The sequence below is a fragment of the Putridiphycobacter roseus genome, assembly GCF_003234935.1.
Classification (GTDB): Bacteria; Bacteroidota; Bacteroidia; order Flavobacteriales_D; family Crocinitomicaceae; genus Putridiphycobacter; species Putridiphycobacter roseus.
On the sequence record NZ_QKSB01000002.1, the window covers coordinates 288358 to 403700 of the forward strand.

Sequence of the window (115343 nt, forward strand, 5' to 3'; positions counted from 1 at the left end):
TTGTCGCCAAAATGAGTATCCTTGACGAATTCCCCAAAAACCACTTAAGGATGCGATTGCTAACGCAGCTAAAATAACCCAGTAAAACATGGCTTCAAAGTTAAAATTTATTTAGAGGAATGGTAGTATTTCAATCATTCCTTTTTTAATGCCTTTTTTATACTTCCCTTTTTTTATCGCTGGGCGAATGGTATGATCAAGTATTTGTTGCCTTTTCTTTTTAGGGAAAATATCGCTAATTTTTTTACCGACAAATAATCGCACTTCATTTTTTGATTTTGAAACAAAGAGTATCACCGAATTTTCAAAAACAGTTGGTTTTATTTTCCAATGCTTATATAATCGCATCAAATAATCCCTTAAATTGGACTGATCGGCATAATTAGAGACCGTTAAAAGCATTAATGCATGGTTAGTCTGCTTTTGTTTTTTAATAATTTTTTTATTCAAATACCATTCAGAAGCGGGGGGCAACAAGCCCTCATTATCATTCATCAAACCCTGATAATCAGGATAAATACCAGCATGTAAATGAATAGAAAAGAATAATATTAAGCAATATTTAAACATCTTTTTTTAATAAAAAAAACGGTAGGAAACCCACCGTTTTAAATTGATAAATAACCATTAAATTTAATGGAAACTTTTTACTGGGCAAAGTAAAACTGCACAGAATTAGATTTAGTAACAGGGTTTACAATTAATACCGGAATTTTAGCCGAATTAGTAATCATAACTTGTTCATGTTTACCAGTAATAGAGGCAAACAATTGATTTTTTTGTAAATTCATTATCGCAATTAAATCTGCATTTGTTTTTTCAGCAAATTTGATTACCTCCGCATCAAAATCTTTCGAAGATGCAATTTCAGTAGTCACTTGAATATTTCTTTCTGCGAAAAATTTATTTGCAAATATAATATTAGCCTTTACTGTAGTCAGTAAAAATTCATCCGTTTCATCTGGAATAATCACATGTACTCTTGATTTAAAGTACTTGGCCATATTAGCGACAATAGTCAATTTTTGTTTTGTTTCTTTATGTAAATCCAATGGCACCACAATATCGTCGTATCCATTTTCAGAAATTTGATCATTTTGTACAATAATAAAAGGTACCGAAGAGGAAGTAACTACTTTTAAAGCATGTGAACCTGTAATATGTTGCCATCCATGCGCACCATGTGTACCCATAATAATTAGCTCTGCGCCAGTTTCAGAAGCAAAATCTCCAATATCATCAAAAATATTCCCAATTCGGGTATGTTGAACGATTTTAATATTCGCTTTATTCTCAATTTTTTTTACAATTTCCTCTAACTTTTTTCCTGCTTTTGAAATTTCCGTTCTTTTTTCTACTACATGCAATACATGTATATCCGCATTAATAGCAGCAGCAATTACTAGTGCATGTTTTAAAGCTGCATCCGCGACTTCTGTAAAATCATGGGGAACGATTAGAGATTTATGGTCCATAGGTTTAGTTTCTTGGTTTTGATTGTCGCAAATTTAAAAATTATAAATTTACATGGGGTCAAATTAATAAAATATTAACTATAATTTACCTTTTTTCTATTATTTTTTTTCAAATAGGCGTTAGTAAAAATAGCCAATAAAATAATTCCACCACCCAAATAAAACCCTAGGGACATTTTCTCTTGATTGGGATATAAAATTAAGGCGATAATAATGGTATAAATTGGTTCCATATTAATACTCACACTGACTGTAAAAGGGGTGACAAATTCCATTACCCAGACACTTACCAAAAAAGCAAAAGTGGTGCACACTAGGGAAAGAATTAATAGGAACATAAAGCTATCTTTCGACATGACTAAGAGTCCAGTATTCCACTCCTGCATAAACAGTAAACCTATACCCGAAACCATGCATGCCCCTATCATTTCAATTTTTGTAATTTTAAAAGATGAAATTGTTTTAACATATTTACCATTTAAAACCGTAAAAAGGGAGGCCAGAAAAGCCGATATAATGCCAAAGGTAATGCCTAAGACATATTTAAATTCAAAGCCGAAAATGATGACAATACCAACAATAATAAAGAGACTAATCACAATTTCAGAAAAACGAACTTTTCTTTTAAATATAAGCGGTTCTAGAAAAGAGGTAAATAAGGTAGATAAAGTCATACAAACCACACCAATCGAAATGGTACTTACTTTAATGGCAAAGAAGAAAGCAAACCAATGTAAGGCAATCACCCCTCCTATTCCTAGTAATATAAAATATTCCTTTCGGGATAGTTTCCGACTTTTCTTTAGAAACACACCAATTAATAACAAAGATAATGCGGCTATACCTGTGCGATAAAATACAATTTTAAAAGACATGGCAACTTGGTTAATTTCAAAGTTACCATGGTCATTGGTCGGTAAGTGAATAAAATCTCCCAAAATCCCAGTCAAGCCCCAAATAAGGACAATCAGGTTTAAAATGACTTGGTATTTCATTGTATTTTTCAAGGGCACAATGATACTAAAAAAAAAGCGTGCATTGATGAATCAAGCACGCTTTTAAAGTACAATAAATAAACTTATTTTACAGCCGATTTCTTTTCTCTAATCATTTCGACTTTTGACACTGTTTCTTTAATTTCTGTTTCTTTTTTTGCCTTATCTTGATTCCCAGCTTTTATAGCCTCTTCTGCATTGGCAATTTGTTTTTTAGCATCTTTGATGATGTCTTCTTGTTTTTCAAGCTCCTCTTTGATATCCTTCAACTCATCTTCTTTTTCTTTTTGAATTTTTTCGACTTCTTTCGCTTCCTCTTCAATGATATTTTTAGCGGTCGCTACTGCAAAATCGTATAATTTCTTTTCAAAAACCTTATATTCAGTCGGGTGATCTTTAGAATTTACAAAAGCACCCCCCAAGTCGATTTTCACTAAAACATTTACACCACCTTTAGTAAGGGCTTCAATTTTTGCGTAGGCGTCAAAAGTATTATCTCCTATTTCTTTTAATTTACAATCATCTGCAAAATAAACATCTTTAGTCGATAATTTTCCTTTCCACGATTTCATTTCTTCTTTTAGATCCTTGGCAATGGTTTTTTCATCTCCATAAGGAATGGTAACAAAATAGCCGTTTTCTGCTCCGTCTACATCTACTTTTTGTTCTTTGATGGTAATTTGCGCTGATAAGGAAAACCCCATAACAACGAGTAATAAACTGGTAAATAATTTCATAAGATTAGTTTTGTTTTAAAAATACTACTTCACCATTAAAAAACAAAATTTTATTGGTTTTTGTTTTTATTAAAATTTACCATATTATTAATGGTGTCTAACGCTGCTTCATACAATTGATATAAGGAATCTGGCGTATTACTATAGTAAGCCAAGGTACTTTCCATTTGATTCTTATCCAACCCTTTCTCTCTTAAAATTTGATTCGAAGCACTATCTAGTGTTTTTCTGTACACTTTTGGTCTTTTATGCACTTGCTCGTAATAAGCTTCCATTATTTCAAGGTCAATAATCGTTTCAATGAGTAAATCTTTTTCAATTAAATCCGCAGGCGGTAATTCCGTGTTTTTCGAATTACAGCCAAAAAGAAAAACTAAAAGAACCCCCCAGTACCTCATGGTCTATCAAAACTTAAACGTTGTCCAGTTGGACTTTCAATAATAGCATCTTTATCATACACCAAAGCACCATTTACAAAAGTTTTTGCAATACTGTGTGAGAATGTCACCCCTTCAAATGGTGACCAACCGCATTTATATAATAAATTCTCCTTTGTTACGGTCAAGGACTTTTTGGGATCAACAACTACCAAATCCGCAAAATAGCCTTCGCGAATAAAACCACGTTCTTTCACTTGAAAACAAATAGCAGGTGCATGACTCATTTTTTCAATTGCTTGTGTTAAAGACATATTTCCTTCTTTTACCTTTTCAAGAATGGCCAATACCGCATGTTGCACTAAGGGTCCACCAGAAGGCGCCTTAAAATAATTATTATCTTTTTCTACTAAAGTATGCGGTGCATGATCAGTTGCAATGATATCGATTTTATTCGTTCTCAACCCTTCCCAGATTGCCGCTCTATCTTTTGCGCTTTTAACTGCAGGATTCCATTTAATTAATGTTCCTTTCTTATCATAGTCTTCATCTGTAAACCATAAATGATGTACACAAGCTTCTGCAGTAATTTTTTTATCTTTTAAGTCAATAGTATTGTCAAACAAATCCATTTCAATGGCTGTTGACAAATGCAATACATGTAATCTGGTTTGGTATTTTTTCGCTAAATTCACGGCAAGAGAAGAAGAAAGGTAACAAGCCTCTGCGCTTCTTATTTCAGGATGATACTTAATAGGCATATCCTCGCCATATTTCGCTTTATAAATCGCTAAGTTTTTTCGAATCGTTGCTTCATCTTCACAATGGGTGGCGATTAACATATCGCACTTAGAAAAAATATTAGTCAAAGTCTGTTCATTATCTACCAACATATTCCCAGTAGAAGACCCCATAAATACTTTTACCCCGCAAACATTTTGGTGGTTCGTTTTTAATACCTCCTCAATATTATCATTGGAAGCCCCCATAAAAAAGGAGTAGTTTGCCAAGGAGTTTCTATTTGCGATTTGATATTTATCTTCCAGCAATTCTTGTGTCAATGCATTGGGCACAGTATTCGGCATTTCCATAAAACTGGTAATTCCGCCGGCAACTGCTGCTCTAGACTCTGTATAAATCTCTCCTTTATGCGTCAACCCAGGCTCTCTAAAATGCACTTGATCATCAATCATCCCAGGCATTAACCACTTCCCTTCTAAATCTATTACCTCGGCAGTTGGATCACTGATATTAGCAGCAATTTTTTCAATTCTTTCGCCTTGAATTAATAAATCTGCCTGTATGGTTTCACCTTCATTGATGATGGTGGCATTTTTAAGAAGATATTTTGACATTTTTTATATTTTTTTAATCAAACAAAGGTACAAAATATTAAGGTATTTGAAAGATAAATTTTAACTTTGTGGGAAACAATTATCGCATGAAAAATTACCAACATACTGTAAAAGACAGGTTTTTAAAATACGTAACTATTGACACAACAGCTGATCCTAATTCAACGACTTTTCCGAGTTCAATGAAGCAGAAAGATTTGGCAAAAGTTTTGGTGGAAGAGTTAAAAGCAATTGGAATTGATAATGCTGAAATGGATGAATGGGGCTATGTTTTTGCAAGCATTCCAAGTAATTCGCCAAAAAATGACATTCCAAAAATTTGTTTTTGCGCGCACATGGACACCGCACCTGATTGTAGTGGTACAAATGTTAAACCGATTGTACACCCAAAATGGGATGGTACTGATATAATTTTACCAGACGACAACAACCAGATTGTAAGCAGTAAAAAGCATGGCTACTTGGCCGAAAAAATTGGAGACGATATTATTACAGCCAGTGGTTTAACACTTTTGGGTGCTGATGACAAAGCGGGTGTTGCTTGTATTATGGACTATGCGCATTACGTAATGAACAACCCTACTTATTTGCACGGTGACATTAAAATATTATTTACTCCCGACGAAGAAGTTGGAAGAGGCGTTGACCACTTAGACATGGACCGCTTATCTGCTGACTATGGCTATACTTTAGATGGTGGTGCTTTGGGTTCAATTGAAGACGAAAGTTTTTCAGCAGATGCGGTGACTATTGAAATAAATGGCGTGAGTGCACACCCTGGTTATGCTAAAAACAAATTGGTAAATGCATTAAAAGTTGCCAGCGACTTTATCGATCAGTTACCAAAAGATGCATGGAGTCCTGAAACAACAGAAAACAGAGAGGGATTTGTTCACCCCGTTTCTGTAAATGGCATCATGGAAAAAACAACCATTAAATTCATCATCCGAGATCACGTAACCTCCAAATTAGTGGAATACGAAAACAGATTAGAAGGATTATTAAATGATACGGTTGCAAAATACCCAGGAGTAACTGCGACTTTTAAAGCGGTTGAGCAATACAGAAACATGAAAGAAATTATTAAAGAAGTTCCTTTTGTTACTGATTATGCTATTGAAGCAATGGAAAGAGTTGGAGTAACACCAAAACCTGTAATTATTAGAGGAGGAACAGATGGTTCTCGCCTTTCTTTTATGGGCTTACCTTGTCCAAACTTATTTACTGGAGAAATGGCTATTCACTCTAAGCACGAATACGTAAGTGTACAAGACATGGAAAAAGCAGTAAAAACTATGATTGAGATCATTAGTATTTGGGAAGAAAAAGCCTAAATTTTACTCTTAAAATAATTAACACATTTGATAAAAATACCAGTTCTTTTTTGAGCTGGTATTTTTTTATACACGAAGGACTAAGGCGCTTTTGATAAAAACAAAATTTCTTATGTACCTTTGTTTTACTTAAAAGAAATAAGATGAAACATACTATTTTAGTAACAGGTGGAACCGGATACATTGGATCTTGGGTTACCAAAGGATTATTAGAAAATGGGCATACGGTAAGGTTGACTGTTAGAGATAAAAGCAAGCCTGAAAAATTTGCTTTTTTAACTGAAATAGCTAATGATTCACCTGGTACACTTGAGATTTGGGAAGCTGATTTAATGAAAGCAGGAAGCTTTGATGCGCCGGCAAAAGGCGCCGACTTAATTGCACACCTTGCCTCTCCTTTTATTTTAAATGTAAAGGACCCTCAAAGAGATTTAATTGACCCTGCTGTAAAGGGCACCGAAAATGTTTTAAGTGCCGCCAACCACTCTGGCACTGTTAAAAAAGTAGTCCTTACTTCAAGCGTTGCTGCCATACATGGCGACAATGTAGATATGGAAAATATGGGGTTGGAAGAATTTACGGAAGCCCAATTTAACACCTCTAGCTCATTGAACCATCAACCCTACTCTTACTCCAAAGTGATGGCTGAAAAAAGAGCTTGGGAAATAGCCAACGCGCAATCGGATTGGCAATTAGTGGTGATGAACCCTGCTTTTGTCATGGGACCATCCTTAACAACCCAATCAAAATCAGAAAGCTTAAAATTAGTAACCGACTTATTGACTGGAAAATTCAAAAGTGGCGCACCTGAATTGTATTTTGGATTTGTAGACGTTCGTGATATAGCTAAAGCACATATATACGGACTAGAACATACGGCAGAAGGACGTCATATACTATCCAATCAGGTTGCTTCTTTTCTAGACATGTCAAAAGTAATTAGTAAAAAGTATGGCAACACCTATAAATTACCAAAATCGTTTGCACCAAAATGGCTATTGAGCTTAATTGGTGGCTTGTTTGGTGTCACCAGAATGTTTGTAAAGAACAATGTAGGTTACCACTTAAAGTTGAACAACAACAAAAGTAAAACGGCCTTAAAAATGGAATACATTCCCTTTGAAACTACAGTAATAGACATGGTAGAACAAATGCGTGCCCAAAAAATTATATAATTGAATTTTCATTATCGCTTTAACATACAATTTTTAGGCTACCGTTATTCGGGATGGATGTTTCAACCCAAGTATAAAACTGTTCAGGGAATGGTTGACAAAACTTTTGAGTTTTTATTCCCTGAGTCAAAATTTAAAACTTTTGGTGAGAGCAGAACTGATGCAAAGGTATCTGCCAATACTTTTTATTTCTATTTGAATATTGACCGTGAAATTGTTGACCCAAATTTCATTGAAATCTTTAACAGCAATTTACCAAATGACATCAAGGCATTAAGTTTAAAATCGGTGCCCGCCGGCTACAACCCACTAGGTTTAAAAAACAACAAACACTATATCTATTTATTTTCCTTTGGTGAGAAACCTCATCCATTTGCTGCAGCCATTTTATTCAATGAACCTAAACACTTAGACATTGAAAAAATGAAAGTTGGAGCCAAGCTATTTGAAGGAACGCATAACTTTGTTAAATACTGTTCAAAGCCGACAGCAAATACCATTTTAACACGTGAAGTTACACATTGTGAAATTGTAGAAAATACTTTTTACGCAGCCAATTTTTTCCCTGAGAAATCCTATTGCTTGAGCATTAAAAGTCAAGGATTCTTGAGGTATCAAGTACGACTGATCATGGGGCAATTATTCGAATTAGGAAAGGGCAATATTACATTAAAAGACATTAAAGACTCTTTAATTCCAATGGATGAAATACCAGTGAGAAATATTGCTGCTGGTTCTGCTTTAATTTTACAAGAGATAATGCCATGAAAAAAAACTTATTTCCCTTCTTCTAGCAAAATATTTACATCACTGATCAACTGTGCTATTGAAGCTTTATTTAAGCCATTATAGATACCTCGAATGTGTTTATTTTGATCAATAAGGACAAAGTTTTCTGTGTGCAAAAATTCATCTTCTGTTTTTTCTAGCCCTAAATCCTCTTCAATAAAGTAGGTATTTCTACCCAAATCGTAAATGGTTTTTCGATCACCTGTCACTAAATGCCATCTCCCATCCACTACCCCTTTATTTTGCGCGTATTCTTTTAATTGTGCAATACTATCTTTTTCAGGCGTGACAGAATGCGACAATAATAAAACGTCCTCTTCGGTAAGAAAAGCATCTTGGACCACTTTCATATTAGTGGTCATTTTGGGACAAATACCAGGACAAGTCGTGTAGAAAAAATCGGTTACATACACCTTTCCTTCAAAAGTTTTTTCATTAATTATTTCCCCATTTTGATTCGTGAATGTAAATGATTTTATTGCATGAAATTCTTTAAGTTTAGGGTCCTCTAAACTCATCCATACGGGGGTAAAACTTGCATCTTCATAAAAAGGCAATTCCGCTAGGACCACTACTTTTTTTGCTGCTTTATTTGAACAAGCAAACAACAGCAAAACCAATACACTATTTAATAGAATCCTTTTCATTTAACACAATATTTTCATCCTCCAATTGAAAGCATAAATTTGCACGTTTTAGTCCAAAAATCCGACCATTTTTTGCTTCATAATTGCAATATAACTTCCCATTTTCTCTCCAAGACCGTTGAAGACCTTCTTCCTTGCCTTGGTTTAAATTTAACACTTTAAACTTAGCACCACTTTGAAACCACTGTTTTTGTACCCCATCTGGCACCCCTTCATCAAAATTAGCCATTGAACGCATATTTCCATTCACCCACCAAGAAATCACCGCACCATTTTTTTTCCCATGATGGTATTGGGCTATAAAACTTATTTTACCATCTGGAAACCATTTGGTCATTTCACCATGCTTTTTACCAGACAAATAATGTACACTTTCTGCAATTTGTTGGTTAGGATAATACTTTTCTGCAATACCCGTAAATTCTTCCCCTGCATAAGTCTTCCTACCATTTTTCACATTTCTTTTTAATAAAGAGTCAGCAACAACAATAGCTACTGACTCTTTTACTAAATGCGCTTCTCCTTGTTGATTTTGACAACCAAACAAGCTAAAAACAATGAACAAAAAAAAACTACTGAATCGCATTTGGTGTACCTTGATAATTTCCTGGAAATAAAATATAATATGCATTTAAGTATAATTCATTTTGAATATGATAATGATACTCAGCTTCCGTTGCATGCTGAGTCGTGCTTGTATGTCCGCCCGAAACATCCAAATCACTTGGATAAGTACCCGTAGCGTTACATTTTCTACCGTATAAGAAAAACCCATCCGCAATAATTCCAATCAAGTTTTCATCATCATTCGACCATGCTTTAGTTTCCAAGTGATAGTGGTAACTTTGAGGTCCTGTATGGGCAGCGGTATAATCTAATGATCCTACTGCATCATCCAAGGGAACATTCGGTCCTTCTTCATCATTATAAATCATAGAACCACTAATTGCCATACCTATTGCACCCAGTCCAGTTGTAGATGAATTACTCGCTTTTTCTGGATTTACAGGAACTGTTAAAGTATATTCTCCGTTAAAATCATCAATATTTCCGGGGGCCATTTCATCATAAGTGGTCACCGTTGGCGCAACAAAAAGCGCGTGTGAACTCGACCAATATGGGGAAGTATGATTTGGCAAACCGTTGGATACAATCACCACCTCATCACCATCTATAGAAATATCGAAATTGTCTTCATCAAATTCTGCAAATGCAGCGTGAAGTGTGCCATCATTATCTTTTTTACAAGCTGTAAAACTAACCGTTGCGATAAGTAATAAATTTGCGAATAATACAGTAATTTTCATGATTTTTGAATTTAAAGGGTTATTGAATTGCATTAGGGGTTCCTTGATAATCCCCAGGGAATAAAATATAATATTGATTCAAGTATAATTCATTTTGAATGTGGTAATGATACGCTGCTGTAGTATTGTATTGCGTAACACTAGTATGTCCACCCGAAACATCTAAATCACTTGGGTAAGTACCCGTAGCATTACATTTTCTACCATATAAGAAAAACCCATCCGCAATAATTCCAATCAAGTTTTCATCATCATTCGACCAAGCTTTAGTTTCCAAGTGATAGTGGTAACTTTGAGGTCCTGTATGGGCAGCGGTATAATCTAATGATCCTACTGCATCATCCAAGGGTACGTTCGGTCCTTCTTCATCATTATAAATCATAGCCCCACTAATCGCCATACCAATTGCACCTAGTCCTGTAGCACTCGATACAGCCGCTAAACTTGGGGTGATAGGTACTCTTAAAGTATACATACCATTAAAGTCATCAATATTCCCTGGTGCCATTTGTGCATAGCTGGTCACCGTAGGCTCGACAAACAATGCATGGTTTTCACTTGCTGCTGCCGTTACTAAGGTATTCCCCATAGGATCTGTCGCTGTTCTTGCCGTTGTATTTGACCAATAAGGTGAAGTATGGTTAGGCAAACCATTAGACTCTATTACAATTTCATCTCCATCCACATAGATGTTAAAATTATCAGAATCGAATGCTGCAAAAGCTTTATGCATGCCACTTGAATCATCAGTGCTGTCAACCACTGTCACATTGCTATCATCCGTATCTGAATAATCACAAACATAACCATCAGGTTGCTCACAAGCTTGAATAGTCACTGCAGCATTCCCTAAACCATCCCCATCCGCATCTTGATAATATGTCATTTCTTCACAGGCTTTATCACATGCTGTAATAAAAAATGTACCCATCAATAGCATTCCTATAGCTTTTATTTTTATGTCTGTTTTCATCTTTTAAATAAATTGATTTAAAAGTTAGACCACAAACAAAACAAAATCCTTCTCGATATTATAAATTATTTTTTGACCAAGTCTTTTTTTCTTGAAATTGGTAACATAAGTCCAAGTATATTAATAATGATTCCATAAGAAACAATGAATACGAACTCATCTTGGTCAAACAATAATAAGATGGTCAATACCATGCCAATTAATGCGGTGAAAATCAGACTAGTTTTCAATATAAATAGGTTGATATTGTACTTTTTAAAAATAAAAAAACCTATGATATAAATGATAAAAGTTGGCAAGGAATATAACAAGCCAAAAAGCATCATTATAAACACCGCACCAATATTATTTAAATAGGGACTATCACTCACCATCATAACAATAAAAGGACTAATAATCAATGTTAAAAGCCAATGTGAAAATGGATATATAAAACTATATTTCAACCCCATCTGATTTTAAGTATAATTAAATAACAAAAATAGAATACAGAATAAATTTTGACGACCAAAACACGCATGACCAAAGCAACGTAAGGTAACTTGCTTAATTTAGGCCGTTCAAATGTCACTATTCTATTTTAATCTACCTGTAAGGTAGTGAATATAAAACAGATAAAAAATATTTATTGCTATATATTTAGGTTTTAACTATAGACCAAGACAAAAACCACAATTATAATCAAAGGTGAAAAATTCGAAACATATTTTTTTATATTAACTAATATTTATGGTTGTACAACTTTAAGAAGCTAGATTAATCTATCCATGTTATGTAGGTCTTTTTTTTTATATTTGTTAAAACCGCCCATTTAATGTCGAGTCCAACTAAGGAAAATTACTTAAAAGCAGCTTATTTTTTACATCAAAAAAACAAAACCATTTCGGTAACAGATTTGGCAAAAGAAATGAAGATAAGTACACCCACCGCTAATAATATGGTAAAAAAAATGGCCGCTTTTGGATGGGTAGACTATGAAAAGTACAAACCCATCACCCTAACTAATGAGGGCATAAAATTAGGTGCTTTAATTGTAAGAAAACACCGTTTATCCGAAATGTTTTTATCGAAAGTAATGGGGTTTGGTTGGGAAGAAGTGCATGATATTGCAGAAGAATTGGAACATTTAAATTCCAACAAATTTTTTGAAAGAATGGATGAAATATTAGGTTTTCCATCATCTGATCCACATGGTTCACCAATACCTGACAAAAATGGTAAGGTGCAAGAAAGAGTTTTCCTTTCTTTACTATCTATTGAACCCGAACAAAAAGTAAAACTATCTGCCTTAAAAAACAGCTCTAAAGATTTACTTTTCTTTTTAAATAAAAAAGAGATAAAATTAGGCACAGAAATGAAAGTAATTCAAAAAGAACAATTTGACAATAGCATTCATTTACTTTTTAAAGATGGAAAAAGTACTGTTCTCAGTCAGCAAGCTGCTGCTTGTCTTTTAGTAGAATTGATTTAACAAACGTTAGCTGAACGGTCTTTTTGTCAGTAAATTTAATCAGGCTTTGTTTTTGCAATCTGAAGTCGAACAATGGATTCACAAAATAAAATAATAAAAATTACACTTGCATTAGCATTGGGCTTAGTCGGTTTAATGTGGTTGGTGTTCGGATACGATACTATTTTTCATTTAGATTTATATAAATACGGTGTAAAACCAAGAACTTTTAGTGGCTTATTGGGCATTATCACCAGTCCGTTTATACACAGCACAAATGGTTATTCTCATATCTTCAATAACTCCATCCCTGCATTTGTGCTTACTTGGTTATTATTTTATAATTACCGAAACATTGCCTTCAAGGTATTTATCATCCTATTTTTAGGGACAGGATTATTGGTCTGGATTTTTGGAAGAGACTCTTACCACATTGGCATGAGCGGCGTGATTTACGGCTTGACTTCCTTTTTAATGATTTGTGGATTTTTAACTAAAAACCTAAGCGTGGCAGCCATCTCCTTGTTGGTTATATTTTTATATGGCAGCTTAATTTGGGGTATTTTCCCACTGACACCGGGTGTTTCATTTGAAGGACACTTTTTTGGATTTTTTGTCGGCGCCATACTGGCCATTCTTTTTAGAAAACAATTGCCACAACCCATTAAATACCGATATGAGATTGAAGAGGAATTAGCGGATGAAATGGAGCGTTTGGAAAGTCAATTGGGAGAAGAATATTGGAAAATCCCTGAAACTCCGGCTCCACATACTGTCATTCATCCACACAGCTCAACCGACCCTTTAAATATTGTATATCAGTTTAAGGTGAAGGTGAACAAAGATGAAGAAAAGAAAAGTTAATTGTTAGTTCTTAGCTACAACTATGATTTTATTTCAAGGCGAATGTGCAGTGATTAGAAAATGATGCACTATTTTTTTAAGCAACATGATAAACGAAAGGACTAAAACAAAAAAGACATTCCTTTGCTATTGGGTTTAATTTTCTTTTCTCTCGCTAAATCTTCATGAACTTCATAATAATCTCTCGCGTTACAAAAAGAATTAATATGTTTTAAGCCAAGATTACTCCACTAATCCGTGTAACTAATCTGTTTGGATCTAAAAACTTTATTTGGCGTAGATTCAGAGCAAAAGTGTTTAAGATAAGCCTTGGGGACAATATGTTGATCCTCGTTATTCACCTATTTAAGATAATTAATCTAATTATATTTTCGTCTATCAGTTCTATACAATGTAGCGAACAAAACACGAATCATCAAAATAACGTTTGTAAATACGAACAATTTTAATTACATTTGCATGTATATACAAACATTATGGCTAACAAAAAGATAGTTTTACTGCCAAAAGCGAGGAAAATATTAGTCGAAGTTGGTGAAAATATTAAACTAGCACGTTTAAGAAGAAAACTTAGTGCAGAGCAAGTCGCAGAGCGTGCAAATATTGGAAGAACGACTCTTTATCATATTGAAAAAGGTGATCCAGGAGTAAGTATTGGTGCTTACTTACAAGTAATGATGGTACTTCGACTAGGAGAAGATTTCTTAATGCTAGCAAAAGATGATGAACTTGGTCGAAAGCTTCAAGATGCAAAATTAATAACCAAGGAAAGAGCGCCAAAACGAAACAAATAGAAAATGGCAAAAACAACTAACAAAAGACATCTTTACGTTTATGCACATTGGAAAGGAATGCCCGAACCTATGATTATGGGAGAGCTAGTTTCCGAAAGACTGAAGGGAAAAGAAATATTTTCATTCGAATACGATAATGATTGGTTACAGTCAAACAATGGGCAATTGCTTGACCCTGAATTACAATTATATGCAGGAAAGCAACATCTAACTGGTGATAAAACAAACTTTGGACTATTTTTGGACTCCTCCCCTGACCGTTGGGGGAGCCTCCTTATGAGAAGAAGAGAAGCTGCATTGGCCAGAAAAGAAGAAAGAACAGAGCAAAAACTTTTTGCTACAGATTACCTTCTAGGCGTATTTGATGGGCATAGAATGGGAGCTTTACGTTTCAAACTTGATAAACTAGGTCCTTTCTTAAATGACAACAAAGCACAAGCTAGTCCACCTTGGACTACTCTAGCGGAATTGGAAAATATAAGCTTAAAATTAGAGCAAGATGACATTATAGACGATCCAGAGTATTTAAAATGGCTAAGTATGCTTGTGGCTCCTGGCGCATCATTGGGAGGAGCCAGACCCAAAGCAAGTATAGTGGCAAAAGATGGCAGCCTTTGGATTGCTAAGTTTCCTAGCAAAAATGATGAAGGAGACACAGGAGGTTGGGAAATTGTTACACATGAACTTGCCATTGCAGCAGGTATAAAAATGGCAGAATCGAAAGCACAAAAATTCTCATCTAACTATCATACATTTCTAACTAAACGGTTTGATCGAAAACCAGATGGAACCAGAATACACTTCGCTTCAGCAATGACCATGCTTGGATATACAGATGGAGATGATCATGAAAAAGGAATTAGCTATTTAGAGTTGGCAGAGTTTATTTCTGAAAATGGCGCCAATGTCAATGGTGATCTGGAAGAACTATGGAGAAGAATCGTATTTAGTATTTGTGTTTCAAATACAGATGACCACTTGAGAAACCACGGGTTTATTCTTTCAGAGGAAGGCTGGTTATTATCACCAGCATATGATATTAATCCAGTAGAAACAGCTTCAGGATTAAAGCTGAACATCTCTGCCAATGATAACTCACTAGACCTGGATCTTACTATGGAAGTACATCAATTCTTTCGACTCACAGAAGAAAAGGCTAATGAAATTAAAAAAACCGTGATCAACTCAGTTAAGAATTGGAGAAGCCTTGCCAATAAGTACGGAATCTCACGGGCAGAACAAGAATTAAAAGCATTAGCATTTAAAGCAATTGGTTACTAAAAGAATTGAATTGAACATCTAAAAAATCAAATTGTGTAAAAAACCTTTCCATCCAAAAGCAGTCCCCATTCCATTTAACCCAGCAACAATGTATCCTGAATCTAATACTATGACACTTCCAAAAATAGTGTTTTGAGCTTCTAATTTATATCTTTCGTTGATAGGCTGAGCATATAACACTGAAGTAAAAAGAATTGACAATAATAGAATTTTAACACCCATGCTGTGTAAATTTACAATTAAAAAACACCTTGTGCAATTTATTCATGTACAGGGTTGTATCAACCATAGTTAAACTTTAGACCGTTTTCATACGGGAATAACAAGCGATTTAGTTGAAGAACGGTTATTAAAACACAATGATGCAAGCTATGGTTTTTCTATCATCACTCCACAACTACTTTTTGGGTAGCCACCTCTGCTCCATTGATGATTTTTAAAATATAAACCCCACTTGCCAAGTCCGACACATCTAGGATATAGGTTATAAAATTATTGGCTATTGGCCATTGATTAACTATTTGCCCATTTGAACTGTACAAAGCAGCAGTTGCATTTAAGGCAAGACTTTCGCTTGCAAAATAAATGTTTAATTCGTTTTGAACTGGATTAGGGTAAACTATAATTTTAGGTGCCGGGGTTGGTTTTGGAGTGATTACTGTATCAATTGGTTCCACAGTGCTGGTATCAATTGGAGAAGGATTATCAAACTCTTCGCAACCTGGTACTAGACAACCATGTTTGTCCGTTTTTACCAGCCATCCCAATTGGCCCATGGGTTCGTTTGGATTAGCAAAATTCCTTGCTTCACCTACCATTACAAATCCACTGTCTGGGGTTCTTTCTACATCATATAGTTCATGATTGCCATATACAATATTTGGATTCGAAAGTCGAGGTATTTTAATATATGAGCGATTCCATAATACTTCACCTTCTTCATTAAATTTCATTAAGCTTCCTGCTTTACCGGTTAAATTGTATATTGTTCCTACAGCAACAAATTCATTGTTCTCAATTGGTAATATTTCATTATATTCTGCAGGAATATTCAAACTGTCTCCATATTCGATCACCCATTTTTCTTGATAAATACTATCTAAACAAACGATTTGTGCATTAGAACTCCACCCATTATACTGTGTATCCCAAAAACCTCTTAATCGTCCAAATATCAAATCACCATCAACTGTTAAGGTTAAACCTTCTCCGCCTAAATCCATAGGATGAGTGGTATCTGTAAAAGTATGAATGACATTTCCTATAGTGTCGACTTCTAAAATACGAATATGAGCCCTTTCTTCATTAGGAGGACCTGATGTTTTAAATATAAAACCACCAATAATATAATTTCCATTGGATTTTTGAACAATACTTCTTGGAATAAGTAATCGAAACTCATTTGGGTTGGGTGCTGGTATTATTTTGAACCAATTTAAGACGCCAGTATTTGAGATATTTACCAATAGAATATTAGTAGTCAGTGAACTTTCATTTGCTACAGACATTAAGCCTGTATAACTATCATCTAAATTTGATTCTAACAAGGCTACACTTCTATTAACAAAATAGAATGTATTATCAGTTATATTAAATATATTAGAATTTAATTCGATAGTGGCAGAACTATCAATTATGTTAACTTGAAAACCCCATTGTCGATTAGGCATAATAAGGGTTGCTAATAATGCAAATTTATTTGTTTTAATTCTTATTAAATCAGTGTGGAAAGCAAAATCAAAGCCCATAGTATCTGAACTCACCTCATTCATTTTTAAGGTATCACCATTTAAATCAAATTTTGTGAAAAAACCTTTCCATCCAAAAGCAGTCCCCATTCCATTTAACCCAGCAACAATGTATCCTGAATCTAATACTATGACACTTCCAAAAATAGTGTTTTGAACGCCTAATTGATATCTTTCGTTGATAGGTTGGGCATATAGCACTGAGCTACAAAAAATTGACAATAAAAGAATTTTAACACCCATGATGAGTAAATTTACAATTAAAAAACAAATACAACACTGAATTACAATGGGAAAGAGCGCCTGATAAATTGTATGGGCTTGTACATACTTCAATTTGGCTAATTATTAGATTCTTCAAAAATGCTAATTATGCATCCCTTTTCAGACCACACAACATAGCGGTCCAAGCATTTTAAATAGCATTTCATTTATCTAAACTGTATTTCGGCAGTTACAAACACAAAACAAGCATCAGCAGAAAGTCAAAATAGTTTTACTCATTACTAACAGCAATAGACTAGTGACTAATAACTATTGACTATTGACCCAAAAACACCTATCTTTATCATTCAAAACCATTCCAACATGTCGGTAAAAAAAGATTCGTACAAAAGCATAGCTTGTTCGTATTACGATCAGTTAGAAGCCTATGCCACTTTGGGTAAAAAACTTAAACTAGTTTACCTAGATGAAAATGGGAAAACAGCCAATAAAGAAATTCAGATTAAGACCTTTGAAACTAAAAACCAAGAAGAGTTTTTAATTGGTACGGATGATTTTAGGTTGCGATTAGACAAAATTCAAAGTCTAACTCCGGTAGCATAAAGCAAGTTAATTAAATGAACAAATCTGATTTTGGCAATCGCACCTTTTTCATAAATTGATCAGGATCGTCGCTTGCTCGGTATCCAATTGAAACAATCACACAAGCGGATAGATCCATGGGGTTTAAGTCCAATATTTCATTGAATTTTTCAGCTTCAAATCCTTCAATCGGACAAGCATCAATGCGTAATTCGGCACAAGCCATCAATAAATTGGTCATACCAATATAAGCTTGTTTCGAGGACCAGTTGTGCAACTCTTGTTCATTGAAGTTACCCAAGGTTGTTTTCATAAAATTACCATATCCTTTCAATAAGTCATGGTCTTGCTCCCTTTTTTCGGCACACAGTTGAATATAATCATCAATAAATTGAGGATTCAAAGCGGTAAAATGAGAAAAAACAAAAAGGTGAGAGCAGTCGCTAATTTGCGATTGATTGTAGGCGGCCTTTCGCAATTCGGCTTTAAGTAATGCATCATCAATCACAGCAACTTTAAAAGGTTGCAAACCATAAGAAGTAGCAGCCAAACGAATGGCTTCTTTTAAAATTTCTAATTCCCCTGCACCTACTTTTTTAGTCGGATTGAATTTTTTGGTCGCATAGCGCCATCTCAAATGCTCAATTAAACTCATAATTTGCTTTATTGTGGACAAAGATACTTCGAAATAAATTAACCTAAAATTCAAAGCAAACTAAAATTTAGCAGTAATTTAGTGGTAACAAAATACCAAAAAACCATGGCAATAAAAATAGGCATTAATGGATTCGGCAGAATTGGCCGTTACTTCACAAGATTAGCAATTGCAGACCAAGAAATTGAAATTGTAGCAATCAATGATTTGGCAAACGCAGCTACTTTGGCACATTTATTTAAATACGACTCTATTCACCGGCAATTTGATGGTGCTGTAGCCCATGATGAATCGCATTTAATTATAAATAATCATCCCATAAAAATGACTCAATTTAAAGATCCTGGAGACATTCCTTGGGGAGAAATGGGCGTAGACATAGTAATAGAATGTTCTGGTTTATTTAGAACTCGTCCTTTAGCGAGTAAACATTTACAAGCTGGTGCAAAAAAGGTAATCCTAAGTGCGCCACCAAAAGACGATAGTATTCAAACCGTAGTGATTGGCATAAATGAAAATGTGTTAACTGGCAAAGAAGATATTATATCCAATGCTTCTTGCACTACAAATTCGGCAGCACCACTAGTCAAAGTAATCAAGACATTGGGCCAAATCGAAAGTTGTTTTATCACCACCGTACATTCGTACACCTCAGACCAAAGGTTACAAGATGCACCACATGCAGATTTAAGAAGAGCAAGAGCAGCAGCAGAATCGATTGTACCTACAACTACTGGAGCAGCAAAAGCCATTACAAAAATATTTCCAGAGCTAGAAGGTGCCATGGGTGGTTGCGGCATTAGGGTACCTGTACCGGATGGATCATTGACTGACATGACCTTTATCATGGATAAGCAATTGACGGTAGCAGAAATTAATGCTGCTTTTTTAAGTGCTTCAAAAAATGATTTAAAAGGCTTACTATACTATATGGAAGACCCAATTGTGTCGAGAGATATTATTGGAAGTCCCTATTCTACTACATTTGACAGTTTATTGACCTCCGTTATTGGTAAAATGGTAAAAGTGGTAGCTTGGTACGATAACGAAGCAGGGTACTCCAATCGCTTACTTGATTTGGTTAAAAAAGTTGGATAAATTTATTTATGCTTATCTTTGCCTTTTTAATTTTTGAAAACCATGAACGAATTAACAGCCATTTCACCTATTGACGGTAGATACAGAAACAAAGTAGCAAACTTAGCAGATTACTTTTCAGAATTTGCTTTAATAAAATACCGTGTTTTAGTAGAAGTAGAATACTTTATTGCCCTTGCAGAGCAAAAGGTAGGAATTATGGCTGATTTTCCAAAAGAAAAATATGCCGCATTAAGAGGAATGTATGAGAACTTTACCCTTGCAGATGCAGAGAAAGTAAAGTTAACCGAGCGTACGACCAATCATGATGTGAAAGCAGTGGAGTATTTGGTAAAAGAAAAACTGAATGAATTAGGACTTGAAAAATACGAAGAATACGTTCATTTTGGATTGACTTCACAAGACATCAACAATACTGCTATTCCACTATCCCTTAAAGATGCAATTCAAAACGAATATTTACCGATTTTGGATGAAGTGATTGAATTACTTTACAAATATGCCCAAGAATGGAAAAACATTCCAATGTTGGCAAAAACACATGGTCAACCAGCATCCCCTTCTCGTTTGGGTAAAGAAATCTATGTATATGTAGAAAGGTTGAATATTCAAAAGGCACAATTAATTTCAGTGCCTTACTCCGCTAAATTTGGTGGAGCTACAGGAAACATGAACGCACATTTTATTGCATTCCCAAATGAAAACTGGGTTGGATTTGCCAATAACTTTGTGAATGATATTTTAAAAATCAACAGAAGTCAAACGACGACACAAATTGAGCATTACGACAATTTAGCGAGTATGTTTGATGCCATGAAAAGAATAAATACCATTTTAATTGACTTGAACCGTGACATGTGGACTTACATATCCATGGAGTATTTCAAGCAGAAATTAAAAGAAGGAGAGATTGGTTCTTCCGCAATGCCACACAAAGTAAATCCTATTGATTTTGAAAACTCAGAAGGAAACTTAGGTATAGCAAATGCATTGTTTGAACATTTATCCGCAAAATTACCAATTTCAAGATTACAAAGAGATTTGACTGATTCCACCGTTTTAAGAAATATTGGAATCCCAATTGCTCATACTATCATTTCATTTAAGTCAACCTTAAAAGGATTGAGTAAATTATTGATCAATGAAACTAAAATCAATAAAGACTTGGAAGATAATTGGGCAGTTGTTGCTGAGGCGATTCAAACGATATTAAGAAGAGAAGGATTTGCTAAACCATATGAGATGTTAAAAGGATTGACAAGAACCAATGCTGCCATCACCAAAGAAAGCATACAAGACTTTATTGACACCCTTGACGTTACAGATGCTTTGAGAGCTGAATTGAAAACCATTACACCTCAAAGCTACACTGGTATACAGTTAGTAGAGTAAAACCTACCTTTCTTGTAATTTCTCTATCATTTTTTGCTTTTCTTCTTCGGAAAGCTTTGCAGAATTGTCATAGACCATTTTAATAAGATGGTCTATGGCTTTACTATCATTTTCATAATGTCTACAATCTTTACAAATTGACATGTGAAATTTTAAACCAAAAACAGAAAAAAATGGAAGCTTGACATACTTCTTTTTTTCTACTAACAGTGCTGCTTTTTTACAATCAATCATTGAACCATGTTTTTTCAAGGCATTCTCGCATTTGCAATTTAGCCCTATGTATTATTACCCAGAAATTTGACGCAGTAATATCGTGCTCCTTACATATTTCTTCAGAATCTTTTTCATCCACCATTTTATCCATAAAAACAGTCTTATACTTTTCAGGTAAACCTTGTACACATCCAAATATTGCGGTCTTTAACTCTGCATTTTCCATGGCCTCTTCAATTTCCGAAATCCTTCCTTTCGGTCGGTGGTTTTCAAGCCAACCTTCTCCTAAGGGACCTTTACTAAAATAACTGGAAAAAGTATCTGTCTTCCTCGTCTCTTTTTGACGCCAAACATCAATAATTTTACGTTTTAAAATAGAGACCAACCAAGTTTTCACCGCGCTATTTCCTTTAAAGTTACTCAACCCTTGCATACCAGCTATAAAAGTATCCTGAACAAGGTCTTTTGCTAAATCTTCATCATTTAAACGGGATAGTGCAAAATTAAATAAATAATCGGCGTATTCCTGCACCCATTGAGAAGTGTCTATTGTCGTTTTTTCTAATTTCATGCTTCAAAAACAATAATAAGGATAAAAAATAAAACCTTTGGCATTTAATTATCCAAACTTTGGCATCCCATTTATACCGATTTTTTATAGATTTGCCACCATGAGACCTTTGTACTTCTTATTAAAAGTGTTAATTTCCTATGCAATATTGTTATTCTTTAAAAGAAGAAAAACTGTCAATGCGCCTAAAAAATTCAACGAACAAACCATTTTTGTTGTCAACCATGCCAGTGCTTTTATGGATCCATGGGTAATTGCGGAATTACAACGTCCAGTTTTGTTTTTTTTAACCAGAGGAGATATTTTCAAGACTTGGTTACGACCTATTACATGGGCAGCACATATGATTCCGATATTTAGAACCAAAGAAAATGGTGCCGATTCTGCAGAAAAAAACGAACAAGTATTTCAAGAAGTTTATAACTTACTTCGAAAGAAAAAATCTATTTTAATATTTGGAGAAGGCTATACGGATGACGTATTTATTAGAAGCTTAAAATCTTTAAAAAAAGGACCTGCTAGAATTGGATTCGGTGCTATGGAGGCAAATGATTGGAAACTGGATATTAAAATTCAGTCTTCGGGTATTAATTATGCGGATCCAAACGAATTTCGTTCAGAAGTATTAGTCTCTAATTCAAAACCTATTCACTTAAAAGATTTTAAAGCCGAATACATAAAAAATAAAGCCAAAACCATTACTAAAATCACTAAAATGGTTACGGTAAATCTCCAAGAACAATTGACCTATTTGGAAGATGAAAAATTAACTGTATTACATAATCAAATTCAATCCATTACAAAAAAAGGAATTGCACACCACCAATCTGATGAGCGCATTAAACTTGAGACACGCTGGCGTTACAGTCAAAAGTTAGCGACTTTTATAAATGGTAATTATTCGGAAGAGGACCCAAAATGGATCACTTTAAAATCTACCTTATCTAGCTATTTTAAGCTATTAAAAAAAGAACAAATTGAAGACCAATGGGTTTTAGATTATAGTGAAGGAAAAAAACCAAACCTATTTTTAAGGGGACTATTACTACTCGTTTGTCTACCGATATTTTTAATCGGTTGTTTTCACCACCTTATCCCATATTTATTTGTGAAGCGATTTACAGAAAAAACATTTAAAAGAAGGGTGTTTTGGAGTGGTATAAAATTAATTATGGGGTATGTAGTACTTGCCTTGTTTAACATTTTACTCTGCTTATTTCTAAATTATGCATTCGACCTAATGGACACTTGGATCCTTTGGATTTACATCCTATTCATAGTCCCACCTTTTGGCGTAGTAGCATATTGGTATGCCCTATATTTTAAACAAACGCTTCAACTGGCAGGTTTAGATAAAAATAAGCTCGAGAAATTAAAAAAAGAAAGAGAAAAATGTGCTGCACTGATTACTGCAGACATATCTTTGCATTAAAACTAGTTAGTCTCCAAATATTTAAGCTGTTTATTTTAATTCATTCTATGGTTTTATTTCCATAAAATGTAGTAAATTTGATTAAATCAAAAGCTTAAATATGAAATTTATATTTATTGTAACCAGCATACTAATTTCTTGTATGAGTCAAGCGCAAGAAAGCTACACTACAAAAGTCACCCACAGTATAGGTCTGCATGCTGGTCTTTCAACGGGCTATGGCTTTTCTTACCGATACTGGCCAAAAAGAATTGGCTTAGAAGTCACTGCCATTCCAATTTTTAATGGAAATAAAAACGCCTTCGTCAGTTCTGGTTTAAGTGGTCTATACTTAATCAAAGAGTACAACAGGCTTAATGTTTTTGGTTATTTAGGTGCGCATTACATTTATGAAACAAGCTTTCAATATGTGAATTCAAAAGTTTTAGACGATTTCGGTAACTCCATTTACGAAGAAAAATTAGTGACCAATAATACGATTAATGTTGGACTTGGGTTTGGCACAAATATTAATATTTTAAAAGAGTTAAGTTTAAGCCTTCAAACGGGCTATGCCTTATACAATATTGTAGAGAACTTAGGCGGAAATTTAACTGGTGAAATTGGACTCTATTATCATTTAAAATAATTCTTATGAAAAGTTTTGCACTTATTTGTTTATTTTCCCTCCTTAGTTTTTCTGGGAAAACACAGCTAACCTCTAGCCCTCATCATTTTGGGTTACATGCCGGCTTCACAACTGGCCTTGGATTATCGTATAGGTACTGGCCTAAAAAAATTGGGGTACAACTTACGGCTGCACCACAATTTTCTAAAAATTACTTTAATATCTATTCTGGATTAACGGGCTTACTATCCATTAAAAAAAATGCTACCTCAGAGTTTTTCACTTATTTGGGTGCTAGTTTAAACAGCACTAAAGATGATTACTATGTATATGAAAATGGAACATATTACCAAAACCTAAAGGTAGACAACAAATTGAATATCGGTTTAGGGATTGGATTTAGGGTAACCTTTTTAAAAGTGTTTGACGTTAATTTTCAAGGTGGCTATGGTGTTTACGACATTACTAAAAATATTAGAAGCAGACCAACAGGAGAAATAGGTTTGTATTACCGTTATTAATTAAAATCAGTGTATAACAAATAATTTTGGCGTGTTAATTTAAACACATCCAATTCAGTTTTCCATGTAGCTCTAATTTCTTCCTCAGTCTTACCTGCAACCACCATTTTTCGAAATTGATCACTTCCCATTAACAAATCAATAAAATGATTAGGTAGAAAAAAATTGGCGCCAAGATTAAGGTTTTCGTAAAATTTTAAAAACCAATCTAACTGCATTTGATTTTGGTTTTGTAAAACATTGATCCCTGTTTCGGTAAAATTAACCCCGTTGCATACTTTTCCGTTTAATTTTGGGTTTTTAGCACCGACATTTGGTTTTGGTGTAAAATAATAACTCCCAGCATTAAAAGAAGGATGTCCTATTTGTTGAAATGGATAAGCTGTCCCCCTACCCACACTTACAACCGTTCCTTCAAAAAGACATATAGAAGGATATAAATATACCGATAGCATATTGGGTAAATTAGGGCTTGGTTTTATTGGTAATTTATAAAACTTTTGATGGTTCCACCCTTTACATAAAACAATTTTTAACGGACATTTTAACTCACTTTTCAACCAACCCTCTCCATTAATCATGGTCGCATATTCACCGATTGTCATGCCATGCACAATAGAAACAGGGTGCATACCTACAAAAGATTTGAAGCGCCTATCTAAAACAGGCCCATCCACATAATGTCCGTTAGGATTCGGGCGGTCAAGTACTATAAGTTGCACCTTATTTTCTGCACATGCTTCCATCACATAATGTAAAGTAGAAATGTAAGTATAAAATCGTACCCCTACATCTTGCAAATCAAACAATAGGACATCTAAATTTTTTAACTGATTATCGGTAGGTTTTTTATTACTTCCATAAAGCGAAATGATAGGTATTTGTGTTATAGGGTCAACTTTTGAGGCAACCTTCTCCCCAGCATCTGCTTCTCCTCTAAACCCATGTTCAGGGGAAAATAATTGTACTACTTTTATCTGTTTCTCCAATAAAATATCCACTAAATGCCGCTCTCCTACCATAGATGTTTGATTCCCTACCAACCCGACACGTTTTCCTTCTAATAATGGTAGGTAGTTCTCAAAATTGGCTGCACCGACCACAATGGAGTCATTTTGATATAAACCTTGATTTACCTGTCCAAATACAAGCGTACAAAAAACACATAGGAATGAAATTAAGAGTGGTTTTAACATAATATTCTTCTATTTGTAATGGTATTACTTTATAAGTTTTAAATTTACAGCACAAACATACATCATTGAACACAGAATACTTCATAGCTAAGAGAATCATTAAACAAAAAGAAGGCAAAAAGCAAATATCAAAGCCCATTGTTCAAATTTCTTTAATGAGTATAATCATAGGTGTTGCTGTAATGATTATTACGGTTTCAATCGTCACAGGGTTTCAAAATAAAATAAGAGAAAAAGTAATTGGATTTGGTTCACACATTCAGATTTCGAATATGGAAAATAACACTTCTATGGAATCCTCTCCTATTTTATACGACTCTCTTTTTGCCCAACAAATCATTGAGAATAAAAATGTAAAGCACATACAGAAATACGTTTTTAAACCTGCTATCATTCAAAGTGAAGCCAATGCTAAGTTATTTAAATTAAATGGATATACAGACACCATAGTCAACCAAGATGTATTGGGCGTTTTATTCAAAGGAGTGGATGTAGATTACGATTTAAACTTTTTTAAAGACAAACTCGTTGCTGGCACCTTACTCGATTTTGATGGCACTACCGAAGTACTGATTTCAGAAAAAATAGCGAAACTCCTAAACTACAAAGTAATGGATGAAATGAACGCCTATTTTATCCTAAACAACGCCCCAAAAAAAAGAACATTTAAAATAAAAGGAATATACAAAACAGGACTTGAAGAATTTGATAAGAAAATAATATTTACTGCTATTCAAAGCTTACAGCAACTAAATAACTGGGGAATACAGTCTAACCTCACTGTAATTGATTCTTGCATTAACGGAAATTACATCATCAAAGGATTGTCTTTTGGAAGCTATCCTTACCACACCTATAAATGGAATGGCGTATACAGTGCTTCCAATTTATTTTTAATTTCAGGAAAACAAAATAGAGACATTATTTTTGAAGCAGCACTAGATGAAAATAGTAACCAAAAAGAGCAAGTACTAATTTTCGATAAATCCACTTTAAAAGTACACATAGATTCTGCTTGTGATTGTACCACATCATTACTGCAACAAAAACCGATCACCTACTTATCAGATACTTTAATAAAAATGCCGTTTGGCACTATTTCCATCATGAACGGGAAAGGCACCAGCAACAATTACATTGGTGGCTATGAAGTGCTAATTAACGAATGGCGTGATTTAGAAAAAATGGATGAAATAATATATAACGAAATACCCTTTGAACTAAAAACGACGAAAATAACAGAGATTTACCAAGAGATTTTTGCCTGGCTTGGTTTTTTAGACATGAATATCGTAGTAATTTTAATTATGATGCTCGCGGTTTCCCTTATCAATATGGTCACTTCTCTATTAGTTTTAATACTTGAAAAAACAAATTTTATTGGCATTTTAAAAGCTATTGGTGCCACCAATTGGTCGATTAGAAAAATATTTATTTATAACTCTTTATTATTATTAATCAAGGGATTATTTTGGGGAAACATACTAGGTATTGGCTTATTATTGGTCCAACAATACTTTAACGTTTTACCGTTAGATCCAGCTATTTATTATTTAGACGCCGTTCCGGTAGAAATAAACGCGAGTAATATATTATCAATAAACCTATTGACCATAGTAACCTGTTTTATTGTATTGATAATACCGAGTTACTTAATTACAAAAATAAAACCAATCCAAGCAATTAAATTCAATTAACAAAACGAATTTAATTTAACGTTTTAGGTGATAATTTCCTTTAATTTCATTAATTTCGTGGTCAGAAAAAAAATAGTACATCTAGCATGGCAGATATCGAAATAAAGCTCCCTAAAATGGGGGAAAGTGTTACAGAAGCAACCATCACTAACTGGTTAAAGGAAGTCGGAGATTCAGTAGAATTAGACGAACCATTAGTAGAAGTTGCAACTGATAAGGTTGACAATGAATTACCTTCAGAAGTGGAAGGAACGTTAACAAAAATATTTTTTGAGAAAGATGAAGTCGCACAGGTAGGAGATGTAATTGCAATTGTATCGACCACTGGTGGTGCAGCGGCTAGTCCGGCACCAGTAAAAGACACCATAGCTTCTGTACCTGCTCCAGCAGAAAGCAGCAGAGCTAAAGTGACAAATGATTCAAATGCTGCAACAGTAGTTGAAAAAACAGGTCCATCTGGTAAATTCTATTCTCCTTTAGTGAGAAGTATTGCGGAGAAAGAAAACATCTCTATGGCGCAATTAGAATCTATTGCTGGAAGCGGCGAAAATGGTAGAGTAACCAAAAAAGATATTTTATCTTTCATTGAAAATGGCGCACCAGCAGTTGCAGCGACAGAAAAAGTAAAAGCGACAACGAAACAAGCACCGACAAAACAAGTTCAATTATCTACTCCAAACATTCCAACCATGGAAGGAGATGAAATTATTGAAATGGATAGAATGCGTAAATTGATTTCTGACCATATGGTGATGTCAATGCAAGTTTCTCCACACGTTACTTCATTTGTTGAAGCAGATGTAACCAACATTGTAATGTGGAGAAATAAGGTGAAAGATAATTTCTTAAAGAAAGAAGGTGAAAAAATAACCTTCACACCAATATTTATGGAAGCGGTGGTTAAGGCCATTAAAGATTTCCCTATGGTAAATGTATCCGTAAATGGAAACCAAATCATAAAAAGAAAAGACATCAATATTGGAATGGCAACAGCTTTACCTTCAGGGAATTTAATTGTACCTGTAATTAAAAAAGCAGATAATTTAAACTTAATTGGTTTAACCAAACAAGTAAATGGTTTGGCCAATAAAGCAAGAAATAATAAATTGAGTTCAGATGATGTTTCTGGTGGTACTTATACCGTGACAAATGTGGGAACATTTGGAAATGTAATGGGAACCCCAATTATTAATCAACCACAGGTAGCAATTCTTGCTTTAGGAGCAATTAGAAAAGTTCCTGCAGTAATTGAAACACCACAAGGTGACACCATAGGAATTCGACACAAAATGTTCTTGTCACACTCTTATGATCACAGGGTTGTAGATGGTGCTTTGGGCGGAATGTTCGTCAAAAGAGTAGCTGAATATTTAGAACAATTTGATTTAAATAGAGAATTTTAAAAAATTCAATGTTAATATCTTAAGCCTCTTCTAATTTTAGGAGGGGCTTTCTTATTTAATTTAGCAGAATATTTTCAATTTTATGAAACAATTCTGTTTAAATAAGGCATTTATCACGACTACTTCACGGTTGCTAGGTTTACGCATAATTGTTTCAAATGGTTACAACTTATTCTCAAACCTATGAAACAGTCCTACTCCGCCTATATTTTATTAGTTTGTTTTTTGTTGCTAGGAACTAGCACAATTCAAGCACAGACTCTTTCTCAAAAGGAAATTACACAATTGGTTAAAAAAGGTAGAAAAGCCACAAGAGACTTGGAATACTGGAAAGCCAAAACCTATTACGACAAGGCTACAACTGGTGGATCAAGAGATCCTCAGCATTGGTTTGAAGCTGGTGCAGTGTACTTTGACTCCAAAGTAGAACGAGAAAAATCCTTGTCTTTCTTTCAAGAAGCGATTAATCTTTCATTTACGGATACTATTCCTGAATTGTTAAATTACATGGGAGATGCTTATCATTTTGTGGGGGAATTTGAAAAGGCAATTTCCTATTACAACTTGTTTAGAAAAGACATCAATCCAGATGCTTCTAGCACAAAAGAGTTGCAAAAAGAATTAATCCGAAAAATTGAAATATGTAATAATGGAATTGATTTAAGTAAACAAAGACCCTTAAGATATGTTGAAGTGGCTAACATGGGAGACAATATCAATACGAATGCAGCAGACTACTCTTCGGTATTAACGAAAGAAGAAGATGTGCTTTTATTTTGTTCCAGAAGACCATTAGCTAGTAAAAAGAGTATAGATGGGGAATATTATGAAGACATCTATTATTCTACTAAAACATCCGACACATGGACTAACGCAAAAGTAATTGATAAAAGTTCAGGATACATTAACAAAGAAATAAATGGCGGTAAAAGTCATGAAGCACCTATTTCAATGTCACCAGATGGAAACACACTTTACATATATAAAGAAAATAGCATTTGGAAAAGTGAAAAAAATGGTGCTGGATCTTGGGGTATTCCAATTAAAATGAATAGAAATGTAAATATTGGTAAATCGAACCATAGCATTTTTATTACGCCAGACAATAAGGAAATGTTTATAGTTGCAGTTGATGCTGAGGGAAGTTTAGGTGGAAGAGATATTTATATTTCGACTGCAAATGAAGATGGGTCGTGGGGAACACCTGTCAATGCTGGACCAAAAATCAATACAGAGTATAACGAAGATGCTCCTTTTCTTTCTTCTGACGGAAAATCATTTTATTTTGCATCTACCGGGCACAACACTATGGGAGGCTACGATATATTTAAAATAGAAAGAGATGAAGATGGTAACTGGGGAGATCCAATAAATGTTGGTGCACCGATTAACTCTAGTGCAAATGATATTTTTTATGTTGAAAATGCAGAAGGATCTATTGCATACTTTTCCTCATTAAGACCAGGTTCTTATGGTTATATGGATCTTTATACCGCAAATTTTGAATGTGAAAATATTCCTACAACAAATATCAAAGGATATTCTATTTATGCAGAAACACATGCTCCAGTAAGTGGGGTAATTAAAATAACGAACAAAGAAAGTGGCGAAGAAATGGGGACATTTTTAATTGATCCAAAAACTGGTAAATACAATATGGTATTACCCCCTGCTCAAACTTATATATTAGAGTTAGTCACCGCACAACAAGGCATAGAATTAACAAGAGCGCATACCGAAGAATTTCATGTCCCAGCACAATGTGAAACCTACAACTTATTCCAACAAATTTCTATTTCTAATGTGAAAAATGAAAGAGGAGATATATTGGCGCAAACTGCAAAGTTTCAAAATGCCATGTTTGACATTGAAACTGAAGTAAAAGCAAAATATGACTTGGATGAAATTGTTCCTAACAATACTAGTTTTGTTAACAGCAATGCAGGAATAAAAGGAACATTGGCACATAATAGTACTTTAAATGCAGGCAATATTGAAGTAACGTTAATGAACCTAGACAATGAAATCATTCGTGTGACTAAAACAGATATGTATGGCAATTTTGCTTTTGAAAAAATCAATCCAAAAGATGATTATATCGTTTTAATTAATGAAGAAGATGCAATAAGAAGTTATAAAAGATCAGCAGTAGGCAGTAATGACACTGAAGAAAAAGTTGAAATTCAAGGCTTTGTTCATAGCTATGGTGAAAATACGGAGAAAGCGAAAGATAGAACAAGTATTTATATTGCGGATAATCAAAATGAGATAAAAAGTAACGCCATGTCTAATGAAAAAGGCTACTTTGAATTGACTAATACCCCAAAAAATGCTTCTGAAGTTGCTTCTATTAATGAGAATACAACGATTTCGTATAATATGGACATTCCTACAGAAGAAGTATTATTCTCTGCTTATTTAGTGAATATTGATCCAAACAACAACCAAATAGTCTACTCTGAATATATTGACATGGTAGATTTAAAAGAAGTGATTGAAAATACAGATATTGCCGACAACACAACGACAACGCCATTGGTAGAAGATCCGATTGTAGAAAACGATCCTGTAGTGAAAGACCCTGTGGTAGTAGAAGATCCGATTGTAGTAAACGATCCTGTGGTGAAAGACCCTGTAGTAGTAGAAGATCCAATTGTAGTAAACGATCCTGTGGTGAAAGATCCTGTAGTAGTAGAAGATCCGATTGTAGTAAACGATCCTGTAGTGAAAGATCCAATTGTAGTAAACGATCCTGTAGTGAAAGATCCTGTAGTAGTAGAAGATCCAATTGTAGTAAACGATCCAGTGGTGAAAGACCCTATAGTAGTAGAAGATCCAATTGTAGTAAACGATCCTGTGGTGAAAGACCCTGTAGTAGTAGTAGAAGATCCAATTGTAGTAAACGATCCAGTAGTACAAAATAACCAAGGTGAACCTTCTCAAGATGGAGAATTCTCTAACCTTTATTTTGATTTCGATAAATATTTTTTGAGAGATAAAAGTAAAAACGTTTTAGAAAACATTTACGAATACTTAAGAGATCATCCAAACTCAACATTAAGATTAGATGGATATACAGATTGGATTGGGACTGAAGAATACAATACCACCTTATCTCAAGTAAGAACATTGGTAGCGTACAAATATTTAATAGAAAAGGGAATTGCACCAAATCGATTAGACAATGCTTGGTTTGGAGAATCGAATCCAGCAGTATCTAATACAAACCCTGACGGTAGCGATAGTCCTAAAAACAGACAATTAAACAGAAGAGTAGAAATTAAGCTAGATATTCCTGAAATGTCAGCATTATACATACAACTTTAATGGATTTAAATTTAACCAAACCAATTGTATTCTTTGATCTAGAAGCGACAGGACTTAACGTAACACAAGATCGAATTGTTGAAATAGGTATTATTAAGATAAATATAGATGGCAGTGAAGAAAAACTGACACAACTAATTAATCCAGAAAAAACGATACCACAAGAAGTTATTGAGATCCATGGCATCACCAATGAAAAAATTGCTGATGAACCTACTTTCAAAACTTTTGCCCCAACACTTATGGCATTTATTGGAGATGCTGATTTAGCAGGATACAATTCCAATAAATTTGACATTCCAATGTTAATGGAAGAATTTTTAAGAGCTGGATGCGACTTTTCTATGGAAAATAGAAATTGCATAGATGTTCAAAATATTTTCCACAAGATGGAAAAAAGAACATTAGAAGCTGCGTATCAATTCTACTGTGACCAAGAATTAAAAAATGCACACAGTGCAGAAGCAGATACAATTGCGACTTATGAAATTTTAAAAGCGCAACTTTCTAGATATGAGAATTTAGAAAATGACATGGATTTCTTGGCTACATTTAGTCAAAATTCTAAAAACAAAGTCATAGATTTTAGCGGTAGATTAGCATTAAATGCAGCTGGTGAAGCGATATACAATTTTGGGAAAAACAAGAATAAAACGGTAAAAGAAGTTTACCAAAAAGAGCCCGGATACCATGGATGGTTGCTAAATAATGACTTTCCACACTATACTAAAAAGGTACTTTCTGAAATTATTCAAAAAATAAAAGCTGAAAAAGCACCTAAAAAAAGTATTGAAGACAAGTTAGATGCTTTAAAAAGTAAATTTTCTGGTCAATAAGATTATTTATCTTCTCCTTATTTCATAAATTTACGTGATAAAAATTGCATTATGAAAATTATCTGTATCGGAAGAAATTATGGTAAACATGCCATAGAAATGGGCGCATCACTGCCTACTGAACCTATTTTTTTTATGAAACCAGATGCAGCAATTAATCGTCATAACTTTATGTATTACCCTAGCTTTACCAAGGATTTACATCACGAAGTAGAAATAGTAGTAAAAATAAATAAAGTAGGAAAACACATCAGTCCCGAATTTGCACATACGTATTACGAAGAAATAGGTTTGGGATTAGATTTTACGGCAAGAGATATCCAAAAAAACTGTAAGGAAAAAGGCTTACCATGGGAAATTGCGAAAGCTTTTGACAACAGTGCTTTGATTTCGAAAAAGTTTATATCGAAATCCCAACTAGACCTCAATAATATAGACTTTAGTTTAAATATTAACGAGCAAGTGGTTCAATCTGGTAACACCAATGACATGCTTTTTAATATAGATGCTTTAATTGCATACATTTCACAATTTACGACCTTAAAAATGGGGGATTTAATATTTACTGGAACTCCTGAAGGAGTTGGACCAGTAAAAATAAATGACAAATTAAAAGGCTATATAGGAGATCAAGAAATGTTCTCTTTAAACATAAAATAATTGAAAAGTAAAAAGCATGTATTGATTTTACCCAAATGGTATCCAAATGAAACGGATATACAGTTAGGGATTTTTATTCAAAATCAAGCTATTTTATTGTCTGAGCAATTCCAAGTTTCCGTTATTTATGTTCGCGGAAAAAAACAAAAGGAAAAGTTTGCGGTCAGTTCGAATTTCCAAAATGGTGTTCAAGAAATTTCAGTCACTTATCAACAAGGTAATTTTTTAAGCAAACCGTTTAATTTACTCCGCTATCACAAAGCACAAAAACTGGGTTTAGCAGCATTAAAAACTCCAGTTTCACTTTGCCATGTTCACGTACCAATTAGACCTTTATTTTTAGCTAATTATTTAAATAAACACCAACAAATTCCTTTCTGTGTTACAGAACATTGGTCGGGGCATTTAAATGGTGCATACACAAAAAAATCTTTCATTTACAAATGGTTTTACCGACATGCTTTAAAAAAGGCTGCGGTCTTAACCACGGTCAGTGCAAAACTTCAAACTTCGTTTTTAAACAATACGGGGTATCCAAGTAAAGTAATACCGAATTACATACAATCATTCCCATTAAAACACCCAATAAAGAAAGAAGGAATAAACCTCATTAGCGTCAGTGACTTAAATAATAGTACTAAAAACGTGACCGGTTTATTAAATGCCTTTTCTATGGCGCTACAGCAAAATGAAAATTTAATTTTGACAATTATTGGGGATGGTCCAGATAGGTTAATGGTAGAAGAAAAAATAATAGCGCTCCACTTAAAGAATAATGTGAGATTATTGGGTAGGTTTGAACACTCCGCTGTATTAGAAGCATTGCCAAGTTATCAATTTTACATTTGTAACTCCAACGTAGAGACTTTTGGAATGACCGTTGCAGAAGCAGTTTTAGCTGGTCTTCCTGTTATTTGCACTAAATGCGGTGGACCAGAAGCATTTTTGAATAAAGAAAACGCTATTTTGGTAGATACTAATGATACCACAATGTTAGCTAAATCCATACTCACTATGAGTAGACAATATCAAAACTACAACCACGAGAAAAATCAAAAGGATATACTGGAAAAATATGGTAAAAAAGCCATTACAAATAAATGGACTGCACTTTACCAATCTATCTTACCCGAATAGTTTTACCTATCCTTAAGGTATCTGTAACACGCATTTTATTAAGTTTACACAACCTTGCAACGGACGTTTTATTTCTTCTAGCAATAGCAGATAAGGTATCTCCACTTCGAATACGGTGATATTTTTGATTACCAGGTACGCCACCAGTAGATTCTCCAGCAATACTTACTTTACTGTGCTCAAAAACGCCATGATGCACTAATAAGTTAGGGTCTTTAATGATTTTTTTTTCAAAATCAAATATGATTTCAGGATCAATAGGTTGGTCATAAAACCTTACTTCAAAATGTAAATGAGAACCCGTGGATCGGCCTGTATTACCACCTAATCCAATTGGATCACCAGCTTTAATAATGGCATTTGGTGCCACAAACCTTTTAGATAGGTGTGCATAATAAGTTTCTAAACCATTGTAATGTCTTGCAATAATTAAGTTACCGAAACCTTGTTTGTGGTAATTAGCATAACGAATAATCCCGTCAAAAGCAGCATAAACTGTATCTCCGGTCACCAAATCTAAATCTGTACCATTGTGATTCCTTCCATGTCGAATACCAAAATGCGAAGTAATTACACCATGTACAGGTATTTGAAAGTTATGATGCATAGTATCCAGCACACACAACCACAAAGTATCTTTTAACAACTGATTTGAATTTTGATTATTTGTAATTGTCACATGATTATTCCAATAAGATTTGAAAGCAAAACTACTGTCTGCTGCAATCATATCCTGAAGATGTGGGTTGAGCATCACATCATACTGATGCTCTGTGTCATACTTAATAATCCTATCTTCCGATAAGTAAATGGTGTCCTTCGCATCAAAAAATACTTGCGTAAAAGCGCTAAGTGGTAAGAAACCCAGAAACAATAAAATAATTAATCTCATATAAAATAATAAGGAGCAAAAGTAAGTAAATATTTTTTAATCCATTTATAAAAAGCAGCTACTGCTATAAATGTTATCCACAAGCTTAGGGCAAGGTTGGGATACAAAACTTTAATACAAAATTGAATTTAAGTTACATTTATTTAGCATTGGAACGTATCTTTGCGTTAAGATTAGGAATATGCGTATAGACATTTTAACCGTACTACCAGAATTATTTGAAGGTCCATTTAACCACTCTATCTTAAAGCGCGCGCAAGAAAAGAAAAAAGTGGAAATACACATTCATAACATTAGAGACTATTCTACACACCGTCAAAAAAGTGTGGATGATTATCAATATGGTGGTGGCGCAGGTATGGTAATGACCATTCAACCTATTGCAGACTGTATAGATTCTTTAAAAGCGGAAAGAACATATGACGAGATTATATATTTAACACCAGACGGGGAATTATTTGAACAACAAACAGCCAACCAACTTTCCTTGCAGCAAAATATCATGATGTTATGCGGCCATTATAAAGGGGTTGATCAAAGAATCCGAGACTTATATATCACTAAGGAAATTTCGATTGGAAGCTATGTCTTATCTGGTGGAGAGTTGGGTGCAGCAATACTAACAGATGCTATCGTTCGATTAATCCCAGGGGTAATTGGAGATGAAACCTCTGCATTAACGGATTCTTTTCAGGATAATTTATTAGCGCCGCCAGTATATACCCGACCCCAAAACTATAAGGGACATGAAGTTCCCGAAATACTGTTGAGTGGAGATGATAAAAAGATTGAAAATTGGCGAATGGATGAAGCAATCGCAAGAACTAAATCACGTCGACCAGATATTATACGCGATTAACTTTTCTTCGCTTCCAAAATTTAAAGAGGAAAAAGAAGACAAGTGAAATCGTTATGCCGTACCAAAATGCTCTGCTAAAAACGACTCCTTTTATATATAAAGGTATCAATCTATAGTTAAAAGATTCTTCGACCTTACCTTCACTCCAAAATTTCAAATCATAGCTTTCTAAATCATTTAATTTTTGTCCTGTCAGACTTTTTAAAATAAAAGTAGGTTCACTTTGTTGGTTGATGTTAACACGTAAAATAGCATCTCTCTTATACCCTCTAATTGCCGTTCCAATGTATTTGATGTTTTTTGTTTTGTCTTCGTGGTAAAAAAAAGAAGCTGGTGCTTCTCCAATAGAACCCGAAAACCAATAAATAGGAATTTGTGCGCTTATTTCACTTAGAATGGGATAAACTACTTCACTAAAATTATTGCCAAACATAGACTGTGTATTGAATTTAAAAAGAAGGTCTAATTCTGGATAATTCTTAGCCCACACTGTCCGGTGCGAATAAATAAACAAGGCTTTTATTCCCCCTGCTTTGCTGTCTGTTTTAACTTTTTCTAAAAGGGCCAACTGTTCACCTTTTATACTGCCATCATTCAATTCTGTATCTAAAAACAAATGAATCTCATTATTTTTTCTAAATGAGAAATAAGTTGCACCAAAGTTTTCTTGGTATATATTTCCAGTCAAATCATGGTTTCCCACCGTATTAAAAAGAGGTATATTTAATTGTTCAAAAAAAGAAGATTTATAAAATGGTATATCATTAGAAACATCTAAAAATAAATCCCCTAGGCAGACCAAATATTTGGCCCCACTTTCATTTATCCACTTGGTATTACCCAAAATACTATTGATGGGATAACCAGTCTTGTTGGTTCCAGAACCATGAAAATGGCCACTAACAATAAAATCATATTCCTTTTCTGGAGCTAAAGACAAATAGGTTTGATTAAATGTAGAAACAATTGAATCTGCAAATAAGGCATTGGTACCAAACGATAGGCAAAGTACAATTAAGTATTTCATATTTTACTGGTTATTTTTTTTATTCCTTTCGTGTTTGACTTATAAAAACTAAACTGTGCATCTCCCATAAACTTTGGGTCATTCCACAGTACTAATCCCAACAAATTATTATCAAAATTACTTGCAATATCGTTATAAACAGAACCTTTTCGCATTAAAAAAAGTGTGTCATTTCCACTAAATTCAGAATTAAAGGTTTTAAATATAGAAGCGTAATCGAGTGTAGCTATGCTCTTAAAGTTTTCAATTCTATTTTTACTAAATTGTAAAAAAGAACCATTGGAATACAGTAATTTGTTACCATTTTTAAAAGTACACTCATTTACTAAAACTTCACATTCATCAAACTGACCTAACGAAGTCAGTCCTCCAGACAAACAATTATTTAAATATACATTAGAGCGAGTAGCTGCGATTAAATCCGTGGATTTATCATAAAAGAGGCAATGGTGGAAAATCAATTGACTTTCCTCTGCAACAATAGAACCTTCCCCTGTAAAACTTACATTTTCAGCTTGAAATTTCCCTTTAATTACATGAATAGGGATTGACTTTTCATTTTTAATTTTCAATGGGTTTTCTTTTGATTTTCCTTGAATTACCAATTCGCCCTGTACCAAAAACTGACCGTCACCATGTATTTTTAAGGTTTGAAATGGATAGATGGTTAAGGTTACAGCTGCAGGAATAAGAATTTTCTTATCCAAATCGATTGCTTTGGTATTAAAATACCATTCGTTCCCTATTTTAGTCAAAGTAGTATCCGCTAAAACATTTTTTTCTATCGGTGCTATACCCATCTCTTCCTTCGTTTCATATTTATAGCTTGGAAATTCATTTAATTCCACTTCAAAAGGAAAGCTGCTACCTGGAATTTTTGCAACCAAAAATAAATTAGTGGCCTTTTTAAATGATTTTTTAAGGGTATAATTAAAGTAATGGGTATAGGTATTTCTAGCTTTAGCAGGGATATTTATGACACTATCTAAAGCTATGAATTTATTCTTCCGTTTAATTCCAATAATTTGAATCGGGAAATCGGACACAGGCGTTAGGGAAATCTCTAAGGAATCCTCTCCCGCTTCTTTTAAAAAAGCGTGAAAAGGTTTAGGGATAGAAATGTTATTTCTGATAAGCCTTACATTCTCATAATAGCCTTCAAAACTCACTTTTCTATAAGCCCATTCTTTCGCAATCAATCCCATTTTCTCGTCTAACTCAGGTTGAATTGCTTTGAAAAAGGCATTTAAATATGCTTCAGAAACAATTCTTTCTAAATTTTTAATGTAGGATTCAAAAAATATAGGATCAGAAAAAAGTTGATCGTGGTAATTAAACTTCAACTTTTCAAAGTTATTGGGTACCCTTTGTCCAGCAATTTTTGTGGTTGGTCTAATACTAAAACTCTCATAACCTACTGGCTCAATCCTTTCGGTCAGTCCATTGTAATAAAACTTCACATCACTCCAATCTAGAGAATGATACCCGCCAACGAGATCGATAATTACGTGAAATCGCGCCATTTTTTCAACATCAAAAACCTCAGAAGTAATTTTTTCACCCCTTCTAAAGGATTCCAATAAACTAGCGCCGATTTGATAATTATTCAGTAAAAAGCTATCTTTTTTCACTGTTCCTTTATCGTAAGGTTCCGCATAACTTGAACTAAAATGGGAATACTGCTCATCAATAAAATTCCCTTGCAACTCATCAATTCTCCAGTCCCAATACAAAGTTGGATTCCATCTTAAAATTGCTCCTTTTTGTCTATTATTTCTTTCTAATACATGCTGACCAAAATGTTCTTCCATGGCGTAAATACCAAGGTTATTCCCATTAATATTTACATCAATAAAATCATAGATTAAATAAATAACCCCTTCAGATTTCAACAATTGGTGATAAATCCACTCATACACATAGTTTCTAGTTCCTGGATGTTGAATAGAAAACCGGTACATCCCCATTATCGAATCTTTGGCTTTAATCCTAAACGACCATTTATCAGACATTAAATGATCTGTCATGTGTCCTTTTAATCTTATTTCACCACTTACTTTCTCACCAGCAACATCAAGTGCACAGGGTACATATTTATCTCCTTCATTAATTTGAATACCACGATCTAATGCAATTTGACGTTTGGTTTTTATAAATTCCCAATCTCCTTTGTCAATTTCAATATTTAAAACTTTAGCACTTACTTTTTTCGATAAATCTTTATTATGAAAATATGTTTTAACAACATCTATAGCACCTGTATAACCATACCCTTTTGCTTTTTCATTCGCCAAGTAATATCCAAAACCAAGGATAAAAAGTAATCCAATAAAAAGTATTTTTAATTTATTCTTACGCATATTCAATTTCGCTATTTTCAATTTTCTCTTCTGGACTGGATAACTGGAAGATAAAAACCGAGAGTATGATTAATAATATAGTGGTGAAAGGGTTTAAGGAGCCAACTAACCATGATTCATAGTTAATGTTGAACAAAAATGAAATAATAAAAGCAAGTACAATGTACCTTCCTTTCATATTTGAAAATAAATTATATAATAATCCAAAGAAGTACAAAAACAAGCCAATGATACCTGTATCGAACCACATAGACAAGTAAGAATTATGCACACCTCCATTATGTCCTTGCCGTTCTAACCAATAATAATTTGCACGCATTACACTCTCATCATACCCAAACCCGCCACCAATAAAAAAATGTTCTTGAATTTGAGACCAGGCAAATATCCAAGCTATTTTCCTTCCGGAGCCCTCCTCAATGGTATGTACCCTAAAGTAACTTTCTAGTCCAATAAACTCAATTACCGATACCAAAAGATCAAAGACATAGCTTTCAAAAATTAAGAAGAATACCACAAAAAGAATAGCGAATACAAAGTTTACTTTAACCAACCTAAAAGTCGCGTAAAATAGAGAAATACTCATAATAGCGTTCCTTGATTCACACCAAAATAATGAAATCAACAGCACGATATATATCAGGTTATTTTCTTGTTTCGAAAGTTTGATTAAGCCATATTCTTTTAAGACGGTATACAATACAAATATCAAATAAATAAACACACCTAATCCATTCGGATTCCCAAGTACCCCCTTAAATCGATCCCCCAGTAAAACACCAATTTCCGGAATAAAAAGACCTAGAAAAATACCTATGATAACCATTCCGATTAAAAAAGTGATTAATCCTTTCCAAAATCGTTCTCCGGATTCTTCGTGTAATGTTTTTATATAAATTGGAATAGATAAATACGTAATTATAAAGGATATGGTTTTTTGAAATCCAATCGTAAAATCTATTGAATTTACCAAAGAAACAAAGGCGAAAAGTAAAAAAGGGACAAAGGGAATAATAAATTTCGTGTCAAATTTAAAAGTGCTCCTATACACCAACAACACAATAAAAAGTGTCACAGGCGCAATGATTTTCAAATCTTTTGCAAACTTTAAACTATCGTAAGTGGCTGTCCGCAAAGGCACATAATCGGAAAGTATTAAAATAAGTATGGTTAAAATCAACAATTCAAATTTCATGTTGTTTCTTCCCAATAAAATAAACACTATAGGAAGCAATACATACACAATAGGTGTTGCCAATACACCAACCACATATATGATCACCATCAATATAATAAATTGATTATAGTATTTAAAGGACGCTATCATTTAATAAATTTAGTTGGCTCAAAAATATTTCTTTTCGTTTTAATAAAAAGGTCAAATTATTATTGGCATTTTCTGTCCATTTATCGAGGTTTAAAATACCTCTCCACCTTTTAATATGGACTGGTATTTCTGCATAAATTCCATTCATTTTTTTATAAAAAACTTTTTCAATATTTTCATCTGAAAAATTAGTCTCCATCAGTTCAAGTCCTCTAGCATTTAGCAACGCCACAAAGGTCTTCTCCTCGATTAATTGTTTAAAAAGTTTCGCATTGATGGTATTACTATTAAGAACAGCATCAAAATAATTTTTATTTACATTATTAGTTCCTGTGTAGGTTAAACCATAATCTAAATCATTTAATAACCATTTCCATTGTCCCTCTCCCACCTGATACCAAATGGCGTTGTTATGTAACCAATCCCCGTTTCCATAATAAGTTTCCATTAAAATATAATCTACAAATGAAGCTATGTCAATTTTGTCGTTTATTTTATCATACGAATGGTGGCTTTCTACCAATTTTGAAAATTCAGCTTGTTTTTTCTTTTTACCCGATTTAACTTCTCCGTATGCACCTTCTAAAATACTGATTAATTCCGGTTTTGAATTTTCGTACGCTGCAATAAAAAACGGATCAATTCTTTCTCTCAAATTATAAATCCCCCAATAATTACCATTAATATAAACCACACAAGCTTTGCTTTTTTGAACCAGTAGATGGGTGTTTTTTGCTAGTTCATGCATCAGTGCGTCTGCAAAAAGTGTTTTTGTATTATCATTACCACCAGAACGAATTACTAGCGATTCATATTTTTTCAGTCCCTTTTTGCCAAAAAATTTATATTTAAATATATTTTCCCCAATTGCGCGGTTGACTTTTAATTTAAAAGATTTTTGAGGGAAACCTCTAGTTGCATTTCCGCTAATCTGAAAGTCACAAGCATTTTCATAAACGACTTCACCGGCTTTAATCCACTGAAAAGTTACTTTACGTTTACTGGATTGGCCTCTTCTCGTATAGTTGGCATTTTTCTCCCAAAAAGGTTTATAAAATCCGGATTCAAACCAGGAATCAATTCCCATTACCATAATTCCATTCCCTTCAGAAAACAATCCTTGTTCAGAACCAATAATATTTAAAACAGGCACAGCGTGACTTTTTTCTATGGCAAATAATTGAACCGACTCTTCAATAAAAATAGATTGGTCTGCCTGTTTCCCTTTAATCAATACAGCAGGTAATTTGGGTAAATTATTCTCTACAGGCAAGGAACGCTGAGAAAGACCATAATGATAAAGGTTATGGAAATAAATTTGTTCGGGTCTTAAAGTGTCAAACGCATAATAATGGTCTCCCCCATCTGAAGAATAAGTGAGTTTAAAATTAGGATCGTAGCTATAAATTGAATTGTTAGATAAAGATGGAAGATGGACAATATCTTTCAAGTTTTGAAATTGTTTTAAATTATCACTTTTTTGCGCTAAAAAATTATTTTTGATAGACGGGAAAAGCAATAGTAACAATACCATTGAAACTAATAAAAATACAAATGAATAATTAATCTTAAGCCCTTCCTTTTTCATCTTTTCGGTTTGTTCCCAACCACAATAACAAGCATAATAATAAAAAGAATCCTAAGGTTAGGATAACATTTGCACTTCCTATTCCAATACCAATTAAACCAATAATTAGTTTAAAAAAAGAGGACCGATTCAAATCATTTTTACCATTTTTTGCCCATAATATAATGGCCAAAGCTAAGATGGCAAATGGTACTGAATACTTAGCTACAACAGCTATAAACGCAAAAACAACCCCAACAATAGTATACTTAGTTGACACTGGTTCTTTTGTATTTATTTTCCAAAGAAATTGAAATACATGCACCAATAACCCTGTCAAAATTAATTGAAATATGAAAAACGGAATTTCTTTACTAGAAAATCCGTTTAAGCTATTAATAAAAATATCTTGTAACATAAAAGTAAATTAAAATGATTGTTTTGATTTATCGAGCAAACGCAATAAGTATTGGCCGTATTGATTTTTTTGTAAAGGTTCTGCTAGTTTTCTCAAGGCGGCATCACTAATGTACCCTTTTCGATACACTATTTCTTCTAAACAGGCGACCTTTAATCCTTGACGTTGCTCAATAGAGGCAATAAAATTAGATGCTTGAATAAGTGATTCATGAGTCCCTGTATCTAACCAAGCCATTCCCCTACCCAACAATTCTGTATTTAAGGTTCCTTCAGCCAAATAGCATTTATTTAAGTCGGTAATTTCTAGCTCACCCCTTTTAGATGGTTTTAAAGTCTTGGCTTTTGCTACGACTGTATTGTCGTAAAAATAAAGTCCAGTAACCGCGTAATTTGATTTTGGAATAGTTGGTTTTTCTTCTAACCCAACGACCTTTCTATCCGCATCAAATTCTACCACGCCATATCTTTCCGGATCATTTACATAATACCCAAAAACGGTTGCTCCTTGGTCCATTTTCGCTGCCTTTTCTAAAATTTTTGGTAACCCGTAGCCATAAAAGATGTTGTCTCCTAAAACCAGGCAAACGGAATCGTCTCCAATAAAATCTTCGCCTAAAATAAAAGCTTGTGCTAAACCATCTGGAGAAGGTTGCACTTGATAAGAAATAGAAATGCCCAAATGGTTGCCATTTCCAAATAATTCTTCAAAAACGCCAATGTCTCTTGGGGTTGAAATGATCAATATATCTTTGATATTTGCCAATAACAATACCGACAATGGATAATAAATCATTGGCTTATCATAAATGGGCAAAATTTGTTTAGAAACCGATTGCGTTAATGGATACAAACGTGTACCCGATCCTCCAGCTAAAATGATTCCTTTCATATGTCCAATATTAATAATTTGTTGACGCACACAAAGGTGGGAATTTTTTAACGTTTATCCATGATAAACCATTTCAAATTCAAAGATTAATTTCAACAGAAATTGGTTTATGGTCAGAAAAATGAATATCATGTGTTACAAAATCAACCGCTTGAAGTTTTGGGTCATGAAAAATGTAATCAATTCTGTTAGAAGGTATTTTTCCAATATAGGTAGTACCGACACCAGTACCCACATCCACAAAGGAATCATCTAACTGTTTTCTAACCTTTTGGTAAGCATATGAAACGGGAGTATCATTCAAATCACTGCAAAAAATAACTGGATATGGGGAAGCAACAACCCCTACCATTATTTTTTCAATTTGCAAGGCGCGTTTCTCATAGGCAACTCTTAATCTTTGTAATATTTTTTGTTCTTTTGGTCCTCTTTGGTACAATTTACCTGCTTCATTGTCCCCAAAAAATGCATAATCTTTGTCTTGAAAACGGATAGAACCTATGTGCCCATTAAATACCCGAAGCGTATCTCTATCTTTTACAATGTCAGAATAGATACAAAAATTATTCAGGTCATTATCAAAACTTATTTCTCCTTTATTAATAATGGGATATTTTGAAAAAGTAGCGACTCCAAAATATTGCTCATCCAATAATTTATGGGTATATCTTTCCTGATAATAATCTAAAGCTAATAATTTAACCAAAGAATCTCTAGTCACAAAATCAGAACCATTTTCTTGGTGATAAAACTCTTGAAAGCATAAGATATCAGCTTCCTCTTTTTTTAAAAAATTAAAAATACCATCCCTACTTTTAAACCTATTTGCTTTATCATATAAATTAAAAATTCGAACATTATAGGACAGTACCTTTACCGACCTAGAATTGATGGCTGGTGAAAACATATTTACTGGATAAAAATTATGGAGATGGTTCCATCCTAGCCCAATGATGATTATATTAAACAAAACATATTTTCTTTTATACCAAATCCAAAAGAAGGTAAATAAAAGTAACAAGATTAACAACACTGGATAGCCCAAGCCTAAATAATACAAATAGGGAATGCTGTTCGGGGAGAAATGTGTCGCTAGATAAGCCCCGACCATGCAACATGCGAGCAGTATATTCAGGAAAAACAAAAACTTCAAACCAAGTCCCGTCTTCGCTTTGGTTTTACTTTTTTTCATTACTAAACTTGAATAGAAACTCTTTTTCAGCCTTCGAAATACTATCGTATCCACCTTTAGAAACTTTATCTAAAATGGCATTAATTTTATCTTGTTGCTCTTTTTTAGAATCTCGATATTGGTCGTCATTCATTTTGCGATAGTCTTTATTTTTGTAGACTTTCATTTTAGGTTTTGACTTAAAAATATTACGCCATTGAATTCCATAAAACCAACGTTCCAAGCGATTCATAAATTGTGATCGCTCTTCAACTTTTAACATAGAAATTACCCCAAACAAAGCCCCCCCAATGTGCGCAAAATGCGCCACGCCATCTGGTTTAGTCAATGCTGTAAAATCGCCAATTAAAAAGAACAGGGCCAATAACCAAAAAGGAATATTAATACCAAATATTAATTGGACATTTAAGGTAGGCCTATAATACAAAATTGCACCAAAAAAAGCATACACAGCACCAGAAGCACCAATAACCCCCATTGGACTGATATGCATGTAAAAAGGAAATATATCATAAGACAAAGTGTGCAGTAAATTACCTGCTATACCACCTAATATATACGTTAAGACCAGTTTTTTTTGAGAAAAAAAAGTCAAAAATATATTACCGACATAATAGAGCATTATCATATTAAACAACAAATGAAAAATATCTGCATGCATAAACAAACTGGTCACCATTGACCAAGGTTGAAAAAGCAAGCCAGACAGCTCTCCCGGCATGGATAAAGTATTGCCTACCCATTTATAAAATACAGGTGCATTAAATAATTCAGAAAATATATAAATAAGCTTTAAGAACAAAAAAGCCAATACATTGATAATAATCAACGTTTTTAAACTTCCGCCATGCTTAAATTCATACTTTATTCGTTCTACCAAATTCATATCTTCGAATGCTTAATAAAATGAATCAGTCTTCTTTTGCCATATTTTGACCAAAATAAAACCAAATAGCATACCGCCTAAATGGGCGAAATGGGCAACACTGTCACCCGGATTATTTTGAAATCCACTATATAAAGCAATTGCACCAAGTCCAATCGCCATCCACTTCGCTTTAATCGGAATTGGCGGAAACAATAACATAAATTCGGTATTCGGAAAAAGCATTGCGAATGCGGTTAACAAACCGTAAATAGCTCCTGAAGCCCCTAAGGAAGTACCTAAATAAATCCTAGATACCGCATCATAACCTGGTAAATTTGGTTCAATTCTATATTGTATACTATTGCCAACAATTTCGACATTAAAAATATCTATAGTTGGGAAAAGTTCCCCTGTTAAATTATAAATTTCAAAAGCCTGCACTGCACCATATAAAAAGGCGGCGCCTAAAGCAGTAATCAAGTAAAAAATCAAATACCTTTTTTCTCCCCAAACTCTTTCTAATTGACTCCCTATAATCACTAAGGCAAACATATTAAAAAAGATATGCATGATATTAGCATGCATAAAAAAGTGCGTAACAATTTGATATGGCTCAAAATAAGGAGAAGAAGGATAATGCATGCCCAACATTTCTTTCAAATCAATTCCTCGGGATTGGAACAAGAAAGTGGCAATAAAAAAAATCACATTAATGATTAACAAATTCTTTGTGACTGTTGGGATATTTCTAAATAAGTTTTGAAACATAATTAATTGAATTTTTTCTGAATATCTTCTAAATTATAAGTGATCATTACGGGCTTACCGTGTGGGGAGACCAAGTAGTTTTCACATGCGAATAACTCATCCACAATATGTTGCATTTGCTCTAAACCTAATTTCGTTCCGCCTTTGATGGCCGAAGAACTGGCAATCGATTTTAAAACCAAGTCGGTGATACTGATGTCATTTTTTTGCTCCGAGCTTTTATAAGCCGCTGCAATATCTTCGATAATACCTTTTAAATTATAGCCGCTTAATTCTGCTGGTGCTCCTTTGATCAACATTTTTTTTCCATCCACCCATTCAAAATCAAATCCGATTGTCGTTAAATCTTCACTAATTTCATGTAAAAAAACAAAATCAGAAGCGGAAATTTCAAATTCTTCTGGAAACAATAATTGTTGGGTTTTACGGGTTGAGGATTCCCAGTCTTGCAATAATTGATTGTATAAAATTCTAGCATGTGCCCTAAATTGATCAATCAAAATAAAACCATTCTTTATGGTCGTTAAAATGTATTTAGTATGAATTTGATAAGGCGCCTTTGTCGTGCTTTGAAATTCATTATCAATTTTTGAAGGGATTAAAATATTTTCCAAGACCGGACTTTCCTCGGATTCCGATTCTGAGGTATTTTTTATATTATGGTAATAACTTTCCCAGTCCGAAGGATTTGGTTGTACCGCTGAATTTTGACCACCCTGAAAAGAACTCCCGCCACCACTACTCGGTTTTGCGGTAGTATTAAAAGGATTAAAATTAGGATCCACTTTTACCGTGGGCGCTGCTACTATCTCCCCTAATTTTGGACTAGGCGTGTCAAAAGTTTGTTCTAAATCAAAATCAATACTTGGCGAAATATTATACTGTCCAATAGCTTGCTTGACTGCAGAGCGGAGAATCGCATAAATTTCCTTATTATTTTCAAATTTTATTTCCGTTTTTGTTGGATGAACATTTACATCAATAGATGTTGTTGGCACCGTAAAGTATAAAAAATATGCTGGGTATTTTTTTGAAGAAATCATGCCTTCAAAAGCAGACTGTATCGCATGATTTAGGTATTTGTCTTTAAAAAATCGATTATTCACAAATAAATACATCTGATCTCTTGAGCTTCGGGCAAATTCAGGTTTTACAATAAAACCTGTTACGGAAAAAATATCGGTTGTTTCTTGAACAGGCACCAATCTTGAATTATAATTCTTTCCAAAAGCATGTACAATTCTTTGTCTTAAACCTGCTGGTGGTAAATTATAAATTTCATCTCCATTATTATGAAAAGTAAAATGTACTTCAGGGTGCACTAATGCGACCCTTAAAAATTCATTCAACACATGTTTATACTCTGTAATATTGGAACCTAAAAAATTTCTTCTGGCAGGAATATTATAAAATAAATTTTTCACACTGATACTCGTACCATTATTCGCTTGTACTGGTTCTTGCGATTTAATCTTAGATCCCTCAACACAAATTTGAGTTCCTAATTCTTCCGCATGTAATTTGGTCTTTAACTCAACATGCGCTATGGCAGCAACTGAAGCCAATGCCTCCCCCCTAAATCCTTTGGTTTGTAAATGAAATAAATCATCTGCTGTCGCGATTTTTGAAGTTGCATGTCTTTCAAAACTCATTCGGGCATCATTTTCCGACATACCGCAACCATTGTCAATCACTTGAATTAAGGTTTTACCCCCATCTTTTACAATTAAGTCAATAGCAGTCGCTCCAGCATCAATTGAATTTTCAATCAATTCCTTTACTGCAGATGCTGGTCGTTGAACAACCTCACCAGCCGCTATTTGATTGGCTATGTGATTGGGTAATAATTTAATTAAATCCGACATTTATTTTGATGATTCTAAGAGGGTCCCGACATTGTCAAGTCCGATAAAAATGTAATAAAACACAGCCAAAATTAAGACCAAAATAATGATTAGTCTTATGTTCGATTTAAAGGATTGCGATTTATAATGACTTTTACCCCAATTATCTTGTAAATCACTTTGAAACTTAATGGCCCGAATTCTATCTTCTGTTTTATTTTCACCTTTATACAAATCTATCTTTTTTTGCAAGCGTTGTTTACGCTCATCATAATACCTCGGGTGAAAATTAAATTCTCTTGTCCGACTAGGCATTTTAAATAAAGACATTTTATTCCAGTTCATATAACAGTTCGGATTTAAAGACAAAGATAATTTAATTGTGCTTAAATAAAAAATCTAAACCCTGTTAAAAAATGTTAGTATTTAACTTTCTGAACTTCTTCTTTAAAACTGTCCCATAATCCCTTCACCATTCCCACCTTAAAGGGCCAAATTCAACAAATAGCCTTATCGAAAACCACAAAGAATTAAACCGGAAATTGTGTACAAGTTTTTTTAAAATGGCAGGATTTATGCAACAGGCTATTATAACTTTGTAAATTCTAAATTCAATTCAAATGACCTTCTTAAAAGCCAATTATAAAATATCACTATTCCTTCTTATCGGATTAAGCTTTATGGCTTTTGCAAAAACAAACCAACAATCGGAAAACCGACTAAGTAACACGATAAATACTGACCCTGCTTTTATAACAAACCCCAATAAATGGGCCGATTCGGTTTTTGCTTCCTTAGGAGAAGAGGAAAGAATTGCCCAACTATTTATGGTAGCTGCTTATTCCAACAAGGGCGTTTCCCATGAAAATGAAATTAAAAACTTAGTCGACAAATACAAAATAGGTGGCTTAATTTTTTTTAAAGGTACCCCTACCGCTCAAGCAAATCTAACCAACACTTATCAAGGTCTTGCCAAAACGCCTTTAATGGTCGGGATTGATGGCGAATGGGGCGTTTCCATGCGACTAGATTCAACGACTGTATACCCCAGACAAATGATGTTAGGTGCGATTCAAAATGATAAATTAATCTATGAAATGGGCAAACAAATTGGTGAACAGTGCCGCGCTTTAGGAATCCACGTAAATTTTGCACCCGTTATCGACATTAACAATAACGCAAACAACCCTGTTATTAACAATCGGTCTTTTGGAGAGCAAAAAGAAAACGTTACTAAATTAGGATTAGCCTATATGCATGGCTTACAAGACAACAATGTCTTGGCTTGTGGAAAACATTTTCCCGGTCATGGAGATACAGATACCGACTCTCATAAAGCGCTACCCATAATCTCACATGATATTCACCGTTTAGACAGTTTAGAATTATATCCTTTTAAGCAATTAATTAATGCAGGCTTAGCAAGTATGATGGTCGCTCACTTGTACATCCCAGCCTATGACAACACCCCAAACCAAGCCTCCACCTTGTCGCCAAAAATAGTAAACGGCCTATTAAAAGACAGTTTAGGATTTAAAGGCTTAATTTTTACGGATGCTTTAAACATGAATGGCGTAGCTAAATACTACCAACCAGGAGAAGTAGATGTTAAAGCTATTTTAGCTGGTAATGATGTCTTACTATTTCCTGCAGATGTGCCTATCGCGATAAAAGCCATTCAAGCTTCTATTTTAAAAGGTGAGATTAAGCAAAGTGACATTGATGCTTCTTGTCTAAAAATATTAAAAGCGAAAGCTTGGGCTGGATTAGATAATTACCGTAAAATAAAAACAGAAAATTTAATTACCAACTTGAATCCTAGTAAAAACGAAGCATTAAATAGTAAATTAGCAGATGAGTCCATCACATTGATAAAAAATCAAAACAATATCTTACCCTTAAAAAGACTGGACACTTTAAGCATGGTGTATTTAAACATTGGTGGTACTGGAAAAAATGAATTCTACCAATCCATGAATAATTATTATTCGGTTCCTGAAATTAAAATACCTCGCTCCCTTTCTCGAATTGAAGAAGAAAAGTTAATGGAAAAATTAAAAAACTACGACCAAATAATTATTGGTTTTCACCGTACAAATAATAACCCAAAAAGAAACTTTGGAATTACCTTACAAGCCATAGACATCCACAATAAATTAGCCGCTAGAAAATCTGTAATTTCGGTCATATTTGGTAACCCATATGTATTAAAGAGTTTTAAATCGCAAATTAATACCAAAGCAATTGTAGTAGCCTACCAAGACAATGCGTTTACAAAAAAGTCTGCTGGCGAACTTATTTTTGGCGGCATTGTTCCAAAAGGTAAACTACCCATTACCTGTAGTCCCGAATTTATTGCTGGAGATGGTTTAAGTTATCAAAAAGCAACTAGACTCCACTTTGGTACACCAGAAGAAATGGGTGTAAGAGCAGATCAAATTCGCGCCATTGATGCTTTAGCCATGCGCGGTATACAGCTAGGTGCCTATCCTGGCTGCCAAGTATTGGCAATTAAAAAAGGAAATGTTTTTTACAACAAGTCTTTTGGATACCACACCTACAAGAAGAAAGACAAGGTTAAAAACAGCGACCTTTATGATTTAGCTTCTATTACCAAAATTGCTGCAACTACCTATTCTTTAATAAAACTTACTGGAGAAGGGAAAATAGATATAGATAAAACACTTGGAGATTATTTACCCGAAATCGTTGACAAGACTCCTTATCAATCAACAGTTTTAAGAGAAATGTTAGCCCATCAAGCAGGCTTTGTTTCTTGGATACCTTTTTATTATCGTACCTTAAAAGATGGTTATCCAGATCCACAATATTACAGTAAAACAAAAACAACCACTTTCAATGTTAAAGTCGACGAAAATCTATTCATCACTTCGGCTTACCGTGACTCTATTTTTGCTAGAATAACGGGGACTTCATTAAGAAAAAAGCGCTACAAATATTCCGATATTGGTTATTATTTTCTAAAAGAAATAATCGAAAAACAAAGTAATACCACCTTGGCCCATTATGTTGATTCTGTTTTTTATAAACCAATGGGATTAAACCGCATCACCTATCACCCATTAGAAAAATTCAATAAGCGAGAAATTACGCCGACAGAGAATGACACTATATTTAGACATAATTTGATTTGGGGAAATGTACACGATCCTGGCGCTGCCATGATAGGCGGTGCAGGTGGTCACGCCGGCTTATTTTCTAATGCCCTTGACTTAGGCATACTCATGTACACTTTAATTAATGATGGAGAATATGGCGGAGAACAAATTTTATCCAAGGAAGTAATTGCCGACTTCACCAAATGTCAATTCTGCCCAAATAATAGAAGGGGTGCTGGTTTTGATAAACCAGTCCGCTCCTTAGAAGGTGGTCCTACTTGTAATCAAGTTTCCTTGTCCAGTTTTGGACATTCGGGATTTACAGGCACAATAACATGGGCAGACCCAGAAAATGAGATTGTTTACGTTTTTCTATCCAATCGAGTATATCCAAATGCCAACAATTGGTTAATTACAAAACAAAATATTAGAACGGATATACAAGACGCTATTTACAACGCGGTAAAGTAATAGAAGTATAAGCTGTGAAAATAAAAATTCAAAAAAAAAGTTAAAATAAACTTATCCCCATAAAATTCCAGTGTATTTTTACACTTAGATATGAAAATAGGAATTGTACTTTACCCGACTTACGGAGGAAGTGGCATTGTGGCTACAGAATTAGGAAAAGAATTAGCAAAAAAAGGGCATGAAGTTCACTTTATTACCTACGCTCAACCCGTACGACTAGATTTATACCAAGCGAATATATTTTACCATGAGGTAGCAATATTTGACTACCCATTATTTGATTATCAACCCTACGAACTGGCACTAACCAGTAAACTAGTAGATGTAACCATACATGAAAATCTAGACATTTTACATGTACACTACGCCATTCCGCATGCTTCGGCAGCTTATTTTGCGCAGCAAATATTAAGGTCAAAATCCATTGAAATCCCATTTATCACCACCCTACATGGTACAGACATCACTTTAGTAGGTAAAGACCCTTCATTTGAACCTGTAATTACCTTTAGTATTAATAATTCCAATGCAGTTACAGTAGTTTCAGAAAGTCTAAAACAAGACACCTTAAACCACTTTGATATTACAAACGACATTCAAGTAATACCAAACTTTATACGACACTCCAACTATGAACGATCTTCTGACAAGAAATGTTTAAGAAGCGAGTTTGCGCCTAATGGAGAAGCAACCATTACACACATTTCAAATTTCAGAAAAGTAAAAAGGGTGCAAGATGTATTGCGCATATTTAAAAAAATAAGTGAAAAAATTCCTGCAAAACTATTATTAGTTGGCGACGGTCCAGAAAGAATGTATCTAGAACAACTTTGTAGGGAATTGGGAATTTGCAATGATGTAAAAATGGTTGGGAAAATTCAAAACGTATCCGAAGTACTTTGTCACACTGACTTATTTTTACTGCCTTCTCAAACAGAAAGTTTTGGTTTATCCGCACTCGAAGCGCTAGCGAGTTCCGTACCTGTTATCTCCACAAATTCAGGTGGACTTCCAGAAGTAAATAAAGACGGCTATTCAGGTTATTTAAGTGACGTAGGCGACATTGACGACATGGCAAAAAAGGGGATTTCGATCCTGAAGGACCCCGCAACCTTAGCAAGGTTTAAAAAACAAGCCTATGCGCATTCATTGAATTTTAGTATTGAAGCGATTTTACCGCAATACGAAGCTCTTTATTATAAGCTTACCCATGCAGCAAATGTCATAAAAGCTTAAACTCGGGGTAAAGACAATTCAATAGATAAACAAGCCAATTCGTCGGAAACAGGTAAGGCATGATAAGAAATGGGTTGTTTTGTTTTTAAAGCCATGGTGATAAAACCAAGACCAGCACCACCTTTACTAGATATCTCTCCTAAAGAAAGCACCTCCATGTATCGCTGCTTGACTACTACCTGATCTTCTGAATTTAAAAAAGACAGAATTTCTTCTATTTTCTTTATTTTTTCTTTTTTTACCAAGTTTCCAAAGCAAATTTTATAAGCATCTGTATTTTGGTGAATCACCAAAAAAGACACTTGCGTTCCATACTCATCTCTTTCTCCATGAATACGAATATTTTGCAATCCTTCAATTAAAACAGAAAACATGCGTTTTACAACTCCTTTTTTATCCCCAGAATCATACATGGCATTTTCAATAGAAATAGTCAAAGAGTTGACCAAATCTTGCGAAAATTCGCCAAAATGAGAAACGGTTATTTTTCCATCAGAAGACTTATTAAACGAAGTAAAGATTTCTTGAAATCTAGCATTACATTTATCAATAATATTTACTCCTCCTGTCATTTGTATTACGCTTATTTTTCCTTTAGATTATGAAATTAAAGTTTCTGTTCGATAAAAGAACGAAAAAAAACACCTTTTTATTCACATTAAAACGTAAATAAAGTTAAAAAGGTTGGAATCCTTATTTTTTTGCGACCATAGAAACGATTTCACACACTGCTGGACATATCTCTGTATTCTTATTAATCAACTCTTTTAATTGGTACATATTTTTACGATCGGTATGTGGATAACCTTTACATGCCAAAGGACGGTAATCGTAGACACTACAAGTATTATCTTCGTTTAAAAAAGTACAGGGAGAAGACTTCAGCACATAATCCTGATCTTCATCCACCCTTAAATAAGATGCAATAAAAGCGCTTGATTTCATCCTCAAATACTTGGCCAATCGTTTAATATCAGTATCTCTAAAAATAGGACTAGTGGTTTTACAACAATTCGCACAATCTAGACAATCTATTTTTTTAAATACTTTTTCATGTGCATCATGAAAAACATCATCCATATTATTTTTCTTAAAAGAATAGATAGTTTTTAAAACTTGTTTCTTATTTTTTGTATCATTGTTAAAGTTGAATAATATGTTATTTAATTCTTTTTTCATGCTTAGTTTAAACCTAAATTCAGCTTACAAAGCTAATGGATATTAAATAAATACTTATATTCGATTAATATTATTAATAAATGAGTAGTTACGAATTTGATTTAATTGTTTTAGGTGGTGGTCCTGCAGGGTACGCTGCTGCTATGCGTACCATAGATTTTGGAAAAAAAGTTTGCTTGATTGAGAAATCAAGAATTGGAGGTGCCGGTATTTACCATGGTGCTTTGAGTTCTAAGACACTATGGGAATTATCCCAAAGGGTTCGAAATGTAAACGAAATGATTGCAGCTAGTGGTCGTGATAAATTTGAATTATCTTGGAATGATGTCAAGAAAAATTTAGAAGAAGCTGTATTTGAAAGGAAATTTCAATATTCTTGTCACCTTAAATTACTTAAAAAAAACCGAGGAGATTTATTCTTTTACGAAAGAGGAGCTGGTAAATTAATTAGTAATCACGAAATTGAAATCACCAAAAATGATGGTGCGATCAAAATCATATCTGCAGAAAACATCATTATAGCAACAGGGAGTTCGCCGCGTACCTTACCAAATATGGAAGTGGATGAAGTTACCATATTAACATCAGACGGTATTGATAATATTACCGACTTTCCTAAAAGCATGGTAATTGTTGGTGCTGGTGTAATTGGTTGTGAATATGCGACTATTTTCTCCAACTTTGGCAAAACAAAAGTATATTTAATTGATCGTGCAGATCGTATTTTACCCTTTGAAGATTTAGACATATCTACTATGGTTTCAAATAACCTAGAAGATAATGGCGTGACTATTCACCATAAAGCCCAATTAAATCGTCTAGAAATAATTGACGGACAAGTGGAGTATGAATTACTTTATGAAGATGGCAATAAAGAAGTGATAAGGGTAGAAAAAGCCTTACTTTCTGTAGGAAGAATATCTAACATAGACAATATAGGATTAGAAGAATTAGGCATTAAAAGAGGTCCAAACGGCAGAAATATTGGGGATGACGATACCCAGACCAATATTCCAAACATATATGCGGTTGGAGATGCATCTGGAAGGATTGCTTTAGTAAACATGGGAGAGATTGAAGCGAGACATGCGGTAGAAAAAATGTTTGATGATAAAAAAGAACGCTTGTCCTACGACAACGTCTGTACCATCATGTTTTTACAACCTGAGGTGGCAGCAGTTGGTTTAAATGAACAAATGTGCATTGAACAAAACATCCCCATCAAAGTCGTTAAACTCGATTATTCAACCATTGCAAGAGCTATTGCCATGCGAAAAACCCAAGGATTCTTTAAAATCATTGTCACCAATGATGATAAAATGCAAATTCTAGGCATGCGTGCTGTTGGAGAACATGCTTCATCTGCAATACAAGGCGTCGCTTTACAAATAAAATCGGGAAAAGGAATTGAAACAATTGCAGAATTAGTGCATCCACATCCTTCTATTGTAGAAGGTGTGCAAGAATGTGTAAGAATGCTATTGAATAAATCTTTATTCAAAGCCTCTGTTTTTCAAGATAAACTTGCTTGCTACAGCTTAGTCGACGGTGTAAAAACCGAGCTTCAAAGATTGTAAAATATTTCTAAAAAAAGCGGCAAGGCCCAAGTGCTTTTCTTTGGATATCATTACCTTTGTGTATAACTTAAATTTTATGACTGTGTTATCCAATCGCGTAAATGAATTAGAGGAATCTGCTACTATAGCCATGGCTCAAAAAAGCAGAACATTGAAAGAGCAAGGTATTGATATAATATCCTTGAGTTTAGGAGAACCTGATTTTATGGTGCCTGATTTCATCAAAGAAGCAGCAAAAAAAGCCATAGATGATAATTTTTCTAAATATACTCCTGTACCTGGGTACTTAGATTTAAGAGAAGCAGTTGCTTTAAAATTTAAAAGAGACAATGGCTTAACCTACGCGCCGAATCAAATTGTGGTATCCACTGGAGCGAAACAAAGCTTAATCAACGTTTTATTAGCCATGATAAATCCAGGTGATGAAGTAATTGTACCTGCCCCGTATTGGGTAACCTACTTCGAGCAAGTTAAAATGGCAGGTGGTATTCCTGTAGTGGTAAAAGCTACCTTTGAGAACGACTTTAAAGTTACGGCTGATCAAATTAAAGCTGCGATTACACCAAAAACTAAAATGATGATTTTTAGTAACCCTTGTAATCCTACTGGTGCATCTTATACAAAAGAAGAACTACAAGCTATTGCAAAAGTTGTTGCAGCGACACCGAACTTTTATGTGATGTCGGACGAGATTTATGAACACATCAATTTTGTAAGAAAACATGAAAGTTTTGCACAATTCCCTGAAGTATATGATCGTACTATTACAGTAAATGGCTTATCTAAAGCATTTGCCATGACTGGTTATAGATTAGGATATATTGGCGCACCTGTGGAAATAGCAGCAGCAGCGACCAAATTACAAGGACAATATACTTCCGCTACTTGTTCTATTGCGCAAAGAGCTGCAATTGCAGCTTTAGAAGCAGACCCATCTCAAATTCAATACATGATAGATGCTTTTAATGCGCGAAGATTAATTGTATTTGATTTATTGAAAACAATACCCAACATTAAAGTCAACCTGCCTGAAGGTGCATTTTACTTTTTTATAGACGTTTCTTACTATTTTGGAAAAACCATTCAGGGACATTTAATAAAAGACGCAAATGATCTGTCATTATTTCTGTTAGATAAAGCACATGTTGCAGTAGTGACAGGACAAGCATTTGGAGACGATAATTGCGTAAGATTATCTTATGCTAGTGACGAAGCAACTTTAAGAGAGGCCATAGATAGAATTCGTGTAACCTTAGAAAATTAAGTTACATGAATGAAATAAAAAGAGCTTTTAAAAACTTTTCTGCAAAAAAAATCATTGTCCTTGGTGATGTAATGGTCGACACTTATATTCATGGTAAAGTGAATCGAATTTCCCCGGAGGCGCCTGTACCAGTTGTAAATTTTGATTCCAGAACTTATCATTTGGGCGGCGCTGCAAATGTAGCACTGAACATTAAAGCATTAGGCGCAACACCTTATATCTGTTCATTTATTGGCAACGACGAAAGCGGTGCCTTATTTGAAAAGTTAATGACCGAAAAAAATCTTTCCAACAAAGGTATTTTATATTCTGACGAACGTATTACTTCTGTTAAAACGAGAATCATAGGCAACAACCAACAATTATTAAGAATTGACCAAGAGCAAACGGACGATATTAATTCCGTGATGACTTATAATTTGGTAGAGAAAATAAAAGAAATTGTAAAATCCGAAGGAATAGATGCCATTATTTTTGAAGATTACAACAAGGGGATATTAACTACACCATTAATTGAGCAAGTGATTGCATTTGCCAATGAACACGACATTGTGACCAGTGTAGATCCGAAGTTGAAGAATTTTTTGGCCTATAAAAATGTCACCCTTTTTAAGCCCAATTTAAAAGAACTTAAAAGTGGTTTATTGACAGACTTTAAATACCCACAAGAAAAAGATTTATTTTTAGCAGCTGTTGAAAATTTAAACCAGCAATTGAACTGCCAATATACCTTTATTACCTTATCTGAAAATGGGGTTTATATGAAGTACAAAGAAAAAGATTATTTTATTCCAGCACACTTAAGAAATATTGCAGATGTTTCTGGCGCAGGAGACACCGTAATTTCAGTCGCAACCCTATGTATTATTAGTGGTCTAGAACCTTACCACACTGCAGAAATCGCCAATTTAGCAGGTGGGTTAGTTTGCGAAAAAGTAGGGGTAATTTCAGTCGACAAAGAACAATTATTAAACGAAGCCATCAAAACCATCAATTAATTTCCACATGTCAAAAGTAGTCAAGCCATACAATAAAGAAGCTAGTTCTAAAAAGGAAGAAGTTGCAGAAATGTTTAACAATATTTCAAAAAAATACGACTTTTTAAATCATTTTCTATCCTTAGGAATTGATAAAATTTGGCGTAAAAAGGCGATTAAAATATTAGGAGAGAACAAACCTAAAGTCATTTTAGATATCGCAACTGGTACTGGAGATTTTGCCATAGAAGCATTAAAATTAAATCCTGAAAAAATTGTAGGTGTCGATATATCCAAAGGCATGTTGGATGTGGGGATTGCAAAAATGAAAAAGAAAAAAGTCGCCCATATTATCCAGTTAGAGTTGGGAGATTCAGAAAATTTACGTTTTGAAGACCAGACTTTTGACGGCTACACGGTGGCATTTGGGGTTAGAAATTTTGAAAATCTAAGTAAAGGATTAACTGAAATGTTACGGGTTTTAAAACCTAAAGGTAGAGGTGTAATATTAGAATTTTCAAAACCTAAAAAATTCCCCATTAAGCAATATTATGCTTTTCATTCAAAGTATATCATTCCAAAAATTGGTCGAACTATTTCAAAAGACAGTGCAGCATACGATTATCTACCAGAATCCATTCAAGCCTTCCCAGAAGGAGATGATTTTTTAAAAATTATGAAAGCATGTGGCTATCAGAATTGTCAAGCTAAAATAGTTGCTGGTGGAATCGCAACTATTTACTGGGGAGAAAAAGCATAGATTAATCACTTTCTACTGTTAACAAATAATTAATTCTGTATTGGATTATGCGCTAAATCGGCGTACTTTTGTAGTCAAAGAATTTAATTTTTTATGTTCGGATTAGCCATTAGAAAAAAAATAGATGAAGATAAATTAGCAAATATATTTGTTAATTCACTTCTAGAAGCGGTTGAGAATGGTTTCGGAGATGTGGCAGGTATGATCAATGAAGACCTTGCTTTTCAAACTTCCCCTTCTATAGACCCAAAAGCTTACCAGCAATTCCTATTGATTGTAATCACTGGTAATTTAACCTTTTTGGGGGAGAATAATGAAATAGATGATGTGGAAGACCTCTCTAATCTTATCATTAAAAAATATGCCAGTATATTTGATATGCAAACGAGTGAATTGGATGTAAATATTCAAAAAATGCGCACTTTTATTTCTCAAGTTAATTATCCTTCAAAAAATTACTTATACGGTTTATCGAAAGCAGTTTTTTTTAAATATCATTTAAATAATTTTCAAGAATCTTATTTTAAAACCATGAACTCACCTAATCCTTTATTTTTAAAAAGAATGGATGAGCTGGTTCAATTGTTTTTATGGGATTGGGACAAGTTTTTTAAAAAGCATAAAATGCAATAATAAGTCATTTTAAAAAATAAATTCACAATTCTATTTTTGAGTCTCAATTTTGTGGTTAACTTTGTATCCCGAGTTACAAAATTCCTCAAAAAAACATGGCAAATTCAACCAAATACATATTTGTAACCGGTGGCGTTACATCATCACTCGGCAAAGGCATCATTTCCGCATCCCTGGCAAAATTATTACAAGCCAGAGGCTATAGTGTAACCATTCAAAAATTGGATCCATACATCAATATTGATCCAGGTACATTAAATCCTTATGAACATGGAGAATGTTTTGTAACCGAAGATGGCGCAGAGACAGATTTAGATTTAGGTCATTACGAAAGATTTCTAAATTCTGCTACCTCACAAGCAAACAATGTAACTACAGGTCGTATTTATCAATCGGTGATTGAAAAAGAAAGACGTGGAGAATTTTTGGGAAAAACAGTTCAAGTTGTACCCCATATCACGGATGAAATTAAGGAAAGAATCCAAATTTTAGGAAAGGCAGGAAAACACGATATTGTAATTACTGAAATTGGTGGAACGGTTGGCGATATTGAGTCACTTCCATATATAGAAGCAGTAAGACAATTAATATGGGAATTACCAAAGGATTGTTTAGTTATTCACTTAACCTTGGTACCATTTTTAGCTGCAGCAGGAGAATTAAAAACAAAACCTACACAACACTCTGTTAAAGAATTGCGTGAAGAAGGTATTCAACCAGACATTTTAGTATGTAGAACTGAGCATGAATTAGATGACTCAATACGTACAAAAATTGCTAAGTTTTGTAACGTGAGTAACGAATCTGTTATTCAGTCAATAGATGCAGCTTCTATTTATGAAGTGCCTTTATTAATGCTAGAAGAAAAACTTGATATTGTAGTGATGGAAAAGTTGGGTATACCTTCATTAAACGAACCGGCTTTAAACGAATGGCGTGCATTTTTAGAAAAAGTAAAAGCACCAAAACACCAAGTAAACATCTGTTTAGTTGGTAAATATATAGAGTTAAAAGATGCTTACAAGTCCATTGTTGAGGCATTTGGTCACGCAGGCGCATTTAACGACTGTCAAGTAAACTTAAACTGGATCCATTCCGAAGAAGTGACACGTGAAAATGCGGAAAGTATTTTTAAAAATTCAGACGGGGTATTAGTTGCTCCAGGGTTTGGATCAAGAGGAATTGAAGGTAAAATTCATGCCATAGAATATGTAAGAACCAACAATATTCCGTTTTTGGGTATTTGTTTGGGGATGCAATGTGCCGTAATTGAATTTGCTAGAAATGTATTAGGATGGTCAGATGCCCATTCTTCTGAAATGGATGAAAATTCCAACCATAAAGTAATTGACTTAATGGAAGAGCAGAAAAATATAGTAGACATGGGTGGTACCATGCGTCTAGGTGCATACAACTGTGAAGTTAAACCTTCTTCGCACTTATTTGAAGCCTATGGTAATACTACCATCAGTGAACGTCACCGCCACAGATATGAATTTAACAATATCTATTTAAATGATTTTGAAAACGCAGGAATGATTGCTACTGGTAAAAATCCAAAAACAGGATTGGTAGAAGTTGTTGAAATTCCTACGCATCCATGGTTTGTTGGTGTTCAATATCATCCAGAATATAAAAGTACGGTATTGAATCCACATCCAATTTTTAAAGCATTTGTAAAGGCAGCGTTAAAAGGTTAAACTTTTAATGCTGGTCACAATTTTAGACAACATACCGTATTCAACCTATCATTAATAGAATTGTGTTTGTTTTGTAATTAACTTTTAGGTATACCTTAAAAGTTAAATTACTCTACCCCTTTCCACCATTCTGTAAATACTTGTGTACTATCGTCTAAATAAACTATTTCACCAATAATTGGTATCACAAGAGGGAAATCATAAGTTGCATTTAAACGGACAATTTCCTTTAATGGTTCATCCCATGGATGGTTTGAAAGGGCAAATTTAGAAGAGTGAACAGGAAAAATTCGTGTGGCTCCCAAATCTTTGGCTGCTTGTAATACTTGTTCTGGTTGGTGGTGAACATATGGCCAAGCTGGATTATATTGTCCGTTTTCTAAAATTGCGAGGTCAATTGGACCGTATTTTTTTCCAATTTCAAGATAATGAGAATCATACCCACTATCTCCACCTAAGAATAGCGTATGCTTTGGTGTTTTTAAAACAAAAGAAACCCATAAAGTATTGTTACGAGAAAAACCTCTTCCTGAGAAATGGCGAGAAGGGGTAACAAATACCTTAAAATCTTTTCCCAAATCTACACTTTCATACCAGTCTTTCTCTATAATTTTTTCGGGGGCATATCCCCATTCTTCAAAATGTGCTCCTACGCCTAAGCCACAAATTACTTTCCCGACCTTTTCTTTCAATTTTAACAGTGTTTTATGATCCACATGGTCATAATGATCGTGAGAAATGAATAAAACATCTATTTTAGGAAAGTCCGCTACTGCATAAACATCCGTCCCTGCAAAAGCCTTTACAGACCCAGGTATAGGTGACGCGTTACCACTAAAAACAGGATCAATCAAAATACGTTTTCCTTCTAACTGCAGATAATAAGAAGAATGACCGAACCAAACCAATACATTTTTGTCAAGAGGAATTGCTTTTAAATCTTGGTGAATAGCCGGAATAAGGTCTATTGGTCTTGTATGCGGATAATTTACAAACAGAAAGTCATATAAGATGGACATTACCGAATACCCTTCTGCTAATTGAGGCGTTTCATTTAAATTTTGAAATGTACCATCCTTAAAATTTGGGGATTGTTTTATCCGCTCCAGTCTGGCACCTGTTGGATTATTACCGAATTGGCTTTGATGCACATAAAAAAAGGTGACAACGACCAACAGCACCAATAAAATGGCGATTATTAATGACATACGCTTAATAATTTTTAGGAATCGTCTCATGATTTTGTTTTATCCAATAATAAGCGACAAAACTAAGCATTTATCCTTGATTCAGCTCGACGGAAAGTTGGATTCATGGTGGATTAAAAATAAACATACAATGGTCCAGATTTTTAATTCCAAAAAAAAACAACAATAAACTTGATACCAGGCTATACCTTTAGGTTCCGTAACTAATCTCCCTTTATAAAAGAAAGCACAACATTGTCATTCATATCAAAAAAAGTTAATTGTACGCCTTTTAGTCGATAGGAATTGACCTTACTTAAAGCCTCCATAAACGCGACAGAATTAGGTTCTTCACAAGCTTTAATAGTACTTGAAAAGTCAACAAATTGAATATTTAACACATCTACAGCTTTAATATTACCTTGAAATTCATTGCAACCATTAAAACCATACACCTGCTGATTGGTCAAATTAATTTCCAAATACGGCACAGCGCTTAACCTTTTAATTCCACCACCATTTATTGATGTGGTAATCCAAATATCATGTAAGCGTTTATTTGTGTTATTTATTGCCACTTTTTCAATGGGTTTGGGTGTAAAAGAAAGTATTTCATCACCTTTTTCATTAAAAAAGAGCAGGCAATCGTTTTTAATTTGATACCTACTTACTTCCTGCATCAGCTTCAAATAAACTGATTCTATGTTGTCGTTCAAGCAAGCTTTACGTGTAGACATTAAGGGACCGAATTTTATAATATTCTCGGTTAAACTATCTAAAGAACCACCATAAATATTACACCCTCCATTTCCATTGACCTGCATCTTTATCGTATTTATTTCCAGAGATGGTAATGCCATCATTAGATCCACTACCTGTGCATTCATTTTAGTCAAAACCCATTCTTTATCTAAATAATGCATATAGTCAAATTGTTTTTCAACTTCTTTAATTAAAGTATATTTCACCAAAGAACCAAGCGGAGATTCTGGTTGTATACGTTTTTCTTTTACTTGAATTTTTTTTAAGTATCCAACCTCAAATTCGAATCCAGCAATGGTATCCATAAAACTTTGCCAAGTAGTATTGTCCAAATCCGCTCCTTTTTTCACCATCAAGCATTCTTTTTCCCCAGTAGCCGTATGGCAAGTGGTTTTTACGCTATTTATCCAATAGGTAGTTTTATGGGAAGTGATGCACCCAGTGATAAGATATAGGAACAGACTTATACCCAATAGTTGTTTGATAGTCATTAATAGTCGTTTAATAAATGGTCGTTTTTTAATCAGTATTTAAATGAAATACTTATGCCAAAACGGTTACAATTTTCATTCCAACAATCCAGCTACCTCCATGATCAAGACTTAGCTACCCATAAACTATTAAAGAATTTAGGCTTAAATATTTTATTTAACAATCAATTCCTTCAGTACTTCTTGATTTTCTGTTACCATACGAAAAACATACATCCCAGGGCTTAATAAGGTTAGATCTACCTCTATAGTATTTGTTAAAACACTTTCTTTATTGATTTCTATAACCTTTTTTCCATCCATTCCAAAAAGAGAAATTGAAGTTCCCTTGCCAATCCATTCAGTAGGAAATGCAACAATTACTTGATTGGTAGCTGGATTTGGATAAATATTTACCGACAAGTCTAATTCTACACCTTCCACACCCAACAAGCAAGTATCTACTGCAACTGTGGCAATCGCACTAGAATCGGAACAACCATTTGTATTTGTTTTAAGCACATTATAAGTCCCTTCACTGGCCACAGAATAAGTACTACTAGTTTCCCCTACGATAGCTACACCATTTTTATACCATTGAATGCTACCACCTCCAGCATTTACCATAATATCAGCGGTTGTTGGCCCACAAAAATTAACGGTTGGACTAGGCGTTAAAACTACATTTGGCAAAGCGCTTTGCGTAATAACCAAAGCAACATTTGAAGAATCTGTACAACCTGAAGTATTCGTTTTTATCACATTATAAACGCCTGCTGCCGTAGCAAAAAAGGAATTAGAATTGGCATTTGGAATTAACACTCCATTAGCATACCATTGAATATTTCCACCACCAGTATTTACATTTATTTCTACACTATCACCAGGACAGAAAACAGCACCTCCAGCAGGAGATAAAGTTACATTTGGCACAGAGTTTAAGGTGACAGAAAAGCCAGTTGCAGCTGAATCTGCACAACCATCATTATTTGTAAGTAGCATATTATATATTCCAGCTACATCAGCATACACAGAATCGTTGGTTGCACCTGGCATAGCACTACCATTTAAATACCATTGATTAGTACCACTTGTAGTCGTCGAAATTAAAATACTATCTCCGGGACAAATTCCTATTGGACTAGCCGTAGAGAACTGGACAACCGGACTTGTACCAATTGTTAATGTAATCGAATCTATTGCAACAACCCCACAAAGATCAGTATATTCTACCTTAAGCGTACCTGCCGTATCTACTGAAACCGTTGCTGTTGTAATACCAGTGGAAACACCGCTTCCATCAAACCATTCAAAAGAACCATTTGGACCATTGCTATTAGCGGTTAAATCAATAGCCATACCGTCACAAATTACAGTTCCGTCATTGTCAACAATAGAAACTGTAGGTAGAGAACTTCCGCCGTAGCTGAGCCCTTTAATTTCATAGATACTTCCCGTGTTTGTAACTGCTCCAGCAGTGGTAACCCAATGCAAAGTTTGCTCATTAATATCAGAAACCAGAAATTTATTTCCTGCGTAAACGGCAGCGCCAACATTATAAATATCATCTCCACTCAATGTAACAGGTGTTATTACCATGCTAGTTGGGTGGATGGTTTCCATAACTACATTCCCTAAACCCCAACCACTCCAGTGGTATAATAATTGATCAACTGGATTAAAAGTAATCGCTTCTCCATCATTTCCGTTTCCTAAACTCATTACATAAGTCATGGCCGCCGTTGTTAGATTAATGCTATATAGTTCTTCCGGATTATTTGCGCCATCTCCTGTTACACCATACATTACGCCATTGATATAATCGTAAGCAATACTGGAAATATTGTCCGTAAAAAGTCCAATTTCGGTAACCACACCAGTTGTCAAGTCAATGTTACCAAGATATCTATTGGATGCGACTTTATAAACCACATAATCAAGGCCACATGGATCAGAAGCCATGCCATTACAACCTCCAATCGTTCCGGTAGCGGAAGTAAGAGAAGTTGTTGTTGCAACCAAGGTATTCGTATTGATTACATTTAAAATAGGAGAATTTAAGTCCACACCATAAACAGTAGTCTGGTTCCAACCGATAAACGGTATTAAAAATAAAGTGCTTAGTAAAATTTGCTTCAGCATAAGAGTCGTGTTTTATTTCCTCTAAAATAAGAAATAAAATCTACGTAACAAAAACACTTGCAGTCTGATAAAAAAAGAGCAACAACTAATCACATAGTATTTTTTATTTGTTATAAATTAAACCAAAGCATATCGTTTTAGTCATACCCTCAAAATAATAGATATGAAATCAATGCTGCTAAGTTTTAGTCTCCTGCTCTTTTTTTTCAATGTTAAGGGGCAAAGTTTATATTTTCCACCTATTTCAGGCGACAACTGGGAGGAGACTTCGTTTACAGAATTAGGATGGTGTGCCGATCAACTTCCTACCTTATATAATTATTTAGAGCAATCAAACACCAAGGCCTTTATTGTTTTAAAAAACGGTAAAATTGTGATTGAAAAATACTATGATACTTTTACTAAAGATAGTTTATGGTACTGGGCTTCTGCAGGAAAAACGATTACCTCCTTTTTAATTGGAAAAGCACAAGAGGAAGGTTTACTTTCTATTGAAGATACAACTGCTACTTATTTAGGTAATGGTTGGACCAGTTTAACCAATGCGCAAGAAGAAAAAATCACCATACGACATCAATTAACCATGACCACAGGTCTTGACGATAGTGGAATTAATTTTGATTGTATTCAAGCAAATTGTTTGACTTACTTAGCAGATGCAGGTACTAGGTGGGCATACCACAATGGTCCCTACTCTTTGTTGAGAACAGTATTGGAAAATGCTTCCGGTAATAACATCAATTTATTTATGACGCCTAGGTTAAAAACCCCAACAGGAATGGATGGTTTCTATCTCAACTATGGCACAAGTTCAGTTTACTTTTCAAAACCTAGAAGTATGGCAAGGTATGGTTTGTTGATGTTAAACAATGGTAACTGGGATGGTAATCAACTCATGAATGATGTAAATTATTTAAACGATATGATTACCCCTTCTCAAACATTAAACCAATCGTATGGTTACCTATGGTGGTTAAACGGTCAATCTTCTTTTATGATGCCAAGTTTACAAGCCGTTTTTTCAGGCAGTTTTATGCCCAATGCGCCAGCAGATGTCTATGCTGGTATGGGGAAAAATGGTCAAATTCTAAACATATCACCTAGTGAAAACTTGATTGTGGTTAGAATGGGGAACGCACCAGGCAGCAGTTATGTACCAAACTATTATAACGATAGTATTTGGCAAATGTTAAACCCAATAATGTGTAGTACTTCAGGAACAACAGCTCCTAGTAAATTAGATTTACAAATTTACCCCAATCCAACGGAAGGACAAATCCATATAAATGGATTAGATCGTCAATCTGCCTTCACCTTATATGGGCTAAATGGACAGTTAGTATGGAAAAAGTTTTTAACGGGAAACAGCACCACTGTTCAAATTCCTGATCACATTAATCGGGGTATTTATTTTATTCAAATTAAAACAGAAGAAGCGGTATTCAGCCAAAAATTGATATTGAATTAATCGTTTAATCCAATAGTGAAGATGCTGCATTTTTGTACGAAAAATCAAGGCATGGCAAGTACCATAAAACCAAAATAAACACGTACCCATAATGCAATTAACATTTTAACCAAGCAGCAATACTTCGGCGTTCTCTAGTTAAAGACGGTAGTACTTCGTGTTCCATTTCTGCACTGCGAAATAAAACCAAACTTCCGCCCAATGGCGAGATATGAATTTGGTCTTTACCAGTAGGATACAAAGCCAACATACCGCCATCTGAGATTAGCCAATTATCATTGAGATAAAGTAAAATAGAAAATTGACGGGCACCTTCATTTTTAAATTGGTCAACATGTCGCTTATAAAAACTATTTGTTTCGTAGTTAGCATAATGACTTTCGAAACAATTAATGGCCGTGAAGCAGGTTTTGTTTAAGTACAAGATGAATTTTTCTATTTTTTTTAGATAAACCAATTCAAAAGTATTGACACTACTTAATTCAATCCAATTAATTTTATCGCCGCGTATATTTTTATCTTTTTGATATGCAAAATTATTTCCAATACCAGAAATTTTCATTTTTTCGGCATCTAATAATGTTTGAATATTTGCATTCAGTCCGACAACAATTTCAGGTAAAATAAAATCAATACAATAACCGTAATCATTTTGAATAAGTCCTTGTATAAGCCCTTCAAATTGCAATTGCTCTTGCAGTTCTTCATCAATCATAAAACTATAGTTAAGGTTTAGCCTATGAGTTTTGATGTACAAAGAGGTGTTCAAATGTACGCCCTTTTTGAATCTGTTTTATACTTTCCTTAAAATAAATCAAAACGATTACAAAAACCAAACGAACGTTCGCTATTGGTATAATTTATCAGAATAGAATACATTGCAACTGAAATTCAATAAAAAGCATAAAATAAAAATACGATTCAGCCGCTTATTTGGAAAAAACTGAAGTCATTTTAATTAGGCGTTTATTTATTCAATAACTGACCTATTTAAAAGGAACCATTGAATACCAATAATAGTTTTAGCATCTCTAAACCGATTGTCGTGGAATGCTTTAATCAATTCATTCGTCTTTATTTTCACCAATTGAATGTCTTCATTTTCTGTAGCTACTCCCCCTCCTTCATACACCTTATCCTTGGTACGAACCGTTGCATAATACAGTGCAATTCTTTCGGAACTACCACCTGGAGAAACAAAAAAGGTGTGAATCAGTTCAATTTCATTCACCTGGTAACCGATTTCTTCTGCTACTTCTTTTCCCATTCTTTCTTGGTTACTTTCCGCAGACTCCACAGAACCAGCCGTCAATTCTAAAATCCACCCATCTTTCTCTTTAATGGTTGGATACCTAAATTGATTGGTAAATAAAAAAGAGTCCGTATCTTTTTCATAGAGTAGAATAGCAACTGAATCTCCTCTTTCAAAACACAAACGCTCAATTTCTATGGTTGTTGAATCGAAACAATCCTGTCTAATTTTTGCTTTTTTTATTTTAAAAAATTGATCAAATACAATCTCTTCTTTCAGAATTTCATATTTCATGTTATCTCTACTATTTTTTACCACCAGCCAAGATGGAATGGTGATGTAAAATTTAAAATTAATGTCTTAAATAAAATGAGGCATAACCAAAATTGGTCTTACGGATACACCCTTAATTTTTTGCATATATATAAGCATTCAAAGAAGTAGCAATTAACAACCAAATAAAATACGGCCAAATAAGAGCAGTTCGCCAATTTAGAATGTCCATAAAATAAACAAGCATAAAACCAATAAGCAGTGTTAAAGAAGCAATGACAAGCAAACCAAGTAATACTTTGTGGAATTTAAAAAAGATAGGATTCCAAATGACATTTAGCAAAATTTGCACGGTAAATAAACCAATAATCAACCCTTTACTGGTCATTGAAGTCCATAAATACGCCATATAAAATGCAAAACAAACCATAATGAGGGTCCATGCTACACCAAAAACCCAACCGGGTGGCGTCCAAGGAGCTTGCTTGGCATTTACATACCAAGCAGAACGCACTCCTTTGCTAGTGAAAATCCCCCCAATTCCAAGGGCAACAAAATTGATGATTAAGAAAATAAGTACCGCTAAAACCATTTTTATTTAAGATTAAAGTTGCTATAAATTTAATCATTAATATGCAATCAAAACACGACCTATTCACTTTTAATAAAAGTTATATCCTTTTCCACACCAAACTTATAACACCGATAATTCAAACCTAACCAAAGCAAAAAATACGCTTTTAATGAAAGCCTCTTTTTACCGAGACAAACAAGAAAGTTGAAAATGGATTATGTCAGTGTAAATTGGTCTAAAACACACGGAAGTGCAAGCACAGGAAAGTCCAAACCAATTACTATTTAAAAAGGAGAAACGAATAATTAACAAGCTGTAGCATATAATAATTAGGTAGCTAAAATTCGGAAACTTGCCGATAAAGGGAGATAAAAAATCAATCAAAATAACTACTTTTATCCACCAAGCTGAACAGTCAGCTGCAACAATTCTACATGTTATGCAAAAAATCATCTTCTATTTCGCACTCTTACTTTTATTAATTGGTTGCGGAAACGACCAAAGTAATACGGCACAAATTATAGTAGATCCAGGGTTTAGTAATTATGTCAACGCCTTTACTTCAGGGGTAATGTCTAATAGCGATAATATTAAAGTAGTTTTAATTCAACCTGATCAAAATGCAAAACCTGGAGAGCCATTGGCTCAAAACCTATTTTCTTTTAGTCCAGAAATAGAAGGACAAGCCTATTGGTTAGACCAACAAACCATTGAATTCAGGCCCAATAAAAAATTAAAATCAGGTCAACAATACAAAGCTACATTTCATTTAGGAGAGCTAATGACCGTTTCAGAAAACTATCGAGAAATGCTGTTTAGTTTTATGATAATACACCAAAATTTATCTGTTGATTTTCAAGGCATAAAACCAACCGACTTAACAGACTTCACCAAGCAAGAAATATTTGGCACCGTTAGAACTAGTGATGTGGTGATACCCGCCGATTTAGAAGCTTGTTTTACTGCCAAGCAAGGTGGGAAAATATTGAATATTGTATGGACACACGGCAATAATAAAACACATGGTTATACCATTACAAATGTAAAAAGAGGTAAAAAAGAACAGTTTATTGATTTATTATGGAATGGAAAAGCTATCGGCGTCTCAGTAAAAGCGGATAAATCCATCCGTATGCCTCCTTTAGACGAATTTTCAGTATTGCAAGCTACGACAGTTCGAGAGCCAGGATTACATTTTTCCATCCAATTTTCGGATCCGATAGACCAAAAACAAGATTTAACGGGCTTAATTCACTTAGCTTCAGGACATGAAATGCGGTTATCCATCATTCAAAATGAAATAAAAGCCTATCCAGTTGGTAAACTCGATAGCGAAGAAATAATTATTGTCAGTCAGAATATTCGTAATAGCAAAGGAAATAAATTAATTTCCAACTATGAAAAGGTGGTCGAATTTAACTTAGAGAAGCCAGCATTGGAATTAATTGGAGAAGGAGTTATTATGCCATCTAATGGTGAAATTAATTTTCCATTTAAGACTATCAATCTGAAAGCCGTAAATATTAGAATCCTCCAAGTTTTTGAAAATAACATCACCCAATTCTTCCAAGACAACCAGCATAGCGGATCATCCAACATTACTAGAGTTGGAAGAATGGTTTATGATGGTACTGTGGATTTAGTTTCAGACCAAGCCATTGATTATGGAGTTTGGAATAATTTCAAAGTCGATTTAAACCGATTTATTGAACCTGAACCAGGCGCTATTTATCGGGTAATGATGTCTTTTGAACGCTATCAATCTCTATACCCTTGTGGAGATAGTACAGGTATTGCAAGTCCAATGAAGCGCAGAGATTTAAATTTTGATTCCAATGAATATTATTTTGATGCCAATAATTGGTTTGAAGGTTGGTCGGAATATGAAGACCGAGAAAATCCGTGTTCAGATTCTTATTATAAATATTACGAACGTCAAGTCAGTAGAAATGTGATGGCCAGTAATTTTGGCATCATGGCTAAAGAGGGAGCTGACCATGAATTTGATGTCGTGGTTACCGATTTAAGGTCAACTGATGCGATAGGCGGCGTAACGGTGGAAGCTTATAATTTTCAAAACCAATTGGTAGCAACAAATAGCACCAATGAAAAGGGAATGGTTCGTTTTAAGGCCCACCAAAAACCTTATTTATTAATGGCCAAGAAAGGAAATCAAAGGGGATATTTAAGAGTAGACAATAGTTCTGCTTTGTCATTAAGCCTTTATGAGGTTGGCGGTTCAGAGGTAAAGCAAGGAATAAAAGGGTATATCTATGGCGAACGTGGTGTATGGCGTCCAGGCGACTCCCTTTTTATGACTTTTATTTTAGAAGACAAATTGAAAACCTTGCCTGAAACCCATCCTGTTGTCATGGAATTATACGATCCAATGGGTAAATTAACCGATAAAAAGGTTGCAATTACGGGGGTAAAAGGAATGTACAGTTTTAAGTTTAACACAACTGAAAAATCACCCACTGGCACCTGGAGAGTAAAAGCAATAGTTGGTAATTCTGAATTTGAACATGCGGTGAAAATAGAAACGATAAAACCCAATAGAATTAAGATTGATTTGAATTTACCCAAAGTCATTTCAGGCGACCAAACCATCAGTACCACAGTAAGTGCTAAATGGTTATATGGCGCACCTGGCGCGCAACTTAAAACAAGGGTAGAAATGGAAGTGGCAAATATGAAAACTGCTTTCAAAGGTTACGAAAACTATCAGTTTGACGATCGTTCTAATCAATTTGAGATGGATGAACCTGTGGTAAGTGAGGCATACACATCAAACACTGGTGAAGTAAAACTAAATTTTGATTGGAGAAAACCTAGCAAATCTCCAGGCATGCTGAAGATGAAATTTAAAACGAAAGTATTTGAAAAAGGTGGAGATTTTAGCGAGGATTACCTCTCAACTAAATACTCCCCTTACGCGAGTTATGTAGGTATAAAATTACCTGGAGGAGGCAATTGGAGAAATGCTTTGAGTACAGAAGATAGTCATGGTATTTCCTTGGTTTCAGTGGATGAACAGGGAAACCCAATGAGTAGAAAAGTGAAAATTGAACTTTATAAGGTATCTTATAACTGGTGGTGGGAAGGTGATGGAGCAGATGAATTAACACGTTACATCAACCGCAGATCTAGCGATTTAATTATGTCGGATTATTTTAGCATCACCAAAGGCAAAGGTATTTACGATCTTAACTTCCCTGAGCGAGGTTGGGGTAAATATATGCTTCGAATTGTTGATCCAGTATCAGGACATAGTGCCATGGAAGAATTTTATGCGGATTACGCTGGCTGGTATAGCGATATGGATGGAAATACAGAAGCTGCTTCTATGTTAAACTTAGAGTTAGATAAAGAAGCTTATAATGTGGGAGAAAAAGCGACAATTACCGTACCTTCTGGAGGGATTGGCAAATTATACGTCACCATTGAAAAAGGCGACCATGTAATAGATCAATTTTGGGTAGATGCCAAGGAAGGTAGCACCAAGTTTGAAGTACCTACAAATACTGAAATGGCACCAAATGTTTATGTAAGTGTAGTTTTAATTCAACCACATGGGCAAGATAAAAATTCATTACCTATTAGAATGTACGGTGTTGTTCCTTTGCAGGTCAGTGACCCACAGACACATTTAAACCCAGTAATAGTTTGTCCAAACACGGTACAACCGGAAACTAATTTCAAGGTAAAAGTTAAAGAAAAAAATGGTCAAAAAATGGCATATACTTTAGCTATTGTAGATGAAGGCTTATTGTCATTAACCCGTTTTAAAACCCCCAATGCTTGGTCGACATTTTATGCCAAGGAAGCTTTAGGCATAAGAAGTTGGGATATGTATAAATATGTAATGAGCGCCCAAACAGGTAAAATGACTGCATTATTGGCTGTAGGAGGTGATGAAGGTTTAGTATACAAAGCAGATGCTACTGCCAATCGTTTTAAATCTGTCATAAAATACCTCGGACCATTTTATTTAGAGGCAGGTTCTGAAAAAAGCCACAGTATTAAAATACCAAATTACATTGGTGCTGTTCGGGTGATGGTTGTTGCAGCACATGAAGGCGCTTATGGCGCTACAGAACAAGAAGTTCAGGTCAAAAAACCACTGATGGTGCAAGCCACTATGCCTAGAGTATTAGGCCCTTCAGAAAAAGTGACAATTCCGGTAAACGTAATCTCCATGCGTAAAAGTATTAAAAATGTAAAAGTAAAGGTAAGTACCAATGATTTATTGATTGCAGCAGGAAGTAAAGAACAAACGGTAACCTTTAAAAATACAGGAGACAAAACAATTTATTTCGATTTTAATGTCGCAAGAAAATTAGGTGTTGCCAAATTTAAAGTAAGTGTTAGTTCGGGTAAAGAAACAGCCTTTGAAGAGATTGAAATATTAGTTCGTCCTTCAAATCCTGTAGTGGAGTCTTCAGAATTTTCCATGGTCAACACAAATAGTGACTGGCAACATAAATACAAATCCTATGGTATTAGTGGTACTAATACAGCAAAATTACAAATTTCACAAATCCCGGATTTAAATTTAGAAAAGCAAATTGGCTATTTAATTCGTTACCCACATGGCTGTATTGAGCAAACTACCTCAGCCGTATTCCCACAATTATACTTAGGCTCGTTTGTCAATTTAACCAAAGTTGAAAAAGAGAAAATAGATGAAAATATTTTAGCGGCTTTAGCAAAATATAGAAATTTCCAAAATACCAGAGGTGGTTTTTCTTATTGGCCAGATGGCAATTCATCTGCTTCAGAATGGGGAACCAATTATGCAGGACATTTTATATTAGAAGCCAAAAACAAAGGATATGAAATTCCAGTAGGCATGCTTAAAGCTTGGATTAAATTTCAAAAAGGTGCGGCTTCTCAATGGAATAGAAATACCTATTTCAACTGGGGAAGATACCAAGGTGACCTTTCTCAAGCCTATCGATTATACACTTTAGCTTTGGCAGAATCGCCGGATATAGGGGCTATGAATCGTTTAAAGAGTGATCCTCGATTAAGCAATGCTGCGGCATGGCGTTTGGCGGCAGCATATGCCATTATTGGTAGAGAAAAAGCAGCCGCAGAATTAGCCAATCGGGATTATACCGTTACCCCCTATCGTGACATGGGGTATTCCTATGGCTCCGACTTAAGAGACCGTGCTATGATATTGGAAACCATGCTCTACCTTAAAGATTACAACCGTGCTGGCGAGTTAGTTTTAGACCTAGCAAAAGAGTTGAATACAGGGTGGCACAGTACACAAGCGAGGTCATTTGCATTACTGGCAATCGGAAAAAGTATAGGCTCCAATAAAGGTTCAAAAAAAATAAACTGTAGCGTTATTATCAACGGAAAAACACAGTCCATCAGTTCGGAATTACCCATGTATCAGATTGAACTATTACCCAAGCAATTAAATGCAGGAGATATTTCAGTAAAAAATAATGGGGATGGCGCTTTATTTGTAAGCTTTACCCAAGCTGGTATTCCCACTGAAAATAAAATTGAAAGTGAGGAAAAAGACATACACATGACAGTCAATTACGTAGACATGAAAGGACAGGTACTGGATATTAAACGTTTACAACAAGGGCAAGATTTTAAAGCAATTGTCACCGTTAGTCACCCAGGTATTCGAAAAGCTTACCAAGAAGTAGCATTAAGTCAAATTTTTCCTTCAGGTTGGCAAATCATTAACAGTAGGATAAATGACGATTTTGAAGGTAATGGGCAGTTAGATTACCAAGATTTTAGAGATGACCGCGTTTATTCTTATTTTAGTTTGAATCCACGAAAATCAGTGACGATTGAAATTAAATTGAATGCCACTTTCTTAGGACGTTTTTATCAACCAGCTGTATTTTGCGCGCCAATGTATGACGAAAGAATTTCATCTATTAAAGCAGGTGGATGGGTTGAAGTGGTAAAAAAATGAAAATATCAAAAGTAAACAAACGAAAACTGATTGGCTTTGCTTTGTTCAGTTTGATTTTTTATTGGTGTTTTCCCAAGCAGTTATTTAATGACCCCTATGCTACAATTTTAAATGATGCAGATGGGCAATTACTATCTGCTAAAATTGCCAAAGATGGGCAATGGCGGTTTCCGGAATTAGACAGTGTACCGAAAGCTTTAGCCGATTGTATCCTTTATTTTGAAGATGAATACTTTTATGCGCATCCAGGAGTAAATCCTGTTTCCATGTTTCGTGCCATCCAACAAAATATAGCTTCAGGAAAAACCATTAGTGGTGGCAGCACTATCACCATGCAAGTATTGCGGATGTCTCGCCACAACCCTAAACGTACCTATTGGGAAAAATTTAAAGAAATATTTTTAGCCATCCGAATGGAATTCAGTTATTCCAAGTCTGAAATACTAAACATGTACGTTTCCCATGCTCCTTATGGGGGAAATGTAGTTGGCGCTGAAGCCGCCGCTTGGCGATATTTTAACCGACCATTAAGCAGGCTTTCGTGGGCAGAATATGCTACTTTAGCTGTTTTACCAAATGCACCCGCTTTAATTCGTCCTGGTAAAAACAGTGCCGCTTTAAAAGCAAAACGCAATCGACTCCTAAAAAAATTAATGGAACATCAAGTCATTGATTCCACTACTTATACCCTATCCTTACTAGAGGCTTTACCTACAAAACCAAATGACTTACCTAGCAATGCTTATCATTTATTAGAATATATTTCCCGCAAGGGGCAGGCCGGAAAAAGGATTGAATCCACTATTGACGGTACACTTCAGTTACAGGTGAGTGCTAGTTTAAACGCTTATGTACAGCACCTACAAGAAAACAGCGTAAATAATGCGTGTGCCATGGTCATTGATTTAGAAACAGCCAATGTGAAAGCATATGTCGGCAATGCAAATTTTGCTGGTGCAAACGCTGCTTATGTTGATTTAATACAGGCGAGAAGAAGCTCAGGCAGCATACTAAAGCCCTTTTTATATGCCAATGCCATTCAAGAAGGACGCATACATCCCTCTACCCTATTAAAAGATGTTCCAGTTTCCATTAATGGGTTTTCCCCATCCAATTTTAATAAAGAATACGAAGGCGTAGTGAGGGCTGAAAAAGCATTGGCGCGATCATTAAATGTCCCAGCGACAAATTTATTAAAATCGTATGGCATGGTCAGGTTTTACGAACAATTAAAAGCCCTTGGCTTTACCACCATTGATCGTTCAGCGGACAATTATGGTTTAACTTTAATATTAGGAGGGGCAGAAGTATCCCTTTGGGAAGTCGCAAAAACTTACGCCAATCAAGCCAGGAAATTAAATGCATTTTTCACAGAAGAAAAAGAGCTAAAAACGGGACTGCGTTTAATCGATTCAGAACGACTAACCAAAACAGCACTTACTTATGATTATGGTACATGGTGGCTAATTTCAAAAGCATTACAAGAAGTACAAAGACCAGGTATTGAAGGCGGGTGGAAAAAGTATTCTTCTTCTCGAAAAGTAGCTTGGAAAACCGGAACCAGTTTTGGTTTTAGAGATGCTTGGGCGGTTGGCTATGATGCAAAATATTTGGTCGCTGTTTGGGTTGGAAACGCCCAAGGTGAAGGTCGACCTGGTTTAACGGGTGTTTCAACAGCAGCCCCATTGATGTTTAATATTTTTCAAAGATTACCGGAACAAAGCTGGTTTGAAAGCCCTGAATCGAACCTGAAGTACATTCATTTATGTGCGACTTCTGGTCTTGCTCCCTCGCCCAATTGTCCAACAGTGCAAGTAACAGCCCCGTTACAGAGTAAGATGCCCTCCTCATGTACATATCACCAAGTAATTCATCTCAATTCCGCTTTTCAAAGAGTATTTAAAGGTTGTGTTAAGGATTCAGAAATTACAGATAGTACATGGTTCGTCCTATCTCCAATAGTAAGTTATTACTATAAAAAAAGCCATCCCAACTACGACAATCTCCCTCCGTATTCAAAACATTGTTTGCAAGGCGATTCAGAAGGCTTAGCGATTATATATCCACAAGATCAAACCGAAGTAATAATTCCAAAAAATTTCGACCAAACTTATGAAAAAATAATTGTAGAAGCCACACACCACAATGCAAACGCGCAATTATTTTGGCATTTAGACAATACTTATGTAGGCAAAACAAAAGGCAACCATGCATTGGCATTAGACATAAAGCCGGGGCTTCATCACTTGTCCATAATCGATTCCCAAGGAAATAAAATAAGCATTCAGTTTAAGGGACATTAACTATTTATCCAAACCTAAGCTTCTATAGACATGTGAATAATAGCATCCCCTTTATTTACAATAGGAGCCTCGTTGATACAAAAAACATACCCATTTGAAGGCGCCTTTATGGTTTTTTCAAAAAAGCCAAATGGATCAGAAATACTGCCAATCACTTCCCCTTTTTTGTACATTTTTCCAAGAATTGCGTTACTACGAAACATCCCCGAGTAACCAGCCCTAATCCATTTCGAATTTTCGATTAATTTAGGAGTAACGCTATGTTCAACTGCTCTTTCATTTAACTCATTTGAAAAATCTCTAATGCCTAAATGCTGCATGACATTTAAAGCGCCATTTACGCCAGCATTGGTAATTGAATCATTTAAATGTAAGGATTTACCTCCTTCAAATAACAAGACCTTTTTACCTAAACTAATTGCGGCATCCCTATAGGATTTTTCTCTTCTTTTAGATTGGATAATAAAAGGAGCACCAAAAACCTTTGCCAAAGTCAAACTTTCTTCATCTCCTTCGTTGATACGGATTTGTGGTGCATTAAATCGGTCAGCACCACCAGTATGAAAATCCAAGCAATAATCTGCATGTGGTACAATTTCCTTCATTAAATGGTAAGCAAAAATACTTGCCAAGGATCCTCTTTTTGACCCTGGAAAAACCCTATTTAAGTCTCTACCATCCGGAAATTGACGGGTTTGATTTAAGAAGCCAAAAATATTAATTACGGGAATACAAATCACCATCCCTTTTTGTGGCTTATGGTATCCATTAGCGACAATTTTTCTAACAATTTCAACCCCATTAATTTCATCTCCATGAATTCCCCCTGTGATTAAGATAGTTGGCCCTGGTACTTTTGCACGTTCAATAATGATGGGCACCTCTATCTTAGTCCCTGTGTGAAGTTTGGCAATATCCAGGTTTAAATGTAATCCTTTTCCTGACAAAACATCCTTCCCTAGGACCTCTACATTAGTGGTCTGCATTTCGTTCCACATATTTAATAATTTGGGTAGCAATATCTTTACCAGTCGCAGATTCAATCCCTTCCAACCCTGGAGAAGAGTTCACTTCCAAAATCAACGGTCCACGTTCAGATTGCAGCATATCTACACCTGCTATTCCAAGTCCCATTACTTTTGCGGCCTTTAATGCTGCATTTTCTTCTTCATCTGTCAACTTTACAATATCTGCAGACCCACCACGGTGTAAATTGGATCTAAACTCGCCTTCTTTTCCTTGTCTTTTCATGGCACCTACTACTACGCCATCAATAATAAATGCGCGAAGGTCAGCCCCTTTTGCTTCTTTAATAAATTCTTGCACAATTACACGGGCTTGTAGACCATTAAAAGCCTCTAAAATGGATTCCGCAGAATTTCTATTATCTGCCAATACCACACCTAAACCTTGTGTTCCTTCTAATAATTTTATTACCAAAGGTGCACCACCAACCTTATCTACGATATTGCTTACATTTTTAGAATAATTACTAAATACTGTTTTTGGTAAATCAAGTCCGGCTCTTGCCAATATTTGAAGACTTCTTAACTTATCTCTTGAACGCACTAAAGCTTGAGATTCAGTAGCAGTAAATATTTTCATCATTTCAAATTGGCGTACCACGGCGGTCCCAAAAAAGGTAACAGAAGCGCCAATTCTTGGAATTACAGCATCTATACCTGATATTTCCTCGTCTTTATAAATAACAATCGGACGTTTCTTTTCAATAACAAGGTCACATTTTGTATGGTCAATAATGATCATTTCATGCCCTTTCTTTTCCCCTGCTTCAATAATTCTTTGGGTAGAATAAAGATTAGCGTTAGCAGATAAGATAGCAAATTTCATATTTTATTATTTTTTATTTTTTTAAAACTCTATACAGTAAAGCGGAAATACACAACTACTCTATATACGGTATGGTTACAATATAGGATGTTTGTGCTTGCGAATGTATATAATAAAAAGAAATGTAGTCCTTTTTATTTTTTTCTTCACATAGACTTTTTAAAAATAAAAAAGAAATTGGGGCTGCCTTTTGCCATTAAAAATTACGTCACCACAGACAACAAGCTTACCATACACGCAATAAAAATGTATTAAAACAACTAAAAGGGGATTTTGCCACTACTTATTCTTTCCATTCCCCTTATAAAATGAATTAATTTGTCGCTTTGAGCAAGGCTTTTTTATCTTCCAATAAACTTGCATAAAATTCCCGTTGCTGGAAAAATTCTAGCAATGAAATAATTTTTTCTTTTTTATACCGATTAATTAAAATAAACGAAGTGGTTAAATGGGGACTTAACTCCTTGAAGTCAATCCAAAACAGTATACGCTCCCCCATTATATTACCGTTTTGGTCTTTATTCCCTATCACTGGCGCTATGGCTTCCATTTTTTTATCTACCACTTTCCCATTTTTATCATAGGTCCATATTTCCCGTATTTTATACTTAATGATATCCTTATCCTGAAACCATTTAAATTCACTTTGAGGATACACAGCCATAGCAAAACCATCCGTTTCATCAATAATTAAAGAATCTTCATCAGGATAAACCATACTTTTTAAGGGCATTGCGAAGGGATCAATAAATTCTGTCGCCAAATAATAATGCTTCAACCAATCCAAATACGACCAATCATTAGACGCCTCCCCTTCGTTAATATACTTTTCTTTTGTGATTGGATACTTTAAAAAGCCATAGTCTTTTTCGTCCGTATCCACTGGATTAACAGCAGAATAAAGAGTTAAATCTCCTTGAACAATATGACATACCATAATGTTCCATAAATTCCAATTAATTGCTGTTTGCTGTTGATCAAATAAAACTGGATTTAAATTTTTAGTCTTCTTATCCAATCCAGGAATATTTTCATTATAGGGATAAAACAAAGGATGATTAATACCTTGGTCTACCGCAATACTGCTCCAAACATGTTTCGTAAACTTTTTACTGTCTTCCGACACACGACTTAAAACATCCCATTTATTCAAATTTAATGGCAACTCAACAGCAAACAAATTACCATTTACCCCCATCATTAAAAATAGTACCAATCTAATTTTATTCCTCATAACTCACCTTTTTAAACCATTTATATACTTGTTTATCATCACGAACTACAAGACCTTATGGGTTATTATATTTACACCCGAATTTCTATTCCACCAGCGGAATTAAAAACGTTACACCCTTAAATATAAGCATTTAAAATGAGTTTGATTAATAGTTCAGATAAAAAGGTTATAATCCCTTGTCATTTAACAGGACAAATTACTGGCTTAAAAGGGATTCCACAAAAGAGATTAATTTCTTTTTTTTAAGAGAGAGTTTTTCAAGGGCCGCAGAATAATTTTTCTTTATTTTTTCATCTTTTAGCCGTGGGATAAAATCAAGTAATTCATGGTGAATGAATAGGCCTATTTTAATAATTGGGAATGCCAAAATAAATAATAACAAACCGTATCCCCAGGCTTGAGACCAGACGCCTATGGCAAGATAAGCAATAATCATCCAAAGCATAAAGATACCCATACCGGACAAAAAAATTAGTGTCCCTTTAAAGGAAGGGTTCAATTTTTCGGATTCGTATGCTGTATCAATCTTATCGGCCAAATACCTATTGAATATAAATTTTGAGAATAAAAATGGCAGCGCAAAAGCAAGAATAAACAGAAGATAAAAAGGACTGAGCAATAATAAAATAGACAGCTTTTTAAAGTATGAAAAAGGCCTGTCAAATTGCGCCGATAGGCCATAATTTTTTAAATCATTTTGAAAGGAAGCTAAATCTTTTTTAAAAGCCAAAAAATCTTGATTATTCTTTTGATTGGCAATTTTGTACGCTATCTTTTGTTTCGTCTCAAAGGAAGGCGACTCCCACAAGGCAATAACCGCCTCAAATAATACTTTATCCTCACCAGGTTTAATAGAAACAATGGTACTCTCCATGCCTTCCTGAATTTTATCTGTCATAGACTTTGAAAGAGACAATAGCTCATCTTTTGAGGCCCCTTCCACATCTATTGAATCGAAATCAATCGGTTTACCCACTTTTATGGTCACCGAACCATAAAATTCATTTGGATGGGAATAATTGACACCAATAGGGATAATTAACAAAGGTTCTTTAGATGCGGGATGTCCTTCATAATCCAACTTCATTCTCGCCGTACCCGTTTTTAGTTCCCGAATATACGAACAAGTCACACTGGTTCCTTCAGGAAAAATGAGGATTCGTTTTCCTTCGTTCAAACTTTTTGTACAAGCTTCAAACATCCTATGGTTACTCTTCTTTTTCGATTTTTCAATCCATGGGCGAAATACTGGAATCATGTTGAATTGAGACCGGAAAATCCAATTTTTAATCCCATTACCAAACCATTCTGCAGCTGCAATAACTGAGTTCTCCTTTAATTTTTGTTGCAATTACAATAGGATCCATTACCGCACTCGGGTGATTTGAAACAAAGATAACTGGCCCTTTTTTAGGTAAACTGTCTTTGTCAATAAATTCAATTTTTTTAAAAAAGATGGATAATGAAAACCCAACGAGGTACTTAAAGAATTGGTAAAACATAGAGAAATTTGATGAACAATCTAATTTACGAAGCTATTCATTTAAATGAATTATCACAGGTAATGCCTAGTAATATTCCTGTCGACCATAAACAAACACTGCGCATCAGTGATACCAATATGCTTCACCTGCACTTTCCATGAGATGTTTATTTTTTCAAAAAACTTTATACCGAATAAATTAAAATCCTACAAGTACTATCCATGACTTTTGTATTGGCACAACAAAAGTCACGGAACATGTTAGTTACTTATTTTCAATATTTTTTATAAAAATATTCTTGGTCAATAAACGCTTCATTTAACTTGGCAGTAGCTTCATTCGCTCGCAGCTCTACCCTTCTAATTTTACCACTAATTGTTTTTGGTAGTAATGCTGGAAACTCAATAATTCTAGGGACTTTATATTTTGCCAACCTTTCCTCACAAAAGGAGAATATTTCCTTAGCTACTTCTTCGCTTGGACTAACCCCTTCTTTTAGCATCACAAAAGCTTTTACAGAATACCCTCTTAAAGGGTGCGGACTTGCGACAACTGCAGATTCCAAAATATAATCGTGTTCAATTAAAACACTTTCCACTTCAAAAGGTCCAATTCTATATGCTGAAGCTTTGATTACATCATCATCTCTACCGATAAACCAAATATATCCATCTTCATCTTTATAGGCTTTGTCTCCGGTATAATAAAGGTTATGCTTAAATGAATTCAACGTTTTTTCTTGGTCATCTAGGTATTCTAAAAATATGCCATTATTTTTTTTACCTGTCATTTTCACACAAATAATACCTTCTTCTAATGCTGGTACTTCTGTTCCAGATTCATCAAAAATTCCAATATCGTATAAAAATGTACTTTTACCCATAGAGCCGGGTTTTAACTTTTGACCTAAGATGTTCCCCACTAAAGCGGTCGTTTCAGTTTGACCATAACCATCTCTAATAAGTACACCTGTTCCGTTTTCCCATTTACTAATCACATCAGGATTCAGTGGCTCACCGGCAGCACAGCAAGAACGAAGACTCAAATTGAACTCGCTAATATTTTCTTGAATAAACATTCTATACACCGTTGGAGAACCGCAGAAGGTACTCACTTTAAGCGTTTCCATGGTCTGTAATTGTTCTTTCGGATCAAATCGATCTACCTGATTGGCTAAGATAGTTGCCCCAGCATTCCAAGGTGCAAAAAGACTACTCCAAACAAATTTTGCCCAACCTGGTGAAGAGATATTATAGTGCACATCCCCCCTTTGGCAGCCCAACCAAGTTAAAGTAGATAAATGGCCGACTGGGTAGGTAAAATGGGTATGGACTACAATTTTAGGCAGACCAGTTGTTCCTGAGGTAAAAAAGTACACCAAAGGATCATCCGATTTGGTCTTTGCAGCCTCGCAAACTAAAGCTTCCTTCAGAATTTCATCAAAACTCAACCAACCCTCTTTTTTACCGCCAACAATAATTTTAAGCTTAATTTTTTTACCCAATAACGTTTCCGCATTATCGATAACTGCTGCATAATCGTGGTGCGCTATCATGACATTTGGCAATAACGTTTCAAAACGATACAATAGGTCTTTATCTACTAAATTAGTAGCAGTCGGCATATTAATAAACCCTCCTTTTATTCCAGCCAATAAAGCAAACCAGTTTTCAGGAATAAGGGGCAACATAGTGTAGACCACTTCTCCGGATTTTACGCCATAATTTCGCAGTAGGTTTAGCAATTGATTACTTCTGTCGTAAATGGTTTGAAAAGTAAATTCTTTTTGTGTCTCCTTGTATTTCCAAATGAGCGCATTTGTATCACCATAATGCTGGACATTTAAAGGATAAAATATATCTTCCACCCAATTAAAATATGCTGGTTTTGGTGGGTTAAAAGTAGATAAATCGGCTATTTCACCTGCTTCTATTTTTTGATTTACTTTTTGATAAAACTCTAATAATTCCATGTTTATTTTATTAAACAGGTCCCCTTTCGAGACAAAAGAAAAAGGCATTCCTGTTGTGATTATTTTATACTTATTCTAGGTGATAAATTTCCATCACATTTTTCATTATTTTAGAAAAATCAATTTTCAGATCGATTAGTTTTCCAGAATGAATGTCAAAAACCCAACCGTGAACAGTCAATCCTCTATCTCGAAATGCCCTTTGCACTTCAGCTGTTTTTATAACGTTAATACACTGTTCTTGTACATTCAACTCAACCAGCCTATTGTATCGTAAATTTTCATCCTTTATTTTACTTAATTCTATTCTATGGGTACGATAAACATCACGAATATTTCTTAACCAAGGATTGAGTATTCCTAAATCTTTTGACTCCATGGCAGCCTTTACACCGCCACAATAATAATGACCGCAAACTACCACATGATTTACTTTTAAGTGTAATACCGCATAATCTATCACCGACATGGCACTTAAGTCGGTATTGGGAACCATATTGGCTATATTTCTATGTATAAAAGCTTCTCCAGGGGCAACTCCCATCAACTCTTCCGCCGTCACTCGACTATCTGAGCAGCCAATATATAGGATATCGGGATTTTGTCCCTTAGAAAGGTTATTAAAATAATTGGTATCTCTTTTTAATTTACCGTCTACCCATTTTTGATTATTTGTAAAAATACGTTTTATATCCATTTTGTTTTTTATTGTTAATTCCCGTTAAAAGCAACTTACCCCCAAGAAATTCTTGTTCTAGTTTTTTTATTGGTGATTTTTTTAGCCCTTATCTCTCCTTTATTTTTTATTCATCAATCGGAAATAAAAACAACTTAATATGTTTTCAGTTTTAGTCAAATTAATAGTTTAATAGTGGTAAGGTGTACTTGTCTTTTCTTCTACTTTTTCCTTTCTAGGAGAACCAGTAAAATAGCCATTAGTAAAATGTATTTCCTGAATCATTTCATCAAATTCTCCCCCTAGCTCAATAGACAAATTCCTTGTCACCATTTCGCTTTTAAAGATATACATTTGAAAAATGTAATCCCCCCTAAGAAAGGCCTTTTTAACATTTTTTACATAACCCCACCCCATCTATGTAAATATAATAATATTCCAAATTCAAACTCTTTAATCTATTGAAATAAAACAAGTTCTTAAATTATTAAAGAATTTAAAACAAATTGAGTCTTACCATACTATACTGTATTGGTCCAAAATAAAATCAGTGAAAAAATGTAATTTCTGCACAGTAAAAGGCGACCATATATTTTATTTTTATATAAAGGTTTCATCTTATTTTTCAATTTGAACAGCTTACCTAATACACCAACAAAAACTAAGCAAGTTAACGCCACGCATTACCGCAACAAATTTAAAACCTTACAAAACCGATTCCCCGAAATAACCTTCGGTTAAATCATTCCATAGATAACACCATAAAAGTCATGTAAAATACTGTAAAAAGTACATGAATATTTGTAAATTGCATAACCTAATCAAGCACACATTTTATCTAGACTGTGGACCCGTGTAAAAGCAGTGGACTTATCAAAAACTGGGGATGCAGCGCCTTTATTTGATACATGTGCGAGAAGTGTGTAATAAATTACTATTATAAAACTTGACTAAAATGAAATTGAACACAAAAAATTTAAAAGCCATTCAGGACTTATACCCAGATGAATTGGCACACTGTTATGGTTGTGGAAAAATGAATCCAAATGGATTTCATTTAAAATCATACATGGTCGATAATGAAACAATAGCACATTTTACGCCCGAACCTAAATATACCGCTTTACCTGGGAGTGTTTACGGTGGTTTATTAGCATCCATATTAGACTGTCATGGAACAGGTTCTGCAGCTGCCTTTGTTTGTGAAAATGAAAACATTCCATTAGATGGCAGCATAAACATACCCATTAGATGTGTTACCGCCTCTTTAAAAGTAGACTTTAAGGCACCTACCCAAATGGGAGTAGCATTGGAATTAAAAGGAAAGCTGCGTAGTATTGAAGGTCGAAAAATATGGGTAGACATGACCCTTTCAGCCAATGGCACAATATGCGCCAGTGGTGAAATATTAGCCATTAGATTAAAAGATTAACCATACAAAAAGGTGGTATCCTATTCCTCTACGGTTATAGTAGCCATAAGCTGCTAAGCTTTTTTGCGCGCGGACATAGTCTGACTGCAACAATCATTACTTGTTTTATCACAAGAGGTAACACCACCCCATACGACTAACAAATTGGATTTGAAATAAATCCAAAATACTTAGCCGCAAAAGATAAACAAACAATGACTACCTGCTAGTTATTGGGATAACTAACCCATTTATCCAAATGGAAACCTATCTTATGGTCTGGACAATAATAGAAATTACAAATTTTCTAACCAAGCCAGAAGCCAAAATAACCATAAGTCTTTCTCCTTATTTTAACTTTTTCATTGATTTAAATCTACATGTCACTTAACCAATAGAGGGGTTACAGAAGGGAATATTTAAACTTTCGATTTAAATAGATAAGGTAATCTTTTCCCTATTGGAAATAACCAACATAAAATTTACGTAATCAACTACCCTTTAAGCCATAATTTAAGGAACATGAAAACGTTGTAAAAACCATCAAAACAAGCCTTAAAATAGGCCATTAAAAAATTTAACAGATTTTAACTTCGATTGGTTCGGACGCAACCGAACTAAATATATACTTTTGCCCTATTCTTTTGAATTAAGACAAAAGATTGCAGAAAAAACGTTAAACATAACGCTATGAAAAAAAATGTTTGCAAAGAGAAGATGGGTTTGGTTGAAAAATTAGGCGTCCATTTAGAGAAGAGAGAGCAGTTGGCCCCAGTGGCGGCTCGTATCTTATCCTATGTGATACTTACAGGAAAAAAGGGAAGCACATTCGAAGATATGGTAACCGATCTTTGTGCCAGTAAAAGCACCATTTCTAGTCACCTTCATCATTTACAGGATTTAAAAAAAATAGAATATTTCACCAAAACAGGCGATCGAAAAAAATATTTTATTATTGATAAAGATATGGTAGTACACCACATTGACAGTATGATACAAGAATGGAACGAAGTACGTTTATTGCACTTAGAAATAAAAGAATACAAAGAAGTAATTAATCAACAATTCATAGGAAAGGAAACCGAAAAATTCGATTTAATCTTTCACAATAATTATATCGAATTTCTGGATGGAGCAACAGCCTCCGTAGAAGAATTAAGAGTAAAGCTAACAGAAAAAAAATGAGACAAAATAAGACGATAACGGTCCTAGCATTAGCGGCAATTATAGTATTTCAAAGTTGTAATAGTGGACAAGAAAATAAAACAAAGGAAGCAAAAACACCTATGTTTCCAGTAACAGAACTACAACCAAGAACGATTACAGGCTTTGAAGAATTCCCTACTAATTTAGAAGGCGTAATAAATAGTGAAGTGCGGGCAAAAATGGCTGGTTATATCCAAAAAGTATTGGTAGACGAGGGACAGAAAGTCAGAAAAGGACAAGTTCTATTTAAGTTAGAAACCCAGTCTTTAAGTCAAGAAGCTAGTGCTGCAAAGGCTCGAATTAATGTAGCAGAAGTAGAAGTAGACAAACTGATTCCGCTTGTAGAAAAAAACATCATTAGTTCGGTACAACTTGCCACAGCTAAAGCCAACTTAGCACAAGCCAAAGCAAACTACAACAGTATAGCTGCAAACATTGGATACGCCACGGTAAAAAGTCCTGTTGATGGCTTTGTTGGTACCATAAAATACAGAGAAGGCTCTTTAATTAGCCCCAGCGATCCTAGTCCACTTACCACCGTGAGTGACATTAGCAAAGTATATGCATTTTTTAGTTTAAATGAAAAACAATATTTAGATTTTCTTGAGCACGCAAAAGGAAAAAACTTAACGGAAAAATTAGCCAATTTCCCACCCATTAATTTAATCTTAGCCAATGGGAGTACTTATGCGGAAAAAGGAAAAATACAAACAAGTTCTGGACAAATTAACCCACAAACGGGAACCGTAAGTTTGCGGGCTGTATTTGACAACCCTAATCAGTTATTAACTAATGGCAACAGTGGCACTATTCAAATCCCTTTAGTATATGAAAACGCAACTGTAATTCCACAAGCTGCAACCTATGAACAACAAGGAAATATTATGTTATTTAAGGTAGATAATGAAAATAAAATTTCTTCTACAGTAGTAAAAGTAAAAGCAAGTGTTGGCAGTCTTTATGTGTTAGATTCTGGACTAGAAAAAGATGAAAAAATTGTAGTTTCTGGCGTTGGGAAATTAAAAAATGAGATGACAATCTCACCTATAGACACTCCTTTTGAAGAAGTTATTCAGCCAATCCCCACTTTATTTAAAAATTAAACGACCTCCAATTATGTTAAAAAAATTTATTGAAAGACCGGTATTATCCACCGTCATTTCTATTATCATAGTAGTACTTGGAGCCATAAGTATTACCAGTCTCCCCATTGAAGAATATCCAGATATTGCGCCACCAACCATTAAAGTAGTCGCCTCTTATCCTGGAGCCAATGCAGAAACAGTATTAGAAAGTGTAATTATTCCAATTGAAGAGCAAATTAATGGTGTAGAGGGAATGGCATACATAACTTCCACCGCTTCAAATAATGGAACCGCGGAAATCACAGTCTATTTTAACCAAGAAATGGATGCCAATATTGCAGCTGTAAATGTGCAAAACCGAGTTGCAAGTGCTAACCCTTTGTTACCTGCAGAAGTAATACAAACAGGTGTAACGACAAAAAAGCAAGAAACGAGTGCATTAATGTTCGCCTCTATGTATTCAGAAAACCCTGCATATGACGCAACATTTATTCAAAATTACTTAAAAATAAATGTAATCCCGGCCATGCAAAGGATTAGTGGTGTTGGAGACGTAAGTGTATTCTCCCAACAAGATTACGCCATGCGTATTTGGTTAAAACCTGAAAAATTAGCCGCTTATAATTTAATTCCTTCAGATATTACAGCAGCATTAAAAGAACAAAATTTAGAAGCCGCTGCTGGCGCATTAGGAGAAAACAATGGGGAAGCATTTTCCTATGTATTAACCTACAGCGGGCGTTTTAAAAAAGAACAACAATATGCCGATATCGTAATCAAAGCATTAGGAAATGGTGAATTTCTTCGATTAAACGACATTGCCACTATTGAGTTAGATGCACAATCATATGCTTCTAACGCACAAAGCTTAGGAAACCCAGCCGTATTTATGGGGATATTTCAAACCAAAGGATCTAATGCAAAAGTAATTATAGAAAACATAAAGTCAACTTTGGCTATTGTAGAAAAAGATTTGCCAGAAGGGTTGAGCTTTTTTATTCCTTATGATACCAGTTTATTTTTGAATGCTTCCATAGAAAAGGTAATCTCCACCTTGATAGAAGCTTTTGTTTTGGTATTTTTAGTGGTATTTATCTTTTTACAAGATTTTAGGTCCACTTTGATTCCGGCAATTGCTGTACCCGTTTCGATAATAGGTACTTTTTTCTTTCTTAGTATTTTTGGTTATTCCATAAACCTTTTAACCCTTTTTGCCTTGGTCTTGGCCATAGGAATTGTAGTAGATGACGCCATAGTTGTGGTGGAAGCGGTGCACGCTAAAATGGACATAGGAATAAAGGACCCTAAAACTGCTACCATCACTGCCATGAGTGAAATATCTGGCGCCATCATCTCTATTACTTTGGTAATGGCGGCTGTATTTATTCCGGTAACATTTGTAACCGGACCAACCGGCGTATTTTACGAACAATTTGGAGTGACCTTAATTATCGCCATCCTAATCTCTGCTGTAAATGCCTTAACCTTAAGTCCCGCCTTGTGTGCCTTATTATTGAAATCACATAAAGATGATGAAGCCCTAAAAGGAAAAGGTCCCCTAAAACGTTTTTACACCTTATTTAACCGTGGGTTTAGCGCTACGGTAAATAAATACGGACAATCGCTTCAATTTTTATACAAAAGAAAATGGGTACCAGCTTTATTATTAATTTTTGCCGTGACTGGAATTTTCTGGGCTGCAAAATTAACCCCTACTGGCTTTGTTCCGAATGAAGATAGAGGAATAATATTTGCCAATATAGAATTACCAGCGGGTGCCTCTTTAGACAGGACTAGTGCCGTTACCAAAAAACTATATAAAAAAATAAATACTGTAGACGGTATTGTTGGCGTTAATCTCATTAGAGGTCGTAGTTTATTAAATGGTTCAGGAAGCAATTATGGATTTGGTATTATCAAACTAGAAGACTGGAGTGAACGAACTGACCCCTCTCTTTCAGCTAATGCTATTTCAAAAAAACTATTTGAAATAGTTGACTCTATCCCTGAGGCAAAAATCATCTTCTTTTCCCCACCAAGTATTCGTGGATTTGGTAACTCCTCCGGGTTTGAAGTAAACTTACTCGACAAATTTGGTGGTGAATTTAAAGATTTAGATATTGCAAATAAAGAATTTACTGCAGCATTAACCAAGCATCCAGAAATTAAATACGCACAATCTTCTTTCAGTACAGAATATCCACAATATGAAATGGAAATTAATGTCCCATTAGCAAAAGATAAGGGGGTACCAGTAAATAGTATATTCTCCACTTTACAAGGCTATATCGGTGGTATTTACGCCTCTGATTTCTCCCGATTTGGTAAACAATTTAGGGTATATATCCAAGCTTTGCCAAACGATAGATCAGATGTAAACGACTTAAACAGTATGTATGTTAAAACGGGAACCGGTGAAATGACCCCGATAACACAATTCGTGAGCTTTAAAAGAGTATATGGCCCACAATCAGTAACCCGTTTTAACTTGTACAATTCTACCAAGATAACAGGAGCAACCAATGAAGGCTTTAGTACCGGAGACGCCATTAAAGCTATAGAGGAAGAGGTTGCAAAACTTCCCAACAACTATACCGTAGCATACTCAGGATTAACCAGAGAAGAAGTGAGTGCAGGAAACCAAACTACTTTTATCTTTATCTTGAGTATTTTATTTGTATACTTCTTATTAAGTGCGCAATATGAGAGTTATTTACTACCATTTGCTGTGATTCTATCCTTGCCGTTTGGCGTATTTGGTGCTTACATCAGCACCCTCGCTTTAGGTTTAGAGAATAACATCTACTTCCAAATTTCCTTAATCATGTTAATTGGTTTATTGGCCAAAAATGCGATTCTAATTGTAGAAGTAGCCTTACAGAAACGAAGAAATGGAGAAAGCATTACAGATGCAGCAATCCATGGTGCAAAAACACGTTTACGTCCAATTCTAATGACTTCATTTGCTTTTATCTTAGGCTTAATGCCGTTAGTAATGGCAAAAGGTGTAGGGTCTGAAGGAAACAAATCTATTGGTACGGGTGCCGTTGGTGGCTTACTCATTGGTACTATTTTAGGTGTTTTTGTAATCCCCATTTTATTTATATTATTCCAGTGGTTACAAGAGAAAGTATCTAGTAAGCCTGCAGTACAAACTATTGAAGACAAACAACAATGAAATCAATGACAACAAAGCAGTATATTCGTAAAACTATATTCATTTCTGGACTGCTAGTAACTTTACAAAGTTGCTCAGTGACTAAAGACTATGTAAGACCCGACGCAGTAGCTACGGAATCACTTTACCGAACAGAAAACTTATCTAACGATAGTACCTCTCTCGCAGATGTGACTTGGAAAACAATGTTCACCGATTTGGCACTCCAGCATTATATAGAAGAAGGACTGCAAAACAACATGGATGTCCGTATTGCAATTCAACAATTAATGGCAGCCGAAGCCTACGCCAAGCAAGGAAAAGCAGGTTACTTGCCCACTGCCAATGTTGGGGTTAACGCCTCACATCAACAATTTTCTGAAAACAGCCAATTTGGTGCTATTTTTAGTGGCGGCTTAAACAGTTTCGACATAACAGGAAATGTATCTTGGGAAATTGACGTTTGGGGAAAAATTCGCAGTCAGAAAAGAGCAACGCAGGCTGCTTTTTTACAAAGTTACGCAGGACATCAAGCTGTAAAAACACGTTTAATTTCTAGTATCGCTACCACCTATTATAACCTATTGGCCTTGGATGCACAATTGGAAGTAATTGAAAAAACCATTGCTGCTAGAGAAAGCAGTATCGAAACGATTAAAGCAATGAAAAAGTCCGGTCAAGCCAGCCAGATAGCGGTAGACCAAAACATAGCACAGTACAACAATGCCAAAGCTTTACAAGTAGACATTGAAGTAGCTATATTTAAAACAGAGAACACTTTGAGTATTTTACTTGGAAAACCAGGACAAAAACTGGAGAGAAGTAGTTTGGCTACCCAAAATATTACCCAAGAATTAAAACTTGGGGTTCCAGCTTTATTATTAAGTAACCGACCAGATGTGCTGGCTGCTGAATATAAATTAATACAAGCTTTTGAGCAAACCAATATTGCAAGGGCCAACTTTTACCCTTCTTTAATACTAACTGCCTCAGGCGGGTTTCAAAGTATTGAATTAGACAAATTATTAAGCCTAAACTCATTATTTGCGACAGTAGTAGGTGGTTTAACCCAACCAATTCTTAACCAAAGAAGACTAAAGACTGAAAAAGAAGTAGCCTTAGCAAATCAAGAACAAGCTTTATTACAGTTTAAAAAGACCTTACTTATTGCCGGTAACGAAGTCTCAAACGCCTTATTTTCTTATCAATCAGAAACAAAAAAAATAGCATTTAGAGAAAATGAAGTCAACGCCTTAAGAACCGCCGAACAAAACTCGGAAGCTTTATTAAAAAGTGGATTAGCCAATTACTTGGATTTACTAACGGCTAGACAAAGTGCTTTAAGTGCAGAGATAAATAGCATCAATACCAAACTTCAACAACTAGGAGCAATCGTAAATCTATATGAAGCACTTGGTGGTGGTTGGAAATAATATATTTTTGTAAAACGAAATGCATTACAAAAAAAGCGGTGTATCATACACTGCTTTTTTTTGTTCAAACAATGTATTCCGTAAAACGAATTCTCCTATCTTAAACCTAACAAACCATTCTTTTTTTAATAGTAGCAATCCCTTTCTTATCTATAACTTTTAGTTTTATTTATAGACTTATAATTACTACTCCTAAGCAGCAAACCATAGGTAATCTATTTAAAACTGTTGACCAATTTATTCTGCTACTTCCGTATATCCTGGTAAACCATGTAAACATTTTATTATCTGATTCCCTCCTGGCTCACCAGCATGATAATGGTACCCTCTGATATCATCCTGATGCCCACCACACTCATCTAAACCTATTGGTAAATTACCTGCCTTATCTTTTAAAGCATAAATACCAAAACCATCAATAGCGTATCCAATAATTGGGGCATGATAATCAGTTTGTTCAATTTCTTTGGTACCGCCCGTTACTGCGTGATAATGATATCCACCATGTGGATTCACATGTCCACCATGATCATCTAATGGCGCAATAGTATGTGCTGCCAATATTAGTTCTGTTGGTGCAGGCGGGTCGAATTTCACCCCATTAAAAGCAAGCCCAAGTCCGCCATGACCTAAATGTTGTGTAACATTCAAATATTGTGGTTTTACCGGTATAACATATGTTGTTACTTGGTCTTTAAAATACGCCGGTAAACACTCTACACAATAGTTATTGTAGGCTTCTTCCACATTTGGTTTAGCAGCTGCGATACAGCCTTCTTTTGTATCGGTTACTCTAATACTTCCGTCCTCTCGATAAACCTTCCATTTATCGTCACTATAAAACTCATCTAAATTGGCGATAAAATGTCCAGAAATATCATACACTTTACCTGCATTAAACCAAATCCCTGCTTTATCCATTCCATCCTCTATATGTGTCGGACACCATGGTCCCATTTTATGTTCTGTTGCTTGAGAATGCGTTTTTATCACGTAACAGGATGTTTCTAATCCTGATAAATTGATTTTTTCTTGTCTAATTTCCCCAATAATATTTTCCGCAATAAAATAAGCTTGATTTACAGAAACTGTTTTTATCTCACCATTAATATCTGCTTGATTTACTTTTATTTGACTTTGCTTTTCTCTATTTGGGCCAGGTGCATTTTCTAATTCTTTTACCGTTAAAAAACCATCCATATCTGCATCAATATTTGAAAAGTCATCTGCTAAAGGCCCCTTCACTTCTGCTTTAGATAAGCTGCCATCCTTATCGGTATCCATTTCTTGGATCAATTGAGATACGGCAGGTTTTTGAGTTTCATTCTCAGAAACTGCTTTTCTTTGATTTGTACTACATGAAAACAGAAAAAATAGAATAATTACAAAAAATATTTTTTTCATTGGATGATGGTTAAGGTTTATTTAAATTTTTATCTGTGTAAAAAACACCAATATGAAAACCTACCATAAAATTAATTAATTAATTCTTCTAATCATTCGCTTATTCAAAAAAATAGTTTCCATGAAAAATTATAGAAAAAAATACGCTGTCCACCGAAAATTATTTAAACAGGAAGTTTTACCCTCCTACTGCGCAAATACTTTTTTCAAAAGATCCGTTCCTCGAGCGGTAGGATCTTGGCGAATTTTCAATTCCTCGTTTGCAATTTGCACAAACAAGCCATCAATCGCCTTACTAGTTGCATACTGTACAAGGTCGGGATTTATTTTTTGAACCATTGGCAATTTATTATAGTTCGTAAAAATGGTATTCCAATTTTTTGTAGCGCCAACTTTATCAAGAGAAGCTTTGACTATTGGCTCAAATTTAACCATCAAATCTTCCCTTGTCGATTTATCTAGAAATGTAGTTGCGGCGTTATCCTCCCCTTTCAAAATTTGCATGGCATCCTCAATTGTCATTCCTTTAATCGCAGCTACAAATATGTCTTTTGCAGCAGCTGTTGCATCCTCGGCAGCTCTATTGATTGACACTATGGTTTCGTCTACTTTTTCCCCTTGACCAATACTACGTAATTTTGATTCCACCTTTTCCGCTTCTTCTGGCAATGGAATTTTAATGCTTAAATCTTTTAAAAAACCATCCGGCTTGGAAAGTTGGTCCACCCCTTTTTCTACCCCTTTTGTTAAGGCTTCTTTAAGTCCAGCCCCTACTTCCTCTTGACTTAAACTTGTTGAAGCTAACTTTGTTGCTTCCACTTTTTCATTCACTGTTTTTTTTAATTTATCGAATTGCGCATTTGCGGTATAGGTCATTAATAAAACAGCGGTAAGTGTAAGATAAATTGCTTTTTTCATATGGTTTATTTTTCGTTTTTCAATCTGCTTTTTTGTACTTCAAAATAATAAATTTCAAAACAACCAATCCTCGGAAGTGATTTCTCAGGTTATGCCCTTATGTATGCAAACTTCTAACTGGGTGTTTTTATTGTTCAATATCCTTTTTTCTGGCGGTTAAACCACCATCTTTAGTATTAAAAAATGCTAAAAGAATGAAAGGACAAGGTAATAGCGAAAAAATACAACATCATTTTACGCCATACCAACCTATTTGGTACCCATATAAATAGTATGAAAGAAAAAAAAGACAAATGACTTGCCAGTCACAAATACTTCCCTATCTTTATGACCAGGTAGTCATACTTAGAATTATCCAGCAATGCCAAAACAAACATTTTTAAATTTAGATGAATCTAAGAGAAAGCTAATTACAGATGCTTTTTTAAGAGAATTTGCCACTAAACCTTTTGATGTAGCTTCCTTAACCGTTGTTGTAAAAAAAATAGGGATTGCAAAAGGGAGTATTTACCAATACTTCGAAGACAAACTCGATTTATTCCTTTATTTAGTCGGGGTGTGTTCGACTACCAAATTTAAGTACATTGGCCATATTGAAAGAAAAGATTATCCCGATTTTTGGTTTTATTTTCGCGCTCTTTATGAACATGGGGTTCAATTTGATTTAGAAAACCCTTTACAGAGCCAATTTTTATTTCAATTAATGGAAAACTTACACTCTCCTTCTATTAAGCACCTTTATCAAGAAATGCTAGAACAATCGGTAGCTGGATTTGAGGAAATGGTAAAACATGAAGTAGCAATAGGTCTTTTTAGAAAAGACATTCCGATTCAAGTCATGGGGTTTATGTTATATAAAGTAGGCGTCAGTATCCAAGAACATTTAATACAGTTCAGAGTCATTAATCCAAAAATAAGCATTGAAAAAAACATTCCCATTTATAAAGGTAAAAAAGATAAATTGATGTTAACGGTAGACCATTACATTCAATTAGTGAAACCATCATTTGATAAAAAATCAAACCAATAATAAAAGTATGATTAAAGTAGAAAATTTAGTATTTAATTATCCAAAAAATGACGTCCCAACTTTAAAAGGGATCAATTTTGATATTGAAAAAGGAGAAGTGTTTGGTTTTTTAGGTCCTTCAGGCGCTGGTAAAAGTACCGCTCAAAAAATACTGTATAAAATTTACAACAAATACGAAGGAATTGCCATAGTGGATGGAAAAAACCTATCGGATTGGGACAATACTTATTTCGAGAAAATTGGTGTCGGATTTGAACTACCTAACCATTACTTAAAACTGACAGGAAAGGAAAACATGGATTTATTTGCTTCATTTTATTCTAAAAAACCAGTTAAAAGTATAGCCTCTCTTTTTGAAATGGTAGATTTAAGTGATGCCATTAACAAACCTGTTGAAGCCTATTCGAAAGGAATGAAAATGAGGTTGAATTTTATAAGAGCGATTCAACACGACCCAGATATTTTATTTTTTGATGAACCTACTACAGGACTAGATCCTGTCAGCGCGCACAAAGTAAAACAACATATTTTAGATTTAAAAGCAGCAGGTAAAACTATTTTCGTCACCACGCACAGTATGGCTACCGCTGATGAAATTTGTGATCGGGTATCCTTTATCGTTGATGGTAAATTACAAGTTACCGACACGCCGAAAAACCTAAAAAAACTGTATGGAAAAGAAGCCTTAAATGTTGAGTTATACAATGGGGAGCTCCGGGAGTTTCCATTAAAAAACTTAGGTAGAAATGAAGACTTTCTATCTTTTATTCAAGAAGATGACGTTAAAAGAATGCATACAGAAGAAGCAACTTTAGAGGAAGTATTTATTCAAGTAACCGGAAAAGCACTTAAGGTATGAAATCATTTTTAACCCAATTAAAATGGCAGTTTATCTTGCTACAAAAAAACCATATCATTAGTATTAGTTTAGCGGTAACTTTTATCTATGGTCTACTTTTATTTTTTTTAAAAGATATTGGCAATTTAGATGTATTATTGGTATCCATCATTTTAAACGACCCTTCAGTGATTGGTTTTTTCTTTTTAGGATTGGCGATCTATACAGAGATAAAACAACAGGTATTACCTGCGATATTTACCTCACCTTTAAACATTCACACTTTCCTTTTATCGAAAACACTTGCAATCTCCATAGTCGGCTTGGTTTGTTCTTTGGGATTAGTATTTTCTGTTAAAGGTTTTGACTTTGATCTCTTATCGTTCTCCATTGGTGCTATGGCAATATGTGTCATGGCAACATTTCTCGGACTGTTCATGCTTACTTATGCAAATGAATTTCTAAAGTTCGCCATGCTTTCCATCCCGGTATTCTTGGCCTTTTTTAACCTTCCATTACTGCAATATTTAGGGATAATAGACATGGGGTGGGCAAAATACTTATTTCCCATTCAAGGCAGTTTAGATTTGATAGACAATGCAATTAGTGGCACCGAAATCCACCCCTACATATCTTACACTACCATTATCGTATCCTTGCCATTTTTATATTGGTTGGCATTTAACCGATTTGTAAAAAAAATTGTCTCTCCATAAATACTTGTAACGTATGAAAAAAATATTAAGACTTGCTTTAGTCGACTTTAAAATCATTTTTAGAGATAATTCCCTAAAAGGAATGTTAGGTTTACCCATTATTCTATTTGTTTTAATCCTATGGGGATTGCCACCTTTGGTAGAGAAATATGAATTTTTAGCTCCTTATTTATCTTTATTTTTAGTCATTGCCGTGATTGAAAATACACAAGCATTTAGCTTTATTAGCACCATGGTTTTGATTGATGAAAAAGAAACAGATGTCGCAAAAGTGTATGGCGTAGTGCCACTCTCGAAGTTGGAATATATTCTTTCGCGATTTTTAATTCCCTACTCCTTTACATTCGGCTTAAATTTCCTATTGTTTATCGTACAGCCTTTTTTTGAAATCAGTATAGGCGTCAACTTATGCATATCACTACTTGCTGCTTTTGTGGTACCTGTTTACGCTTTGGCCATCAATTCAATCGTTAAAAATAGAATGGAAGGGATGATTTATATCAAAGCATTCAATATGATCGTACTTTTGCCTATTGTTGCTTTCTTTGTACCTGAAAAATTTAAACCTCTTTTTGGATTTATTCCGACCCATTGGATTTTTCAAAGTATTGAAAATGCAACACTAGGACTTCCTGTAGGGCTATTATTAAGTGTTGGTTTCCTTTATTTTGCAGTATGTTTGTGGGCAGTAGCCCATTTATTTATCAGAAAGCATTTCACCTAAAAATCAGGCTCTTTATTTGGACTCTTTTATGCAGAAATTAAGGGTTACGATTTTCAAGTATTACCCTACCCTTTTATGATTGCTGGCAATATATATTCAACCATCATTTTATCTGCATTCAAATGGGCATTAGGTTTATTATAAGCTGAAGCAGTAATAACAACTACAAAAGGAATGTCTTTGAAAATGAAAATTTTATTACCACCATTACCACTACAAAAAGAAACCTCATATTCTTTATCCATATATTTATAGGTCTTGTTCCAGAACAAATAACCATAATAATCTCCGTCAATGGATTGTTTTACTTGGTGACTTAGACTTTTTTCAACCCATTCTTTGGTTAGAATTTGTTGCCCTTTCCAAAGCCCTTTATTTTTATATAATTGCCCATATTTAGCAAAATCAAGCGCGCTTAGTCTAATTCCCCCAGCGGTGTTTCCAACTTTTTGAGGCGTATATTCCCATTGATAATTGGAAATATCCAATGGCCCAAATAATTTTTTCTCGGCATAAGAAATCAACCCATTAGGCACCGATTGATTAATAACGTCTCCCAACACAACTACTCCAGCTGTAAAATAAGTAAATTCCTTCGCCTTTTTTTGATCTTCTTGCATGGGTAAACCCAGGGTAAACTCAACCCAATTATTCGTTGGATACATATTTTCTTCATTCCCGGGACTGTTATAATCACTGTCATCTCCATCAAACCCTGAACACATAGTTAAAAGAGATTTTAAGGTCACCATCTCTTTTTCCACACTATAATTAGTGTAAGATTTTAAATCGTAAAAAATTTTTAAAAATTCATTTTCACTATTAATATAATTTTCTTGAATAGCAATTCCCAACATGGTTGATGCCATGGATTTCCCTACGGACCTTGAATCGTGTAAAGTAGTTCTATTTTCGCCATTAAAATATTCCTCTAATAAAAGTTGCCCTTCCTTGATTACTACAATTCCATTTATAGCTTCAAAATAACCCTCCGCTATTCTTCTATTTAAAGCCGTTATTTTTTTTGGATTAAAATCATTTTTAGCTATCTCCCACCCACTATTGGGTTGTATTTTTTGAATCGGTATTAATCTTTCATCCACTACTATTTCAGCTACCTCGACGGTAATACTTCCTTTGGCCAAAAGACTACCAACTTTTAATTCCTCTTGTTTAATATATGGCCTTACCGCTATACTTAAAGTATGACCTCCTTCCTTAAGCAACTCTTCTCCACCGCCTAATTTCATGAATTTTAACCACATAAACCAGCCCCAATAATCTAATTGATTTGGCGCTAACAAACGTATGGTATGGTCCAACTGTTCTTTTTTAAACGCTTTCGATCCTGCTCCTTTATTTAAATTTTCCTCATAAATAGTTACCCCATCTATTAAAAAGGAAAATTGAAAATTCCCTTTTTCTAAACATTCATTTTCCGTTAGGTCTGGTGCGAGTAACTCAAGACTCTCTATCAATGGCTTATCTAAGGTAAAATGAATATTCAGAAACTTATCCTCATTGCGTGTAAAAGTTTTTAAATAGTCCTTTGCAGTCGCTTTATTTTTTGAGACATCAATTTTTGAAAAATTCAAATTCTCTTTTTCCTCCAAATCGATTATTTTAGTTGTCTCGCTTTTATGGCTACACGACAGGCACAAACAAGTAATAATTATTAGAATATAATTTAATTTCATATTGGTAATTTGAGACAAAAATATTGTTTTAGGAGGTCATATAATTGTACAAAATTAGCATTTAAGAAATTTGCTTTAAAAAACGCGAAGGAGTTGTATGGTATACCGATTTAAAGTTATTGATAAAATGACTTTGGTCGTAAAACCCGCATTGGTAGCAAATCTCTGTCAATGAAAATTGATTTAAGGCAAGAAGATGAAAAGCTTTATTTAGCTTTATAAGTCTCATGTAATTACCAAGCGTAGTTCCAAAATATCTCCTAAACTCTCTTGACAAATGTACTGGATGAATTTCTAGAATCCCACTTAAGTTTTTTAAAGAATAGCTCCTATTTTCCTCTAATAAAAGTTCTTGCAACCTATTCACCCAAATCGGTCGTTTCAAGATTTTATTCTCCGTTTTTTTTATGGTCCCAAAAATGTCAATCAATGCCGTTTCTATACTTAGATTAGAATATTGGTCATTTATTTTAGACTCTAGGAATATTTGATTGACTAGGTTTTTAATCCATGGAGACTTTAGCTGCATACTACCTTCAAAATCTATCATTTCAATATCCACATTTGAAAACCAATTTTCATTTAGTTCAATGTGAAACCCTCTGGTATATTGTGGCGGTTTAATATTGTAATGCGCATCTTGCCAATTATGAAACAAAAGGCTACCCGGCTCTAAAAGGTAGGATTCTTTTTTATTTGATTCGAATAATTTTCCTTGAAGGAGATAAGTAAAGTAGGGAGTTTCGTGATAATGCCAATCCACTTTACTATGTGTGTATTCCGTATCTGTAATAATAATATTTTCAAAAGTTGATTTTTTGTAATGCTTACCGTAAAACTCCCCTTTCTTCAATTTATCCATTACTTTTTTTAACTTATGGTTTAATTTTTTTTAAAGAAATCCAGGGCGGTGCATCCACAGTTTTTGCTTTACACACACGCCCTTTAATCCTTTTAAATAAAAGCTTTTAATTTTTTATTGTAAGCCAGGTATATCTACCATTTCCTCTGTGTCAAGACTATAGTCAATCTCATCATAATGGAAACCAAAAAGGTTAAAAAACTCGTCTTTATACCCTTCCAAATCACCTATTGACGGCAGCGTTTCGGTAGACGCTTGTTCCCATAATTGTGCAACCTCCTCTTGAATATCAGCGCGCATTTCCAAGTCATCAATCCGAATTCTACCCTCTGAATCTGTAGGTACTTCATCTAAGAATAATCTTTCGGTATATAACCTATGAATTTGCGCAATACAACCTTCTTGAACCCCCTTTTCTTTCATTACTTTATACAGTAATGAAATATACAGAGGAATAACTGGAATAGCAGAACTTGACTGTGTAACAAGTGCTTTATTAACCGAAACAAATGCCTTTCCATTAATATCTTTTAAGGAATCCGTAATCGTAAAAGCAGTTTTTTCCAAATGGTCTTTTGCTTTACCAATGGTCCCTTTTCGGTATACCGCCTCAGTAAGTTTTGGCCCAATATAAGAATAGGCAATGGTTTTAAAACCATCAGAAAGTAAGTTCTCTTTTTTCAATGCATTGATCCACATTTCCCAGTCTTCTCCGCCCATTACAGCAATTGTATTTTCAATGTCTTCTTGTGTACAGGGTTCAATGCTAATATTTTTCACTTCTCCCGTATGAAAGTCTACCGTTTTATTGGTAAAAGTACCTCCTATTGGCTTTAAAGTCGATTTATGTCTCACTCCAGTTACCGGATGCGTTCTTACTGGGGAAGCCAGACTATAAATAATCATGTCAATTTGCCCCAAATCTTTTTTGATTAATTGGATAGTTTGCTCTTTTACTTCATTTGAAAAAGCATCTCCATTGATGCTTTTCGCATATAAGCCGTCTTCATGTGCTATTCTTTCGAAAGCTGCTGTGTTATACCAACCAGAAGATGCCGTTTTGCCTGGTGCAGGTGGTTTTTCAAAAAACACCCCAATGGTGGCCGACTTTGAACCAAAGGCACTAGTTATCCTCGAAGCTAAACCAAATCCCGTTGAAGCTCCAATTACTAATACATTTTTTGGACCTTGTATTTCTCCTTTTGATTTTATGTAATTAATTTGATCTAATACACTCTTCTCACAACCTTCAGGATGAGAGGTAATACAGATAAATCCACGCGTTTTTGGTTCTATTATCATCTATTGTTTTTTAAATTATACTTAGAATTTATTACTGATTGTTTTACTTAGCACAAAAAAATTCAGTAATTGCTAAGGTTTTATTTAGACTAAAGTAATTATTTTAAATATTTAAAATTCTGGTTTGACTTACTTTTTTTTAGAAAGTCAACTGTTAAATCAACCAGAGATCGTCTTTGTAAGGTCATTTTTACAGAAGAGGTTAGCTAGAATAAACGGTAATACTTTTCTAAAAACGGTTTATTCATTTCCAGCTTTCCATATTCGCTATTTTTAAAAAAGAGAGGAGGCGACAAACCACCCCCAAAATAGGAGTCTACTTTCTTTTTACCACATTACACACCTCCCCATGGTCTTGCACCTTAAAAATCAACGGTGTCCGGATTTAATCCCGAGTATCCTAAATCATCTATTTGGCTGATTAAATCCATATCACTGGATGAAATTTCAAAATCGAAAACTTCAAAATTTTCTTGTATGCGACTTGGTGTAACTGATTTTGGTAATGGGAGCACATGATTTTGTAAAGCCCAACGAATACAAATTTGTGCCACTGATTTATGATGCTTTTCGGCAATTACTTTCAATACTTCATGCCCAAAAACATCTCCTTTTCCAAATGGTCTCCACCCTTCTACCAAAATATTGTTTTCAAAACAAAATTTTACACATTCACTTTGTGTAAAGCCTGGGTGAAACTCTATTTGATTTACCGCTGGCATAACCGTGGCATTTTGCATTAAAGACTCTAAATGATGTGGTAAAAAATTACTGACACCTATGGCCTTTATTTTCCCTGCCGCGTAAAGTTGTTCCATGGCACGCCAAGTATTTGCATTAATGTCTCGCCAATTGTCAAATTGATGGGCATTCGCTGGCCAATGAATTAAATATAAATCCAAGTATTCCAGACCTAAGTCCTGTAGTGTCTTTTCAAATGCATCTAATGTAGATTGATACCCTCTTTCTGTGTTCCAGACTTTACTAGTTACAAATATTTTTGCGCGATCCACGCCACACAACTGAACCCCTTTACCAACACCCACTTCATTTTCATATATCGCTGCGGTATCCATATGCCTATACCCAACTTCTATTGCTTTCTTTATGGCATTGATTGCCATTTCTCCATCTGGAGTTTTGTAAGTACCAAAACCTATGGAAGGAATTTTTACGCCATTGTTCAGTTCAAAATATTTTTTTATCATTTCATTATTTTTTAGTCAACCTGTATGAAAACTAGGGGATCTTACAAAATAAACCGCAAAGAGAACTGCTAAACACATCCAACAATTTGCGTTCATTTATTCCAGTTGGTTTTATTCAAATATATCTATTCAATTTTACAATTACAAGCATAACACTTAGAGGATGTGCAGGACATTAAACTAAAAACAGCAGTCATTTTAAAACCTTCTAGACAATAAGCAACACAATCTTAGTAGCGTTAAACTTAAATTTGGTCAATTATTAATTGTTTTTCGCCAGATAAAACTCCTGTCCGTCGTATACGCAAGTAGTATTTGGAAATACACTTTGGGCTTCTGACAGTAATTCATCCGTATTACGGTACCGGGCTGAAAAATGGCCTAATAACAAATGCCCGACTTGCGCAGCCTTCGCTAAAGTAGCAGCTTGTAATGCAGTGGTATGGAAAGTGGCTTTAGCGCGGTCTTTCTCTTTTTCCAAAAAGGTGGCTTCGTGGTATAAATAATCTACGCCCTGAATTTCATCTACTAATCTAGTTAAATACTTAGTATCTGTACAAAAAGCGTAAGACTTGGGCTTGGGCGGATCAAAGGTAGCATCTTCGTTAGGCATGGTAATTTCTCCACGCATAACATCTTTACCTGCTTTTAAAGCTAAAATTTCTGGTATGGTTAAATCAAATTCTTTAATGGCTTCTGGGTCCACTCCTCTTTCTTTTATTTTTTCTTCAAACAAGAAGCCATAGCAACTAATTCGGTGTTTCAAAGGAATGGCTTTTACCGTCATTACCTTATCTTCCAATACCAAAGTAGTAGTTTTTGCAGTTAAGTGATGAAAAATAAGTTCAAAATTCAATTTTACGTACGTTAATTCAAATTGTTGTTTGAGGATTAATTCCAATTCAGGAGCAGCAAAAATATGCATAGCATTCACCCTACCCAATAAATTCATGGAGGACAATAAGCCAACCAATCCTAAATAATGGTCGCCATGTAAATGAGAAATAAAAATGTATTGAATGCGTTGAAATTTCACCCCATATCTACGCACTTGCAATTGCGTCCCTTCTCCGCAATCAATTAAAATTCTCCTTTCGTTAAAGTTCAAGTATTGGGCTGTCACGCCTCTTTTTAAAGTAGGTGTCGCTGCGCCAGAACCGAGAATTGTTAGTTTAATCATTTTTTAGCTACTAAATTGCTAGCCCCTAGATTCAGCAGCTTATCAACTAGTCTAGGTTCTAGAAAACTACGGTCTTAAATATATACGTATTGATGCGACAAGGATTCTGGGTGCATAGAAAAGGCACTGTGTGCTTACATTCCTGGCATTCCCATACCACCACGCATGCCTTTCATTTGCTTCATCATACTCATCATGTTCTTTTTGTTTGACATGAGGTGCATCATTTTTTTGGTTTCATTGAATTGCTTTAATAGCTTATTTACTTCTTCAATTTTATTCCCTGATCCGTTGGCAATTCTTTTTTTACGAGAGCCGTTAATCAAAGAAGGTTCGCCACGTTCAGCTGGGGTCATGGATTGAATAATTGCTTCAATGCCTTTAAAAGCGTCGTCATCAATATCCACATCTTTCATGGCTTTTCCCATACCTGGAATCATGCCCATTAAATCTTTTACGTTACCCATTTTTTTGATTTGTTGTAATTGCTGATAAAAATCATCCAAATCAAATTTATTTTGGGCTATCTTCTTTTGTAGTTTTTTTGCTTCTTTTTCGTCAAATTGTTCTTGGGCTTTTTCCACCAAAGAAACAACATCTCCCATTCCTAAAATACGGTCAGCCATACGAGAAGGATAAAATATATCCAAGGCATCCATTTTCTCACCAGTACCGACAAATTTAATAGGCTTATCCACTACCGTTTTAATAGTCAATGCAGCACCACCACGGGTATCACCATCTAACTTAGTTAAGATTACACCGTCGAAATTAATTTTATCGTTAAATGCTTTTGCTGTATTAACAGCATCTTGCCCAGTCATGGCATCTACCACAAAGAGAGTTTCAGTAGGATTTATTGCTTGTTTTACCGCTGCAATTTCATCCATCATTTTTTCATCAATCGCTAAACGACCAGCAGTATCGACAATTACAACATTAAATCCATTTGACTTAGCGTATGTTATGGCAGCTTGTGCAATTTTAACCGGATCTTTTTCTTCTCTATTCGAAAATACTTCTACCCCTAATTGTTCTCCCAATACATGTAATTGGTCAATTGCAGCAGGACGGTATACATCACAAGCGACTAACAAAGGATTTTTTCTTTGTTTGTTTTTTAACCAATTTGCCAATTTACCAGAGAAGGTTGTTTTACCAGACCCTTGTAAACCTGACATTAAAATAATACCTGGATTACCCTTGAAGTTAATATCTTCATGCTCTCCCCCCATTAATTCCACCAATTCTTCGTGACAAATTTTTGTCAACAATTGGCTTGGAGAAACGGTGGTCAATACATTCCTACCAATGGCTTTATCCTTTACTTTAGTAGTAAATTCTTTTGCTGTTTTAAAGTTAACATCCGCATCTAATAAAGCCCTTCTTACTTCTTTTAAAGTTTCAGCAACATTAATTTCAGTAATTTGTCCTTGTCCTTTAAGGACTTTAAACGCTCTATCAAATCTTTCACTTAAATTTTCAAACATGGGTGTTGGTCTTATTTTAGATTGGCAAAGTTAAGGAATTTTTAAAGAAAGCAAAAGCCGAAGGCGAAACAGTTGAAAAAAAATGAATTTAGTAGGCGTGCGGAAGGAATTGGAATGTTAAAGATTAGCACAAGTAAGCATAGTCCAACCTCTTATTCTTCGCATTGCTTTCCGTTATTCTGTATAAACTGTGCGTATATCTACCCCCATTAAAGTGGCTTTTTTATGGCCCGTTACTTTAAACTCAAAAGCATGATCAACGGCATGTGCAGCAATACTTTTTTCATACATTACAAATTCAGTATTGTCTGAAAATTTTAATTCAAACTCTACCTTGTCAATTTTTTTAGCACTGGCATTCTTTAAATTACCATTTATGCTCCATCTACCTAAAAAGTTTTGTTTCGCCTCATAATCTAACAACCTCAATTCTGAAGTAGTTAAAATTTTAGCACTAGCCGCTTCGTTGACATCTAATTCTTCTTCCTCATTGCCACTGGGTATTAAAAAAAATGCAATCATAAATACGACCAAACCTCCAACTAATATGCCTATCCTTTTCTTATTCATACACCACTGATATTTAATATATAACAAATATAAAAAAAGCACCCCATTTAACATGAGATGCCTTAAAAAATAATGTTATATTTTTATTTAGTTAATACCACCAAGTGTGAAAACAGATTTTGCATTTTCTGAAATCAACAATTGCGCATCATAATTTGGCATTAAAGAAGTGTACAATACATTTAAATCCCATAAATTTGGATTTTTATACCATTCATCAATTTGCATTTTAATATCAATTGTTTTAGCAGCATCTGCCGTAAAACTTGAATTGGCTAATTTTACAAAAACATAGTTGGTCGTAACTTCTCCTGTACTTTGATTTTTCGTAGCACTACCATTATGGAAGTTATAAGACAAAGTATCGTCATTTGAATTAATATACCTACCGTCCATTTGCATTTGATGGTAACCGCCACCAATCATATCGGGCCAATTCCAAACTGCTTGGTTTAAATCAGTGTATGCACCTGAAACATTATCTTCGGCAGTAAAACCGTAGTTAAAACCTACACCTGTATATTCCCCTGGATTAATTTTTGTAGCCAAGACAGTGGACAAACTATTCGCATCTGACAAGTCAATTAAGTGATGCATATCAATCAACACACTATCACCGTCTGCCTTATAAAAACGCACATCTGAAATGGAGTATCTTAAACGAATAATACTCAATTTTTCACCATGTTCGTTTGTAAATTTAATTTCATCCAAATCATCAGCTGTTACAGCTACATCATTAAATTCTTGCGTAAACTTTAAAGTAATATTTTGATCATAAGTACAAGATTGATCATCCTTTTTTGCTTCTTCATTATAGTTAAAAGCTGTTTCATCTGTACATCCTTCTTTTTTACAAGATGTAAAAGCCAATGTTAAACCGGCCAATACCAAAGTGGTTATTTTTATTGTTTTCATTTTATACTGTTTTTATTATTTTAATTAAACACATAGGTCAATCCTATGTTAATTCTATTTTGTGTGAGTAATTCATTCTCGCCGTTCAATTGTTGGTGCACCACCGGCTGAAAGTCTAAATGAAACATGGTGTTTTGTGTCATCCATTTCACCCCAAGATTGGCAAAATAAATAGTTCCACCAGTGGTTTCAAACACTTCATATGCTTCATCATAACCTGCCCATTCGGCATAAGCACCAGCCAAAAACAAAAGAGAGGTTTTATTTAAGTCGAGTTTATAAATAAAATCTACCCTTGAATTAACTGTTTCACCATATTTATAATGGTATTCGTTAAACCCATTTTTTTTATAATTCAAAGAGGTGAAAAAACTCCAATCCTTATAAGTCAACCTATAGTTTACAAAAGCCATCACACTATTCGCTCCTGTACCTGGCTGAAAATCAAGATTAGGTATAAAACTCTCTGAGGTTAAATTAATCAACCCTAAGCGATATTTAAATCCCCCTCCTACAGTCAATCTTGCGTCTACAACTTTACCTTTATTAAAATTAAAATTATAACCAAGTAATAAAGTTGGATCGGAAATACCACTTAAGCTAAACCTTTTATCCCCATCTAAGGTTTGAATGTTATTCGTAAATGGCAGTACAAAAGAAAACTGAAGCTTGTCATAAAAGAAAAAATCTCCCCTTAACTCTAAAGTTTGGTACCTCTCCACCACCGACTTTCCCCAAATACCTTGATCGGAAGAATGCCCACTATGCTTCATTACCAACTCCCCCAACTGGTTGTAAGTTCCTAATGTTTTTCTTTGTCTAGCATATACGCTAAGTCTATTCTTTGTGCTATTTAATCCGACTGGGGAATATATATTACACCCATCACATGCGTATGTAGTACTAGAAAATAGTAACAACATACTCAATATTTTTATTCTCATTCTGTTTATTTATCTATAATTGATGAAGTTTTCTTTTCAAAATATTAAGATAGATATCGGGGCGGAATAAAAATTGCATTTATATAATGATGCACATCTCTTACCAATAAAAAGGATAGAGATTTGACCTCTTGCCTAGCCAAGAAAGGGGCTTGAATAGATTTGGGTAAACGGTTAAAAGCAATTGGCAAATAAATATAACTTGTCAAGTCATTTTTTTCAGCAGGTGATTGGCTTTCTTCAAGCTGAAGCTGTGTCTTTAGGTAACAATGACCAGCACAATGTAATTCTGGCTTGTCTTTATTCACGCAATGTAAATCCGTTATTTCCGCTTGGTTTTGATAAAAGTTAAGCACCTTAACAGTAGGAAACAACAAAACAGTCAATATAAATATTGCCATTACCATTGCTATCACTTTATTCCCTAACATTACCATACAAAGATAAGTCTAATTTATATAATTTTAAATGACAATTATCACATAAGCAATTATTCGCAGGTCTTATTTTACATTTTTATAAAAAAAACTGGTAATTCTCTTCATTATTGATAGTAATACTATTATATTTGCACAAGTATATATTAAACATGAAGAATCTACAAATACATATCACTGTAAGTGAGGACCTTTACCTAAAAAACCCTGAATCCTCTGTTTTGGGGAAAAAAATTGTATCTAAGAGTATTGAATTGATTGATCAATTGGGTTTTGAAGCATTTACCTTTAAAAAATTAGGTATTGCTATTGGCTCTCCAGAAAGCTCTGTTTACCGTTATTTCGACTCTAAACGTTCCTTATTGGTTTATTTATATGCTTGGTATTGGAGTTGGATGGAATACCGATTAGTTTTTGGGACCATCAACCATACTTCAGCCAAAGAAAAGCTAAAAAGTGCCATTACTTTATTGTGCAGTCCAATTGAAACAGATCAAACATTCGAGCACATTGATGAAGTAATACTGAATAGAATAATTGTTGCGGAATCCATCAAAGTTTCCCACAATAAAACGGTAGACGAACAAAACCAAAAAGGACTTTTTAATCCGTTCAAACAAGTAATTGAAAGAGTGAGTGCGTTTATCTCACAAATCAACCCTGATTATCCATACCCAAACATGTTGGTGTTTGCCATGGTAGATGGCGCTATTGAACAATCTCATTTTGCCTCTCATTTTCCTAAAACCACGGACGAGATTAACAGCAAAACGATAATTGCTGATTTTTATACCGATTTAATTTTTAAAGCCATCCAATAATTTCAATCCAATTATGCAAAGTAAAATAAACAACCTCAACCCTTTTAAAAATTTAAACAAAGATATACCTGCCAGTGTGGTGGTATTCTTAGTAGCACTTCCTTTATGTTTAGGCATAGCCTTAGCGTCTGGTGCTCCCCCATTAGCTGGAATTATTTCAGGTATAATTGGCGGTATAGTCGTGGGCTCTTTAAGTGGTTCACCTTTAGGCGTGAGTGGACCTGCTGCCGGATTAGCTGTCATTGTTTTTGAAGCCATTAAAGGATTTGGTGGAATTGAAGGTGGCGGATTTGAGATCTTTTTGGTCGCAGTAATGTTAGCTGGTATTATTCAAATAATAATGGGGATTTTACGTGCCGGTATTATTGCCTATTACTTTCCTTCCTCTGTCATACATGGTATGTTGGCAGGGATAGGGATATTAATTTTCTTAAAACAAATCCCACATGCTTTTGGATACGACAAAGACCCTGAAGGAGACTTTGAATTTTTCCAAAGAGACAATGAAAATACCTTTTCAGAATTAGCCAACATGTTCAACTTTGTTAGTCCAGGGGTAATAATCATTACAGCTATCTCTCTTGTCATTCTTATTGGTTGGCAAGCAAAAATCATTCAAAAAAATAAAATTCTAAGCTTAATTCCTGGTCCCTTATTAGCGGTAGTTGCTGGTATCGTTTTAAACATACTATTTAAGGGAAATACAGATTTAGCTATTGCAAAAGAACACTTAGTAGACTTACCTATTGCTTCGTCAACCAGTGACTTTTTGTCGAACTTTAAAAGACCAAATTTTAGCGCCTTAAAAGACCCTCAAGTTTACATTACCGCAATTGTAATTGCTGCCATTGCGAGTATTGAAACCCTACTTTGTGTCGAAGCCTCAGATAAGCAAGATGATTTAAAAAGAATTACCCCTACCAACAAAGAACTTAGAGCGCAAGGAATTGGTAACTTAATTTCAGGTTTTATTGGTGGATTACCTATCACACAAGTAATTGTTCGAAGTTCGGCAAACCAGCAGGCTGGTGGAAAAACCAAAGCATCTACTATACTTCATGGTTTCTTATTGTTAATCAGTATCATTACCATTCCTTTTTTATTAAACATGATTCCCTTAGCTACCTTAGCGGCTATTTTATTAGTGGTTGGATTTAAACTAGCAAAACCTGCTTTATTCAGAAAAATGTATCGCCAAGGTTTAGGACAATTCTTACCATTCTTAATCACAGTATTAGGTATTCTTTTTACCGATTTGTTAATGGGAATTGGCATGGGATTGGTGGTAGCCATCTTTATAATATTAAGAAATAATTTTAAGGTTCCTTTTGAACTATCTGGGGACTTAGTGGAAGATGGTAAGAAAAAAATTATCATCACTTTATCCGAAGACGTTACTTTTTTAAACAAGGCATCTGTATTAAACACCTTGAGTAAAATTCCAGATAATTCCATAGTAATCATTGATGGTTCTAAAACCCAATTTATTCATTATGATGTAATAGAGATATTCGAAAACTTTGCCATCAATGCAAAATCAAGAGATATAAATTTAAGCGTCAAAGGACTAGACGTCACCAAATCAAAAAGTCCATTGCAACATTTTAAAATTTCAAACTAAATAAAAATATGAGAACTCAGACTAAAGCCATACAAGAACATTTAACGCCAGCAGACGCGAAAAGAATATTGACAGAAGGCAATCAAAGATTTACAGCCAATGTAAAGGCACAAAGAAATTTACAATCCCAAGTGTTTGAAACCAGTGCTGGACAGTTTCCATTTGCTGTGATATTAAGCTGTATAGATTCTAGAGTACCTGCTGAATTAGTTTTTGACCAAGGAATTGGTGACATTTTCAGTACACGTGTTGCGGGAAACATTATCAACGAAGATGTTTTAGGTTCTATGGAATACGCTTGCGCTGTAGCAGGATCTAAAATTGTAGTCGTGATGGGACACACTAAGTGTGGTGCTGTTACCTCTGCATGTAATCGTGTGGAGATGGGGAATATTACGGCATTATTGTCTAAAATAAAACCAGCTGTAGATAAAGTTCATCCTGCTAAAACAGATTTGACGGATGCTGAAATTGAAGAAGTAAGTATTGAAAACGTAAAACATTCTATTGATGAAATTCGCGCACACAGTCCGATTTTAGCAAATTTAGAAAAAGAAGGTAAAATTGCCATTGTTGGGGCAAACTACAGTGTAGATTCTGGAGAAGTTCATTTTATGTAATTCCACGCTATTCGAAAACGAATGAAAGGGAAGCGGTGGCTTCCCTTTTTTTATTGCCCTATTAAATTGGACAGCCTGTTTCATTATTTCACTAACCATTTACACGGTTTAAAACACACACAATATTCCTTCCTAAAAGTACTATTCATTAAAAGGTAATATTCCCAAGGCATATGCCGTAGACACTTTAGCTTTTTGGTTACTAATGGTCGCTTCTATTAAATTCAATTGCGCTTCAATCAAAGATTTTTCTCTTGCATTCAATAAAAACACACTACTTTCTCCTAGGTTAAACAATTTTTGTTCACCAGATAAAAGTTTGGTATAATTTGTCACCATATCCCTACTCACATTAATTTGTTGAATGGAAGTCTGCCAACCATTATAGTACGCCCAAATGTCATAGGTTTGATTTGCTTTTAAATAGGTCATCTCGACTTGTGCATCTTGTAATGCCAATTGATTTAATTTTAAAGCACCCCTTTCTTTTCTAATAAACACCGGAAAACTTACCTCTGCCCCCCATTTGTAATTATTAATACTATAATTTTGCCAAGGATTTCCATTTACGGGGGCATTTAAAGCGTTATACTTTATATTTACTTCCGGTTTCAACTGTTCCTTACTCAAACGAACATCTACTTTAGCAATATCAACTTCGGCTTGGTATTTTAATAATTTTGGGTGATAACTACTTAGACTATCTAGCATGGCTAAGATGGGTAAATCCATTTCAGCAATCTGCAAATCTGCCACATTTGGCGGTAAAACAGTCGGGGACAATTCCAAGGGAATGTAGCCATTTTGCCATAAATAAAGGTCCATTTTTGCTTGGGCATTTTTAAAATGCAATTGATAATTGGCATAACTAAAAACTCTTTGTTGTAAATTTATATGAGACTCCAAAGTATCCATAAAAGGCTTATCCCCCAATACTGCACTCTTCTTTACATCTTTGAGTCGAATACTAGCATTTTCAACAGCAAGCGCATACAGCTTCATTTTATGATAAGCTTTAAACCAATCCCAGTAGACCACTGTGGCATCATAAACCAGTTTATTCATTATCATTTGTCCCTGGGCAACAGAACTTGCTTCATAAATTTTTGCCTGCTTTAAGGTTGCCCTTCTCGCATCTATCATTAAGTTTTTACCTAACGGAATTTTCACTCCTGCACGCCATAAGCCATCTCCTGCCGTCGCATTTTCTGGATTAATATACTTGCCTTGACCTATATCATATCCGGCATCTAATTCAACACCAAACCAAGTAGGCAATTTTAAACCACCACCAATTAAACTATAGTATTGTGTACCATCAAAATATTTTTGACTGGCGCCCCCATAAATCTTTGGATCAAACCCTCCTTTAGCCTTTATCAGATATGCTTGTCCTTTATCCGTTGCCAGTTTTGCTTGCAAGGCAACAGGATGCTCCTGGATTACAATTTCTAAAAATTGATCCAAAGTAAAAACCTCTTTTACTGTTCCTTGACTGTAGACAAAACTACCAAAGAAAATTATCGAAATAAAAAGTAAAAACTTATCGCTTAGTCGGGTCATTTTTTTGATTTTTGGGTATTTTCCTGCGTATAAAAATTAGGTGGAAAGCCATTAATTTTTCGCCATATCTCATAAAAAATAAACACATCCTCTAACAATATCATGTTATTGGTTCCACCACCATACCTTAAAGCTTTAGGCCAAGGCGCTGCATTTGGATTAGGCTTCACCAATACCCTATACTTTCCATTAAGTCCTAAATACATATCAATACCGTAAACAACCCCGCTATACGTACCATAATTAGCATTAGGCCAGCCAGAAAAAACAATCGCAGGCCAGCCATCAAAAATAATCCTAACCTCTTGGTTAATCTTCAACAAAGGCAAATCAATTGGCGCTACAAACAATTCCACGGCCAGTTCATAATTAGTCGGTACAATATGCACTACAGGAGACCCTTCCTTAACCACTTCCCCTAACCCATTGGTTACTAATTTTGCAATATAAGCATCTTGTGGTGCAAGAATATAATACATCCCTTGTCTTAAGGCATAATTTGCATATTGATTTTCTAGTTTAGCAACCATAGATTCCGAATCGTATTTACTGGACAAGGCAGTGAATATATCGGCTTGAATTTTGGCTACATCCGTATCATATTTGGCTGTGATATTTCTAATTTCAACTTGACTATTAATTTGCTCATTCTTACTGGTCAACCATTTATTTTTAGCTTCCATTTCATAAGATTTAGCTTGTTGCGCTTTTACCCCTCTATTTTCAGCATCTGTCTTTGATTTTAATCCATCAAAAAAAAGACTATCCGTCCGCCCTGCTTGATTGGTTGCCGTTTTAA

103 protein-coding genes (2 of these 103 only partly in view) are annotated in these 115343 nt (G+C 34.6%); 44 read left to right on the forward strand and 59 right to left on the reverse strand.

Annotated features, from left to right (window positions below):
- The 7 genes from DNU06_RS17795 to DNU06_RS05100 form a co-directional block, all read right to left on the reverse strand.
- Positions 1–90, reverse strand: the 5' portion of a protein-coding gene (locus tag DNU06_RS17795) for a hypothetical protein (protein ID WP_158526820.1). Its footprint begins 72 nt before the window's first position; the window shows 90 of its 162 coding nt (coding positions 1–90); its start codon is at positions 88–90; the stop codon falls past the left edge of the window.
- Positions 91–111: 21 nt separating this feature from the next.
- Positions 112–570: a TPM domain-containing protein gene (locus tag DNU06_RS05075; RefSeq protein ID WP_111062144.1), complete on the reverse strand. Its 459-nt coding sequence runs from the start codon at positions 568–570 to the stop codon at positions 112–114.
- Positions 571–647: 77 nt separating this feature from the next.
- Positions 648–1475 (reverse strand): universal stress protein, encoded by an 828-nt coding sequence (locus tag DNU06_RS05080; RefSeq protein ID WP_111062145.1) that lies wholly within the window; start codon positions 1473–1475, stop codon positions 648–650.
- Positions 1476–1549: 74 nt separating this feature from the next.
- Positions 1550–2470 (reverse strand): DMT family transporter, encoded by a 921-nt coding sequence (locus DNU06_RS05085; RefSeq protein ID WP_111062146.1) that lies wholly within the window; start codon positions 2468–2470, stop codon positions 1550–1552.
- Between the two features lie 83 nt (positions 2471–2553).
- On the reverse strand, positions 2554–3207 hold the full coding sequence (locus DNU06_RS05090; RefSeq protein WP_111062147.1) for a hypothetical protein: 654 nt from the start codon (positions 3205–3207) through the stop codon (positions 2554–2556).
- A 50-nt stretch (positions 3208–3257) separates the two neighbouring features.
- On the reverse strand, positions 3258–3605 hold the full coding sequence (locus DNU06_RS05095) for a DUF4296 domain-containing protein (protein WP_111062148.1): 348 nt from the start codon (positions 3603–3605) through the stop codon (positions 3258–3260).
- The gene (locus DNU06_RS05100) at positions 3602–4939 is read right to left on the reverse strand and encodes a dihydroorotase (RefSeq protein ID WP_111062149.1); all 1338 of its coding nucleotides are present in this window, start codon (positions 4937–4939) and stop codon (positions 3602–3604) included. The genes DNU06_RS05095 and DNU06_RS05100 overlap by 4 nt, the downstream gene beginning before the upstream one ends.
- Positions 4940–5025: 86 nt before the next feature.
- Here DNU06_RS05100 and pepT point away from each other — a divergent pair, with 86 nt between their 5' ends.
- The 3 genes from pepT (at position 5026) to DNU06_RS05115 (ending at position 8216) form a co-directional block, all read left to right on the forward strand.
- Entirely contained in the window at positions 5026–6273 is a 1248-nt protein-coding gene (gene pepT, locus DNU06_RS05105; RefSeq protein WP_111062150.1) for a peptidase T, read from the forward strand.
- Between the two features lie 143 nt (positions 6274–6416).
- Positions 6417–7448, forward strand: a complete 1032-nt coding sequence (locus DNU06_RS05110) for an NAD-dependent epimerase/dehydratase family protein (RefSeq protein WP_111062151.1) — start codon at positions 6417–6419, stop codon at positions 7446–7448.
- A complete protein-coding gene (locus DNU06_RS05115) occupies positions 7449–8216 on the forward strand; it encodes a tRNA pseudouridine synthase A (protein WP_233502955.1) in 768 nt (255 codons plus the stop codon).
- 8 nt (positions 8217–8224) lie between these two features.
- Here DNU06_RS05115 and DNU06_RS05120 read toward each other — a convergent pair whose 3' ends face one another.
- The 5 genes from DNU06_RS05120 to DNU06_RS05140 all read right to left on the reverse strand — a co-directional run bounded on the left by DNU06_RS05120 (position 8225) and on the right by DNU06_RS05140 (position 11616).
- The gene (locus tag DNU06_RS05120; protein WP_111062153.1) at positions 8225–8884 is read right to left on the reverse strand and encodes an SCO family protein; all 660 of its coding nucleotides are present in this window, start codon (positions 8882–8884) and stop codon (positions 8225–8227) included.
- The gene (locus tag DNU06_RS05125) at positions 8862–9515 is read right to left on the reverse strand and encodes a toxin-antitoxin system YwqK family antitoxin (RefSeq protein WP_233502967.1); all 654 of its coding nucleotides are present in this window, start codon (positions 9513–9515) and stop codon (positions 8862–8864) included. The genes DNU06_RS05120 and DNU06_RS05125 overlap by 23 nt, the downstream gene beginning before the upstream one ends.
- Positions 9457–10191, reverse strand: a complete 735-nt coding sequence (locus tag DNU06_RS05130; protein WP_111062393.1) for a YHYH protein — start codon at positions 10189–10191, stop codon at positions 9457–9459. Before DNU06_RS05130 ends, DNU06_RS05125 begins: the two co-directional genes overlap by 59 nt.
- Positions 10192–10210: 19 nt before the next feature.
- On the reverse strand, positions 10211–11164 hold the full coding sequence (locus DNU06_RS05135; protein WP_233502957.1) for a YHYH protein: 954 nt from the start codon (positions 11162–11164) through the stop codon (positions 10211–10213).
- A gap of 65 nt (positions 11165–11229) precedes the next feature.
- Positions 11230–11616 carry a hypothetical protein gene (locus DNU06_RS05140; RefSeq protein ID WP_111062155.1) on the reverse strand — a complete coding sequence of 129 codons (387 nt, stop codon included), beginning with the start codon at positions 11614–11616 and terminating at the stop codon, positions 11230–11232.
- A 362-nt stretch (positions 11617–11978) separates the two neighbouring features.
- Between DNU06_RS05140 and DNU06_RS05145 the strand changes: the two genes are divergently transcribed.
- The 4 genes from DNU06_RS05145 to DNU06_RS05160 all read left to right on the forward strand — a co-directional run bounded on the left by DNU06_RS05145 (position 11979) and on the right by DNU06_RS05160 (position 15553).
- Entirely contained in the window at positions 11979–12635 is a 657-nt protein-coding gene (locus DNU06_RS05145) for a metal-dependent transcriptional regulator (RefSeq protein WP_111062156.1), read from the forward strand.
- Positions 12636–12707: 72 nt separating this feature from the next.
- Entirely contained in the window at positions 12708–13478 is a 771-nt protein-coding gene (locus DNU06_RS05150) for a rhomboid family intramembrane serine protease (RefSeq protein ID WP_111062157.1), read from the forward strand.
- A gap of 476 nt (positions 13479–13954) precedes the next feature.
- Complete coding sequence (locus DNU06_RS05155) at positions 13955–14272, forward strand: helix-turn-helix domain-containing protein (RefSeq protein ID WP_111062158.1); 318 nt, start codon at positions 13955–13957, stop codon at positions 14270–14272.
- A gap of 3 nt (positions 14273–14275) precedes the next feature.
- A complete protein-coding gene (locus tag DNU06_RS05160) occupies positions 14276–15553 on the forward strand; it encodes a type II toxin-antitoxin system HipA family toxin (protein ID WP_233502958.1) in 1278 nt (425 codons plus the stop codon).
- 18 nt (positions 15554–15571) lie between these two features.
- Here the strand turns inward: DNU06_RS05160 and DNU06_RS05165 are convergent, their stop codons facing one another.
- Both DNU06_RS05165 and DNU06_RS05170 read right to left on the reverse strand, forming a co-directional pair.
- Complete coding sequence (locus tag DNU06_RS05165) at positions 15572–15775, reverse strand: hypothetical protein (RefSeq protein WP_111062160.1); 204 nt, start codon at positions 15773–15775, stop codon at positions 15572–15574.
- A gap of 164 nt (positions 15776–15939) precedes the next feature.
- Positions 15940–17544 carry a T9SS type A sorting domain-containing protein gene (locus tag DNU06_RS05170; RefSeq protein ID WP_111062161.1) on the reverse strand — a complete coding sequence of 535 codons (1605 nt, stop codon included), beginning with the start codon at positions 17542–17544 and terminating at the stop codon, positions 15940–15942.
- Positions 17545–17889: 345 nt separating this feature from the next.
- Between DNU06_RS05170 and DNU06_RS05175 the strand changes: the two genes are divergently transcribed.
- Entirely contained in the window at positions 17890–18129 is a 240-nt protein-coding gene (locus DNU06_RS05175; RefSeq protein ID WP_111062162.1) for a hypothetical protein, read from the forward strand.
- A 10-nt stretch (positions 18130–18139) separates the two neighbouring features.
- Here DNU06_RS05175 and DNU06_RS05180 read toward each other — a convergent pair whose 3' ends face one another.
- Positions 18140–18763 (reverse strand): NAD(P)H-dependent oxidoreductase, encoded by a 624-nt coding sequence (locus DNU06_RS05180; protein ID WP_111062163.1) that lies wholly within the window; start codon positions 18761–18763, stop codon positions 18140–18142.
- Between the two features lie 105 nt (positions 18764–18868).
- On the opposite strand from DNU06_RS05180, the gene gap reads away from it, so the two are divergent.
- Entirely contained in the window at positions 18869–19861 is a 993-nt protein-coding gene (gene gap, locus DNU06_RS05185; RefSeq protein WP_111062164.1) for a type I glyceraldehyde-3-phosphate dehydrogenase, read from the forward strand.
- Positions 19862–19903: 42 nt separating this feature from the next.
- Positions 19904–21253, forward strand: a complete 1350-nt coding sequence (gene purB, locus DNU06_RS05190) for an adenylosuccinate lyase (RefSeq protein ID WP_111062165.1) — start codon at positions 19904–19906, stop codon at positions 21251–21253.
- 3 nt (positions 21254–21256) lie between these two features.
- Here purB and DNU06_RS05195 read toward each other — a convergent pair whose 3' ends face one another.
- Both DNU06_RS05195 and DNU06_RS05200 read right to left on the reverse strand, forming a co-directional pair.
- A complete protein-coding gene (locus DNU06_RS05195) occupies positions 21257–21487 on the reverse strand; it encodes a hypothetical protein (RefSeq protein WP_111062166.1) in 231 nt (76 codons plus the stop codon).
- Complete coding sequence (locus DNU06_RS05200; RefSeq protein ID WP_111062167.1) at positions 21480–22040, reverse strand: sigma-70 family RNA polymerase sigma factor; 561 nt, start codon at positions 22038–22040, stop codon at positions 21480–21482. The genes DNU06_RS05195 and DNU06_RS05200 overlap by 8 nt, the downstream gene beginning before the upstream one ends.
- 37 nt (positions 22041–22077) lie before the next feature.
- On the opposite strand from DNU06_RS05200, the gene DNU06_RS05205 reads away from it, so the two are divergent.
- The 3 genes from DNU06_RS05205 (at position 22078) to DNU06_RS05215 (ending at position 24600) form a co-directional block, all read left to right on the forward strand.
- Positions 22078–23472 (forward strand): 1-acyl-sn-glycerol-3-phosphate acyltransferase, encoded by a 1395-nt coding sequence (locus DNU06_RS05205; RefSeq protein WP_146239155.1) that lies wholly within the window; start codon positions 22078–22080, stop codon positions 23470–23472.
- Between the two features lie 100 nt (positions 23473–23572).
- Positions 23573–24100, forward strand: a complete 528-nt coding sequence (locus DNU06_RS05210) for a hypothetical protein (RefSeq protein ID WP_111062169.1) — start codon at positions 23573–23575, stop codon at positions 24098–24100.
- A gap of 5 nt (positions 24101–24105) precedes the next feature.
- Positions 24106–24600, forward strand: a complete 495-nt coding sequence (locus tag DNU06_RS05215; protein ID WP_111062170.1) for a hypothetical protein — start codon at positions 24106–24108, stop codon at positions 24598–24600.
- On the opposite strand, the gene DNU06_RS05220 is transcribed toward DNU06_RS05215, so the two are convergent.
- Positions 24597–25796, reverse strand: coding sequence for an exo-beta-N-acetylmuramidase NamZ family protein (locus DNU06_RS05220; protein ID WP_111062171.1), 1200 nt, complete (start codon positions 25794–25796; stop codon positions 24597–24599). The genes DNU06_RS05215 and DNU06_RS05220 overlap by 4 nt on opposite strands.
- A 155-nt stretch (positions 25797–25951) precedes the next feature.
- On the opposite strand from DNU06_RS05220, the gene DNU06_RS05225 reads away from it, so the two are divergent.
- From DNU06_RS05225 to DNU06_RS05250, 6 genes are all read left to right on the forward strand, one after another.
- Positions 25952–27493, forward strand: coding sequence for an ABC transporter permease (locus DNU06_RS05225; protein WP_146239156.1), 1542 nt, complete (start codon positions 25952–25954; stop codon positions 27491–27493).
- Positions 27494–27579: 86 nt separating this feature from the next.
- Positions 27580–28896, forward strand: a complete 1317-nt coding sequence (locus DNU06_RS05230; protein ID WP_111062173.1) for a dihydrolipoamide acetyltransferase family protein — start codon at positions 27580–27582, stop codon at positions 28894–28896.
- A 183-nt stretch (positions 28897–29079) separates the two neighbouring features.
- Positions 29080–32223 (forward strand): OmpA family protein, encoded by a 3144-nt coding sequence (locus DNU06_RS05235; protein WP_111062174.1) that lies wholly within the window; start codon positions 29080–29082, stop codon positions 32221–32223.
- Positions 32223–33059, forward strand: a complete 837-nt coding sequence (locus DNU06_RS05240) for a 3'-5' exonuclease (RefSeq protein ID WP_111062175.1) — start codon at positions 32223–32225, stop codon at positions 33057–33059. The genes DNU06_RS05235 and DNU06_RS05240 overlap by 1 nt, the downstream gene beginning before the upstream one ends.
- A 51-nt stretch (positions 33060–33110) precedes the next feature.
- Positions 33111–33719, forward strand: coding sequence for a fumarylacetoacetate hydrolase family protein (locus tag DNU06_RS05245; protein WP_111062176.1), 609 nt, complete (start codon positions 33111–33113; stop codon positions 33717–33719).
- Positions 33720–34856 carry a glycosyltransferase gene (locus tag DNU06_RS05250; RefSeq protein ID WP_111062177.1) on the forward strand — a complete coding sequence of 379 codons (1137 nt, stop codon included), beginning with the start codon at positions 33720–33722 and terminating at the stop codon, positions 34854–34856.
- Here the strand turns inward: DNU06_RS05250 and DNU06_RS05255 are convergent.
- On the reverse strand, positions 34840–35748 hold the full coding sequence (locus tag DNU06_RS05255) for a M23 family metallopeptidase (protein ID WP_111062178.1): 909 nt from the start codon (positions 35746–35748) through the stop codon (positions 34840–34842). The genes DNU06_RS05250 and DNU06_RS05255 overlap by 17 nt on opposite strands.
- Positions 35749–35929: 181 nt before the next feature.
- Here DNU06_RS05255 and trmD point away from each other — a divergent pair, with 181 nt between their 5' ends.
- The gene (gene trmD / locus DNU06_RS05260) at positions 35930–36607 is read left to right on the forward strand and encodes a tRNA (guanosine(37)-N1)-methyltransferase TrmD (RefSeq protein WP_111062179.1); all 678 of its coding nucleotides are present in this window, start codon (positions 35930–35932) and stop codon (positions 36605–36607) included.
- Here the strand turns inward: trmD and DNU06_RS05265 are convergent.
- The 11 genes from DNU06_RS05265 to DNU06_RS05315 all read right to left on the reverse strand — a co-directional run bounded on the left by DNU06_RS05265 (position 36594) and on the right by DNU06_RS05315 (position 49214).
- Positions 36594–37634 carry a metallophosphoesterase family protein gene (locus DNU06_RS05265; protein ID WP_111062180.1) on the reverse strand — a complete coding sequence of 347 codons (1041 nt, stop codon included), beginning with the start codon at positions 37632–37634 and terminating at the stop codon, positions 36594–36596. The genes trmD and DNU06_RS05265 overlap by 14 nt on opposite strands.
- Positions 37631–39994 carry a CotH family protein gene (locus DNU06_RS05270; protein WP_146239157.1) on the reverse strand — a complete coding sequence of 788 codons (2364 nt, stop codon included), beginning with the start codon at positions 39992–39994 and terminating at the stop codon, positions 37631–37633. Before DNU06_RS05270 ends, DNU06_RS05265 begins: the two co-directional genes overlap by 4 nt.
- Positions 39987–41321, reverse strand: coding sequence for an O-antigen ligase family protein (locus tag DNU06_RS05275; RefSeq protein WP_111062182.1), 1335 nt, complete (start codon positions 41319–41321; stop codon positions 39987–39989). Before DNU06_RS05275 ends, DNU06_RS05270 begins: the two co-directional genes overlap by 8 nt.
- Positions 41305–42909, reverse strand: coding sequence for a CotH kinase family protein (locus tag DNU06_RS05280; protein ID WP_111062183.1), 1605 nt, complete (start codon positions 42907–42909; stop codon positions 41305–41307). Before DNU06_RS05280 ends, DNU06_RS05275 begins: the two co-directional genes overlap by 17 nt.
- A complete protein-coding gene (locus tag DNU06_RS05285) occupies positions 42890–43306 on the reverse strand; it encodes a hypothetical protein (protein ID WP_111062184.1) in 417 nt (138 codons plus the stop codon). Before DNU06_RS05285 ends, DNU06_RS05280 begins: the two co-directional genes overlap by 20 nt.
- 9 nt (positions 43307–43315) lie before the next feature.
- Positions 43316–44197: a glucose-1-phosphate thymidylyltransferase RfbA gene (gene rfbA, locus DNU06_RS05290; RefSeq protein WP_111062185.1), complete on the reverse strand. Its 882-nt coding sequence runs from the start codon at positions 44195–44197 to the stop codon at positions 43316–43318.
- 79 nt (positions 44198–44276) lie between these two features.
- Positions 44277–45167 (reverse strand): endonuclease/exonuclease/phosphatase family protein, encoded by an 891-nt coding sequence (locus tag DNU06_RS05295; RefSeq protein ID WP_158526821.1) that lies wholly within the window; start codon positions 45165–45167, stop codon positions 44277–44279.
- A gap of 208 nt (positions 45168–45375) precedes the next feature.
- On the reverse strand, positions 45376–46275 hold the full coding sequence (locus tag DNU06_RS05300; protein WP_111062187.1) for a rhomboid family protein: 900 nt from the start codon (positions 46273–46275) through the stop codon (positions 45376–45378).
- A gap of 12 nt (positions 46276–46287) precedes the next feature.
- The gene (locus tag DNU06_RS05305) at positions 46288–47025 is read right to left on the reverse strand and encodes a rhomboid family intramembrane serine protease (protein WP_111062188.1); all 738 of its coding nucleotides are present in this window, start codon (positions 47023–47025) and stop codon (positions 46288–46290) included.
- A 2-nt stretch (positions 47026–47027) separates the two neighbouring features.
- Complete coding sequence (gene mutL / locus DNU06_RS05310) at positions 47028–48890, reverse strand: DNA mismatch repair endonuclease MutL (protein WP_111062189.1); 1863 nt, start codon at positions 48888–48890, stop codon at positions 47028–47030.
- Positions 48891–49214 carry a hypothetical protein gene (locus DNU06_RS05315; protein ID WP_111062190.1) on the reverse strand — a complete coding sequence of 108 codons (324 nt, stop codon included), beginning with the start codon at positions 49212–49214 and terminating at the stop codon, positions 48891–48893. It abuts the gene before it with no gap.
- A 275-nt stretch (positions 49215–49489) separates the two neighbouring features.
- Here DNU06_RS05315 and DNU06_RS05320 point away from each other — a divergent pair, with 275 nt between their 5' ends.
- Both DNU06_RS05320 and bshA read left to right on the forward strand, forming a co-directional pair.
- Positions 49490–52459, forward strand: a complete 2970-nt coding sequence (locus tag DNU06_RS05320) for a glycoside hydrolase family 3 N-terminal domain-containing protein (RefSeq protein WP_111062191.1) — start codon at positions 49490–49492, stop codon at positions 52457–52459.
- A gap of 90 nt (positions 52460–52549) precedes the next feature.
- Positions 52550–53695, forward strand: a complete 1146-nt coding sequence (gene bshA, locus DNU06_RS05325; RefSeq protein WP_111062192.1) for an N-acetyl-alpha-D-glucosaminyl L-malate synthase BshA — start codon at positions 52550–52552, stop codon at positions 53693–53695.
- On the opposite strand, the gene DNU06_RS05330 is transcribed toward bshA, so the two are convergent.
- Both DNU06_RS05330 and DNU06_RS05335 read right to left on the reverse strand, forming a co-directional pair.
- Positions 53692–54267: a SiaB family protein kinase gene (locus DNU06_RS05330; RefSeq protein WP_111062193.1), complete on the reverse strand. Its 576-nt coding sequence runs from the start codon at positions 54265–54267 to the stop codon at positions 53692–53694. The genes bshA and DNU06_RS05330 overlap by 4 nt on opposite strands.
- Before the next feature lie 121 nt (positions 54268–54388).
- Positions 54389–54874, reverse strand: a complete 486-nt coding sequence (locus tag DNU06_RS05335; protein WP_111062194.1) for a YkgJ family cysteine cluster protein — start codon at positions 54872–54874, stop codon at positions 54389–54391.
- 80 nt (positions 54875–54954) lie between these two features.
- Here DNU06_RS05335 and DNU06_RS05340 point away from each other — a divergent pair, with 80 nt between their 5' ends.
- The 6 genes from DNU06_RS05340 to DNU06_RS05365 all read left to right on the forward strand — a co-directional run bounded on the left by DNU06_RS05340 (position 54955) and on the right by DNU06_RS05365 (position 61785).
- Positions 54955–56451 (forward strand): dihydrolipoyl dehydrogenase family protein, encoded by a 1497-nt coding sequence (locus tag DNU06_RS05340; RefSeq protein ID WP_111062195.1) that lies wholly within the window; start codon positions 54955–54957, stop codon positions 56449–56451.
- 76 nt (positions 56452–56527) lie between these two features.
- Complete coding sequence (locus DNU06_RS05345) at positions 56528–57715, forward strand: pyridoxal phosphate-dependent aminotransferase (protein ID WP_111062196.1); 1188 nt, start codon at positions 56528–56530, stop codon at positions 57713–57715.
- Between the two features lie 5 nt (positions 57716–57720).
- Complete coding sequence (locus DNU06_RS05350) at positions 57721–58713, forward strand: bifunctional heptose 7-phosphate kinase/heptose 1-phosphate adenyltransferase (RefSeq protein WP_111062197.1); 993 nt, start codon at positions 57721–57723, stop codon at positions 58711–58713.
- 7 nt (positions 58714–58720) lie between these two features.
- Positions 58721–59452: a bifunctional demethylmenaquinone methyltransferase/2-methoxy-6-polyprenyl-1,4-benzoquinol methylase UbiE gene (gene ubiE, locus DNU06_RS05355; RefSeq protein ID WP_111062198.1), complete on the forward strand. Its 732-nt coding sequence runs from the start codon at positions 58721–58723 to the stop codon at positions 59450–59452.
- Positions 59453–59545: 93 nt separating this feature from the next.
- Positions 59546–60085, forward strand: coding sequence for a hypothetical protein (locus tag DNU06_RS05360; RefSeq protein ID WP_111062199.1), 540 nt, complete (start codon positions 59546–59548; stop codon positions 60083–60085).
- A gap of 95 nt (positions 60086–60180) precedes the next feature.
- Positions 60181–61785, forward strand: a complete 1605-nt coding sequence (locus DNU06_RS05365) for a CTP synthase (protein ID WP_111062200.1) — start codon at positions 60181–60183, stop codon at positions 61783–61785.
- A gap of 107 nt (positions 61786–61892) precedes the next feature.
- Here the strand turns inward: DNU06_RS05365 and DNU06_RS05370 are convergent, their stop codons facing one another.
- From DNU06_RS05370 to DNU06_RS05380, 3 genes are all read right to left on the reverse strand, one after another.
- On the reverse strand, positions 61893–62993 hold the full coding sequence (locus tag DNU06_RS05370) for an MBL fold metallo-hydrolase (protein ID WP_233502959.1): 1101 nt from the start codon (positions 62991–62993) through the stop codon (positions 61893–61895).
- Between the two features lie 203 nt (positions 62994–63196).
- Positions 63197–64225: an META domain-containing protein gene (locus DNU06_RS05375; RefSeq protein WP_111062202.1), complete on the reverse strand. Its 1029-nt coding sequence runs from the start codon at positions 64223–64225 to the stop codon at positions 63197–63199.
- A 153-nt stretch (positions 64226–64378) separates the two neighbouring features.
- Positions 64379–66346, reverse strand: coding sequence for a T9SS type A sorting domain-containing protein (locus DNU06_RS05380; protein ID WP_111062203.1), 1968 nt, complete (start codon positions 66344–66346; stop codon positions 64379–64381).
- 163 nt (positions 66347–66509) lie between these two features.
- On the opposite strand from DNU06_RS05380, the gene DNU06_RS05385 reads away from it, so the two are divergent.
- On the forward strand, positions 66510–67814 hold the full coding sequence (locus tag DNU06_RS05385; RefSeq protein WP_111062204.1) for a serine hydrolase: 1305 nt from the start codon (positions 66510–66512) through the stop codon (positions 67812–67814).
- Between the two features lie 97 nt (positions 67815–67911).
- Here DNU06_RS05385 and DNU06_RS05390 read toward each other — a convergent pair whose 3' ends face one another.
- The 3 genes from DNU06_RS05390 to DNU06_RS05400 form a co-directional block, all read right to left on the reverse strand.
- A complete protein-coding gene (locus tag DNU06_RS05390; RefSeq protein ID WP_111062205.1) occupies positions 67912–68529 on the reverse strand; it encodes a 2OG-Fe(II) oxygenase in 618 nt (205 codons plus the stop codon).
- Positions 68530–68784: 255 nt separating this feature from the next.
- A complete protein-coding gene (locus DNU06_RS05395; RefSeq protein ID WP_111062395.1) occupies positions 68785–69360 on the reverse strand; it encodes an NUDIX domain-containing protein in 576 nt (191 codons plus the stop codon).
- Between the two features lie 112 nt (positions 69361–69472).
- Positions 69473–69931, reverse strand: a complete 459-nt coding sequence (locus DNU06_RS05400) for a TspO/MBR family protein (protein ID WP_111062206.1) — start codon at positions 69929–69931, stop codon at positions 69473–69475.
- Positions 69932–70265: 334 nt separating this feature from the next.
- Here DNU06_RS05400 and DNU06_RS05405 point away from each other — a divergent pair, with 334 nt between their 5' ends.
- Both DNU06_RS05405 and pbpC read left to right on the forward strand, forming a co-directional pair.
- Positions 70266–75866, forward strand: coding sequence for an alpha-2-macroglobulin family protein (locus DNU06_RS05405; RefSeq protein ID WP_111062207.1), 5601 nt, complete (start codon positions 70266–70268; stop codon positions 75864–75866).
- Entirely contained in the window at positions 75863–78169 is a 2307-nt protein-coding gene (gene pbpC / locus DNU06_RS05410) for a penicillin-binding protein 1C (RefSeq protein WP_111062208.1), read from the forward strand. Before DNU06_RS05405 ends, pbpC begins: the two co-directional genes overlap by 4 nt.
- Positions 78170–78183: 14 nt before the next feature.
- On the opposite strand, the gene DNU06_RS05415 is transcribed toward pbpC, so the two are convergent.
- The 4 genes from DNU06_RS05415 to DNU06_RS05430 all read right to left on the reverse strand — a co-directional run bounded on the left by DNU06_RS05415 (position 78184) and on the right by DNU06_RS05430 (position 82608).
- Positions 78184–79167, reverse strand: coding sequence for a succinylglutamate desuccinylase/aspartoacylase family protein (locus DNU06_RS05415; RefSeq protein ID WP_233502960.1), 984 nt, complete (start codon positions 79165–79167; stop codon positions 78184–78186).
- On the reverse strand, positions 79142–80020 hold the full coding sequence (gene rimK / locus DNU06_RS05420) for a 30S ribosomal protein S6--L-glutamate ligase (RefSeq protein ID WP_111062209.1): 879 nt from the start codon (positions 80018–80020) through the stop codon (positions 79142–79144). Before rimK ends, DNU06_RS05415 begins: the two co-directional genes overlap by 26 nt.
- 313 nt (positions 80021–80333) lie before the next feature.
- The gene (locus tag DNU06_RS05425; protein ID WP_146239158.1) at positions 80334–81254 is read right to left on the reverse strand and encodes a hypothetical protein; all 921 of its coding nucleotides are present in this window, start codon (positions 81252–81254) and stop codon (positions 80334–80336) included.
- Between the two features lie 199 nt (positions 81255–81453).
- Positions 81454–82608, reverse strand: a complete 1155-nt coding sequence (locus DNU06_RS05430; RefSeq protein ID WP_111062211.1) for a 1-acyl-sn-glycerol-3-phosphate acyltransferase — start codon at positions 82606–82608, stop codon at positions 81454–81456.
- A 162-nt stretch (positions 82609–82770) separates the two neighbouring features.
- Between DNU06_RS05430 and DNU06_RS18090 the strand changes: the two genes are divergently transcribed.
- Positions 82771–82902: a hypothetical protein gene (locus DNU06_RS18090; protein WP_262510040.1), complete on the forward strand. Its 132-nt coding sequence runs from the start codon at positions 82771–82773 to the stop codon at positions 82900–82902.
- A 113-nt stretch (positions 82903–83015) separates the two neighbouring features.
- On the opposite strand, the gene DNU06_RS05435 is transcribed toward DNU06_RS18090, so the two are convergent.
- The 3 genes from DNU06_RS05435 to DNU06_RS17800 form a co-directional block, all read right to left on the reverse strand.
- Positions 83016–84713, reverse strand: coding sequence for an acyl-CoA synthetase (locus DNU06_RS05435; RefSeq protein ID WP_111062212.1), 1698 nt, complete (start codon positions 84711–84713; stop codon positions 83016–83018).
- Between the two features lie 70 nt (positions 84714–84783).
- The gene (locus tag DNU06_RS05440; protein WP_111062213.1) at positions 84784–85410 is read right to left on the reverse strand and encodes a carbonic anhydrase; all 627 of its coding nucleotides are present in this window, start codon (positions 85408–85410) and stop codon (positions 84784–84786) included.
- 168 nt (positions 85411–85578) lie between these two features.
- A complete protein-coding gene (locus tag DNU06_RS17800; RefSeq protein ID WP_158526824.1) occupies positions 85579–85743 on the reverse strand; it encodes a hypothetical protein in 165 nt (54 codons plus the stop codon).
- Between the two features lie 601 nt (positions 85744–86344).
- On the opposite strand from DNU06_RS17800, the gene DNU06_RS05450 reads away from it, so the two are divergent.
- The 5 genes from DNU06_RS05450 (at position 86345) to DNU06_RS05470 (ending at position 93681) form a co-directional block, all read left to right on the forward strand.
- Positions 86345–86821, forward strand: a complete 477-nt coding sequence (locus DNU06_RS05450) for a PaaI family thioesterase (protein WP_111062215.1) — start codon at positions 86345–86347, stop codon at positions 86819–86821.
- 669 nt (positions 86822–87490) lie between these two features.
- Positions 87491–87985, forward strand: a complete 495-nt coding sequence (locus DNU06_RS05455) for a GbsR/MarR family transcriptional regulator (RefSeq protein ID WP_111062216.1) — start codon at positions 87491–87493, stop codon at positions 87983–87985.
- The gene (locus tag DNU06_RS05460) at positions 87982–89109 is read left to right on the forward strand and encodes an efflux RND transporter periplasmic adaptor subunit (RefSeq protein WP_111062217.1); all 1128 of its coding nucleotides are present in this window, start codon (positions 87982–87984) and stop codon (positions 89107–89109) included. Before DNU06_RS05455 ends, DNU06_RS05460 begins: the two co-directional genes overlap by 4 nt.
- 13 nt (positions 89110–89122) lie before the next feature.
- Positions 89123–92269 (forward strand): efflux RND transporter permease subunit, encoded by a 3147-nt coding sequence (locus DNU06_RS05465; protein ID WP_111062218.1) that lies wholly within the window; start codon positions 89123–89125, stop codon positions 92267–92269.
- Positions 92266–93681 carry an efflux transporter outer membrane subunit gene (locus DNU06_RS05470; RefSeq protein WP_111062219.1) on the forward strand — a complete coding sequence of 472 codons (1416 nt, stop codon included), beginning with the start codon at positions 92266–92268 and terminating at the stop codon, positions 93679–93681. Before DNU06_RS05465 ends, DNU06_RS05470 begins: the two co-directional genes overlap by 4 nt.
- Before the next feature lie 237 nt (positions 93682–93918).
- Here DNU06_RS05470 and DNU06_RS05475 read toward each other — a convergent pair whose 3' ends face one another.
- On the reverse strand, positions 93919–95085 hold the full coding sequence (locus DNU06_RS05475) for a YHYH protein (protein ID WP_111062220.1): 1167 nt from the start codon (positions 95083–95085) through the stop codon (positions 93919–93921).
- A gap of 186 nt (positions 95086–95271) precedes the next feature.
- Entirely contained in the window at positions 95272–96003 is a 732-nt protein-coding gene (locus DNU06_RS05480; protein WP_111062221.1) for a DUF4197 domain-containing protein, read from the reverse strand.
- A 361-nt stretch (positions 96004–96364) separates the two neighbouring features.
- On the opposite strand from DNU06_RS05480, the gene DNU06_RS05485 reads away from it, so the two are divergent.
- Genes DNU06_RS05485 through DNU06_RS05500 form a run of 4 tightly spaced genes read left to right on the forward strand, consistent with a single transcriptional unit; the run spans position 96365 to position 99311 of the window.
- The gene (locus DNU06_RS05485; RefSeq protein WP_111062222.1) at positions 96365–97033 is read left to right on the forward strand and encodes a TetR/AcrR family transcriptional regulator; all 669 of its coding nucleotides are present in this window, start codon (positions 96365–96367) and stop codon (positions 97031–97033) included.
- Positions 97034–97040: 7 nt separating this feature from the next.
- Positions 97041–97892, forward strand: coding sequence for an ABC transporter ATP-binding protein (locus DNU06_RS05490; RefSeq protein WP_111062397.1), 852 nt, complete (start codon positions 97041–97043; stop codon positions 97890–97892).
- Positions 97889–98587, forward strand: a complete 699-nt coding sequence (locus DNU06_RS05495; RefSeq protein WP_111062223.1) for a fluoroquinolone export ABC transporter permease subunit — start codon at positions 97889–97891, stop codon at positions 98585–98587. Before DNU06_RS05490 ends, DNU06_RS05495 begins: the two co-directional genes overlap by 4 nt.
- 13 nt (positions 98588–98600) lie before the next feature.
- Complete coding sequence (locus tag DNU06_RS05500) at positions 98601–99311, forward strand: hypothetical protein (RefSeq protein WP_111062224.1); 711 nt, start codon at positions 98601–98603, stop codon at positions 99309–99311.
- A gap of 65 nt (positions 99312–99376) precedes the next feature.
- On the opposite strand, the gene DNU06_RS05505 is transcribed toward DNU06_RS05500, so the two are convergent.
- The 10 genes from DNU06_RS05505 to DNU06_RS05550 all read right to left on the reverse strand — a co-directional run bounded on the left by DNU06_RS05505 (position 99377) and on the right by DNU06_RS05550 (position 109883).
- A complete protein-coding gene (locus DNU06_RS05505) occupies positions 99377–101008 on the reverse strand; it encodes a serine hydrolase domain-containing protein (RefSeq protein WP_111062225.1) in 1632 nt (543 codons plus the stop codon).
- A 61-nt stretch (positions 101009–101069) separates the two neighbouring features.
- Positions 101070–101870: a helix-turn-helix domain-containing protein gene (locus DNU06_RS05510; protein ID WP_111062226.1), complete on the reverse strand. Its 801-nt coding sequence runs from the start codon at positions 101868–101870 to the stop codon at positions 101070–101072.
- A gap of 114 nt (positions 101871–101984) precedes the next feature.
- Complete coding sequence (gene fabV, locus DNU06_RS05515; protein WP_111062227.1) at positions 101985–103172, reverse strand: enoyl-ACP reductase FabV; 1188 nt, start codon at positions 103170–103172, stop codon at positions 101985–101987.
- Between the two features lie 362 nt (positions 103173–103534).
- Positions 103535–104380, reverse strand: a complete 846-nt coding sequence (locus tag DNU06_RS05520; protein WP_111062228.1) for an aldo/keto reductase — start codon at positions 104378–104380, stop codon at positions 103535–103537.
- Positions 104381–104642: 262 nt separating this feature from the next.
- Entirely contained in the window at positions 104643–105560 is a 918-nt protein-coding gene (locus DNU06_RS05525; RefSeq protein WP_233502961.1) for a ribonuclease Z, read from the reverse strand.
- A gap of 134 nt (positions 105561–105694) precedes the next feature.
- A complete protein-coding gene (ffh, locus tag DNU06_RS05530; protein WP_111062229.1) occupies positions 105695–107050 on the reverse strand; it encodes a signal recognition particle protein in 1356 nt (451 codons plus the stop codon).
- Between the two features lie 174 nt (positions 107051–107224).
- A complete protein-coding gene (locus DNU06_RS05535; protein WP_111062230.1) occupies positions 107225–107620 on the reverse strand; it encodes a hypothetical protein in 396 nt (131 codons plus the stop codon).
- An 87-nt stretch (positions 107621–107707) separates the two neighbouring features.
- Complete coding sequence (locus tag DNU06_RS05540; RefSeq protein WP_111062231.1) at positions 107708–108538, reverse strand: MbnP family protein; 831 nt, start codon at positions 108536–108538, stop codon at positions 107708–107710.
- Between the two features lie 20 nt (positions 108539–108558).
- Positions 108559–109482, reverse strand: coding sequence for a hypothetical protein (locus DNU06_RS05545; protein ID WP_146239159.1), 924 nt, complete (start codon positions 109480–109482; stop codon positions 108559–108561).
- 44 nt (positions 109483–109526) lie between these two features.
- Positions 109527–109883 (reverse strand): hypothetical protein, encoded by a 357-nt coding sequence (locus DNU06_RS05550; RefSeq protein ID WP_146239160.1) that lies wholly within the window; start codon positions 109881–109883, stop codon positions 109527–109529.
- A 188-nt stretch (positions 109884–110071) separates the two neighbouring features.
- Between DNU06_RS05550 and DNU06_RS05555 the strand changes: the two genes are divergently transcribed.
- Genes DNU06_RS05555 through DNU06_RS05565 form a run of 3 tightly spaced genes read left to right on the forward strand, consistent with a single transcriptional unit; the run spans position 110072 to position 112981 of the window.
- Positions 110072–110740: a TetR/AcrR family transcriptional regulator gene (locus tag DNU06_RS05555; protein WP_111062234.1), complete on the forward strand. Its 669-nt coding sequence runs from the start codon at positions 110072–110074 to the stop codon at positions 110738–110740.
- A 13-nt stretch (positions 110741–110753) separates the two neighbouring features.
- The gene (locus tag DNU06_RS05560) at positions 110754–112361 is read left to right on the forward strand and encodes a SulP family inorganic anion transporter (RefSeq protein WP_111062235.1); all 1608 of its coding nucleotides are present in this window, start codon (positions 110754–110756) and stop codon (positions 112359–112361) included.
- Positions 112362–112369: 8 nt separating this feature from the next.
- On the forward strand, positions 112370–112981 hold the full coding sequence (locus DNU06_RS05565) for a carbonic anhydrase family protein (protein WP_111062236.1): 612 nt from the start codon (positions 112370–112372) through the stop codon (positions 112979–112981).
- A gap of 141 nt (positions 112982–113122) precedes the next feature.
- Here the strand turns inward: DNU06_RS05565 and DNU06_RS05570 are convergent, their stop codons facing one another.
- Together DNU06_RS05570 and DNU06_RS05575 are read right to left on the reverse strand one after the other, a co-directional pair.
- The gene (locus tag DNU06_RS05570) at positions 113123–114544 is read right to left on the reverse strand and encodes a TolC family protein (protein WP_111062237.1); all 1422 of its coding nucleotides are present in this window, start codon (positions 114542–114544) and stop codon (positions 113123–113125) included.
- Positions 114541–115343, reverse strand: the 3' portion of a protein-coding gene (locus tag DNU06_RS05575) for an HlyD family secretion protein (RefSeq protein WP_111062238.1). It continues 544 nt past the right edge of the window; the window shows 803 of its 1347 coding nt (coding positions 545–1347); its start codon lies off the right edge, out of view; it ends in the stop codon at positions 114541–114543. The genes DNU06_RS05570 and DNU06_RS05575 overlap by 4 nt, the downstream gene beginning before the upstream one ends.

Excerpts from the sequence above, each read along its gene's own strand:
- DNU06_RS05075 (WP_111062144.1), bottom strand. The coding sequence starts at position 570 with ATGTTTAAATATTGCTTAATATTATTCTTTTCTATTCATTTACATGCT.
- DNU06_RS05080 (WP_111062145.1), bottom strand. The coding sequence starts at position 1,475 with ATGGACCATAAATCTCTAATCGTTCCCCATGATTTTACAGAAGTCGCG.
- DNU06_RS05085 (WP_111062146.1), bottom strand. The coding sequence starts at position 2,470 with ATGAAATACCAAGTCATTTTAAACCTGATTGTCCTTATTTGGGGCTTG.
- DNU06_RS05090 (WP_111062147.1), bottom strand. The coding sequence starts at position 3,207 with ATGAAATTATTTACCAGTTTATTACTCGTTGTTATGGGGTTTTCCTTA.
- DNU06_RS05095 (WP_111062148.1), bottom strand. The coding sequence starts at position 3,605 with ATGAGGTACTGGGGGGTTCTTTTAGTTTTTCTTTTTGGCTGTAATTCG.
- DNU06_RS05100 (WP_111062149.1), bottom strand. The coding sequence starts at position 4,939 with ATGTCAAAATATCTTCTTAAAAATGCCACCATCATCAATGAAGGTGAA.
- pepT (WP_111062150.1), top strand. The coding sequence starts at position 5,026 with ATGAAAAATTACCAACATACTGTAAAAGACAGGTTTTTAAAATACGTA.
- DNU06_RS05110 (WP_111062151.1), top strand. The coding sequence starts at position 6,417 with ATGAAACATACTATTTTAGTAACAGGTGGAACCGGATACATTGGATCT.
- DNU06_RS05120 (WP_111062153.1), bottom strand. The coding sequence starts at position 8,884 with ATGAAAAGGATTCTATTAAATAGTGTATTGGTTTTGCTGTTGTTTGCT.
- DNU06_RS05125 (WP_233502967.1), bottom strand. The coding sequence starts at position 9,515 with ATGCATATTATATTTTATTTCCAGGAAATTATCAAGGTACACCAAATG.
- DNU06_RS05130 (WP_111062393.1), bottom strand. The coding sequence starts at position 10,191 with ATGAAAATTACTGTATTATTCGCAAATTTATTACTTATCGCAACGGTT.
- DNU06_RS05135 (WP_233502957.1), bottom strand. The coding sequence starts at position 11,164 with ATGAAAACAGACATAAAAATAAAAGCTATAGGAATGCTATTGATGGGT.
- DNU06_RS05140 (WP_111062155.1), bottom strand. The coding sequence starts at position 11,616 with ATGGGGTTGAAATATAGTTTTATATATCCATTTTCACATTGGCTTTTA.
- DNU06_RS05145 (WP_111062156.1), top strand. The coding sequence starts at position 11,979 with ATGTCGAGTCCAACTAAGGAAAATTACTTAAAAGCAGCTTATTTTTTA.
- DNU06_RS05150 (WP_111062157.1), top strand. The coding sequence starts at position 12,708 with ATGGATTCACAAAATAAAATAATAAAAATTACACTTGCATTAGCATTG.
- DNU06_RS05155 (WP_111062158.1), top strand. The coding sequence starts at position 13,955 with ATGGCTAACAAAAAGATAGTTTTACTGCCAAAAGCGAGGAAAATATTA.
- DNU06_RS05160 (WP_233502958.1), top strand. The coding sequence starts at position 14,276 with ATGGCAAAAACAACTAACAAAAGACATCTTTACGTTTATGCACATTGG.
- DNU06_RS05165 (WP_111062160.1), bottom strand. The coding sequence starts at position 15,775 with ATGGGTGTTAAAATTCTATTATTGTCAATTCTTTTTACTTCAGTGTTA.
- DNU06_RS05170 (WP_111062161.1), bottom strand. The coding sequence starts at position 17,544 with ATGGGTGTTAAAATTCTTTTATTGTCAATTTTTTGTAGCTCAGTGCTA.
- DNU06_RS05175 (WP_111062162.1), top strand. The coding sequence starts at position 17,890 with ATGTCGGTAAAAAAAGATTCGTACAAAAGCATAGCTTGTTCGTATTAC.
- DNU06_RS05180 (WP_111062163.1), bottom strand. The coding sequence starts at position 18,763 with ATGAGTTTAATTGAGCATTTGAGATGGCGCTATGCGACCAAAAAATTC.
- gap (WP_111062164.1), top strand. The coding sequence starts at position 18,869 with ATGGCAATAAAAATAGGCATTAATGGATTCGGCAGAATTGGCCGTTAC.
- purB (WP_111062165.1), top strand. The coding sequence starts at position 19,904 with ATGAACGAATTAACAGCCATTTCACCTATTGACGGTAGATACAGAAAC.
- DNU06_RS05195 (WP_111062166.1), bottom strand. The coding sequence starts at position 21,487 with ATGATTGATTGTAAAAAAGCAGCACTGTTAGTAGAAAAAAAGAAGTAT.
- DNU06_RS05200 (WP_111062167.1), bottom strand. The coding sequence starts at position 22,040 with ATGAAATTAGAAAAAACGACAATAGACACTTCTCAATGGGTGCAGGAA.
- DNU06_RS05210 (WP_111062169.1), top strand. The coding sequence starts at position 23,573 with ATGAAATTTATATTTATTGTAACCAGCATACTAATTTCTTGTATGAGT.
- DNU06_RS05215 (WP_111062170.1), top strand. The coding sequence starts at position 24,106 with ATGAAAAGTTTTGCACTTATTTGTTTATTTTCCCTCCTTAGTTTTTCT.
- DNU06_RS05220 (WP_111062171.1), bottom strand. The coding sequence starts at position 25,796 with ATGTTAAAACCACTCTTAATTTCATTCCTATGTGTTTTTTGTACGCTT.
- DNU06_RS05225 (WP_146239156.1), top strand. The coding sequence starts at position 25,952 with ATGAGTATAATCATAGGTGTTGCTGTAATGATTATTACGGTTTCAATC.
- DNU06_RS05230 (WP_111062173.1), top strand. The coding sequence starts at position 27,580 with ATGGCAGATATCGAAATAAAGCTCCCTAAAATGGGGGAAAGTGTTACA.
- DNU06_RS05235 (WP_111062174.1), top strand. The coding sequence starts at position 29,080 with ATGAAACAGTCCTACTCCGCCTATATTTTATTAGTTTGTTTTTTGTTG.
- DNU06_RS05240 (WP_111062175.1), top strand. The coding sequence starts at position 32,223 with ATGGATTTAAATTTAACCAAACCAATTGTATTCTTTGATCTAGAAGCG.
- DNU06_RS05245 (WP_111062176.1), top strand. The coding sequence starts at position 33,111 with ATGAAAATTATCTGTATCGGAAGAAATTATGGTAAACATGCCATAGAA.
- DNU06_RS05255 (WP_111062178.1), bottom strand. The coding sequence starts at position 35,748 with ATGAGATTAATTATTTTATTGTTTCTGGGTTTCTTACCACTTAGCGCT.
- trmD (WP_111062179.1), top strand. The coding sequence starts at position 35,930 with ATGCGTATAGACATTTTAACCGTACTACCAGAATTATTTGAAGGTCCA.
- DNU06_RS05265 (WP_111062180.1), bottom strand. The coding sequence starts at position 37,634 with ATGAAATACTTAATTGTACTTTGCCTATCGTTTGGTACCAATGCCTTA.
- DNU06_RS05270 (WP_146239157.1), bottom strand. The coding sequence starts at position 39,994 with ATGCGTAAGAATAAATTAAAAATACTTTTTATTGGATTACTTTTTATC.
- DNU06_RS05275 (WP_111062182.1), bottom strand. The coding sequence starts at position 41,321 with ATGATAGCGTCCTTTAAATACTATAATCAATTTATTATATTGATGGTG.
- DNU06_RS05280 (WP_111062183.1), bottom strand. The coding sequence starts at position 42,909 with ATGAAAAAGGAAGGGCTTAAGATTAATTATTCATTTGTATTTTTATTA.
- DNU06_RS05285 (WP_111062184.1), bottom strand. The coding sequence starts at position 43,306 with ATGTTACAAGATATTTTTATTAATAGCTTAAACGGATTTTCTAGTAAA.
- rfbA (WP_111062185.1), bottom strand. The coding sequence starts at position 44,197 with ATGAAAGGAATCATTTTAGCTGGAGGATCGGGTACACGTTTGTATCCA.
- DNU06_RS05300 (WP_111062187.1), bottom strand. The coding sequence starts at position 46,275 with ATGAATTTGGTAGAACGAATAAAGTATGAATTTAAGCATGGCGGAAGT.
- DNU06_RS05305 (WP_111062188.1), bottom strand. The coding sequence starts at position 47,025 with ATGTTTCAAAACTTATTTAGAAATATCCCAACAGTCACAAAGAATTTG.
- mutL (WP_111062189.1), bottom strand. The coding sequence starts at position 48,890 with ATGTCGGATTTAATTAAATTATTACCCAATCACATAGCCAATCAAATA.
- DNU06_RS05315 (WP_111062190.1), bottom strand. The coding sequence starts at position 49,214 with ATGAACTGGAATAAAATGTCTTTATTTAAAATGCCTAGTCGGACAAGA.
- DNU06_RS05320 (WP_111062191.1), top strand. The coding sequence starts at position 49,490 with ATGACCTTCTTAAAAGCCAATTATAAAATATCACTATTCCTTCTTATC.
- bshA (WP_111062192.1), top strand. The coding sequence starts at position 52,550 with ATGAAAATAGGAATTGTACTTTACCCGACTTACGGAGGAAGTGGCATT.
- DNU06_RS05330 (WP_111062193.1), bottom strand. The coding sequence starts at position 54,267 with ATGACAGGAGGAGTAAATATTATTGATAAATGTAATGCTAGATTTCAA.
- DNU06_RS05335 (WP_111062194.1), bottom strand. The coding sequence starts at position 54,874 with ATGAAAAAAGAATTAAATAACATATTATTCAACTTTAACAATGATACA.
- DNU06_RS05340 (WP_111062195.1), top strand. The coding sequence starts at position 54,955 with ATGAGTAGTTACGAATTTGATTTAATTGTTTTAGGTGGTGGTCCTGCA.
- DNU06_RS05345 (WP_111062196.1), top strand. The coding sequence starts at position 56,528 with ATGACTGTGTTATCCAATCGCGTAAATGAATTAGAGGAATCTGCTACT.
- DNU06_RS05350 (WP_111062197.1), top strand. The coding sequence starts at position 57,721 with ATGAATGAAATAAAAAGAGCTTTTAAAAACTTTTCTGCAAAAAAAATC.
- ubiE (WP_111062198.1), top strand. The coding sequence starts at position 58,721 with ATGTCAAAAGTAGTCAAGCCATACAATAAAGAAGCTAGTTCTAAAAAG.
- DNU06_RS05360 (WP_111062199.1), top strand. The coding sequence starts at position 59,546 with ATGTTCGGATTAGCCATTAGAAAAAAAATAGATGAAGATAAATTAGCA.
- DNU06_RS05365 (WP_111062200.1), top strand. The coding sequence starts at position 60,181 with ATGGCAAATTCAACCAAATACATATTTGTAACCGGTGGCGTTACATCA.
- DNU06_RS05370 (WP_233502959.1), bottom strand. The coding sequence starts at position 62,993 with ATGTCATTAATAATCGCCATTTTATTGGTGCTGTTGGTCGTTGTCACC.
- DNU06_RS05375 (WP_111062202.1), bottom strand. The coding sequence starts at position 64,225 with ATGACTATCAAACAACTATTGGGTATAAGTCTGTTCCTATATCTTATC.
- DNU06_RS05380 (WP_111062203.1), bottom strand. The coding sequence starts at position 66,346 with ATGCTGAAGCAAATTTTACTAAGCACTTTATTTTTAATACCGTTTATC.
- DNU06_RS05385 (WP_111062204.1), top strand. The coding sequence starts at position 66,510 with ATGAAATCAATGCTGCTAAGTTTTAGTCTCCTGCTCTTTTTTTTCAAT.
- DNU06_RS05390 (WP_111062205.1), bottom strand. The coding sequence starts at position 68,529 with ATGATTGATGAAGAACTGCAAGAGCAATTGCAATTTGAAGGGCTTATA.
- DNU06_RS05395 (WP_111062395.1), bottom strand. The coding sequence starts at position 69,360 with ATGAAATATGAAATTCTGAAAGAAGAGATTGTATTTGATCAATTTTTT.
- DNU06_RS05400 (WP_111062206.1), bottom strand. The coding sequence starts at position 69,931 with ATGGTTTTAGCGGTACTTATTTTCTTAATCATCAATTTTGTTGCCCTT.
- pbpC (WP_111062208.1), top strand. The coding sequence starts at position 75,863 with ATGAAAATATCAAAAGTAAACAAACGAAAACTGATTGGCTTTGCTTTG.
- DNU06_RS05415 (WP_233502960.1), bottom strand. The coding sequence starts at position 79,167 with ATGTGGAACGAAATGCAGACCACTAATGTAGAGGTCCTAGGGAAGGAT.
- rimK (WP_111062209.1), bottom strand. The coding sequence starts at position 80,020 with ATGAAATTTGCTATCTTATCTGCTAACGCTAATCTTTATTCTACCCAA.
- DNU06_RS05425 (WP_146239158.1), bottom strand. The coding sequence starts at position 81,254 with ATGAGGAATAAAATTAGATTGGTACTATTTTTAATGATGGGGGTAAAT.
- DNU06_RS18090 (WP_262510040.1), top strand. The coding sequence starts at position 82,771 with ATGAACAATCTAATTTACGAAGCTATTCATTTAAATGAATTATCACAG.
- DNU06_RS05435 (WP_111062212.1), bottom strand. The coding sequence starts at position 84,713 with ATGGAATTATTAGAGTTTTATCAAAAAGTAAATCAAAAAATAGAAGCA.
- DNU06_RS05440 (WP_111062213.1), bottom strand. The coding sequence starts at position 85,410 with ATGGATATAAAACGTATTTTTACAAATAATCAAAAATGGGTAGACGGT.
- DNU06_RS17800 (WP_158526824.1), bottom strand. The coding sequence starts at position 85,743 with ATGTATATCTTTAAAAGCGAAATGGTGACAAGGAATTTGTCTATTGAG.
- DNU06_RS05450 (WP_111062215.1), top strand. The coding sequence starts at position 86,345 with ATGAAATTGAACACAAAAAATTTAAAAGCCATTCAGGACTTATACCCA.
- DNU06_RS05455 (WP_111062216.1), top strand. The coding sequence starts at position 87,491 with ATGAAAAAAAATGTTTGCAAAGAGAAGATGGGTTTGGTTGAAAAATTA.
- DNU06_RS05460 (WP_111062217.1), top strand. The coding sequence starts at position 87,982 with ATGAGACAAAATAAGACGATAACGGTCCTAGCATTAGCGGCAATTATA.
- DNU06_RS05465 (WP_111062218.1), top strand. The coding sequence starts at position 89,123 with ATGTTAAAAAAATTTATTGAAAGACCGGTATTATCCACCGTCATTTCT.
- DNU06_RS05470 (WP_111062219.1), top strand. The coding sequence starts at position 92,266 with ATGAAATCAATGACAACAAAGCAGTATATTCGTAAAACTATATTCATT.
- DNU06_RS05475 (WP_111062220.1), bottom strand. The coding sequence starts at position 95,085 with ATGAAAAAAATATTTTTTGTAATTATTCTATTTTTTCTGTTTTCATGT.
- DNU06_RS05480 (WP_111062221.1), bottom strand. The coding sequence starts at position 96,003 with ATGAAAAAAGCAATTTATCTTACACTTACCGCTGTTTTATTAATGACC.
- DNU06_RS05485 (WP_111062222.1), top strand. The coding sequence starts at position 96,365 with ATGCCAAAACAAACATTTTTAAATTTAGATGAATCTAAGAGAAAGCTA.
- DNU06_RS05490 (WP_111062397.1), top strand. The coding sequence starts at position 97,041 with ATGATTAAAGTAGAAAATTTAGTATTTAATTATCCAAAAAATGACGTC.
- DNU06_RS05495 (WP_111062223.1), top strand. The coding sequence starts at position 97,889 with ATGAAATCATTTTTAACCCAATTAAAATGGCAGTTTATCTTGCTACAA.
- DNU06_RS05500 (WP_111062224.1), top strand. The coding sequence starts at position 98,601 with ATGAAAAAAATATTAAGACTTGCTTTAGTCGACTTTAAAATCATTTTT.
- DNU06_RS05505 (WP_111062225.1), bottom strand. The coding sequence starts at position 101,008 with ATGAAATTAAATTATATTCTAATAATTATTACTTGTTTGTGCCTGTCG.
- DNU06_RS05510 (WP_111062226.1), bottom strand. The coding sequence starts at position 101,870 with ATGGATAAATTGAAGAAAGGGGAGTTTTACGGTAAGCATTACAAAAAA.
- fabV (WP_111062227.1), bottom strand. The coding sequence starts at position 103,172 with ATGATAATAGAACCAAAAACGCGTGGATTTATCTGTATTACCTCTCAT.
- DNU06_RS05520 (WP_111062228.1), bottom strand. The coding sequence starts at position 104,380 with ATGATAAAAAAATATTTTGAACTGAACAATGGCGTAAAAATTCCTTCC.
- DNU06_RS05525 (WP_233502961.1), bottom strand. The coding sequence starts at position 105,560 with ATGATTAAACTAACAATTCTCGGTTCTGGCGCAGCGACACCTACTTTA.
- ffh (WP_111062229.1), bottom strand. The coding sequence starts at position 107,050 with ATGTTTGAAAATTTAAGTGAAAGATTTGATAGAGCGTTTAAAGTCCTT.
- DNU06_RS05535 (WP_111062230.1), bottom strand. The coding sequence starts at position 107,620 with ATGAATAAGAAAAGGATAGGCATATTAGTTGGAGGTTTGGTCGTATTT.
- DNU06_RS05540 (WP_111062231.1), bottom strand. The coding sequence starts at position 108,538 with ATGAAAACAATAAAAATAACCACTTTGGTATTGGCCGGTTTAACATTG.
- DNU06_RS05545 (WP_146239159.1), bottom strand. The coding sequence starts at position 109,482 with ATGAGAATAAAAATATTGAGTATGTTGTTACTATTTTCTAGTACTACA.
- DNU06_RS05550 (WP_146239160.1), bottom strand. The coding sequence starts at position 109,883 with ATGGCAATATTTATATTGACTGTTTTGTTGTTTCCTACTGTTAAGGTG.
- DNU06_RS05555 (WP_111062234.1), top strand. The coding sequence starts at position 110,072 with ATGAAGAATCTACAAATACATATCACTGTAAGTGAGGACCTTTACCTA.
- DNU06_RS05560 (WP_111062235.1), top strand. The coding sequence starts at position 110,754 with ATGCAAAGTAAAATAAACAACCTCAACCCTTTTAAAAATTTAAACAAA.
- DNU06_RS05565 (WP_111062236.1), top strand. The coding sequence starts at position 112,370 with ATGAGAACTCAGACTAAAGCCATACAAGAACATTTAACGCCAGCAGAC.
- DNU06_RS05570 (WP_111062237.1), bottom strand. The coding sequence starts at position 114,544 with ATGACCCGACTAAGCGATAAGTTTTTACTTTTTATTTCGATAATTTTC.